Below are 101,801 nucleotides of genomic sequence, written 5' to 3'. Positions count from 1 at the left end.
TTCAAAGAAAAGTGAGTCGCCCGAGGGGGCGAAACAAGGAGTTTCCGAACACACCGAAGCGGCGTCCAGAACACCAACCAAGACAACGAGACCACACACAAATTTGCCAGTCCGGTATCAAGACTGACTTTCCCGAGATTCCGCGAAAAACCTGAAAAAATGGCGCCGTCACAGGCGCCATTTTTCGTTGCGAGGTGGTGGTCAGTGGCTCAGGTGCAGCCCGCACTCACGGTTGTCTTCGCCCTTGGTCGGGTCGAAATAATCGAACTCGTTCGGCAGGTCATGGGCTACCAGATACTGATAAAGATCCTTGGACGTCCAGTGCAGCAGCGGGGCGACCTTGATCAGACCATCCGGGTTGATGCTGATGGGCTCCATCTGTGCACGCACGGCAGTATCGGTGGCGCGCAGGGCGGTGAACCAGACGCCGGGATTCATCTCGCGCAGGGCACGGGTGAAGGGCTCCAGTTTCACCTCTTCGGTGAAGGCGGCATGGCGCGGGTCGTCCAGGGCCGGTACCGGGCCTTCCAGCGCCTCGCGGTGGGCGCGCGAGCGCTTGGGCAGATAGGTGATCAGGTTGAGGCCCAGCTTGCGCGTCACCTCGTCGGCGAAGCGGTAGGTGGCCTCGGTGTTGTAGCCATTGTCCATCCAGACCACCGGAATGTCCGGTTTGACCTGGCTGACCATGTGCAGGATGACCGCCTCGAAGGGGCGGAAGTTGGTGGTGCAGATGGCCGGTTTGCCCAGGCCGATGGCCCATTGCACCAGCTTTTCCGGTTGCTTGCCGTACTCGGCGTTGAGCGCGTCCAGATCGAGTTGCATGCTGAGGATTCCAGATCGTAGTGCGTGAGAGGCGCGATCTTAGCAAAGGCTGGTTATGCAGCTAAATAACGAAGACTGCGCAAGACCTTTGTAGTAGTTATAAGAGGCTGCGTTGCGCCGCTTCGGGTGAGCCGCTAGAGTGCCGCCTCTTGGCTGGTCTCAACGAGGAGTGTCCTGTGGAAATCGCATGTCTCGACCTGGAAGGCGTACTGGTACCGGAAATCTGGATTGCCTTCGCGGAAAAAACCGGCATCGAGTCGCTCAAGGCGACCACCCGTGACATCCCCGACTATGACGTGCTGATGCAGCAGCGCCTGCGCATCCTTGATGAGCACGGTTTGAAGCTGAAGGACATCCAGGACGTGATCGCCACCCTCGAGCCGCTGGATGGTGCAGTGGCGTTTGTCGACTGGTTGCGCGAGCGTTTCCAGGTGGTGATCCTTTCCGACACCTTCTACGAGTTTTCCCAGCCGTTGATGCGTCAACTGGGCTTCCCGACCCTGCTGTGTCACCGCCTGATCACCGACGAGAACGATCGTGTGGTGAGCTATCAATTGCGCCAGAAGGATCCCAAGCGCCAGTCGGTGATCGCCTTCAAGAGCCTCTACTACCGTGTGATCGCTGCCGGTGATTCGTACAACGACACCAGCATGCTCAGCGAAGCCCATGCCGGCATCCTGTTCCATGCACCGGACAACGTGATTCGCGAGTTTCCGCAGTTCCCGGCAGTGCATACCTACGAGGATCTGAAGCAGGAGTTCCTCAAGGCCTCGAATCGCAAGCTCGAGCTGTAACAGGCCGCTGAAAAATCTAGGCGAGGCAATGCAGGTCGTTTTTCAACCGCCTGCTAAGCGGGTCGTCTGCAGTGGCTTACAGGCCTTCGAGCGTTTGTAGCAGCACCTTCACCTTGGTGATCGATTCCTGGTATTCGGCCTGCCAGTGCGAGTCGGCGACGATGCCGCCACCGCCCCAGCAACTGATGCGGCCATCCTTGGCCAGCAGGCTGCGAATGGCGATTGAACTGTCCATCTCGCCACGCACATCCAGATAGAGCAGCGAACCGCAATAGAGGCTGCGACGGGTCGGTTCCAGCTCTTCGATGATCTGCATGGCGCGGATTTTCGGTGCGCCGGTGATGGAACCGCCGGGAAAGCCGCCGGCAATCAGATCCAGTGCGTCCTTGCCGGCGGCCAGCGTGCCGGTGATGCTGCTGACCAGGTGATGCACGTTGGGGTAGCTTTCCAGCGCGAACAGCTCCGGCACCTGCACCGAGCCGATGCGGCAGCTACGTCCCAGGTCGTTGCGCAGCAAATCGACGATCATCAGGTTCTCCGCCCGATCCTTGCCGCTGGCCAGCAGCTCATCGGCGTGCGCGCGATCTTCGGCAAGGTCTTTCGCTCGCGGGCGGGTGCCCTTGATCGGGCGGGTTTCCACCTGGCCCTGGCTGACTCTGAGGAAGCGTTCGGGCGACAGGCTGAGAATCGCGCCGCCGCCGCTCAGGCTCTGGAAACCTGCGAAAGGTGTTGGGCAGGCCTGGCGCAAGGCCAGGTAGGCGCCCCAGGGATCGCCTTCATAAGTGGCCTGGAAACGCTGCGTATAGTTCACCTGATAGCAGTCGCCGGCCAGGATATAGGCCTGAATACGTTCGATGGCGGCCTGGTAATCGCGTGCTGCGAGATCGCCACGAAACGGCTGCAGGAGACGAAATGGTGCCGGCTCGGGGGCGGTTGGCGCGTTGAACAGGGTCAGCAGGCGCTGCCGTTCGTCGCCTGGCAGGCTGGGGTGGAAGACGAGCTGGCTGGTGCCCAGCAGATGGTCGCTGATCAGCGTCCAGGCGTACAGGCCAAGGCTTGCATCGGGTAGCTGCAGATCATCCTCGGCTATGCTGGGTAAGTGCTCCAGGCGTCTGCCGAAGTCGTAAGCCAGATAACCGATCAGCCCGCCGGCAAAGGGGAGTTCGAGGTGTTCGGGAAGCTGGGCCCGACCCAGTTCATGCAGTGCCTGACGCAGGCGCTGAAGAAAGGCCTTGGCCGATTCGTCGGCAATGGGCGCCAGTTCTGCCAATGGCCAGGCGCTCATTAGGTCATAGCGTCCGCGAGTCGCCAGCGGTCGACCAGCATCTAGCAGTACGGCACCCGGTGCCTGGCGCAGACGCTGAAAATAGCCGCTGGGATCGGGCTGGTAGGGCAAGGCATGAACTTGGCAGGTGAGCATGAGGGCCTGTCGGATGAGTCGAAGTGGCGATTGTAATGTGCCGACAACATTCATCCTAGAGCGTCTGCCAGCAGTTTACTTGAGCGCTGATGGCTGTTTAGTATGAGGCCGCGACGCGCTGATTTTTTGCTCCAGAATAATAACGACGAAGGGGTTCAGGCTATGGATGAAGTACAGGATCCAGCCACTGGAGGCCTGCTGCGCTCGAAACTTTCGCCGCCCCAGGCAGCCACTGGTTTCTATATGGCACGACCACGGGTCGATGCAGCCCTTGCGGCCAATCCCCATGTCCGCCTGGTGTTGTTTTGTGCCCCTGCCGGCTTTGGTAAGACCACTGCGCTGGTTGACTTTGCCGCTCGCCGCCAGGAGCAGGGTGTGCAAGTGGTATGGCTGTCGCTGGGTTGCGATGACGATGATCCGTCGCGTTTTTTCCAGCACTTGATCGATGCCCTCGGTCAGGTCGTGCCAGGCTTGGGCCGGGATGCACTCGGTTATCTGTGCAATCCGATGGGTGTGCCAGTGGCAGCGGCCATGGAGCTTTTGCTGAGCGACCTGGCGCGGGTGCAGACCCCCATGCTGCTGGTGCTCGATGACCTGCATCTGATTCAGGACAGCGACCTGCTGGCAGCCCTCAACCGCATGGTCAAACTGGCGCCTGCCAGTTTCATGCTCGCTGCCGGCAGTCGTTCGTTACCGGCGCTCAATCTGGCGACACTGCGTGCCAAGGGGCTATTGCTCGAACTGGGGGCGGACGAACTGCGTCTGAGCCCCGAAGAAATGAGTCAGTACCTCGAGCATGCCGGCGTGCACCTGGACTGCGCTGCACTCAAGTCGCTCTACGCGCATACCGAAGGCTGGATGATCGGCGTGCATCTGGCCAGCCTGTGGCTGCGTAACCAGCCACAACCCGTGGCCTCCTTGCTCGAGCTGGGCAGCGATCAGCATGCCGTCGGCGACTACCTGCTGCATACGGTGTTCGAGCAATTGCCGGCAGAGCGTCAGGAACAGCTCCTGGCGCTGGGCGTGGCACGGCAGCTCAGCGGCGATCTGGCCAATACCCTGACGGGACGTCAGGATGGCCAGCAACTGCTGGAAGAGCTGGAGGCGATGCAGCTCTTCCTGCTGCCGCTCGACCGTGAGCGGCAGTGGTATCGCTTCCATAACCTGTTCGCCGAGTTCCTGCGCGCTCGCCTGCGTGAACGAGATCCCGAGCGTTTTCGCCAACTGCACTTCAATGCCAGCCTGTGGTTCACCAACCATCACATGCAGAACCTGGCCATCGAGCATGCCAGCCTGGCCGAAGACCCGGAAATGCTCGCGGCCTTGCTCGACGGCTGCGGCCTGGAACTGATCAACCGCGGGCAGCTCGGCCTGCTCTACCGGTGGCGTAAGCAGGTGCCTGACGAGGTGGCGAGCCGCTTTCCGGTGCTGGTACTGGCCGATGTCTGGACGCGTGCCACCGATCTGAGCCTAGGCGAAGCCTACCGTCTGCTCGACGAATTGCTCGAGCGGTGGGGCGCGACGCGTGACAGCGGGCCATTGAGCGAGCGCTTGCTGGCCACCCTGGCGATCAAGGCGGTGATCGCCCTGCAGAAGGATGACCTGGACACCTGCGTGCTTCTGGCGCGACGTATCGAGGCGCAGTTGGGGCAACACACGGCCTTTCTCGAGGTGGCCATTCTCATCGTCGGTGCCCTGGCGCTGGTGATGCTGGGTCAGGCCGAGCCGGCAAGGCGCCTGCTGGCCTTGGCGCAACAGCGCAATCATTTCCTCGAAGGCCACTATCTCGACATGCAACTGAGCAACGTCGAGGTGCTGTTGTGCCTGGAGCAGGGCGGTCTGAAACAGGCGCAACTGCTCTTCCAGCAGTTGCGTGAGCGTTTCACCGGCTGGTTCGACCAGCGCTCGCGGGCGCTGGTGCTGCCGACCATCACCGAGTCCCTGATCGATTACCGGCAGGGGCGTTTCGACGGGCTGCAGGAGCGCCTGCGCTGGGCGCTCGCCACCATCGACGTGATCAACCCCATCGATCTCTATGCCCAGGCCATGCTCTGCCTGGCCCGGGTGCAGCGCATGCAGGGGGCGAGCAAGGAGGCCAGCGCCACCCTGGTGTTGATGCAGAACCTGGCGGCCCGCAATCAGTCCTGGCGTTTTTACGTGCAGGCGGTAGGCGAAGAGATTGCGTTGATCCTGCAGGAACCCCAGGTCGATCGCTGCAAACGCGCTGAGCAACGGCTCAAGAGCGTGGACTGGAACAAGCTGGCCGAGCCCTATCAGTCGCGCGCCCTCAACCCAGTGCTGTGGGTGCTAGGGCTGACGCGCATCCGTCTGCAGCAGGCCCGCGGCCATTACAGTGAAGCCCTGCACGAGCTGGCGCAACTGCGTACCCAGTTGCAAAAAGGCCTGCATGATCTGCAGCGCATGCGCCTGGATCTGTTGGCTGCGCTGAGTTACCAGCGCCTGGGCTATCAGGAGCGGGCCCAGAGCCTGCTGGTGCAATGCCTGATCTGCGCCGAGCGCGAAGGGGCGCGCAGCGTGTTCATCGAGGAGGGCGAGGCTATTCGTCAGTTACTGCAGCAATTGGAAGCGGCCGAGCGTCAACCGGCCCTGCAGGGTTTTCTGCGCAGTCTTCTGGGCATCTGGCCTGGGCGCGAGGCGCAACAGGCCATGGACATGCTGGAGGAAGGGCTGACCGAGCGTGAGCGCGAGGTGGTCTGCCTGGCAGCCAAGGGCTTGTCCAATGACGAAATCGGTCAGCAATTGGCGCTGGCGCTCGGTACCGTCAAATGGCACCTGCACAACATCTATGAAAAGCTCAAGGTGCGTAACCGTACCCAAGCCATCCGTCGCGCCCGTGAACTGAGCCTACTCGAACCATGACCGAACAACTTTCATCGAGCCTGCAAACCTTCGCCCTGTTGCGAACCAAGCTGCACCCTCCGCATGCCGAAGGGGCTCCACTGCTCGAGCGAGAGGCGTTGCTCGAGCGCCTGATGGCCGCGCGTAATCAGCGCCTGCTGGTGCTCAGTGCCCCAGCCGGTTTTGGCAAGAGCACCGTGTTGAGCCAGTTTCGCCAGCGCCTGCAGGCCGAAAATGCCCATGTTTCCTGGCTCTCATGCGATGAGGTGGACAGTGAGCCGCCGCGTTTGCTGCAGTACCTGATCGCTTCCATCGAGGCCGTCTGTCCGAATGTCGGCAACAGTGCGTCACGCCTGCTGCAAGGCGACCTGAACTGGAACCTGCTGGCCGTGCTCGATGCCTTTGCCGAGGATCTCAAGGCCATCGACCATGACCTCTACGTGATGCTCGATGACTTCCACCGCCTGCGTTATCCCGCCTTGGCGGAACGGGCGCGCTACCTGCTCGAACGCCTGCCCGAGCATGTACACATAGTGGTCAGTACCCGCTACCAGCCTGGCTTTCTCGACGGCAAACCCATGCTCGAGAGCGGTACCTTCTGGCTGCTGGCCGATGACCTGCGCTTGAATCGCACGGAGACAGCCGCCTATTTTCGTGAGGTCAAGCGGCTGGATCTTGGCGAAGAGGAACTGGATCAGATACATGATCGCACCGAGGGGTGGATCACTGCATTGCATCTGGCGGCGCTGGCTTTGCCCCGGCAACTCGATCGCAGCGCTTTCCTCGCCGGGCTGTCCGGTGCCGAGCGGGATATCGCCGACTACCTGGCCGAAGACGTGGTGGCCAGACTGCCGGAAGGCCTGCAGTTGTTTCTCGACCAGACCTCCATGCTCGATGAGTTCAACGCCGAGCTGTGCAATGCCCTGACCGGTCGTCAGGATGGCGAGGAGATGCTGCAGCGTCTGCAGAGCGAGCAGTTGTTCGTCATCCCGTTGGACGAACAGGGCGAGTGGTTCCGCTACCATCACTTGTTCAGCGATTTTCTCCAGGGGCGCCTGGTCAAGCGGGGCGACCCGGCGCATCTGCTGCACGCAGCGGCACGCTGGTGCGAAAGCCACGACCTGGCCGACAAATCCATCAAATATGCCTTGCGCGCGCGCGATTACGCATTTGCCGCCGAGCTACTGGAGCGCCAGGGCGCGAAACTGATCGCCAGCAACCGGGTGTACGGCATCCTCGCCATTCTCAAGGACATTCCACCGTTGGTGATCAGCGAGCAGCCGGTGTTCCAGATCTTCTATGCCTGGCAGTTGGCGTTCGAGCAGAAATTCGCCGAATCCGAGGCCCTGATCGAGGAGGTCAGCGTGCGCCTGACCCAGGGCCGTGGCCAGGGCATGCACTTCGGCCTGCTCGAACTGCTCGCCGCTGCCCAGGTGCTCAAGGCGCTGGTGCTGCTCTACCAGGACAAGCTCGAGGCTTGCCTCAAGGTCGCTGGCCACTGGCTGGCGCTGGTTCCGCAGAATCAGCCGGTCTTTCGGGCCAGCCTGGCGTGCGTGCAGGCGGCGGCACTCGCCTTGCTGGGCGAATTCGGTGAGGCGGCCAAGGCCATCGCCGTGGTGCGCGACAACCTGCGCCAGTGCGAAAGCGAATATTTACACGTGATGTCCAGCCTGATCGAGGCGCTGATCTGCAAGGAGCATGGTGAGCTCGAGCGCGGATGTGCCCTGGCCGAACGTGCCAGAGCACGGGTCGATCAGGTGTTCGGGCGCCGCAGCCGGGTCGGTGGACCGCTCGCCCTGGCCTATGCCGACCTGCTGTACGAGCAGGATCGGCATGCCGCCATCCTCGCCGAACTGCCCCTGGCCACGACCTGGCGCGATGTGGCGACGCCGGTCGAGCTGATCAGCCGTGGTCAGTTGGTGATGGCTCGGGCGCGTTTCTTCGCAGGGGAGGCCGAGCAGGGTCTGGCGCAACTGGATGAATGGCTCGGTGGCTTGCAAGGAATCGGTTACGAGCGAGTGTTTGCCATCGTCATGGGGTGCAAGGTGCAGTTCCTGCTGTGGTTGCGTCGACCCAACGAGGCACAGCGCATTCTGTTGCAGATGGAGCGGCATATCGCCCCCTTGCCCATCGAGCGTTATGGTGATGCGCACACTGCCTGGGCGCTGGCCGAAGCCCGCCTGGCCCTGTTCGAGCGGCGTGTGGAAAAGGCTCTGGTGAGCCTGGAAAACTGTCTGGCCAAGCAGGACGCCGAGCATCAGCGCGATCGGCGCTTGCGTCTGGCGCTGTTACTTTCTGTTGCGTACTGGCGAAAAGGTAACAGCGACAAGGCTTTCGAGCTGTTCGGCAACACGCTGGAAGAAGCCTGGCAGTGCGGTTACCGTCGCTTGTTCCAGGACGAAGCCCTGTGGCTGCTGCCTCTGTGGGACGCCTGGAGCGAGGCGCTACCCAAGCGGGCCGCCGCCTGGTCGCAGGTGCCTGAATTGATGCGTGAGCAGTGTCGTCGCCTGGCTGTAGATCCTCATGATTTCGAGGAAAATCAAGATATTAGCCCGCGCGAGCGAGAGATCCTGCGGCTCGTGGCGGCTGGATTGTCGAATCGTGATATCGCCCAGGCCGTGCACCTGTCGGAAGCCACCATCAAGTGGCACCTGCACAATCTGTTTGCCAAGCTCGGGGTGCGCAGCCGGACTCAGGCCGTGCTCAAGGGCAAAAGCCTGGGGCTGCTCAGTGAGGCCTGAGTTCCGTAAGGCGCGCGGCAAAGCCTTCGCGCCATTCGTTGGATGGGCTGGCAGGGCGTCGGCTGGTTAGTAGCTTGTAGCCATCGCGAAGCGCAATGTGCTTCGAGAGTCCAAGCCTGGCACACCTAGGGAAGTCGTGACAGGTCTGGAGACCGGCATCTGCCGGTCAGGCTGCTCGTGACAGGACGTCACCGGCAGAGCCCGGGGAACCCCCATTTGAACTGTGGAGATAACAACAATGATGACCCTGAAAAAAATCGCTCTTGCCGTTGCCGTCGTGGCGCTCCCCTTCGCCGCCCATGCTGACCTGAAAGCGCTGGATGATTCTGCCCTGGCAGACGTCACCGGTCAGGCAGGCATCAGCATCTCCGGTAACTTCAACGCCACCATCGGCTCCGTCGTGTACACCGATACCGACGACAACGTGACCGACGGCAGCAACACCCTGAGCCTGAATACCGTCACCCTGTCGGGCTTCAACATCGACGACAACGCGCCGCTGACCATCGACGTGGCTGACAACAAGCTGCAGATCGGCCTGCCGACCATCAATGGTCAGGTCAGCGTTGGTGCGGTGAAGGTTGGCGACAGCACCATCGGTGGCCTCGCCATCAACAACCTCAACATGGCTGGTTCTACCGTCAAGGTCTGGGGTCATTGATCTCTGCTTGAATGGTATACGGCGACCTGAGTGCAAGGCGTGGCTCAGGTCGCCACTTCTGTCTGGTAGTCGTCGGAAAGCAAGATGATCGAAATCCTCGTGGGCAGCCTGATCGGCCTGTTCGGTTTTACCGAGGCTGTCGACACCAAGCCGCCACCCGCCGGCACCGTCAATATCGGCCAGGCCGCCCTGAATCCCGTGCAGCGTGAATCGGTGGTGCTGGAACCGATGAGCCAGCTGCAGTTTCGCAACGTTACCCGCCAAGCCTACGACTACAGCTGTGGTTCCGCTGCCTTGACCACGGTGCTCGACTATTTCCTGGGGCGCAACCTGCAGGAGCGCCAGGTGATGGAAGGTTTGCTGCGTTTCGGCGAAGCGGAAAAGATCGTCGAACGCCGCGGCTTTTCCTTGCTCGACATGAAGCGTTTCGTGACGGCGCTGGGTTACAAGAGCGGTGGCTTTCGTGCTTCCTTCAGTGACCTGGAATCCCTGGAAAATCCGGCCATCGTGCCAATCCACTATGCGGGCTTCAAGCATTTCGTGGTGGTACGTGACGTCTATAACGATCATGTTTTCGTGGCCGACCCGGCTCTGGGCAACATCAGTTTCACCCGGGTGCGCTTCGAGGAAATCTGGGATCAGAACGTCTTGTTCGTGATCTTTCCCAGCGGTAACGAGCCGCCCAATGCGCTGGCTCTGAGTGAGCGCGATCTCCGCATCATCGATGATCGCACCATCAGCCTGCTGGCCTTTCGCGAGTTTCCGCAAATGGCCAAGTTCACCACCAACCAAGCCGACCAGTTGGGCTCGGGAGGGGACATTCAGTACATCCGCCGCAAGTGATTTACCCGGCATAACAATAACGATCTGGGAGCAGCGTCATGGGATTTTCGGTATATGCGCGGCTGGCATTCGTGCTACTGGTCGCTGCACAGACGCAGCAGGTGTTTGCGGAGCAGACCACGGTTGACGACGCGCGTGAGGCGTTGACCAAGAAAGAGGATGACGCCGACAGCGCCAAGGCGCTGGAGCAAGTATTCCAGGCGGCGGAAAAGAGCTACACCCTGCTCAAAAAGGGTGAACGTACCCTGACCTACGGTTTCGATTATTCGTTGCTGCGCGACACGCAAATCCAGACGGTGCGTACCGGTAACAACGTGTTCAGTGTCGTCGGCCAGAGCGAGGCGCAGCACACCTTCACCAACTCCTTCACCTTCGACTACGGCGTCTGGGACAATCTGACGTTCAGCATGCGCGTGCCCTTCGTCGCCAAGTACGACACCGAGCGCGACATCAATACCAACAGCCTGGGCGACCTGTCGCTCAGTCTGCGTTGGCAGCCCTGGTCGTCGGAGCGGGGCAAGCCGGTCACCACCCTGTTCGCTACGCTCGGCCTGCCCACGGGGGACAGCCCATACGACGTCAAGGTGGACAGCGGTCTGTCTACCGGTAATGGCTATTACAACCTGGGCTTCGGCGCCAACCTGTCCTATGTGGTCGACCCGGTGGTGCTGTTCGGCTCGCTCGGTTACACCTACAACATGCCGGTGCGCAACGTCGACCAGGTGCGCGGCGGGCGCCTGTTGCGTTCGGTCGATCCGGGATCCAGCCTGGCGCTCAGCATGGGCTTCGCCTATGCCCTGTCCTACGATGTATCCCTGGCCACCTCGTTCCAGATGTCGCATAACCTGGCGCCGACCTTCACATTTGAGGATGCCAAGTTCGAGGGTACCGAGCAGACCAGCGCGGTGATGAACTTCTCTCTTGGTTTGCGTACCTCGCCGGATCGTATCGTCAACATCAACGCCGGCTTCGGTATGACCGAAGACTCCCCCGATGTCCTGCTCGGATTTTCCTTGCCCTTGGACATCAAGGGTCTGAAGCCTCAATAAGCAGCGAGTACGACTCTCATGAATTCTCGTGCAATGCTGCAGCCCTTGCTGTTGGCGGGCCTGACGCTTGGCTGGTGGCTGCCGGCGCAGGCGCAACTGGCCAATAACCTCACCATCGGCAACCCCAAAGCCATGGCCATGGGTAATGCCGTGACGGCCGACTCGACTGGCATCGACGCAGTGCATTACAACCCGGCGGCCTTGACCAAACTCAAGGGGCGGATGACTACGCTGAAGATGATCAGCGGCGTCATGGACATCCGCGCCAAGTTCGATCCGCGTGAAGGCTACAATTTCTTTGGTTACGACGACGATCCGTACAAGAACTCCAGCACCCGTACCACGACGCCGGCCATGTACCTGCCAGGCCTGGGGGGCATGACCGAAATGCCGCTGCTGGCGGCACCGCTGGCGGGGCTTTCGATCAACCCGCCGGGTTCCAAGTTCACCTTCGCCACCAACGTCTATGCGCCCATGGCGCTGGGCTATTCGCGGGATTCCGACAGCGATCCGGGACGCTTCCAGGGCCGTCAGGTGTCCCTGCAGCGCATAACCTACTTCTCGCCATCGCTGGCCTATCAGGTCAACGACGAGCTGTCGCTGGGGCTATCGATCGGCTTCTCGCACCAGGCCATGGCGCTCAATCAGGATTTCCGTAACCCTAGCTTGCTCACCGGGCTGACCCAAGAACTGAATAGGGCGTTATGTCAACCCGGTTTGCAGGAGCTTTTGGGAGCATTCTTCAACGTCTGTGGTGGCAGGATCGGGCCATTCGACTCCCTGGCCAACCTCCAACTCGATCTGCAGCAGAGCCTGTCACCCACCTATAACCTCGGTATTCTCTGGGAGCCCACCGACTGGTTCGCTTGGGGCGCGACCTACCAGAGCGAAGCGCGGATGCATCTGCAGGGCAAGTATCGCATCGAGTACTCCAAGGACTGGGCAGGCTTCTGGAGCGGTTTGCAGGGCTCGTTGTTCGGTGCCATCTTCAGCCCATTGTTTCCCTATGGAGCGCAAGAGGAGAGCGGTAATGCCTCGCTCAAATTGACTTATCCGGACTCCTTCAGCACCGGCATCAAGGTGCGGCCCTTCGACAAGTGGCAGTTCAACTTCGACCTGCGTTGGGTCGGTTACAGCGACTGGAACAATTTCGAGATCGAGTTCGATCGAGAGTTGGATATCCTGCGCATCGCCAAGACCTTCAGCAGTGAGTACGCGACCAACCGTAGCATCATCCTCGATCGCGGTTATCGCGACACCTGGAGCTGGGGCGTCGGCGTGCAGTATGAGCTCAACGACCGCCTAGCCCTGCGTGCCGGCTACGAGTACCGCCCTTCGGCGATTCCCAAGGACAAAGCCGATGTGCTGGCCCCGGTGGGCGATGCCGATCTCTACGGGCTCGGTTTCGCTTATCGCTGGGACAAGGACACCACCATCGAAGCCGGTTTCAACTACTTCGTCTCCAAGCAGAGCATCCCGGCGGGCAGTAGCTGTAACGCTAACTGTGAAGGTCTGGACAAGCTTGTCTATAACCCTTATGCCGGGCTCAACATCGAGACGACGGTGAAGGCCTATATCTTCTCCCTCAGTTACACCACGAGGTTCTGACATCATGCGCCTGCTGCTGTTGGCCTGGCTGTTGCTGGCTTGCCTACCTTCATTGGCGGCCAGCCGTTACCTGACCTGGGTGGATGACCTCGGTCGGGTGCACAACACCTTCGTCGACGAACGCTTCGCCGAGCAGCAGCGCAGCGCGCAACGTCGTGCCGAACTCAGCGATCAGGCGCGCCTGGGCGAGAGCGGCAAATGGCCGGGCAGTGCGCCGGACACGGGCGAGAGCAAGCGGCGTTACTACACCTGGGTCGACAGCGGTGGCCAGTTGCACAACGGCTTCTATCTGGGCGAGCGCAACCGCGAAGGCGGGGAGCGTGACCAGTTGCTGGGTACGGGAGAGCGGGTCGGTGACTACATCGACGCCGATGAGCTGGAGGGGCGTGGTTTCGCTCGTAGCCAGTCCGACAGCCGTTACTACACCTGGGTCGATGAGAAGGGGCAGATGCACAACTCGCCGGTGTTGGCGCCCGGTCGGCAGAACAAGCCGAGCGGGGCGCAGGCCGTGCATTACAGCGAAGGACGGCAGGTAAAGTTCGAGCCTGTGGCGAGCAAGCTGCCGATGCTCGATGGCCAGCCTAGTGCGGCGATGCAGGCGCTGCTGGAGGGCAGCGAGACGCGTGGTGATGGCCTGTACACCGAGTTGTTGCAACTTTGTTGCGGGCAGATGCGCGAGAGTGATTTCACCCCCTTGTCTGCCGATGAACCACGTTACGAAGAGCTGAGCCGCTATTCACCGAGCTTCGACTTTCCCATGGGGCGCAGCTATTACGCGGCCTTGAGCCTGCCTGCATCGCGCCAGACCTACGGTCTGCGCGTACGCAGTTTCGCCAATCGCCAGGTGGTGTATCCCTCACTGTTGTTTCTCGATGAGGCCAAGCGACCGACGCGGCTGGTCAGTGATGCGGTGTACCAGCTTCATCCGGAAACCTGGTACCGCTATGCCTTCATCGAGGGCACGGTCAAGGTGCGCGCCGAGCAGGGCGAGCGCTACGTGCTGCTGCTCACCACGGATGAAGACCGCAGCCTGCAAACCCTCGACAACAAGCCGTTCAAACGGCCTCTGCAGGCGCTGGCCGTGGACGAGGCGGGCATGCAGCGACATGCCCATGGCGACGAAGGTGAGTTCGAGCTGGCCATCGTGCGTTAGGCGCAGAGGGGAGGGCAGGACGCCCGGATTGCATCCGGGCTACGCGGGTTACGGGCTCGTGTGAGGCGCAACCCGCGCTGCGTTCAATCGTCCTGCTTGATCGCGATGTTGCCGAACAGCTCCTGGGAGAAGCGCACGCGCTCCTCGGCGTTCTCTTGAATGCCCTTGGCTTTCAGTTCTTCCAGGTGCGCTTCGACGGCGTGGGTGCGCTTGGTCAGGCCGCAGTCGTTGGCGATCTGGATGTTCAGGCCGGGGCGGGCGTTGAGCTCGAGAATCAGCGGGCCCTTGTCCTGATCCAGCACCATGTCCACGCCGATGTAGCCCAGGCCACACAGCTCATAGCAGCCAGCGGCGAGCCGCATGAACCCGTCCCAGTTCGGCAGTTGCACGCCGTCCACCGCATTGGTGGTGTCCGGGTGCTTGCTGATCTTGTTGTTCAGCCAGGTGCCGCGCAGGGTGACGCCGGTGGCCAGATCCACGCCGACACCGATGGCGCCCTGGTGCAGGTTGGCCTTGCCGTTGGACTGCCGGGTGGGCAGACGCAGCATGGCCATCACCGGGTAGCCCATCAGCACGATGATGCGGATGTCCGGTACACCTTCGTAGCTGATGCTCTTGAAGATGGTATCCGGGGTCACGCGGTACTCGATCAGCGCGCGGTCGCGGTGCCCGCCAAGGGAGTACAGGCCGGAGAGGATGCTGGAAATCTGCTGTTCCAGCTCCTCGTGGCTGACGATCTTGCCGGAAACCGTCTTGAAGCGATCCTCGAAACGATCGGCGATCACCATGATGCCGTCACCGCCGGCACCCTGCGCCGGCTTGATGACGAAGTCGTTGCGCCCGGCGATGATCTCGTCGAGCTTGTCGATGCCTTTCTCGGTTTCGATGATGCCGTACAGTTCCGGCACGTCGATGCCGGCCTCGATGGCCCGCTCCTTGGTGATGATCTTGTCGTCGACGATGGGGTACAGGTGCCGTTTGTTGTACTTCAGCACGTAGTCCGCATTGCGTCGGTTGATGCCCATGATGCCCTTGGCTTCAAGGGCCTTCCACGTCTTGATCAGGCCGAACATGGTCTTAGTCCTTGAGGAAGGCTTTGAAGCGGAACAGTTCGGTCAGGCGGTAGCCGCGGTAGCGTCCCATCGCCAGCATGAAGCCCACCAGGATCAGCAGGATGGCCGGGAAGGTGAAGACGAAGTACACCAGTTCCGGGACGTTCATCAGCAGGTGCGCCAGGGTTGCGGCGAACAGGGTGCCGATAGCGACCTTGAAGGCATGGCTACCGCCGCGCTCTTCCCAGGTGATCGACAGGCGCTCGATGGTCATGGTCAGAATCACCATCGGGAACAGCGCCACCGACAGTCCGCGCTCCAGGCCCAGCTTGTGGCTGAACAGGCTGATGGCGGCGATCAGCACCACGACGAAGGTCAACACCACCGACAGGCGCGGCAGCATCTGCAGCTTGAGGTGCTCCAGATAGGAGCGTAGCGACAGGCCTAGCGCGGTGATCACGGTGAACAGGAAGATGCCGAAGCCCAGTTGGGTTTCACGGAAGGCCAGGGCGATCAGCACCGGGGTGAAGGTACCGAGGGTCTGCAGGCCGCCGAGGTTACGCAGGATGAGGATGACCAGCACGCCAATGGGGATCATCACCATGATCATGAAGGTCTGCTGGGTCTGCAGTGGCAGGCCGTAGAGCGAGTATTCGAGGAAGCTGGCGTCGGTGTTCTCGTCGGTCAGCTTGGCCAGGCGGATGGCATTCATCTCGCTGTTGTTCAGGCTGAAGCTGACCTGCACCTGCTTGCCGCCCTCGAGGTTGATCAGGTCGTCGTCGCCGGTCCACCACACCAGTCGGTCGGCCGGCAGGCCCTGCTCGCCGGTTTCCGGGTTGAAATACAGCCACTTCTGGCCGTTGAAGCTGCGCAGCCACAGCTCTGGCGACTGAGCCACCTCGGCCTGCAGGCGAATGGTGTGCACGCGCTCCATCGGCACGTGGGCGATGGACAGCAGCAGGTCGACCACCTTGGCCTTGTTGGCGGTGGAGGCGTCGCCGCCGAGTAGCAGCTTGACGTTGTCGTCGTTGCTGTTGTTGACGCGTTTGATGGTCTCGCTGATGAAGGTCTCGACGTCCGCCGAGTGCTGGCGGATCGGCGCCAGCAGGGCTTCGGCAGCGATCTTCTCGGGGCCTTCGACCACCATGCTGTCACGGAAGATGGGGCCTTTGGCCTGAGTCTGTTCGCCGCTGTAGCGCTTGGTCAGCACCAGGCGGTAATACAGCGTCTGCTTGCCGCTGGCGCGGCGGGCCGACCAGGTCACGCGGCGGTTGCCGTCGACACGGTTGACGCTGACCCCGTAATTGTTGGAGATGAAGCTCTCGTTGAGGCTGACGTAATCCTGGCTCAGCGGCGGCACGAACATCTGCAACTTCACCGGCTCGCGCGGGTTGGCCTGGAATTCGACCTTGGCGTCGATGTTCCACAGGTCATCGGTTTCATCCTGGGTAACCGGGATGCCGAGAATGAAGATTTGGTATGCCGTAATCAGAACGCCCAGGGTCACCAGCAGGGTGATCAGGACTTTCAGATGCAGGTTCAGAGAGCGCATGGGAATTACTCGCCAGGGGTTGCGTCGTTGGTGCAGCCAGGCTTGCCGGCGGCATATTTAAGGCTTGGATCGACCATGGCGCCGAAGCGCTTGAGCGCCTCGGAGCCGATCAGAAGCGGGTATTGGAAAGCGCTTCGGTCGGTCAAGTTCACTTCTATCGTGCGCAAGGTATGGCCCAGGCACAGTTCGAGGTCGATTACGGGGCGTGCGGTATAGGTTTTCTCTTCGTCCGGATCATAGTCACCGGCACGGCGCTTGATCTTGCTGATTCTGGCCAGCGGGCGCTCGAAGGTGCGCTCGTGGGTATCGTCGATGGCCAGGATGAAGCTGACCCAGGTTTCGCCATCACGCTTGAAGCGTTTGATGTCGCGAGCGCTGAGTGAGGCGGTCTTGGCGCCGGTATCGAGCTTGGCGGCGACCAGCAGATCCAGCTCTTCGATATGGACGTATTCGTTGAGGCCATAGATGGACTTGCCCGCAGCCAGGCTTGGGCAGAGCAGTACCAACAGGCAGGGAAGGGAGGCTAGCAGCTGGAGTCTCATGAGTCCGTGAGTAGGTAAAGCGATGGACTGTCCATGCGCCATTGAGGGACGGCCGCAGTGCGCGTCTGCCCCGTTGATGCGGGCAATGGCACTGGGCCAGCGGCTAAGTGCGGAGGATTCTAGCATGGGCTGCAAGAATGCTGACAATCGCCTGTAACGCAACGGGTGTAATCGATTTGGCAGGCCTCACGCCAGGTCGCCGGCCTGACTTAGTTGTCCCGAGGAACTGCTTGGCCATGACGGCGAAAGCTTTGCCGAAAAGGGCAGGAACCGGGGGCTAATGAACAGGGCTAGCCTCACAGGGCTTCGACTATTGTCGACAATGCTGCTTTTTTCTTTGACGAAATCTCGCGATTGGCGTATCTATTAGGCTGTTTTCAGCTTTCGGTGTCGACAATATGCTCAATCTTATCGAGCCTTCGCCGGTGCAGGAAGATTCCGGAACCCTGGCCGAGCACGTCTTCCGGCTGATTCAGTCGGCGATCGTGCGCGGTGAGATCGCTCCAGGCAGCAAGATCTCCGAGCCGGAGCTGGCACGTACCTATGGCATCAGTCGTGGCCCGCTGCGCGAGGCGATCCATCGTCTGGAAGGGCAGAAACTACTGGTGCGGGTGCCACACGTGGGCGCACGCGTGGTCTCGCTCAGCCATGCCGAACTGATCGAGCTGTACGAGATTCGCGAGTCCCTCGAAGGCATGGCCTGCCGCCTGGCCGCCGAGCGCATGAGCCAGCACGAGATCGACGAACTGCGCCGGGTGCTGGAGCTGCACGAGCAGGACGCCGCCTTCCAGGCCGGCGTTGGCTACTACCAGCAGGAAGGCGACTTCGACTTCCACTACCGGATCATTCAGGGCAGCGGCAACCGCACCCTGGCCAAGCTCTTGTGCGACGAGCTGTATCAGTTGGTGCGCATGTACCGCCTGCAGTTTTCCGCCACGCCCAATCGGCCGCACCAGGCCTTCGCCGAACACCACCGCATTCTTGATGCCATCGCCGAGCGTGACGGCGAGCTGGCCGAGCTGCTGATGCGCCGTCATATCGGCGCCTCCAAACGCAATATCGAGCGCCACTACCTTGCCCAAAGCGGGCAGGACGCGCTTGCCACTTCATCCAAGACCCGAGGTGATTCATGACCCAGCTTTCCGCCGGCCAGCGTTTCCGCCAGGCCCTCGCCGAAGAGCAACCGCTGCAGGTGATCGGCGCCATCAATGCCAACCATGCGCTGCTGGCCAAGCGTGCCGGCTTTCGCGCCATCTACCTGTCCGGCGGCGGCGTCGCAGCGGGTTCGCTCGGCCTGCCGGATCTGGGCATCAATACCCTGGATGACGTACTCACCGACGTGCGCCGCATCACCGACGTGTGCGACTTGCCGCTGCTGGTGGACATCGACACCGGCTTCGGCCCCTCGGCCTTCAATATCGAGCGCACCATCAAGAGCCTGATCAAGGCCGGCGCCGCCGCCGCGCATATCGAGGACCAGGTCGGTGCCAAGCGCTGCGGTCACCGGCCGGGCAAGGAGATCGTCTCCTGCGAAGAGATGTGCGACCGCGTACGCGCCGCTGCCGATGCCAAGACCGATCCGGACTTCTTCCTGATCGCCCGTACTGACGCCATCCAGGCCGAGGGCGTGGACGCCGCCATCGAGCGCTGCCAGGCCTACGTCGAGGCGGGCGCTGACGGCATTTTCGCCGAAGCCGCCTACGACCTGCCCACCTACCAGCGCTTCGTCGAGGCGCTGCAGGTGCCGGTGCTGGCCAACATCACCGAATTCGGCGCCACGCCGTTGTTCACCCGCGACGAGCTGGCTTCGGTCGGTGTGGCCATTCAGCTCTACCCACTGTCGGCCTTCCGCGCGGCGAACAAGGCGGCGGAAAGTGTCTACACCTCGATTCGCCAGAACGGCCATCAGAAGGATGTGATCGAGCTGATGCAGACCCGCGCCGAACTCTATGACCGCATCGGCTATCACGCCTTCGAGCAGAAGCTCGACGCGCTGTTTGCCGCCGGCAAGAAATAAAGACAAGAACAAGGATTCGAGGAGATAACCATGAGTGCCACCGAAACCACCCCTGGCTTCAAACCGAAAAAATCCGTCGCCCTGAGCGGCACCGCCGCCGGCAACACTGCGCTGTGTACCGTTGGCCGCACCGGTAACGACCTGCATTACCGTGGTTATGACGTGCTGGATTTCGCCAATCGCTGCGAGTTCGAGGAAATCGCCCATCTGTTGGTGCACGGGAAGTTGCCCAACGCCGCCGAGCTGGCCGGCTACAAGGCCAAGCTCAAGGCCCTGCGTGGCCTGCCGGCTGGAGTGAAGGCGGCGCTCGAACAACTGCCGCCCTCGGCGCACCCGATGGACGTGATGCGCACCGCCGTGTCCGTACTCGGCTGCCTGGCGCCGGAGAAGGACGACCACAACCATCCGGGCGCCCGTGACATCGCCGACAAGCTGATGGCCTCTCTCGGTTCGGCGCTGCTGTACTGGTATCACTACAGCCACAATGGCAAGCGTATCGAGGTGGATACCGACGACGACTCCATCGGCGGCCACTTCCTGCACCTGCTGCACGGTGAGAAGCCGCGCGAATCCTGGGTGCGCGCCATGCACACCTCGCTGAACCTGTATGCCGAGCATGAATTCAACGCCTCCACCTTCACTTCGCGGGTGATCGCCGGTACCGGTTCTGACCTGTTCTCCTGCATCGCCGGTGCCATCGGCGCGCTGCGCGGGCCGAAGCACGGTGGCGCCAACGAGGTGGCCTTCGAGGTGCAGAAGCGCTACGACAGCCCGGACGAGGCCGAGGCCGACATCCGCGAGCGGGTAGGGCGCAAGGAAGTGGTGATCGGCTTCGGTCACCCGGTCTACACCGTCAGCGATCCGCGCAACAAGGTGATCAAGGAAGTGGCCCGCGAGCTGTCGGTGGAGCAGGGCAATACCAAGATGTATGACATCGCCGAGCGTCTGGAAAGCGTGATGTGGGAGATCAAGAAGATGTTCCCCAACCTCGACTGGTTCAGCGCCGTGAGCTACCACATGATGGGTGTGCCCACTGCGATGTTCACCCCGCTGTTCGTCATCGCCCGCACGGCTGGCTGGTCGGCGCACGTCATCGAGCAACGCATCGACGGCAAGATCATCCGCCCGAGCGCCAACTACACAGGCCCTGAAGACCTGAAGTTCGTGCCGCTCAAGGATCGTAAATAAGATGAATGACACCGTGAACAGCCAATACCGCAAGCGCCTGCCCGGCACCGCGCTGGATTACTTCGATGCCCGTGAGGCGGTCGAGGCGATCCAGGCCGGCGCCTGGGACAAGCTCCCCTACACCTCGCGCGTGCTCGCCGAGCAACTGGTACGCCGTTGCGATCCGCAAGACCTGAGCGCCTCGCTGGAGCAACTGGTCTACCGCAAGCGCGACCTGGACTTTCCCTGGTACCCGGCGCGGGTGGTCTGCCACGACATCCTCGGCCAGACCGCGCTGGTCGACCTGGCCGGTCTGCGTGATGCCATCGCCGAAAAGGGTGGTGATCCGTCAAAGGTCAATCCGGTGGTACCGACCCAGTTGATCGTCGACCACTCGCTGGCCGTGGAGGCGCCGGGCTTCGACCCGGACGCCTTCGAGAAGAATCGCGCCATCGAGGATCGCCGCAACGAGGATCGCTTCCACTTCATCGACTGGACCAAGACCGCGTTCAAGAACGTCGACGTAATCCCGGCCGGCAACGGCATCATGCACCAGATCAACCTGGAGAAAATGAGCCCGGTGATCCAGGCGCGCGGTGGCATTGCCTTCCCCGACACCTGCGTCGGTACCGACTCGCACACGCCGCATGTCGATGCCCTGGGCGTGATTGCCATCGGCGTCGGCGGCCTGGAGGCCGAGACGGTGATGCTCGGTCATCCGTCGATGATGCGCCTGCCCGATATCGTCGGCGTCGAGCTGACCGGCAAGCGCCAGCCTGGCATCACCGCCACCGATATCGTCCTGGCATTGACCGAGTTCCTGCGCAAGGAGCGGGTGGTCGGGGCCTATGTCGAGTTCTTCGGCGAGGGCGCCGACAGCCTGTCCATCGGTGACCGCGCCACCATCTCCAATATGTGCCCGGAATACGGCGCCACCGCCTCGATGTTCTATATCGACGGCCAGACCATCGACTACCTCAAGCTCACCGGGCGCGAGCCGGAGCAAGTGGCGCTGGTGGAAACCTACGCCAAGACCCTCGGCCTGTGGAGCGACGCGCTGCAAACCGCCGAGTACGAGCGCGTGTTGCGCTTTGACCTGGGCAGCGTGGTGCGCAATATGGCTGGCCCGAGCAACCCGCATCGCCGCCTGCCCACCTCAGCGCTGGCCGAGCGCGGCATCGCCGACGAAGCCAAACTTCAGGCCGGTAAGGGCGAAGAGGGGCAGGGCCTGATGCCCGATGGCGCGGTGATCATCGCCGCCATCACCAGTTGCACCAACACCTCCAACCCGCGCAATGTCATCGCCGCCGGTCTGGTGGCGAAGAAGGCCAATGCCCTGGGCCTGGTGCGCAAGCCCTGGGTGAAGACTTCTTTCGCGCCAGGCTCCAAAGTCGCCAGGCTGTACCTGGAAGAGGCCGGCCTGCTGCCGGAACTGGAAAAGCTCGGCTTCGGCATCGTCGCCTACGCCTGCACCACCTGCAACGGCATGTCTGGCGCGCTCGATCCGAAGATCCAGAAGGAAATCATCGAGCGCGACCTGTACGCCACCGCCGTGCTCTCGGGCAACCGCAACTTCGACGGGCGTATCCACCCTTATGCCAAGCAGGCGTTTCTCGCCTCGCCACCACTGGTGGTGGCCTATGCCATCGCCGGTACCGTGCGCTTCGATATCGAGCAGGATGCGCTGGGCACCGATGCCCAGGGCAACCCGGTCACGCTCAAGGATCTGTGGCCGAGTGACGAGGAAATCGACGCCATGGTCGCTGCGTATGTGAAGCCCGAGCAGTTCAAGCAGATCTACATCCCCATGTTCGACCTGGGCAGCGTGCAGGAGGCCGAGAGTCCGCTGTACGACTGGCGGCCGATGTCCACCTACATTCGTCGCCCGCCATACTGGGAAGGCGCTCTGGCCGGCGAGCGCACGCTCAAGGGCATGCGCCCACTGGCGATCCTGCCGGACAACATCACCACCGATCACCTGTCGCCGTCCAACGCCATCCTGGCGAACTCGGCAGCCGGCGAGTACCTGGCGAAAATGGGTCTGCCGGAAGAGGACTTCAACTCCTACGCCACTCACCGTGGCGACCACCTGACCGCGCAGCGCGCCACCTTCGCCAACCCGCAACTGGTCAACGAAATGGCCGTGGTCGACGGGCAGGTGAAGCAGGGCTCGCTGGCTCGCGTCGAGCCCGAGGGCAAGGTGATGCGCATGTGGGAAGCCATCGAGACCTACATGCAGCGCAAGCAGAACCTGATCATCATCGCCGGTGCCGACTATGGCCAGGGCTCGTCGCGGGATTGGGCGGCCAAGGGCGTGCGCCTGGCAGGCGTCGAGGTGATCGTAGCCGAAGGCTTCGAGCGTATTCACCGCACCAACCTGGTGGGCATGGGCGTGTTGCCGGTGGAGTTCAAGCCGGGCACCACCCGCCTGACCCTGGGCCTGGACGGCACCGAAACTTATGACGTGGAAGGCGAGATCTCGCCGCGCTGCGAGCTGACCCTGGTGGTCAACCGCCGCAACGGCGAGGTGCTGCGGGTGCCGGTCACCTGCCGTCTGGACACTGCTGCCGATGTCAGCGTGTACAGGGCTGGTGGCGTGCTGCAGCGCTTCGCCAAGGACTTCCTCGAAGGCGCGGTGGCGTGATGTAACGGTGGGCCCGCAATACCTGTAGGAGCGAGCTCTGCTCGCGAACGAAGCTGTTCAGCGAGGCCATTCGCGAGCAGAGCTCGCTCCTACACAAAACGATAGCGCGTCGCCCGGATGCAAGCCGGGAAAAACCAGCATCATCATTCCCGGATTGCATCCGGGCTACTTCAGGACTGCACTCATGGCCCATCTGCCGCAAGTGAAAATCCCCGCCACCTATATGCGTGGCGGCACCAGCAAGGGCGTGTTCTTCCGCCTGCAGGATCTGCCCGAAACCTGCCAGGTGCCGGGCGAGGCGCGCGACCGTTTGTTCATGCGCGTCATTGGCAGCCCCGACCCCTACGCGGCGCAGATCGACGGCATGGGCGGCGCCACCTCGAGCACCTCCAAGTGCGTGATTCTGTCGAAGAGCGCTCAGCCGGATCACGATGTCGACTATCTCTACGGCCAGGTTTCCATCGACAAGGCCTTCGTCGACTGGAGCGGCAACTGCGGCAACCTGTCCACCGCAGCCGGCGCCTTCGCCATCCATGCTGGCTTGGTCGACCCCGCGCGGATTCCCGAGAACGGCACCTGCGTGGTGCGCATCTGGCAGGCCAATATCCAGAAAACCATCATCGCCCATGTGCCGGTCACGGGTGGCCAGGTGCAGGAAACCGGCGATTTCGAGCTGGACGGCGTGACCTTCCCGGGGGCGGAGATCGTGCTGGAGTTTCTCGACCCGTCCGATGACGGCGAGGAGGGCGGCTCGATGTTTCCCACCGGTAATCTGGTGGACGATCTGGAGGTGCCCGGCATTGGCATCTTCAAGGCCACCATGATCACCGCCGGCATTCCGACCATCTTCGTCAATGCCGAGGAGATCGGCTACCAGGGCACCGAGCTGCGCGAGGCCATCAATGGTGATCCGGCGCAACTGGCGCGTTTCGAGCAGATCCGCGTTGCCGGTGCGTTGCGTATGGGCCTGATCAAGACGGCCGAGGAGGCTGCGACACGTCAGCACACGCCGAAGATTGCCTTCGTCAGCCCGCCCAAGGATTACCGCACCTCCAGCGGCAAGGATGTCAAGGCCAGTGATATCGACCTACTGGTGCGCGCGTTGTCCATGGGCAAGCTGCACCACGCCATGATGGGTACCTGCGCGGTGGCCATCGGCACGGCTGCGGCGATTCCGGGGACGCTGGTCAACCAGGCCGCCGGTGGTGGTGAGCGTGAGGCGGTGCGCTTCGGTCATCCGTCCGGCACCCTGCGGGTCGGTGCCCAGGCCAAGCGGGTCGATGGTCAATGGACGGTGACCAAGGCGGCGATGAGCCGCAGTGCGCGCATTCTGATGGAAGGCTGGGTGCGGGTGCCTGAAGAGCAGCTATGAGCGGCAAGCTTCAAGCCTCAAGCAAGCGCAAGGCTGCCGAGGCTTGACCTGTGGTGGTTGGTCGTCAGGCTATTGCAGCTTGCAGGGGACGGCCATCCGTCGTGCAGCTTATTTATTTAAGCCGCCGCTCGACGCCTTTCTCGACGAGGATCTTGGCGGAAATCTCTTCCACCGAGAAATGCGTGGAGTTGATGAAGGCGATGTTCTCGCGGCGGAACAGGCTCTCCACTTCGCGCACCTCGAACTCGCATTGGGCGTAGCTGGCATAGCGGCTGTTGGGCTTGCGCTCGTGGCGGATGGCGGTGAGCCGATCCGGGTCGATGGTCAGGCCGAACAGCTTGTCGCGGTACTTCTTCAGCGACTCGGGCAGTTGCAGGCGCTCCATGTCGTCTTCGGTCAGCGGATAGTTGGCCGCGCGGATGCCGTACTGCATGGCCATGTACAGGCAGGTGGGCGTTTTGCCGCAGCGCGATACGCCGACCAGAATCAGATCCGCCTTGTCGTAGTAGTGGGTGCGGGCACCATCGTCGTTGTCCAGGGCGAAGTTCACCGCCTCGATGCGCTCCATGTAATTGGAGTTCTGCCCGATGGAGTGCGACTTGCCGACGGAGTAGGAGGAGTGCGAGCTCAGCTCCTGCTCCAGTGGCGAGAGAAAGGTGGAGAAGATGTCGATCATGAAACCATTTGCCGTATCGAGGATCGCACGGATATCGCGATTGACGATGGTGTCGAAGATGATCGGACGTGCACCGTCCCTTTCGGCGGCGGCATCGATTTGTTGTACCATGGCGCGCGCTTTATCGACGCTGTCGATATAAGGACGCGTGAGTTTGGTGAATTGGATATTCTCGAACTGCGCGAGCAAGCTCTGGCCCAGGGTTTCGGCGGTGATGCCGGTGCCGTCGGAGATGAAGAAAGCGGTTCGTTTCATTTGCACCAAAGGCCTTAAGCTGAAATGGATTCTTGGCTATGATAGGCCGCGTTTTTCGCCGGCCCCACGGGGTTTCGGCATTGTTACTTATTCAAGGGCAAGGCCACAATCTTGCGGCAGCACGCCGCCAGAGCGTCCAGCCCCCCGAGAATTTGTGCAAAGGCTTGTGAGCTGGAGCCTGCTTTTAACGCAGCAGGGTCGAGGCGTAGCTGGCTTTACACGAATTCTGAGCTTTTCCAATATCTTAGTGGAGAGATCACCTTGGTAGAGTACGTAGTTTCCCTCGATAAGCTCGGCGTCCATGATGTAGAGCATGTGGGGGGCAAAAACGCATCCCTCGGCGAGATGATCAGCAACCTGGCAGGTGCCGGCGTCTCGGTTCCAGGCGGTTTCGCCACTACGGCTCAGGCCTATCGCGACTTTCTCGAGAAGAGCGGCCTGAACGCCCAGATCCATGCAGCCCTCGACTCGCTCGACGTGGATGACGTCAACGCCCTGGCCAAGACCGGTGCGCAGATTCGCCAGTGGGTGATGGACGCTGACTTCCCGGCCGAACTGGACAAGCAGATTCGCGACGCCTTCGCCGCCATGAGCGCCGGCAACGACAACATGGCCGTGGCCGTGCGTTCCTCCGCCACCGCCGAAGACCTGCCGGATGCGTCCTTCGCCGGCCAGCAGGAAACCTTCCTCAACATCCGTGGCGTGGACAACGTGATCCGTGCCACCAAGGAGGTCTTCGCCTCTCTGTTCAACGACCGCGCCATCGCCTACCGGGTGCACCAGGGCTTCGACCACAAGCTGGTCGCCCTGTCTGCTGGCGTGCAGCGCATGGTTCGCTCGGAAACCGGCACCGCCGGGGTGATGTTCACCCTGGACACCGAGTCCGGTTTCCGCGACGTGGTGTTCATCACCGGCGCCTATGGCCTCGGCGAGACCGTGGTGCAAGGCGCGGTCAACCCCGACGAGTTCTACGTGCACAAGCCGACTCTGGAAGCCGGTCGCCCGGCGATCCTGCGCCGCAACCTGGGCAGCAAGGCGATCAAGATGGTTTACGGCGACGAAGCCAAGGCCGGTCGTTCGGTCAAGACCGTCGACGTCGATCGCGCCGAGCGCGCACGTTTCTGCATCACCGACGCCGAGGTCAGCGAGCTGGCCAAGCAGGCGCTGATCATCGAGAAGCACTATGGCCGCCCGATGGACATCGAGTGGGCCAAGGACGGTGACGACGGCAAGCTGTACATCGTGCAGGCTCGTCCGGAAACCGTTAAGAGCCGTTCCAGCGCCACCGTCATGGAGCGCTACCTGCTGAAAGAGAAGGGCACCGTCCTGGTGGAAGGTCGCGCCATCGGCCAGCGCATCGGTGCCGGCAAGGTGCGGGTGATCCACGACGTGTCCGAGATGGACAAGGTGCAGCCGGGCGACGTACTCGTGTCCGACATGACCGATCCGGACTGGGAGCCGGTGATGAAGCGCGCCAGCGCCATCGTCACCAACCGTGGCGGGCGTACCTGCCACGCGGCGATCATCGCCCGTGAGCTGGGCATTCCAGCCGTGGTCGGTTGCGGCAACGCCACCAGCGTGCTGAAGGATGGCCAGGGCGTCACAGTCTCCTGCGCCGAAGGTGATACCGGTTTCATCTTCGAGGGCGAACTGGGCTTCGATATCCGCAAGAACTCGGTCGATGCCATGCCGGATCTGCCGTTCAAGATCATGATGAACGTCGGCAACCCGGATCGTGCCTTCGATTTCGCCCAACTGCCGAACGAAGGCGTGGGCCTGGCCCGCCTGGAGTTCATCATCAACCGCATGATCGGCGTGCACCCCAAGGCGCTGCTGAACTTCGCCAGCCTGCCGGCGGAGATCAAGGACAGCGTCGAGAAGCGCATCGCCGGTTATGGTGATCCGGTGGACTTCTATGTCGAGAAACTGGTCGAGGGCATCAGCACCCTGGCCGCGGCCTTCTGGCCGAAGAAGGTCATCGTGCGCCTGTCGGACTTCAAGTCCAACGAGTACGCCAACCTGATCGGCGGCAAGCTCTATGAGCCGGAAGAAGAGAACCCGATGCTGGGCTTCCGCGGTGCCTCGCGCTACATCAGCGAGAGCTTCCGTGACTGCTTCGAGCTGGAATGCCGTGCGCTGAAAAAGGTGCGTGGCGAGATGGGCCTGAGCAACGTCGAGATCATGGTGCCCTTCGTGCGTACCCTGGGTGAGGCCTCGCAAGTGGTCGAGCTGCTGGCCAGCAACGGCCTGGCCCGCGGTCAGGATGGCCTGAAGGTCATCATGATGTGCGAGCTGCCGTCCAACGCCATCCTGGCCGAAGAATTCCTCGAGTTCTTCGATGGTTTCTCCATTGGCTCCAACGACCTGACCCAGCTGACCCTGGGCCTGGATCGCGACTCCGGCATCGTCGCCCATCTGTTCGACGAACGTAACCCGGCGGTGAAGAAGCTGCTGGCCAATGCCATCGCCGCCTGCAACAAGGCCGGCAAGTACATCGGCATCTGCGGCCAGGGCCCGTCGGATCACCCGGATCTGGCCAAGTGGCTGATGGAGCAGGGCATCGAGAGCGTCTCGCTGAACCCGGACTCGGTGCTCGACACCTGGTTCTTCCTCGCCGAGGGTGGCGCTGCCTGAGGCGTCACCAGTCGGTGATTTAAAGAAGGGCGGGTTTAACCCGCCCTTTTTCGTGCGCGGCGTTGGTGTCGTCGCGCCTGGTTGCGGAACACTTTTCGAGTGCCGTCTTCATTCATGGCAAATCGCTTGTGCGGTCGTCCGATTCATGCAAAGCAGCAGTGAGCTTTTTCCCGTCGCCCTGGTCAGCGCCGAACTGCGGGGTGATCTGAGCGAGGATGTCTATCGCCTCAAACCCAACAACAGCCCCGATACCAGTGTCGAACTGGCACTGACCCGCCTGGGGCTGGCGGCCGAAGATGCGCCGCGCGGCGTGCCGGTGGTGCTGTTGCATGGCAGCTTCTCCAATCGGCGTTTCTGGTATTCGCCCAGGGGCCTGGGGCTGGGCGCCTACCTGGCGCGCGCCGGTTTCGATGTGTGGATCGCCGAGATGCGCGGTCATGGCTTGTCGCCACGCAACAGTGACTACCGTAACAACAGCGTGGCGCAGTATGCCCGCTACGACCTGCCGGCCATTGCCGATTTCGTCTTCGAGCAGACGGGGCAGGCCGCGCATTGGCTCGGTCATTCACTGGGCGGTGTGGTCTTGGCCGCGGCGCTCGGCGGTTGGTATCTGGATGGAGCGCGGGTGCGCTCGGCCGGCCTCTTCGGCAGCCAGGTAAGCCGTGGTCACTGGCCGCTCAAGCTGCCGCCGGTACAATGGAGCGCACGCCTGGCGCTGCGCCTGTTCCCCTACCTGTCGGGGCGCCGACTCAAGCGTGGGCCGGAAGACGAACCCATCGGCGTCGTGCGGGAGTTTTTGCGCTGGCAGAGATTGTTCGGGCGCTTCGGCGAGCCGGAGCGCGACTGGTGGGCAGGGCTGGCCGAGGTCAGACTGCCGCTGCTGGCGGTCAGCGCCGCCGGCGATCGGCAGGATCCTGCCTGGGCCTGCCGCAAATTGCTGGAGCAGTGCAGTCAGGCCGACACGGCCTTCCTGTTGCTGAGCAAGGCCAATGGCTTTTCCAGCGATTTCGGCCATGTCGAAATGCTGGTCAGCAAGGAGGCGCAAACCGAAGTCTGGCCGTTGGTGAAGCATTGGTTGCATCATCTGCAGTTGCCGCCAGAGATCGCAGAGTAGAGCCTCCAGGGGCTACCGGGCGTTTCATCGTAGGCGGCATCCCGGTAAGATGTGACGTCTCCAAGCGCTTTGGTCATTCTCCGGCCCGCTTGCCGGGTGACGTTCGCTTTTCGCTGTCGCAATCAAGCGGCCTGCTCAAGGCCAGCCGCTCTCATCCCTGCTGAAAGGAGTTTTGCCATGCACTACATCACCCCAGACCTGTGCGATGCCTACCCGGAACTGGTGCAGGTGGTCGAGCCGATGTTCGCCAACTACGGTGGCCGTGATTCCTTCGGTGGGCAGATGGTCACCATCAAGTGTCATGAGGACAACTCGCTGGTCAAGGAACAGGTCGATCTGCCCGGTGAAGGCCGTGTGCTGGTGGTCGATGGCGGTGGTTCGCTGCGCCGCGCGCTGCTCGGCGACATGCTGGCCGAGAAGGCGGCGAAGAATGGTTGGGCGGGCATCGTCGTCTATGGCTGTATCCGTGACGTCGATGTGATCGCGCAGACCGACCTCGGTGTGCAGGCCCTGGCCAGCCATCCGATGAAGACCGACAAGCGCGGTATCGGTGATCTCAATGTGCCGGTGACCTTCGGCGGCGTGACCTTCAAGCCGGGCGAGTACCTGTATGCCGACAACAACGGCATCATCGTCTCTGCGCAAGCGCTGAGCATGCCGGAATAAGCCCGATGGTGGATCAGGATTCGGCATTGCTGCACGCCTTCGTACTCGATGGGCAGGGCGGGGCGCGCAGCCTCGACCGTCGCGAACTGGACGAACTGCAGCTCGGTGCGCAGGAAAGCCTCTGGCTGCACTGGGATCGTAGCCAGGCGCAGGCGCAGCGCTGGTTGCGCGAGAGCAGCGGGCTGGACGAATTCAGTTGCGATCTGCTGCTGGAGGAAAACACCCGCCCACGGCTGTTGCCGTTGCCGGACAACGAGCTGCTGCTGTTCTTGCGTGGTGTCAACCGCAATCCGGGGGCCGAGCCAGAAGACATGGTTTCGGTGCGCATCTTCGCCGATGCCCAGCGGGTCATCTCGTTGCGTTTGCGCCCGCTGCGCGCTACCGAGGCGTTGATCGCCGATCTGCAGGCTGGCAAGGGGCCGCGTACCGCTTCCGAGCTGCTGCTGGAATTGGCTCGTCACCTGACCAGTCATGTCGATGAGCTGGTGGCTGAACTGAGTGAGCAGCTCGATCTCGAGGAGGATCGCCTGGATGCGGACGAGCGCTATCGCCCCGACCACGGTCTGATGCTGCAGGTGCGTCGGCGCGCGGCCAGCCTGCGCCGCTTCCTTGCGCCGCAGCGCGATCTCTATGCCCAGCTTGCGCGCAACAAGCAGCCCTGGTTCGTCGAGGACGACGACGATTACTGGAACGAGCTGAACAACAGCCTGACCCGCTATCTGGAAGAGCTGGAGCTGGTTCGTGAGCGCGTCAGCCTGGTGCTCGAGGCCGAGAACCAGCGCATGAGCGAGCGGATGAACCGCATCATGTACCGCTTCACCGTGATTACCGGGATGTTTTTGCCGTTGACCTTCATCACTGGCTTGCTCGGCATCAACGTGGGCGGTATCCCCGGTGCGGAAAACCCCACCGGGTTCTTCGTCGCCTGCGCCCTGATGGTGGTTCTGGCCGTCGCGCAACTGCTGCTGTTTCGGCGTTGGCGCTGGCTATGAACTGTGACCTGGCCCATGGCAAGGGCGTCTAGCCCAGACATCCAGTGAGGTGCCCATGCACGACCCATTTGAAGAATCGCTGCGCGATCTGCTCAAGACGACGCCGGCCAGTCGCGATGACGACGCTTGTCTGCACCGCGTGCTGAAGACCGCCAACCGCCAGGTCGGTGCGGGCGATCTGTTCAGCCTGATGGGGCATTGGCTGCAAGCGCTGATGATCGCCCTGAACAACGGCTCGGCGCATGTCGCGCCGGTTTCGCGCCGTACCCAATCCTCCGCTTCCGCTGACAAGGCCGATTGAAATGGAACTCGACCCCTGGACCCAAAGCCTGATTGCCGCCATGAGCGCCCTGTGGAACAAGGTGGCAGGCTTCATTCCCAATCTGTTCGTGGCACTGGTGCTGGTGTTGCTGGGCTTCGTCGTGGCCAAGCTGCTCGATACCCTGCTGTCCAAGTTGCTGGGCAAGGTGGGGCTGGATCGCCTGATGATGGGCACCGGGATGACCAAGCTGCTGGGGCGTGTCGGTATCCAGGTATCGGTTTCCACCCTGATCGGCAAGATCGTCTACTGGTTCGTACTGCTGATCTTCCTGGTTTCGGCCGCTGAATCACTCGGCCTGCAGCGCGTGTCTGCAACCCTCGACGTGCTGGCGCTATACCTGCCCAAGGTGTTCGGCGCGGCTTTGGTGTTGCTCGCTGGCGTGCTGCTGGCACAGCTGGTCAGCAGCCTGGTGCGTGGCGCTGCCGAAGGCGTGGGCCTGGAATATGCTCATGGTCTGGGGCGCGTCGCCCAGGGCCTGGTGATCATCATCAGCATCTCGGTGGCCATCGGCCAACTGGAGATCAAGACCGACCTGCTCAACAACGTTATCGCCATCGTGCTGATTTCCGTCGGTCTGGCGGTCGCGCTGGCTCTGGGGCTGGGTAGCCGCGAGATCGCCAGCCAGATCCTGGCGGGTATCTACGTGCGCGAGTTGTACCAGGTCGGGCAACAAGTGCAGGTCGGTGAGGTCGAAGGGCAGATCGAAGAGATCGGCACGGTGAAGACCATTCTGCTGACCGACTCGGGCGAGCTGGTTTCGGTAGCCAATCGCGTGATGCTCGAACAACGGGTGAACAGTCGCTGACGCCAATCTGTTATTTTATATAGCTGCCCGGCCGGTAGACCCGCCGGGCACTTTCGTCCTGTCCGTCGGCCTGACCCGTTTTGAACAAAGCTCAAACCCTGCCCACGCGTTACGACCCCCGCGAGCTCACCGATGAGGAGCTGGTGGCGCGCGCCCATGACGAGCTGTTTCACATCACCCGTGCCTACGAAGAGTTGATGCGCCGCTATCAGCGCACGCTGTTCAATGTTTGCGCGCGTTATCTGGGGAACGAAAGAGACGCTGACGATGTCTGCCAGGAAGTGATGCTGAAAGTGCTCTACGGGCTGAAGAACTTCGAGGGCAAGTCCAAGTTCAAGACCTGGCTCTATAGCATCACCTATAACGAGTGCATCACCCAGTACCGTAAAGAGCGAAGAAAGCGCCGACTGATCGATGCCTTGAGTTTGGATCCGTTGGAGGAAGCCTCCGACGAGAAGACACCCAAGGTCGAAGAGCGAGGCGGGCTGGATCGCTGGCTGGTACACGTCAATCCGATCGACCGGGAAATTCTGGTATTGCGCTTCGTTGCGGAACTGGAGTTCCAGGAGATTGCCGACATCATGCACATGGGCTTGAGCGCGACGAAGATGCGCTACAAGCGCGCGCTGGATCGGTTGCGGGAGAAATTTTCGGACAATTCCGAAACTTAATTCAGCAAACTGACACTAAGGCAGTGGCGAGACCTGATAAAATCGCCGCCAAGTTGCCGCTTGAGTTACACGGGAACTTATTAACCATCAAGATGGGGATTTAACGGATGAAAGTAAAAAACACCTTGGGCGTAGTCATTGGTTCTATCGTTGCCGCTACTTCCTTCGGCGCGCTGGCGCAAGGCCAAGGCGCAGTCGAGGTGGAAGGCTTCGTCAATCGCTACTTCACCGATTCTCAGCGTGATTTCGCGCATGACGAAGGTAACCTGTTCGGCGGTAGCATCGGCTACTACCTGACCGATGATGTCGAGCTGGCACTGTCCTACGGCGAGTACCATGACCTGCGTGGCGAAGGCACTCAGGGCAGCAAGAACATCAAAGGCAACTTGAGCGATCTGAAGGCCATCTACCACTTCGGTCAGCCGGGGGCAGGCCTGCGTCCTTACGTGTCTGCCGGTTTCGGTCACCAGAGCATCGGCGACGCCAATGGCAGCGGTCGTAACCACTCGACTCTGGCCATCGCAGGTGCCGGCGCCAAGTACTACTTCACCGACATGTTCTACGCCCGTGCCGGCGTCGACGCTCTGTACAACATCGATCAGGGCGACACCGAGTGGCAAGCTGGCGTGGGTGTTGGTCTGAACTTCGGTGGCGGCAGCAAGCCGGCTCCGGCTCCGGTCGTTGCCGCTGCTCCGGAACCGATGCCCGAGCCTGCTCCGGAACCGGCCATGGAAACCGTTCGCGTCGAGCTGGACGTCAAGTTCGACTTCGACAAGGATCGCGTGAAAGAAGAAAGCTATGGCGACATCAAGAACCTGGCTGACTTCATGAACCAGTATCCGCAGACCACCACCACCGTTGAAGGTCATACCGACTCCGTCGGTACCGATGCCTACAACCAGAAACTGTCCGAGCGTCGTGCCAACGCCGTGCGTAACGTACTGGTCAACCAGTACGGTGTAGACGGCAGCCGTGTGAATACTGTTGGTTACGGCGAAACCCGCCCGGTTGCTGACAACGCCACCGATGCAGGTCGTGCCATCAACCGTCGCGTTGAAGCGGAAGTGGAAGCTCAGGTCAAGCAGTAATGCCCTGATGCTTCGCGAAGAACCCGGCCTCGGCCGGGTTTTTCTTTTTCTGCAATAAAAAAGCCCGCCGAGGGGCAGCGGGCGAACAACGACTTCGCGGGAGCGCGAAGCGGTTAGGCATGCAGGAGCTGGGGCATGCTGATCTGGGCACTGGCACGAGCCACTTCGCCGATCACCAGAATGGCCGGGCTCTTCAGGGAAAAGGTTGCAGCATCATCCTGCAGTGCTGCGAGCCGGCTGCGGCATTCGCGTTGCGCGGGCAGCGAGGCGTTTTCGATCATCGCCACCGGCATCTCGCCACTCATGCCGCCGGCGAGCAGGCCAGCCTGAATCTCGTCCAGCTTGGCCACGCCCATGTACACCACCAGTGTCGTACCGCTTTGCGCCAGCGCTTGCCAGTTCAGGCCGCTGTCGTCCTGGGTGTGAGCCGTGACCAGGGTGACGCCACGGGCGACCCCGCGCAGGGTCAGGGGGATGCCGCACTGGGTCGCACCGGCCAGGCCGGCGGTGATGCCGTTGACCAGCTCCACCTCGATGCCATGGGCATTCAGCCAGTCGGCTTCTTCGCTGCCACGGCCGAAGATGCACGGGTCGCCCCCCTTGAGGCGCACCACGCATTTGCCCTGGCGCGCATAGCGCAGCATCAGCCGATGAATGAAGGCCTGCGGGGTGGAGCGGCAACCGCCGCGCTTGCCCACTGCGACGATGCGCGCTCCTGGGCAGTGCTCCAGTACGGCGGGGTTGACCAGGTCGTCGATCATCACGATGTCGGCCTGGCTCAGGGCTTTCACCGCCTTGAGGGTCAGCAGCTCGGGATCACCGGGGCCAGCGCCTACCAGCCAGACTTTTGCGCTCATATCGGGTTCCTCGTAGGGTGCGCTGTGCGCACCAAGTCGTTTTGGGGCTGGTGCGCATAGCGCACCCTACACATCTGTCGCCACCGGCTGGCGAGCCAGCAGACGTTTGATTTCGGGGACGCAGGAGCCGCAACTGGTGCCGCACTTGAGCGCCTGCTTGAGGCCGTTCAGATCCAGACCGCGCTCGATACCGGCGCACACCGCGCTTTCGCTGACATTCAGGCAGTTGCACAGAGTCTTGCCGCGCAGCGCAGCGCTGGCGTTGCCCGGCGGTGCGGAAACCGGGGCGAGCAGCCAGCGACGCAGATCGGCGTCTGCCTGGCCATCCAGCCACAAGCTTCTGAGCCATTCACTGGCGGCGGTTTCTCCGGCCAGGCGGATGCTGACGATGCGGCCGTCTTCGATGCGCACGCGCTTGCCGACGGTGCGGCGTGGGTCGTCATAGGCCAGCACCGGGCCTTCGTTCAGGTGCAGCAGGCGGTCGATCTGCGCCAGCAACTCGGGCTGCGGCGCCACGGCGCTGGCGGCGCGAATCAGCAGGGCGGGACGCTCACGCCCGGTGGGGGTGAGGCTGGCGAAGGCGAAGTCCTCGAAGAGCGGGCGCAGCGCCTCGAGGCGTTGCTGCACCTGGCCTTCGACCAGGGCGAAGAACTGCCAGGGCAGCTCGATCTTGTCCACTTCGACGCCGGCATGCTTGAGCTCGGGCTGCTTGGACAGTGGGTCGCAGGCCGGCTGGGTCAGCACGTTGGTGCCCAGGCCGCGCAGGAAGCGATTGCCCCAGTGCATCGGTAGCCAGGCCTGGCCGGGGCGCACGCTGTCGTCGGCTTGCACCGGCAGGATCAGGCTGCCGCGACGGCTGCGCAGTCTGATCAGGTCGCCGTCCTGCAGGCGCCTGCGTCGTAATTCATCCGGGTGTAGACCCAGCAACGGCCCTTCGACGTGGCCGAACAGTTGCGCGGCCGTACCGGTGCGGCTCATGCCATGCCATTGGTCGCGCAGGCGGCCGGTGTTGAGGATCAGCGAGTAGCGCGCCTCACGGCGCTCCTTAGGCGCTCGGTAGGGCTCGGCGAGGAACTGCGCGCGCCCGCTGGCGGTGGGGAAGCGGCCGTCGCCATAGAGGCGCTCGGTGCCCTGGCGCGCACCGGCGGGGAACGGCCATTGTTGGGAACCTTGATCATCGAGCAGCGCGTAGCTCAGCCCCGAGAGGTCGAGGTCGCGCTGGGCGGTCAGGTGCTTGTATTCCTCGAACAGCGCTTCGCTGCTGGGGAAGTCGAACAGGCTGGGCAGGCCGGGGCGGAGCAGGGGTTCCAGGCGACGGGCGAAATCGCAGGTGATCGACCAATCGGGCCGGGCCTCTGCGGGCGCTGGCACGGCCGGGCGCACATGGCTGACGCGGCGCTCGGAGTTGGTCACCGTGCCTTCCTTCTCGCCCCAACTGGCGGCGGGCAGCAGCAGGTCGGCGTAGCGGCAGGTCTCGGTGGTGAAGAAGGCCTCCTGCACCACCACGAAGGGGCAGGCGGCCAGGGCTTCGTGCACCTTGTGCTGGTTCGGCAGCGATTGTGCCGGGTTGGTGCAGGCGATCCACAACGCCTTGATACGCCCTTCATGCACCGCATCGAAGAGTTCGATAGCGGACAGGCCGGGCGTCTCCGGTAGAGCATCGATACCCCAGTAGACAGCGACTTCGGCGCTGTGCTCGGGGTCGCTGGCTTCGCGATGGCCGGGGAGCAGGTTGCTCAGGCTGCCGGTTTCGCGGCCGCCCATGGCGTTGGGCTGGCCGGTCAGGGAGAAGGGGCCAGCACCGGGTTTGCCGATCTGCCCGGTGGCCAGGTGCAGGTTGATCAGCGCGCTGTTCTTGGCGCTGCCTGCGCTGGACTGATTCAGCCCCATGCACCACAGCGAGAGAAAGCTGGGCGCCTGGCCGATCCATTGCGCGCAGGTCTGCAGCGCCTCACGGCTGATGCCGCAGATTTCCGCGACGGCAGCGGGGCTGTAGTCGCGCACCAGATCCTTCAGTGCCTCGAAGCCCTCGGTGTGGGCATCGATATAGGCGCGGTCGATCCAGCCTTCCCAGAGCAGGATATGCAGGATGCCGTGGAACAGGGCGACATCGGTGCCGGGCAGGATCGCCAGGTGCAGGTCGGCCAGTTCGCAGGTGTCGGTGCGCCGTGGGTCGACCACCATGACCTTCATGTCTGGCCGGCGCGCCTTGGCTTCCTCCAGGCGACGGAACAGCACCGGGTGGGCGTAGGCCATGTTGGAGCCGACGATCAGCAGGCAGTCGCTCAGTTCGATGTCTTCGTAGGAGCAGGGCGGTGCGTCGGCGCCGAGGCTGCGTTTGTAGCCCACTACCGCGCTGGACATGCATAGACGCGAGTTGGAGTCAATGTTGTGGGTGCCGACCAGGGCGCGGGCCAGCTTGTTGAAGGCGTAGTAGTCCTCGGTCAGCAGTTGCCCGGAAATGTAGAAGGCGACGCTGTCCGGGCCGTGTTCGCGGATGGTCTCGGCGAACACCGCGGCGGCGTGATCCAGGGCGCTGTCCCAGTCCGTGCGGGTGCGGGCCAGGCCCTTGCCCAGGCGCAGCTCGGGGTAGAGACCGCGGGCGTCGAGATCGCCGGTCAGATGCAAGGTCGAGCCCTTGCTACACAGCTTGCCGAAGTTGGCCGGGTGGCTGGGGTCGCCGGCGACGCCGAGAATCCGCTCGCCGTCGTGCTCGATCAGCACGCCGCAGCCGACGCCGCAGTAGCAGCAGGTGGAGGCGGTGATTTGCGTGGGGCTGGCCATGTTCGTGGTTCCTGCGAGAAAAGAGTGGGAGGGCGTCGCGGCTAAAGCCCCTCCCACACTGCGTTAGGCGAAGGCCAGTAACACGCGGCCACTTTCCACCTTGGCATGGTGCCGATGGGCACAGCCGACGTCCGGCGCCACGGCTGTGCCGCTGTCCAGCTCGATCTGCCAGTTGTGCAGCGGGCAGGCCACGCGCTTGCCGTAGATCAGCCCCTGGGACAGCGGGCCGCCCTTGTGCGGGCAGCGGTCGTCAAGGGCGAAGACCTGATCGTCGCCGGTGCGGAAGATGGCGATATCGCCCTTGGGGCCTGCGACGATGCGCGAGCCCAGCGGGTTGATCTCGTCCAGGGCGCAGATATCCAGCCAGTTCATACCGTGGCCTCCTCGAGCTGCACGACCTTGATGGTGTCGAATTCCTTCTTCAGTTGCGGCGTTTCGATGCGCTGCTTCCACGGATCCTGCTCGAACGACAGGGCATAGTGCAGGCGTGCAGCCAAGGCCTTGCGGTTGGCTTCGTCGTCGATCACCGCCTTCTTGATGTGCTCCATGCCGACACGCTGCAGGTAGTGCACGGTGCGTTCGAGGTAGAAGGCTTCCTCGCGGTAGAGCTGGAGGAAGGCAGCGTTGTATTCGCGCACCTCTTCGGCGGTCTTGACCTTGACGAAGAACTCGGCCACCTCGGTCTTGATGCCACCGTTGCCGCCAATGTAGATCTCGAAGCCGGAGTCCACGCCGATGATGCCGACGTCCTTGATGCCGGCCTCGGCGCAGTTGCGCGGGCAGCCGGACACCGCCAGCTTGACCTTGTGCGGCGACCACATGTTGAACAGGTCATGTTCCAGATCGATGCCCAGTTGGGTGGAGTTTTGCGTGCCGAAGCGGCAGAACTCGCTGCCCACACAGGTCTTCACGGTGCGGATGGATTTGCCATAGGCGTGGCCGGAGGGCATGTCCAGCTCCTTCCACACCGCCGGCAGGTCTTCCTTCTTGATGCCCAGCAGGTCGATGCGCTGGCCGCCGGTGACCTTGACCATGGGCACCTGGTACTTGTCGGCCACATCGGCGATACGGCGCAGTTCCGACGGGTTGGTCACGCCGCCCCACATGCGCGGTACCACCGAGTAGGTGCCGTCCTTCTGGATATTGGCGTGGGCGCGTTCGTTGATCAGGCGCGACTGCGGGTCGTCCTGCGCTTCGCCCGGCCAGGTGGAAATCAGGTAGTAGTTCAGTGCCGGGCGGCAGGTGGCGCAGCCGTTGGGCGTGCTCCAGTTGAGGTATTCCATGGTCTGCGCCATGGAGGTCAGGTGCTGTTCACGGATAGCCTTGCGGATCTGCCCATGATTGAGGTCGGAACAGCCGCAGATGGCCTTTTCGCTCTTGGGTTTGACGTCCGCCGCACCGCCGACGGTGCTGATCAGGATCTGCTCCACCAGGCCGGCGCAGGAGCCGCAGGAACTGGCGGCCTTGGTGTGCTTCTTCACCTCGTCGACGGAGAACAGGCCGTTTTCCTGGATGGCCTTGACGATGGTGCCCTTGCACACGCCATTGCAGCCGCAGACTTCCATGCTGTCGGGCATGTTGGCGGTCTTGTCGGCGCCCTGGTGGCCGACGTCGCCGATGGCGCCTTCGCCGAACATCAAATGGTCGCGAATCTCGCTGACGTTGTGATTCTCGCGGATCTGCCGGAAATACCAGCCACCGTCGGCGGTGTCGCCGTACAGGCAGGCGCCGACCAGCACGTCGTCCTTGATCACCAGTTTCTTGTATACGCCGCCGATGGGGTCGGACAGCGTTATCGTTTCCGTTCCCTCGCCGCCCATGAATTCGCCAGCGGAGAACAGGTCGATGCCGGTGACCTTGAGCTTGGTGGAGGTTACCGAGCCCTGGTAGCGGGAGAAGCCGAGCTGGGCCAGGTGGTTGGCGCAGACCTTGGCCTGCTCGAACAGCGGCGCCACCAGACCGTAGGCGATGCCCCGGTGGCTGGCGCATTCGCCGATGGCGTAGACGCGCGGGTCATAGGTCTGCAGGGTGTCGTTGACCAGAATGCCACGGTTGCAGGCGATGCCGGCGCTTTCGGCCAGTTCGGTGTTGGGGCGGATGCCGGCGGCCATCACCACCAGATCGGCCGGGATCACCTCGCCGTCCTTGAACTTCACCGCACACACACGGCCCTCGCCGTTGTCCAGCAGCTCGGCGGTTTGCTTGGGCAGGAGGAACTTGAGGCCGCGGTCTTCCAGCGATTTCTGCAGCAGCTCACCGGCGGTGCGGTCGAGCTGACGCTCCAGCAGCCAGTCGCCGAGGTGCACCACGGTCACGTCCATGCCGCGCAACTTGAGGCCGTTGGCCGCTTCCAGGCCGAGCAGGCCGCCACCGATGACCACCGCATGCTTGTGGGTCTTGGCAGTGTCCATCATGGTCTGGGTGTCGGCGATGTCGCGGTAGCCGATCACGCCATCCAGATCCTTGCCCGGAATCGGCAGGATAAAGGGCGTGGAACCGGTGGCGATCAGCAGGCGGTCGTACTCGGCCTCGCTACCGTCATCGGCGATCACCCGGCGTGCCTTGCGGTCGATCTTCACCACCTTGCGCCCGAGCAGCAGCTTGATGCCGTTGTCGGCGTACCAGTTGAGGTCGTTGAGGACGATCTCCTCGAACGTCTGCTCGCCAGCCAGCACTGGCGAAAGCAGGATACGGTTGTAGTTGGGGTGCGGCTCGGCGCCGAACACCGTGATGTCATAAAGATCGGGGGCGAGCTTGAGCAGCTCTTCGAGGGTGCGCACACCTGCCATGCCGTTGCCGATCATCACCAGCTTGAGTTTCTGCATGCCGGCTGTCTCCTGAATCGTTGATCACGGTAAAAGGTTGTCGGGTGCGATCTCGCGCCGCGACGGCTCTGAGCGAGGTCGCCAGCAATGGCGAACCAGAAAACAAAAAAGGCGTCCCGCTAGTCACCTAGCGAGGACGCCTTTGTCCAGTTCCCGTTCTCTCGGGGAGCGCCACCTTCTTCGTTGAAGGGGGCACTTTTGTTCAGCTTGTACGGATCTCAATGCAGCGCTTGTGCCAACTCGTCGAAAGCCCCGTTTCCTGGCGCTCAGGCCGTTTTTCAATGGATTTCTGCGCGCTCGATGCATCGTAAAAGGGCGTCATGCCTCGCCTTGGTGCATGCATTACTTGAGCAGCAGTACCGCCAGCAGCAGATTGATGAGCAGCGATAGCAATGCCACCGTGCGCCAGACCAGCAGTGGCTCGCGTTCCAGCAATGGCCGTGGGCGTTTGTCGAGCGATCTGCGCTCGCCCATGTCCAGTGCCAGCAGCCATTCTTCGGCGGTCTCGAAACGCTGTTCCGGGTTGGCGGCGACGGCGCGTGCGAGCAGTTCGTCGAGCCAGGTCGGGATGTCCGGGCGGTAGCGGCTGACCGGCACGGGGTGGGTGAAACGCGGGCGCTGGAAGGCTTCGACCTCGCCATGGGGATAGTGCCCGCACAGCAGGTGATAGAGCGTCACGCCGGCGGCGTAAAGATCATGCTGTGGGTTGGGCGGGCTGCCGACGAAGGCTTCCGGAGCGATATAGCTGGGTGTGCCGGGCAGGCTATGGGCCTCGTCGTGGCTCAGGCCTGGGCAGTAGGCCAGGCCGAAGTCGAGTACGCGCAGCTCGCCGTCGTCGCCGAGCAGCAGGTTCTCCGGCTTGATATCGCGGTGGACGATATTGCGCCGGTGCAGTAGCCCCAGGGCCTTGATCAGGCGTGGCGCCAGATCCTGCCACTGCGCCAGGCTCAGCGGGCCGCTCTGGCGTAGGCATGCCTCCAGAGTTTGTCCCTTGTATTCGCGCTGTACGTAATAGAGATGCTGGCGTTGTGGCAGGGCGTGCACTTCGGGAAAGTGGCGACCGGCGACGCGGCGCAGCAGCCATTCTTCCTGCAGCAGTGCCGGGCCAGCCTGTTCTTCGCTGGCGCGGCTGGCGGGCAGGGTCTTGAGCAGCCAGGGCTGGCCATGCGCATCGCTGACCCGATAGATCAGCGACTGGCGCGACTCGCCCAGCAGCCCTTCGACCAACCAACCCTCGAAGTGCTGCCCGGCACGCAGGCGCGGTGGCAACGGCCAGTGCGCCAACTGCGCCAGGGTATCGGCCAGTGCCGCTTCTTCGGGCAGGCGTTCGACCTGCACCAGCAGCGCGCTGGCGTTGTCCTGGCTACCGGCGCGGTGCGCTTCGGTGATCAGCGCCTGGCATAGGCCTTGGACATCATTGCTGCTCTGCAGCAACTGAGCGATACGCGCGTCGCTGAGCGCACTCCAGACGCCATCGCTGATCAGCAGAAAGCGGTCGTCGCTCTGCAATTCACCTTCGCGGTAATCCACAACCAGGTGCTGGTCGAGGCCCATGGCGCGCTTGAGCACATGCTGCATGCCCGGCTGTTCCCAGACGTGATCCTCGGTCAGGCGTATGAGCTGGCCGTCGCGCCAGAGGTAGGCGCGGCTGTCGCCGATATGCGCCAGGGTAAAGCGCCGCCCGCGCAGCACCAGAGCGGTGAGGGTGGTGAGCAGGGGTTGGCCACCGCCGTTGGCCTGCAGCCAGCGGTTGTGTGCGGTGAGCAGGCGATCCAGGCTGTGCTGCACCGGCCAGGTTTCCGGGGTGGCGTAGTAATCCAGCGCCAGTGCCTGCAAGGTGGCGCGAGCGGCCAGGCCGCCGTCGGCGCACTGGCTGACGCCATCGGCCAGACCCAGCAGGTAGCCCCGGCTGGCGGCCAGAGCCGGCGCCGGGGTGACCACGCGCAGGGCGTCCTGGTTCTCGCTGCGCGGGCCGGTGGCGCTGGCTTCGCCGATGCTCAGTTGCAGGGCCATGGGGTGGTTTCCGCAAATGGTTGATTGGGTAGGCGCTGCGGATCGTAGGGTGCGCCGTGCGCACCGGGCCCAATGATGGAGCGCTGGTGCGTATAGCGCACCCTACGATAGATGAATCACCAAGGATGCGATCACACCCGTGCGGCGCTGACCGCTGCGCTGCCCCAGGTGGTGCGCCAGCGTTGCTTGACCCCGTGCAGGCCGACCCAGGCCAGCACACCGAGGCTGGCGAACAGCCACAGGCCGAGCTGGTAGTCCCCGGTGTGCTGCTTGATGGCGCCGAGGCCGGCGGCGAGAAGGAAACCGCCGATACCGCCGGCCATGCCGATCAGCCCCGTCATCACGCCGATTTCCGCACGGAAACGCTGCGGCACCAACTGGAACACCGCGCCATTGCCGGCGCCCAGCCCCAGCATCGCCGTGACGAACAAGGCCAGCGCTGCACTGGAGCTGGGCAGGTTGAAGCCGACGATGGCAATGCACAGCGAAGCGATGCCGTACATCATCAGCAGGCTGCGAATGCCGCCGATGCGGTCGGCCAGGGCACCGCCGAGCGGGCGCAACAGGCTGCCGGCGAAGACGCAGGCGGCGGTGTAGTAGCCGGCGGTGACCGGGTTCAGCCCGTACTGGTCGCTGAAGTAGCCGGGCAGGGCGCTGGCCAGGCCGATGAAGCCGCCGAAGGTGATGCTGTAGAAGAACATGAACCACCAGCTGTCACGGTCACCCAGCGCCTTGAGATAGTCGGCGAAGGCCTTGGGCTTGGGGCGCTCGGGTGCGTTCCTGGCCACCAGGGCGAAGATCACCAGGGTCGCCAGCAGTGGGATCAGCGCCCAGCCGAATACGTTCTGCCAGCCGAACAGTGCGGCCAGGCCCGGGGCGAACAGCGCCGCCAGCACTGTGCCGGAATTGCCCGCGCCGGCAATGCCCATGGCCTTGCCCTGATGCTGTGGCGGGTACCACTGCGAAGCCAGCGGCAGGGCCACCGCGAAAGCGGCCCCGGCGAAGCCGAGGAACAGGCCCAGCAGCAGGGCCTGTTCATAGCTGCCGATGCCGATGCGCCAGGCGCTGAATAGCGCGACGATGACCACCGTCTGGCCGAGCAGGCCGGCGCTTTTCGGCGACAGGCGATCAGCGAGAAAGCCCATCAGCAGGCGCAGCACTGCGCCTGCCAGAATCGGCGTGGCCACCATCAGGCCGCGCTGCTGGACGTTGAGTTCGAGGTCGGTGGCGATCTGCACCGCCAGTGGGCCGAGCAGGTACCAGACCATGAAACTCAGGTCGAAATAGAGAAAGGCGGCGAACAGGGTGGGGGCGTGGCCGGCTTTCCAGAAACTCGTATTCATCGATCACCTCATCAGCGAGAAGGAACCCGACAGGGCACGACGAACCGTGGTCGTGGACACGGCGGCCGCGCCTGCCGGGGATGCCCCGCACTCGTGGTGCAGAGCCCAGCGGCCAGGGCCGCAGCAGGGTTGAGCGATTGCAGTGCGGCTCGGATCGCGACGCCTGCACCGGCCCCGGACACTGGGGCGAACACGAAAAAAAACGTCGCTCGACCTCGGGCCATCAAGGCGAGGTGAAGCGACGTCTTTGTCGTGAGGGAGGTGGCCGCCGTTGGCTACCTTGGCGAAGGCTCAAGCAAGAGCTGCGCCAAGCACGACAATGCCCAAGGGCTGAGGCCTCAAGGTTGTGCCGCCCCCTGGAGGCTGATGCAAAAAGAGGCGCTGCCGACATCCATGCACCGCAACGGGGCGAACTGCCCGGCGGCGTGCGTCGGCAAGGGCAGGGCGAGCACGGCGAAGGCGAGCAGGGTACTCAGCAGCCCGGCTCGACGGGCGCGACGGCAGCTCTCGGTCATGTGCAATCCTCCACTTGCTGCAATTGAATAGGGCCTGGTCAGGCTCCGCAGGCAGAGGTGCAAGAATCACGCAGAAAACGTCAGGGTTGGTCGCCGTTTCTTTGCCGCGCAATGGCAACAGACCCTAGCGGTGCAGGCTGTTGAGATGAAAGAAGGTGACGCGGCCGCCTTCGTTGTCAGGCCCGTAATTGTCCTGCACATAGGCGCCGGCCTTGAAATACAGGCTCTGGGTGCTCCAGCGGCTGCTGAGCTGGCGGTACAGCGTGCCTTCATCGCCATCGACGCTGGCCACGCTGACGCCGATACGGCCACTGGGGGTGACGCGCAGGTCGTAGCCGAAGCGTTCACCGAGCTGCACGTTATCGGCCAGCAGAATGTTCCTGACGTCCTTGTCGCCAGGCCGTATCCGCAACAGCAGCTCGACCCGGCCGACGCCACGGAGGTAGTGATATTGCAGCTTGAGCAGGGGGTCGTTCTGGCTGCCCGGTACGTCGGTGCTGTGCACCTGGCCGATCACCACCTTGCCCTTGCTGGGCACCTGCTCGACCTGCAGCACCGCACTGAGGTAGCTGTCCGAGCTGGCGTGCTGCCAGTTATCGAGGCTGCCGTCGCGCTGGGTCTCGCGCAGTTCGCTGCGTGGATAGCGGGCGTCTTCGGTGGTGGAGCCGGTGACGGGCACCCAGAAAGTCACACTGCCATCGTCGTTGCGCCGAAAGTAACGGCTCTGATAGCCGTTGTTCAGGCGCTGGGTGGTGATCGTGGTGGGCGTCGGCTCGGTGGGAATCGACAGATTCCAGGTGGAGAGGTCTAGCACGGGGGTACCTGCCTGGTGGTTATGGGTTCCTGTTCGTGTGCAAGCGAAGCGATTGGTTCCACCGCTACGGCCGAGGAGCCGCAGCGGTGTCGCCGATTCAGGCCGCCGGGCGCTGCTGACGCTGGTAGAGGAACTCCAGTACCGCAGCCCGGTAGGCGTGATAGCGGCTGTCATGAGCCAATTCCATGCGTTGGCGCGGCCGCTCGAGATCGACCTTGAGGATGTCGCCCACCGTGGCCGCCGGGCCGTTGCTCATCATCACGATGCGATCGGAGAGCAACACGGCTTCGTCGACATCATGGGTAATCATGATCACCGTGTTGCCCAGTTCGGCGTGAATCTCCATCAGCGAGTCCTGCAGGTGGGCGCGGGTGAGGGCGTCGAGCGCGCCGAACGGCTCGTCCATCAGCAGCACCTTGGGCTGCATGGCCAGGGCGCGGGCGATGCCGATGCGCTGCTTCATGCCGCCGGAGATTTCCCCGGGGCGCTTGTCGCGGGCATGGGTCATGTGCACCAGAGCCAGGTTGTGTTCGATCCAGTCGCGCATCTCGGCGCGGCTCTTGCGCCCACGGAACACCTGGCGCACCGCCAGCTCGACGTTCTCGTAGCAACTCAGCCAGGGCAGCAGGCTGTGGTTCTGGAACACCACGGCGCGCTCCGGGCCGGGCTCGTTGACCTCGCGGCCATCGAGGATGATGCCGCCGGCCGTGGCCTGATAGAGCCCGGCGACGATGTTCAGCACCGTGGACTTGCCGCAGCCGGAGTGACCGATCAGCGAGACGAACTCGCCCTTGGCCAGTTTCAGGTTGACGTTCTGCAAGGCGCAGAACAGCCCCTTGTCGGTGGGGAAGTCGATGCCGACGTTGGTCAGTTCGAGGTAGGCATTGCTCATGATGATTCTCCTGATCAGCGCAGTACGGCGTTCTTGTCCCAGCTGAACAGGCGCTGGAGCACAAGCATCAGACGGTCGAGGGCGAAGCCGATCAGGCCGATGACGATCACCGCCACCATGATCCGGCCGAGGGAGTTGGAGCTGCCGTTCTGGAACTCGTCCCAGATGAATTTGCCCAGGCCCGGGTTCTGCGCCAGCATCTCGGCGGCGATCAGCACCATCCAGCCGGTGGCCAGGGACAGGCGCAGGCCGGTGAAGATCATCGGCAGCGCTGCCGGCAGCACGATGCGCCGCACATGGGTCAGCGGTGACAGGCGCAGCACCTTGCTGACGTTGTTGAGATCCTGGTCGATGCTGGCCACGCCCACCGTGGTATTGATCACCGTCGGCCACAGGCAGCACAGCGCCACGGTGAAGGCCGAGGTGAGGAAGGACTTGGCGAACAGTGGGTCGTCACTGACGTACAGGGCGCTGACCAGCATGGTCACCAGCGGCAGCCAGGCCAGCGGCGAGACTGGCTTGAACACCTGGATCAGCGGGTTCAAGGCGCTGTACAGCGATTTGCTCAGGCCGCAGACGATACCCAGGGGGATGGCCAGCAGCGAGGCGATGAAAAAGCCGGCCGTTACCGTGTAGAGGCTGGTGAAGATCTGCTCGAAGAAGGTCGGCTTGCCGGTATAGGGGCGAATGGTCACCTTGGCGCCGGGGTCGGCGGCCAGGCGCTTGGCGTTACGCTCTTCCTGGCGTTGGTAGAAGGCGGCAGCCTTGTCCTGTTCACGCTGGTGGGCAGCGATCAGCCCGGAGAACTGTTCGCTGACCTGTACCGGGCCAGGAAACTGGCCGAGGCTGGTCTGGATATGATTGGCCAGGCCCTGCCAGCACAGCAGGAACAGGGCAATGCCCAGCGCCGGCAGAATCAGGCCGCTGGCCAGGCGTTTGAGCAGGGCGCTATGGCGCGCCATCTTGAGGGTCTGCTGGATCGGCGTGGCGACGTTCGGGTTGCTCATCGTCCTGTCCTCGGTTCGGTTGCGAGGCCGCGACAGGGCGCGGCCCTTAGGTGGGTGTGGACGGTCAGAGCGTGCTGTCGCCCTTCAGGCCAATGCTGAACTGCTCCAGATAGGCATTGGGCTTGTGGCCGTCGTAGACCACGCCGTCGATGGTGTCGGCCAGCGGTTCGCGGAAGCCATCCTCATCGGCCGGGGGGAAGTCGCTCGGCTCGGCCTTGCCTTCGGCGATCAGTTCGGCGGCGGCCTGGCGGTAAATGTCCGGGAGGAACACGCGCTTGGCGGTTGCCACGTACCAGTCGTCCGGCTTGGCCTCGGCGATCTGCCCCCAGCGGCGCATCTGCGTCAGGTACCAGATGGCGTCGGAGTAGTAGGGGTAGGTGGCGTGGTAGCGGAAGAACACGTTGAAGTCGGGGACTTCACGCTTGTCGCCTTTCTCGAACTCGAAGGTGCCGGTCATGGAGTTGGCAATGACCTTGGCATCGGCACCGACGTATTCCGGGCGGGAAAGAATTTCCACGGCTTCGGCGCGGTTGGCGTTGCCGTCGGCATCCAGCCACTTGCCGGCGCGGATCAGCGCCTTGACCAGGCGCTTGTGAGTTTCCGGGTTGGCCTCGGCCCAGCTCCGGGAAACGCCGAAGACCTTCTCCGACATGTTCTTGCGAATTTCGTAGTCGGCCACCACGGGGACGCCGATGCCCTTGAACACCGCCGCCTGGTTCCACGGCTCGCCGACGCTGTAGCCGCTGATGGTGCCGGCTTCCAGCGTCGCCGGCATCTGCGGCGGCGGGGTGACCGAGAGCAGCACCTGGGCATCGATCTGGCCGCTGATGTCGCCCTTGCCCGGCGCATAGTAGCCAGGCTTGATCCCCCCGGCGGCGAGCCAGTAGCGCAGCTCGTAGTTGTGTGTCGACACCGGGAACACCATGCCCATGTTGAACGGCTTGCCGGCGGCGGCGTATTGCTCGATCACCGGCTTGAGCGCATCGGCCTTGATCGGGTGCACGGGCTTGCCATCGGCCATGGGCAGATGGGGCTTCATCGCCTGCCAGACATCGTTGGAAACGGTGATGGCGTTGCCGTTGAGATCCATGGTGAAGGCCGTCACCACATCGGCCTTGGTGCCGAAGCCGATGGTCGCGCCCAGTGGCTGGCCGGAGAGCATGTGCGCACCGTCCAGCTCGCCGTCGATCACCCGGTCGAGCAGCACCTTCCAGTTGGCCTGTGCCTCGAGGGTGACATACAGCCCCTCATCCTCGAAGTAGCCCTTCTCATAGGCGATGGCCAGTGGCGCCATGTCGGTCAGTTTGATGAAACCCAGTTTCAGCTCGACTTTCTCCGGCTCGGCGGCGTACAGCGACGGCGCCGCCAGCAGGCCGAGAGCAAGACCCAGCAGTGACAGGCGGCGATGGAGCGATAGACGATGGAGCATGGCAATTCCTCGACTGACAGAAACGAAAAAAGACGTCGCAGACAGCCTGTTGCCGGTGGGCAACGAGCAGCCTTTGACGTCTTTGTCGGTGTGTCCGAATCACCGCCGTTGGCGATCAGGAACGTGGTCGAGGTTCCCTTAGCAAGGCGTTTGCCAGGTTTCTGTGCAGTGCGGATATCTCCATATCTTTCAAGGATATAGCTGGATAACGCAGCAGGCGGGCCAGCGCGCGCTGCCGCCAGGCATTGCCCAAAGACCGTGCAGCAGGCTGATCAGTGGCCAATTTCGGAGCGCTGGTCCTGGGTCAGTGGCAGGGCTGCTGCTGCTTCATCTCGACGAAATCGCGCAGCCAGCGCAGCACCTCGACGGCCTCCCAGCGGGCCGGATCGAACAGGGCATAGGCCAGGCCCTGATAGCCGACCACATCCAGTTGCCGGTGATAGCCGGCGCGTTGCAGCAGCGCCTCGATTTCGGCGAAGCAGGTGTTGAAATGGGTGCGATTGAAGGGGGTGCGGCCCTCCATCACCAGGCCTTCACGCTGCAGCTCGTCGACCATGGTGCGCACGCGCTCCAGCGGCATGCGATTGACCTGATGTTTCACTTGCAGTACGTCCAGCATGATGATGCTCCTGTGCCTTGCTCGTTTATCAGTGGTTGCAAGCCTATACGAAAAGTACTGTACAAATAAACAGTATCGCGTAATAGTTAGGCCATCGCAGCGACATCCACCCGCCCAATCCCCCTGACGGGCGTTCTGGTAAAGGAGAGTGAGCAATGCAACAGATACTTGTGACGGTTGTGCTATTGGCCCTGCTCGGCGGTTGTGCGCAGCCGCAGATGGAGCGGCCGCAGGCCAATGGCGCCTACCTGGTGATCGACGGCGAACAGGCCTGGGCCGTGCTGGTTTCCGACGGGCGGCGCGTGGAGGAGGCGGGGCGTGTGCTGGATGTGATCCATCTGCCAGGGCATCACTCCAGCATCGCGGCCAGCTATGTGATCGAAACCCCCAATTGCGGCAAATTGCAGTGGCTCACCGAGCGACATGGCGAAGCGGAAGGGGATACCACGCTGCTGCACAATCAGGAACTGGATAGCCCGCAATGCGTGTTGTCGCAGGGGCTGAGCCGTAACTGGACGGCGCTGGATTATTCCAGTTGATGAGCCTGTTGCCGTTTCACTCGCGGTCGCGAACGAAACGGCAGCAGAACGGGCGCCATGGCTGACGCCCTTGCTTCACTCCTGCTCGGCCTTGGCCTTCTTCGCCGGCAGCAGGCCATCGGCCCTGAACATGGCCTTGATGCCGCGCAGTGCCTGACGGGTACGATCCTGGTTCTCGATCAGGGCGAAACGAACGTGGTCATCGCCATAGTCGCCGAAGCCCAGCCCGGGTGATACGCAGACCTTGGCCTCGGCCAGCAGCTTCTTGGCGAACTCCAGCGAGCCCAGGTGCGCGTAGGCCTCGGGAATCCTGGCCCAGACGTACATCGACGCCTTGGGTTTTTCCACCATCCAGCCGATCTCGTGCAGGCCCTTGACCAGCAGGTTGCGGCGTTGACGGTATTGCTCGGCGATGTCGCGTACGCACTGCTGGTCGCCTTCCAGAGCCGCGATGGCGGCCACCTGCAGCGGAGTGAAGGTGCCGTAATCGTGGTAGCTCTTGATCCGAGCCAGGGCGCTGACCAGTTCCGGGTTGCCGACCATGAAGCCGATGCGCCAGCCGGCCATGTTGTAGCTCTTGGACAGGGTGAAGAACTCCACCGCGATGTCCTTGGCGCCCGGCACCTGCATGATCGAGGGAGCCTTCCAGCCGTCGTAGACGATATCGGCATAGGCCAGGTCGTGTACCACCAGCACGTCGTACTGCTTGGCCAGGGCCACCACGCGCTCGAAGAAGTCCAGCTCCACGCACTGTGCGGTGGGGTTGGAAGGGAAGCCCAGAATCATCATCTTCGGCTTGGGGATCGATTCGCGGATGGCGCGTTCCAGCTCGTTGAAGAAGTCCACGCCGGGCACCAGTGGCACCGAGCGCACCTGGGCACCGGCGATGACCGCACCATAGATATGGATGGGGTAGCTGGGGTTGGGCACCAGCACGGTATCGCCATGATCCAGGGTGGCCAGCATCAGGTGTGCCAGGCCTTCCTTGGAGCCGATGGTGACGATGGCTTCGCTTTCCGGGTCGATCTCCACCTCGTAGCGATTCTTGTACCAATGCGAGATGGCGCGGCGCAGGCGCGGAATACCACGGGAAGTGGAGTAGCCATGGGTGTCTTCACGCTGGGCGACCTGCACCAGCTTTTCGACAATATGCGGCGGCGTCGCCCCGTCGGGGTTGCCCATGGAGAAGTCGATGATGTCTTCACCGCGACGGCGTGCAGCCATCTTCAGTTCGGCGGTGATATTGAAGACGTAAGGGGGGAGACGATCGATGCGCGCAAAGCGGCGCTTGGCGTTGTCGGCCATGATTTCCTCGGGGTACGTAAGCGCCCGGAACCGTCCGAGCGACGTTGGCCACTGCTGTGACCGACGGCGAAGATAAGCCTTTTTAGCTGCAAGCTTCAAGCGCCAAGCTGCAAGTGGAGCGGTGGCTTGTTTCACATGCAGCAGGGCGGCCCGGCCAAAGAGGCGGGCCGGACCATATGGCGTTGCTCAGTCTCCGACCAGGATGGAGAACTTCTTGTGCAGGGTATTGCCGTTCGCATCGCGTACCTGGGCCACGAACCAGTGCGCCCTGGCGGAGACGGTCGAAAGCTGAGGGGTGCCGCTGATCGTGCCGTCGCGGGATAGCTGTATGCCGGCGGGTGGATGGCCGCTGACCAGGCGCCAGGTGGCTCCACCACGGCCGCCGCTGCTGCTGAGGCGGGCTTCATAGGCTTGGCCAGCCCGGGCGTTGGGCAGGGCTGCAGTGCTGGTGATCGCAAGCCCATCATTGGGGTGGCTGGCAGCCAGGCGATAGAACTTGACCCGTGCACCTTCGCTGGCGCTGTCGCCATGCATGTGCAGGTAGGCGCCGGCCTTGAAGTAGAAGGTGTGATCGTTCCAGGCCGGATCCAAAGGCATGCGGGCGCTTGGCCCGCCATTGACCGAGGCCGTCGCCACGTTCTTGCTGACCCTCATCTGATAACTGAAGGTTTCGCCCAGATCGATGTCGTTGGCCAGGGTATGGGTGGTAAAGGGTGGCCCTTGTTCCGGCAGTCCCTGCAGCTTGGCGATGACCCGCCCGGTCTGGCGAGCGGCATCGTAACGGTAATAGACCATGATCAGGGGCGCGCTGCGGTAGCCATGAACCTGGCCGACGATGACGATGCCGTCGCGCGGAACCTGCATCACCTTGAGCATGGCGTCCTGTACCGACTCGCCCGCGCCGCTCCAGGTCATGGACAGGTTACTGGGGTCGAGCATCTCGCGCAGTTCCGCGCGCGGGCTGCTGGAGCCGCCTGCCGTGGCGCCATTGATGGGTGTCCAGAAGGTCATGGCGCCATCTTGCGCATCGGTGCGGAACCAGCGCGATTTGTAACCATAGGGGCCGGTCAACTGGTCGGGGCGGGCGGTGAGCGCGGTGCCTTCGGTGCCGCCATCTGCATCCTGGGGAACGGTGAGATTCCAGTTGTCCAGGGCGAAGTTGCCGCCCGGGGCGACGTTCTTGTACAGCTCGGCCTGGGCTTCACCAAGCAGCAGGCAGCCCAGCAGGCCCAGCCAGTGGGCGCTGCGGGTGCGGGAGTGGACGGGGTGGAGCGGTTGGAGCCTGTGCATGCCTTGCATCCTCGTTATCGGGCCGCACCGCGTTCGAGACCGCTCTCCTTCGACGCTTACGTGCCTTCCCTAAGCTTGTTTGGGGTCTGCCTCATGGCAGACCTTTCACAGACTCGTCGCATCCAGGGAAGGTTCGGCCGTTGTGTCGTGGCGGTGACCGGTGGCGTGCTGGCAACGAGGCATGGCTCCAGGCTCAGGGGCGAACCTCGGCCTTGAGGCGGATCAGCAGTGCGGCGAGGCGCTCGATGTCGGCGTCCGTGGTGCGCCATGAGGATACGCTGAGGCGGAAAGCCGGGCGCCCCTGCCACTGGGTGGGGCCGAACCAGACATCCCCCGACTCCTGGGCGGCAAGGCGAATGGCCAGGGTCTGCTCGTCGTTGTCGGCACGCACCAGCACCTGGTTGAGCACCACGCGGTTGAGCACCTGATAGCCGGCATTGCGCAGGCGCTCGGCGAGGTGACTTGCCTGGCGCAGGTGGCGGTCGATCAACTCGCGCAGGCCATCGCGGCCGAGGCTGGCCAAGGCGGCCCAGATGGCCACACCGCGGGCGCGGCGGGAGAACTCCAGGTTGAGGTTCTTCTGTGCATCGCGGGAGGCGCTGGCGTAGGCGGCGTCGCTGTTCATCGCCGTGGCCAGGGCCTCGGCGTCGCGGCAGATGGCCATGGCGCCGTCGTAGGGTGTATTCAGCCACTTGTGGCCATCGGTGGTCCAGCTATCGGCCAGTTCCACCCCTTCGGTGAGCGCGGCTGCGGAGCTGGCGCGGGCCCAGAGGCCGAAGGCACCGTCCACGTGAGTCCAGGCACCGGCGGCGCGGGCACGGGGGATGAGCTCGGCGAAGGGGTCGAACTCACCGCTGTTGACCTCGCCGGCCTGCAGGCAGAGCACGGTCATGTCGTCCAGTGGCGGCAGTTGCGCCGGGTCGATACGGCCCTGCTCATCGACAGGCGCCCGCAGCAGGCGGTTGATGCCGAAGCCCAGGATGCGCAACGCCTTCAGCACCGTGATATGCACGCTGGCGGAGACCACCACACGCACCTCCGGCGCGCCCATCAGACCGTCGCCGTCGAAGTCCCAGCCCTTGCGCGCGAGCAGGGCGCGGCGGGCGGCGCTGAGGCAGGCGAGGGTGCAGGCGGTGGCGCTGGTGCCGAAGCCGATGGCGCTTGCAGCGGGCAGGCGGAGGCTCTCCAGCACCCAGCGGGCGGCGGCCTTCTCGATGCGGTCGGCGGCGGGCGAGTTGTCGAAGGAGGAGGCGCATTGATCCCAGGCCAGCACCAGGCGCTCGGCCGCAGCGGCGGCCGGCAGCGTGGCGCCGATGACGAAGCCGAAGTAGCGTGCTGCATTGCTTGCCACCGTCGCCGGTGAGCCAATCTCATCGAGCTGGCGCAACACCTGTGTGGCGTCGTTGCCCTGGGTCGGCAGCGGCTGGTCGAAAGCGCCCAGGGCGGCAATCGCCTCGGAGTCGGGAAACACCCGGCGTGTGGCGATGCTTTCCAGATAGGCCAGGGCGCGGCGGTCAGCTTCGGCCAGCAGTTCGTGTTCGCTCATGTGGGAGTCCTCGGCTAGGGGCTATCTACCCTAGCCGAGGCTCGCGGAGAGGGGCATACACAGGCGCCGGCGAAGACGTCCATAACAGTTGCCTGAGTGATACAGTCCGTACCGGTACAGTGAACTGTTCTGGCGGTACAGTCGCTCAGCCTCCCAGCATGTCGTGCATGGCGATGATCTGTTCGGCCACCTGGATCAGCTTCTGCTGGCGGCTCATGGCCTGGCGGCGCATCAGGGTGTAGGCCTCTTCCTCGTTGCAACTCTTCATCTTCATCAGCAGGCCCTTGGCCAGTTCGATGCGCTTGCGTTCGGCCAGTTGCGCTTCGCGCGCCTGCAACTGGGCACGCAGGGCCTGGTCGCTCTCGAAACGGGCCATGGCCACGTCGAGGATCGGCTGCAGACGCTGGGCGTGAATGCCCTCGACTATGTAGGCGCTGACACCGCTCTGGATCGCCTGACGCATCACGCCGGGGTCGTGCTCGTCGGTGAACATGACGATGGGCCGGGGCTGGTCACGGCTGACCAGTACCACCTGTTCCATCACGTCCCGCCCCGGGGACTCGGTGTCGATGAGAATGACATCGGGGCGCACGGCTTCCACCCGCGCCGGCAGGTCGATGGTCAGGCCGGACTCGTCGATCACCTCGAAGCCGGCTTCGGTCAGGGCGCTCTTGAGGCGGCCGACCTTTTTCGGTGTGTCGTTGATCAGCAGGATACGCAGCATGGCAGCTCTCCCGCTGATCAGGCGCTGAGCGCTGGCGCGTCGGCCAGGGCATGCAGGGCGAAGCTGCGGGCGTAACCGGCCGGATCGCTGCCGTCCCAGTAGGGGCCGCCCTGCAGGGCGCAACCGCGCATGGGCTCGGGGCAGGCGATGCCCAGTGCCTCCGCCGCCTGGCGATAGATCTGCAGTTGCTGAACCGCCTGGGCCACTCCCAGGTAATCCGGGTCGTCACGCAGCAGGCCCCAGCGACGGAACTGGGTCATGAACCACATGGCATCCGACAGATAGGGCAGGTTGACCGCGCCGTCGGCGTGGAAACGCAGGCGATGGGCGTCCTGCCAGGCATTGCCGAGGCCGTCCTGATACTGGCCGAGAAAGCGCGGCAGGATCGCCGACAGCGGCGCGTCGACATAGGCGCTGCTGCTCAGCAGTTGCGCCGTGCCGCGGCGGTTTTCCTCGTTTTCGTCGATGAAGCGACTGGCCTCCAGCACGGCGCTGATCAGGGCCCGTGCAGTGTTGGGGTTCTCTTCGACGAAGCTGCGCGTGCAACCCAGCACCTTTTCCGGATGGTCCGGCCAGATCGCCTGGGTGGTGGTGAGCATGCAGCCGAGATTGTCTTCCACGGCCTTGGCCGTCCACGGCTCACCGACGCAGAAACCGTCGATACGCCTGGCCTTGAGGTGCTCGACCATCTGCGGCGGCGGCACCACGACGCTGCGCACGTCGCGCAGCGGGTGGATGCCCTGGCTGGCCAGCCAGTAGTACAGCCACATGGCATGGGTGCCGGTGGGAAAGGTCTGGGCGAAGGTGAGTTTTGCTTCATGCTGGTGCACGTACTCGCGCAGTGCCTCACTGCTGGTCACGCCCGCCTGTTGCAGCCCATGCGAGAGGTTGATGCTCTGGCCGTTCTGGTTCAGCCCCATGAGTACCGCCATGTCGGTGACCGGCGCGCCGCCCAGGCCCAGTTGCACGCCATAGATCAGGCCGTAGAGGCTGTGGGCGGCATCCAGCTCGCCGCTGACCAGGCGATCACGCAGGGCAGACCAGGATGCCTGGCGTTGCAGGCGCAGGCTCAGGCCATGCTTTTCGGCAAAGCCCTGAGTCGCGGCGACGATCACCGAGGCGGAATCGCTCAAGGCCATGAAACCGATATTCAGGGCGCTCTTTTCCGGTGCATCGCTGCCATGGCTCCAGACCAGGGCGTCATTGCGCGGGGTGTCATGTTCACTCATGGGGCATCGTTCCTGCTCGACATCCGGGGTGGCCTGAAAGGCCAGGCCATAAAAAAGCGTCGTCCTGCCAGCCTGTCACGGCCGACGGGTACGACGCCATTGTCGAATGCGTCTTTCCGCCATTGGAGGACGCTTTTGCCCTGTGGCGAAGCAAAGCATGTGCCAGTGCTTGGGATGGATCTCGGAGGTGAAACGAAGGGGACAAGCCTGTGTTGGCCCGTATTGCTGTGTTGGGTGTCTGCGATGTGTGGGGAAACCCATGTGTCGAGACCTCACCGTCCACGGTCATCACGACCAGGGACGGTGAAGATTTCAAAGGCCCGTTACCCAACGGGCCCTGAGCAGACCGTGTGAAAACGTAGCGAGCGCAGGTCAGGCAAGGCAAAAAACGGCGAAAAAGCGCAGTTTACGAGTTGTAAATGAGCATTTTGAGCTGTTTTTTAACGCAGCATGAGCAAGCGTAGTAGTTTTCACACAGTCTGTGAGGCTATACCACTTGGCTGAACGAGCAAGCGGCTGCCAGAGTGCTACTCGGTCGCTTCGCGTGTCTTGCTCGCACCCTTGCCCTTGGGCGCGAAGCGCGCCGCCAGGCCCATGCTGAAGGTGACCAGGCGCTGGTACAGCGCCGGCATGCTGCGCTGCATCCAGTCCAGGGCATGGGCGTCGCCGCCGATGAGGATGCGCCGCTTGTTGGCCAATACGCCATTGACGATGACCTTGGCCGCCTGTTCCGGCGTGGTGCGCAGCAACTGGTCGTTGAACTGCTGGCGCGCCTTTTCCACGTCCTGTCCGGTGACCTTGGCCAGGCTGTCGTTCATCCGCGCGGTCTTGGCGATGTTGGTGCGGATGCCACCAGGGTGCACGCAACTGGCCGATACGCCGCAGCGGGCCATGTCCAGCTCCTGACGCAGCGATTCGGTGAAGCCGCGCACGGCGAACTTGCTGGCGTTGTAGCCGCTCATGCCCGGCTGCGAGAACAGCCCGAAGACGCTGGAAACGTTGATAACGTGGCCCTGGCCGCTAGCCTTGAGGTGTGGCAGGAAGGCCTTGGTGCCGTTGACCACGCCCCAGAAATTGATGCCCATGATCCACTCGTAGTCGGCGTAGTCGTTGCCTTCCACGGTGCCACCCTGGGCCACGCCGGCGTTGTTGAAGATGGCGTTGACCCGGCCGAACTCGCTGACCACCTGTTCGGCCCAGGCTTCGACGGCGGTACGGTCGGCGACATCGACCCGCGTTTCACTGACGGTGACGCCAAGCTTGCGGGCCTGTTCGACGGTTTCGCGCAGGCCTTCGACGTTCACGTCCGACAGGGCCAAGTGGCAACCCTGGCGCGCCAGGTGATAGGCCAGGGCTCGGCCGATGCCGGAGCCAGCACCGGTGATGGCGGCAACCTTGTTCTCGAAGGATTTCATGCGCTGGCCTCCTGGGCTTCCTGGGTGCGAAGGGCGTTGCTCTGGGCCGGATGTGCGGCATTCTTGCGGCTGAAGTGGTAGGCCGGTGCATCGAAGTGACGGGTAAGCATGCGGAAGCGCCAGGTGAAGCCCGGCCATACCGTGCAGTTGCGTCCACTGACCGGGTGCAGGTACCAGCTCATGCAGCCGCCGGCATTCCACACGGTATTGCGGGCCGCGCCCTGGATCTTGCGGTTGAAGGCATCCTGCACCGCGCGCTTGGGTTCCAGGCTCTGCAACTGGCCTTCTTCGAGCTGGCGCAGGGCGCCGAGCACGTAGTGGATCTGCGACTCGATCATGTACACCATCGAGTTGTGGCCCAAGCCGGTGTTCGGCCCCATGAGGAAGAACAGGTTGGGGAAGCCGGCGGTCATGGTGCCCTTGTAGGCTTCCGGGCCTTCCGGCCAGGTGTCGAGCAGGTCGACGCCACCGCGGCCAAACACCGTGCCGCGCGGCAGCGGGTCGCTGGGGGTGAAGCCGGTGCCGAAGATGATGGCATCCACCTCGCGCTCCTGGCCGTCGGCGGTGCGCACGCCATGGGGCAGGATTTCGGCGATGCCGTCGGTGATCACCTCGACGTTGGGTTGCACCAGTGCCGGATAGTAGTCATTGGAGATCAGCACGCGCTTGCAGCCCATGGTGTAGTCCGGGGTGACCTTGGCGCGCAGCACCGGATCCTTGATCTGCTTGTTGATGTAGCGCTTGGCGATGTTCTGCGCCAGGCGCAGCAGGCGCGGGGCGAAGGCGAAGGCGATCACACGGCTTTCGAGCATGCTGTACAGCGCGCCGCGCCAGAGTTTCTGCGCCAATGGGAAGCGTTTGAAGCGGCTGCGCTCGTCGTCGCGGATGGCGCGATCTGGCTTGGGCATGATCCACGGCGCGGTGCGCTGGTAAAGGTCGAGGCGTGCCACCTGCTTCTGAATCTGCGGCACGAACTGAATGGCCGAGGCACCGGTGCCGATCACCGCCACGCGTTTGCCGCTCAGGTCATAGTCGTGATTCCACTGCTGCGAGTGGAAGACCTCACCGCTGAAGTTGTCCAGGCCCTTGAGCTTGGGGATCGAGGGGGTGGACAGCGCGCCCATGCCGGACACCACGAACTGCGCACTGTAGCGCTGGCCGGCGCGATCCTTGAGGTGCCACAGCTCGGCCTGCTCGTCCCAGCGAATCTCCACCACCTCGGTGCCCAGCAGAGTCTTGTCCTGCAGGCGGTATTTTTCCCAGCACCCTTCGAGATAGGCCTTGATTTCCGGCTGCCTGGCGAACATCCGCGTCCAGTTCGGGTTCGGCTCGAAGGAGAAGGAGTACAGGTGCGATTGCACGTCGCAGCCGCAGCCCGGGTAGTTGTTCACCCGCCAGGTGCCGCCGACGCCGGCCTCTTTCTCGAACAGCAGGAAATTCTCTTCGCCCTCCTGCTTGAGGCGAATGGCCATGCCAAGGCCGGAAAAACCGCTGCCGAGAATGGCAATCTTGCAGTGGCGGGTCGCCGGGAGCGGTGACACGGACGCGTTCATGGGGTGACTCCTGCTTGTCGTTATTGTGGGTGTCTACATCTGTCTACCAAGGTAGACATGTGTATACTCCTTGGCAATCCAGCCAATCGACAAACCAACTTTAGGTAGGGGTCAGCATGCAGGACGACGACACATCACTGCGCGAACGGGCCGTGGCCGCACCTGGCAAGCGTCTGTTGCTGGAGGCGGCGTTACGCCTTACCTCGACCCATCGCAGCCTGAGCAGCCTGGGCCTGCGCGAGTTGGCGCGCGAGGCGGGGCTCAACCCCAACACCTTCTACCGGCACTTTCGCGATGTCGACGACCTCGGTCTGACCATCATCGAAGAGATCAACGTGCTGTTGCGCCAGCCACTGCGCGACCTGCGCCGCGAGGCGGCGCAGCGGGCGGTGAGCGACAAGGGGGCGATGCTGCCCAAGCTGCTGGGCATCGACCTCGGGCGTGGGCGACGGGTCTGCCATGAGACGGTAAAGCTGTTCTTCGACTTTGCCGCCGAGCACCCCGAGGCCTTCATCATCGGCGTACGCGAATTGCATGGCGCCTCGCCGGTGCTGCGCGAGGCGCTGCGCCAAGTGATGGACGATTTTGCCAGCGACATGGCCGAGGACGTGCTCGAACTGGAGCTGCTGCCACGAACCGTCAGTGCGACCACCGTGCGCCAGGTGTCGGGGCTGATCAGCCGCAACCTGTTCGAGCTGTCGCTGGACTACATCGGCCAGCCGCAGCGGCGCGAGGCCATTCGTGCCCTGGCCGAGGAACAGGTGCTGATGCTGTTCACCGGTGCCAGCGTGCTGCAGAGCCTGGGCCAGTTGCGTATATGAGGCAGCCCATCACTCGTCGCTGATCAGACGCTTGCCCAGGCTTACCGAAGCATCGGCCTGATAGCCGAGGCGTTCGTAGAAGACCAGGGCCTGCTGATTGGTATTGCGCACCAGCAGGCTCAGCTTGGGGCAGCCGAGGGCAAGCATCTTTTCCTCGATATGGGCCATCAGTTGCCGGGCCAGGCCTTGCTTGCGCCTGTCGGGGCACACCGCCAGGTAGTTGACCCAGCCGCGATGCCCCTCGTAGCCGGCCATGGCCGAGGCCACCAGGGCGCCGTCGAGTTCACCGACGAGAAACAGCTCGGGCTGCACCGCGAGCTTGCGCTGGATGTCCTTGAACGGATCGTTCCAGGGGCGGATCAGGTCGCAGCGCCGCCAAAGATCGATGACAGCGGCTTGGTCGGCCAGTTGGAAGGGGCGGATCAGCATGGAGACGGCTCCTGATGAGGAAGGCGCCGTTTTAGCACAGCGCTCAGCGCCGCAGGTAGGCGGTGAAATCGATATCCCCGGCCGAGAGGATCGCCTGCACCCGGTTATGCACCCCCAGCTTGCGCAGGATGGCCGAGACATGCGCCTTGACCGTGGTTTCGGCGATATCCAGGCTGTAGGCGATCTGCTTGTTCGACTCGCCCTTGGTCATGCGTTCGAGCACCAGCAGTTGCTTGCGCGTCAGCGCCTGCAGCAGCTCCGGGGCGATGCTCGGGTTGTCGTGGTGCGGGCGCGAGTTGCCGCTCTTCTGCGTGCGGATGATGTCCGGTGGCAGGTAGACGTTGCCGTCGAGGATCTGGCCGATGGCATCGGTCATCTGCGCCCGTGGCGAGGACTTGGTGATGAAACCCACCGCGCCGTAGGTGATGGCCTGCAGCACCACCTGTTTGTCCTGCTCGGCGGAGACGATCACCACCGGGATGGTCGGTGCCTCGTTGCGCAGGTTCATCAGGCCGCCCAGGCCGTGCATGCCGGGCATGTTCAGGTCGAGCAGGATCAGATCCAGGTCGTCGTGCTCCAGGGTCAGTGCCAGGGCACTGTCCAGGTCGGCGGTTTCCATGATCTCGCTACCGGGAAAGCCGTCGGCGATGACGTTATGGATGGCTTCACGAAACAGCGGATGGTCGTCGGCAATCAGAATCTTGTACATGGCCTTGCACCTCGTTGTCGTGATTATGGTGTGGCGGTGGGCGTGAGGAAAGCGCGCGGCATCTCGGCAGGTTGTGCCGGCACCAGGGGCAGGCCGGCCTGTTCCCAGGCATCGATGCCATCGCGATACCAGTACAACTCACGATAGCCCAGGGCCTGGGCGCGGCGCGCGGCATTCCAGCTCAGCCAGCAATCGGAGCGGCAGTAGAACACGAAGGGCTGGCGCATGTCGCCACGGCTGTCCTGTTGCAGGTAATGAGCGAAATAGCGCTGCCAGAGGCTGCCCAGATTGCCGTCGCCGGCGTTGGCCAGCCACAGGCTGTCGGGCAGGTTGGCGTGAGCTGCGTCTTCGACGAAGCGGTTCTGCACCCAGGGGCGGCGATAGACATCGATCAGGCGAGTCTGCGGGCGTTCGGTAAGCAGCTTCTGCAGTGAGGGCGTATCGAGAATCTGCACGCCTTGCAGATGAGTCGGGGTGGGGCTGCGGTACTGGCCGCTGCGATAGCCTTCGGCGTCGAACAGTGATTCGGCACGTGCCAGGCCGGCCAATAGCAGCGAGACGAGCATCAGGCCTGCAGGCACAGGCAGACGGTACTTCATGGCGAGTTCTCTACTTATTCTTGTGCGGGTATTACAGGCCATGGTCGCAGGCTTGGGAATTCGACGATGGAGAGGAAAACCAGTACCAAAGTAGTAGGGTGGTCAGTTGGTAGGGCGGGTGTGAGCGTCGTAGAGCGGTAGGGCGTCACGGTGCGCCGGCCGCTCGGAAGCAATACGCCGATTGAGTTTCGTTGTTCAGCCAGGCTTGGCATGGCCTGGCGGACTGTTCGCTGGCGCTCCTGAGTCCGCCCTACACGGCTGAGTCCGCCCTACGGGGCGTGTTTGGTCTGCGTGTCGCGTACTCGCGAAGCAGTACGCCGCCTTCTGCCTAGCCCGCCTTGCGCAGCGCCGCGTGCTGCGGGTTGAAACTGACCACGGCAAGCAGGGTGAGCAGCAGGGTCAGCCCGGCGCAGATCAGCAGCGCTTCAAGGTGCAAACGCAGGTACAGCGCATTGCGCACCAGCTCCACCGCATGGGTGAAGGGGTTGACCGCGCACAGCCAGTACAGCCACTCGCTGGACTCGCGCATCTTCCACAGCGGGTACAGCGCCGACGACAGGAAGAACATGGGGAAGATGACGAAATTCATCACCCCGGCGAAGTTCTCCAGTTGCCGTATGCCGTTGGACAGCAACAAACCCAGCGCACTGAGCAGCAGCGCCACCAGCAGCAGTGCCGGCAGCGCGGCGAGCAGGCCCCAGGCCGGCGGTTGCACGCCATACACCCAGGCGATGGCGAGGAAGGCGTAGACCTGCAGCAGCGAGATCAGCGCGGTGGCCAGCAGCTTGGCCACCAGCAGGAAGGCGCGTGGCAGCGGGCTGGTGAGCAGCACGCGCATGCTGCCCATCTCGCGGTCGTAGACCATCGACAGCGAGCCCTGCATGCCATTGAACAGCAGGATCATGCAGGCCAGGCCCGGGACGATATAGGTGTCGTAGGTGATGTAGGTGTCGTAAGGCTCGATGATGGCGATGCCGAGTGCGGCGCGAAAGCCGGCGGCGAACACCAGCAGCCACAGCAGCGGGCGCACCAGAGCGCTGAGAAAGCGCGAGCGTTGCAGCACGAAGCGCAGCCATTCGCGCAGCACGATGCCGCGCAGGCATTCCCAATAGGCGGTCATCAGCGCGCACCTCGCGTAGGGTGCGCCGTGCGCACCGGGCCTGTTTCAGCATCATCAATGTCGTCGACACGTTTCGGTCGTAGCGCCTCGCGCACATGTCCCCGACCCAGCGCCTCGTCGCCGGTCAGGCGGGCGAAGCTGATGGCCAGGTCGTCGCCGAACTGGCTGGCCTTGCCCCAGGCCACGCGCTCGCCACGATGCAGGATCAGCAGGTCATCGCTGGATTCGATCTCGTCCAGCAGGTGGGTCGTCCACAGCACGCACAGACCCTGCTCGCGGCACAGGTTGCGCACGTGTCGGCCGAGCGCCAGGCGGCTGGCCGGGTCGAGCCCGGCGCTGGCCTCGTCGAGCAGCAGCAGGCGCGGTTGATGGAGCAGGGCACGGGCGATCTCCACGCGGCGGCGGTGGCCGCCATTGAGCGTGCGTACCTTGTCGTGGCGGCGCTCGGCCAGCTCCTGGCGCAGCAGTTCCTCTTCGATACGCGCCTGCGCCGCGCGGCGCGGCATGCCATGCAGCGCAGCGTGATAGGCGAGGTTCTGCTGCACCGACAGGTCGAGATCCAGCGTGCTCTGCTGGAACACCACGCCGAGCTGGCGCAGCGCCTGGCGTGGCTCGTCGCGCAGGCTGTGGCCGAAGATATGGATGTCGCCCTGCTGCAGGTCGTAAAGACGGGTGAGCAGGGCGATCAGGGTGGACTTGCCGGCGCCGTTGGGGCCGAGCAGGGCGCCGAAGCGTCCCGGCGCCAGCTCGAAGTCCAGCCCGCTGAGGGCCTGACGCGCGCCATAGGCGAAAGCGACGCCGCTCACCTCCAGTGCATTCATGGCGTCACCACCACGCCCCAGGGGTAACGGCCGACCTTGATCGACTTGGTTACCTCGAGGCTGTCCACATCGATCACCGACACGTCGCCGCTGACGCCGTTGGTGGTCAGCAGGCGCTTCTGATCCGGGGTGAACGCCAGGTGCCAGACGCGCCGGCCCACCAGCAGGTAGTCGAGAATCTCGAAGGTCTTGGCATCCACCACGGCCACATGATTGGCCGGGCCGAGGGCGATGAAGGCGTACTTGCCGTCGTCGGTCAGCCTGACGCCTACCGGCTGCACCTTGTCCGGGTGCACACCCTTGATGGCGAACCTGAGCACCTTGAGCACCTGGCGCGAATCTACATCCAGCACGGTTACCGTGCCGCCGATCTCTGCCGAGGCCCACAGGCGCTTGCCGTCCTTGCTGAACTCGACATGGCGCGGGCGCTGGTCGACCAGGGTGTTGTCCACCAGTTGCTGGGTGCTGGTATCGATCCAGTGCAGCATGTTGGTGGTTTCGCTGGTATTGACCGCCCACTTGCCGTCCGGGCTCACCGCCATACCTTCGGGTTCCACGCCCACGTCGATCTGCGCCAGCACCTCGTCGCTCTGGGTGTCGACCACAGTGACCAGCGCATCGTCCTCGTTGGAGATGTACAGCCAGCGGTCGTTGGGGTGCAGGGCGAACTGCTCGGGGTCGGCACCGGAGGGCAGTTCCTTGACGATCTTGCGCGTGGCCAGATCCATCACTTGCACGCGATCCGAGTCGCTGGCGCAGATGTACAAGAGCTTGTTGTCGGAAGACAGCAGCAGCCCGCGCGGGCGCATGCCGACATCCAGGGTGGCGGTGACTTCCAGGCTGTCCAGGTCGATGACGCTGATGCTGTCATCCTTCTCGTTGGACACGTAGGCGGTGGCGGCAAGGGCCGAGTGGCAGGCCAGGCCGAAGGCGACGGCGCAGGCGAGGCGGGGCAGACGCATGGGGTTGATCCTCTTGTTGTTGTCTTGGGCGGCAGTGGTGCGCGCAGCGCACCCTACGGCTCGGTGTGGGTAGGGTGCGCCGTGCGCACCATCAGTTGGCGGTGCCCGCCAGATCGCAGCTCACTTCAGGCTGGTCATAACCGAGGCTGTCCATCTCGTTGCTGGGGTGGAGAAAACCTTCCTGCGGCGAGGTGCTGACCAGCGCGCGCGGGTGCACCAGCTCGATGGGTTGGCGCAGCTCGCCATTCCACGGGCGGAAGCTCAGCTTGCGGCCCTTGAAGCCATCCAACGGCAGGTCGGCGGACAGCGCCAGAGCGCGAATGGCCTGCGGCTCGGCGGCGCGCAGCTTGGTCACGGCGGCGGCGATGCTGCGCACGGCCATCCAGGCGGCGAAGTCGCGATCGTTCATCCAGCGCCCGGCCAACTCCTCGAAGCGCTTCTGCAATTGCGCGGCGCCGAAGGTTTCCACTGTCTTGTGCCAGGCGGTCGGGGTCAGGCCCTGGGTGCCGGCCACCGGGCGCGGCAGCCAGGTGTTGTAGGGCAGGTATTCGCCGAAGTCGCCGCGCTCGTCGGCCACCAGCACCACGTCGTACTCGCCGGCCTGGGTGAACAACGGCATCTCCGCCTGGGCGCTGCGGCGCTGGTCGTTGTCGAAGCTCCAGGGCTTCTCGGCGATGATCTTGTGGCCGAAGCGTTTGGCCGCGCGCTTGAGCGCGGCGGCGTAGGCGCTGTCGTCCTCGGTGTTGCCGGTCACCAGCAGCCAGCGCGTCCATTTCCGCACCGCGAGAAACTGCGCCAGGGCATCGGCCAGCATGGCGCGGCTGGGCAGGGTGTGCAGCACGTTGCCCAGGCACTGTTCGCGGCGCAGGTCATCATCGGCACTGCCGGCATTGAACAACAGGCTGTCCGGCAGGCGTTCGCTGAGCAGGCGCAGGGTGGCGACCGGGGCGTTGACCACGAACAGGCGAATGCCGGCCTGGTGCTGCTGCTCGGCAGCGGCGAGCAACTCATCGGCCTGCTCGCTCTCGGCGCTGTGCAACTCGAACTGCTGCTTGAGGAAGCGCCCGGTGCTGTTGCTGTCGATGATCGCCAGTTCGGCGCCACGGCGCCCTGCGTCGGTGGGTTCGGGAATGACGTTGGACAGCAGCGGGCCACGCGGTGGCTGATGCGCCAGGTAGCCGATGCGCACCTGCAGCTCGTCCGCGCTGGCGCCCAGGGTCAGGCCGAGACTGGCGAACAGGCAGAGCAGGGCGTGGCTGAGCAGGCGCATGGGGCGGCTCCATCGGAGGATGCCGTCAGCATAGGAAGGGCGGCCTGCTCGGGAAATATGCCCAAGGTAGTGCCCGCCACCTACGAAGGTCGTAGTCCGTCACGCCAATTGGCGCGGCCAGCCGGCCCAAAGTACCAGCCCGCTAGTACCAAGGTAGTAACCCGGTGTGGGGCTTTACTTCCTAGCATGGCAGGCACCGCCCAATAACAATAACGGTGACCTTCATGCGTATTTTCAAGGCCCTGCTGCTGCCTTTGTTGCTGATCATCAGCCTGCTCGGCGTCGATCAGTTGCACGCCGCCGGCGACATGACCCGCCGCCCGGTGGCGCTGCCCGACCTGGTGCTGGGCAACGACGACAGCGACTACTTCATGTCGCAGCACGAATACCAGCTTGAAACCGGCCAGGCCTACCAGCTCAAGGTCATCGCCAGCGGGCAGAAGGAATACGCCTTCCAGGCGCCGGAGTTCGCCACTGCCATCTACCTGCGCAAGGTCGAGGCCGGCGGCGTGGAGGTCAAGGCCATGACCCTCACCGAGCTGGAGTTCGAGGACGCCGGCGAGGCGGAAATCTTCTTCCTGCCGGTCAAACCGGGCAAATACCGCTTCTATGCCAAGGGCTTGGAAGGCAAGGGCATGCTCGGCTACTTCGTGGTCAAGTAGCGCGGCCACGCAGATGAGCGCCCTCGGCCGCATCAACCTGGTGGTCAGCCTGCTCTTCGTGCTGGTGACCCTGGCCGGGCTGACGCTGCTGCTGCGCCAGGCCAGTCATGACGTGCAGCGTGAGCTGCAGGCCGCCGAGGCGGTGGTGGAATACCTCGGCGAAGTGGCGCGCACCAACCCCGGCAGCCTGCGTCCGGAACTGACCGAGAACCTGCGGCATATCCGCGTGAGCTGGTTGCGCCCCGGCGAGCAGCCCAGGGCGCAGAGCAAGAGCCTGGTCGAGCGCTGGATCGCCGAACGCCTGCTGGGTTCGACGACGCTGGTGAGCGATGCCTGGCCGCTGGCCGATGGCCGTGAATTGCATATTGCCCTCGACCCCTTCGACGAGATCGAGGAAATCCAGGACTCGCTACTGCAACTGCTGTTGCTCAGTGCCTTCGCCCTGATCCTCAGCCTGCTCACCATCCGCTTCGCCGTGCGCCGCGCCCGCCGTGTGCTGGACGAACTGCTCACCGGCCTGCGCCAGGTCGGGGCCGGCCACTTCGACACCCGCCTGCGTGACCACGGTTTGGCCGAGGCCAAACGCCTGGCTGGGCACTTCAATGACATGGCCATCACCCTGCAGCAGGTGCAGGCGGACAACGTCGAGCTGACCCAATCCCTGCTGGAGCTGCAGGAGCGCGAGCGCACGCGCCTCGGCCAGACCCTGCATGACGACCTCGGCCAGTACCTCAGCGGCATTCGCGCCCAGGCCTGCCTGCTCAAGGTGATCGCCGACCGCCCGCAACAGGTGCAAGACACCGCGCGCCTGCTGGACGACAACTGCGAACGCCTGCAGCAGGGCTTTCGCAGCCTGATCCGCGATCTCTACCCGGTGGTGCTGGAGCGCCTGGAGCTGGGCCCGGCATTGCAACAACTGGCCGCCGACTGGCAGCAGGCGCAAGGCATTCGCTGCCGCCTGCAACTGGGTGAACAACTGCCGAGCCTGCCGCTGGCGAGCAAGGCCCATCTCTATCGCCTGGTGCAGGAGGCGCTGACCAATGTGGCCCGCCATGCCGATGCCAGCGAAGTGCGCATTCGCCTGCAACGCCGTGGCCAGGGCCTGCGCCTGCTGGTGCGCGACAACGGCCAGGGCACGGCATTGCCGCTACGCCCCGGCATCGGCCTGCGCTCGATGCGCGAACGCAGCCGCAGCCTGGGCGGAGAACTGCGCCTGCACAGCCGCCCACAAGCGGGCTGGGCGCTGTGCCTGAACATTCCCCTGGAGGCAACGTCATGAAAGTTTTGCTGGTAGACGACCACGCCGTGGTGCGCCAGGGCTACGCCAGCCTGCTGCGCGCGCTGTTGCCGGACGTGCAACTGCGCGAGGCCTGCGACGGCGAACAGGCCCTGCAACGGGTGCAGGAAGAGATCCCCAACCTGGTGATCATGGACATCGGCCTGCCCGGCATCAGCGGCCTGGAAACCACCCGCCGCCTGCGCCAGCGCCTGCCGCAACTGCGCGTGCTGTTCTTCAGCATGCACGACGAGCTACCGCTGGTGCGTCAGGCGTTGGACGCTGGCGCCATCGGCTACCTGACCAAGAACTCCTCACCGGAAGTGCTGGTAGAAGCGGTCAAACGTACCGCCGCCGGCCACGCCTATATCGAACAACCCCTGGCCACCCAGCTTGCTTGCAACCCCACCAGCGCAGATGGCCTCGACCCACGCCTACGCGAGCTGACCCAGCGCGAATTCGAGATATTCGTCATGCTCGCCCGCGGCCTGCCACCGAAGCAGATCGCCGAGAAGCTATGCATCAGCGCCAAGACCCTGTCCAACTACCAGACCCTGGTAAAGAACAAACTGCAGATCGCCTCGCAGGCGGAGCTGGTGCATTTGGCGATTGATAGTGGGGTGGTTCGGGTGGGGTTGGAGAGTGCTTGAGGTAGGGGGGCGGGCTGCAATGGTCTGCTTGCTGAGGTGATTCCTACAAAAACCTAATATCTGGAACAAACAGTGTGCTCCTGGCATCGCCTGTAGGCTCGCCGCAAACCATTGATTAGGTGTAGATTCTAGACGCAGAACTATGGCGGGTGTGCGGTGTTAGGCCGAGTTCTCGTGTAATAGAGTAATGTGGCTTTTATCCGATCGGTGTCATGTGGGAGAACAGCATGAATGAGCAATATATTAATGCCCTAAGTCGTCAGGTCGATCATTTGAAGTTGCATGTCGAAAGCCAGAAGCAACTGATAGATCGCTCTCTCGAATGCTTGGCTCAAGTGAAGGCGTCTCTTTCTGTTAGTAAGGCAATAAAAAGTGCTAGCGGGGAGGTGTTGTCGCTGCATGAACAGGAAATGTACAAGTCTTTAATTGTTGAGGCTTATGATGCTGTCTCAAAGCAAATGGAGTGCCTACAAAAAATGGAGTTGGAAATGAGGACGATGGAGGCTGAGCTTTCCGCGGTGGGCAGTGAATGAAATGGCAAGTTTCGCGTCTTTTACATTGAGGGTAAATAGTTCGGATATTGATATTTTCCATGCTCTGAGTGGGAAAGCTGTCCTCGACTCTCTGCGGGCTGTTGCTGGGCGTTGCTGACTCAGTTGGCGACGCAGAACGTTGGATACTTGCTCCCGCGCGGGCATGAGGAAACATCAATAATGAGTATCTATATAGAAAATTTAGGCTGTAGAGAGTTCGACTGGTTCGCCATGGATAGCGAAGGGTGTTTCGGATTGTTCTCTACTGCAGGTGAAGGTACGATTCCTAGCTCCGTTATGCGGGCCTATGCTGAGCATGACACTGTTTCGGAGCAGCTCGAATCGCCTAATTGGGGCAGCTCAGAAGTATGGTCTGATTATGCAGCTCTTGGATTTTATGTTTACGATTGGAGTTTGCATGGCGGCCCTTATGTGCGAAAGTGTGTGCCTTCTAAGGTTATGGGTGACGAGCTAAAGGCAAAGCTAATGCACATGGTTAGTCTTTATAAATTCCCTGGCGAGTTCTCGGGGTTAAAGGAGTTTTCGGAGGTGTAGCTCGTAGAACACTCGGTCTTGAACGTTCCCACCTCTGAGTGGGAATGGGTAGCTCCCAAGTCAGGCATAAGAGTCATGCCAAAATTTGAGGTGTTAGATCAATGGAAAAGGATTTGCTTCATCTCATAATAAGGCGCGACCTGAAACAGGTAAGCGATGAGGAGTGGGCGAGCTCCGCAGGGCTTGTTATAACCAAGTCTGGGCTCTCGAAAGTCGAGTTCTGTGATGCCTATTCACGTCTCGTTGCCAGTGAATTCTTGATCGGAGAGCTTTCGTATGCCGAAGGTGATTTAGCGATGAATCGGCTATCGACGCTTTTTCGCGAACCACTTTCCGGTTTTTCCTTGAAAATTTATCTGGCTTTTGATGCCGGTGAATATCACCGCTCAAAAGATACCGCGAGTACCGCTCCATGGCTGGTTTATACATTGCCTCTTGTCATCGAGGCTCTGAAATCTAGCGAAGTATTGAGTAGCTCGGATATCCTTCCCGGCAACGGTGGATGAAAAAAGCGTCAGCTACGCGCCCCGATCCACCCTGCGCTGCGATGGAGTTTGTAGGGTGGACAACGCGAAGCTTGTCCACCATGTCCGCAGCTCAGATGCCGAGGGTGGAAACGCTTTGCCGTTTCCACCCTTACAGCCTTATTCGCCACCTTCGCGCACCACCCGCCAAACCGTATTCGCCAGATCATCCGCCACGATCAGCGCGCCGCGCGGGTCGACCGTTACGCCCACCGGGCGGCCGCGGGTCTTGCCGTCTTCGCCGCGAAAGCCGGTGACGAAGTCGATGGGGTCGCCTGCGGGGCGGCCATTCTCAAAGGGCACGAAGACCACCTTGTAGCCCACCGGATCCTCGCGGTTCCAGCTACCGTGCTCGCCGACGAATACGCCGTCGGCATAGCGCTCGCCCATCACTTCGCTGGAGAAGTCCAGGCCCAGGGCGGCGACGTGGGCGCCGAGGGCGTAGTCCGGGGCGATGGCGCTGGCCACCTTGTCCGGGTTCTGCGGCTTCACACGTGGGTCGACGTTCTGCCCCCAGTAGCTGTAGGGCCAGCCGTAGAAGGCGCCTTCCTTGACCGAGGTGAGGTAGTCGGGCACCAGGTTCTCGCCCAGTTCGTCGCGCTCGTTGGCCACCGCCCACAGGGTACCGGTGCCCGGCTGAATGGCCAGTGCGGTGGGGTTGCGCAGGCCGGTGGCGTAGGGCTTGTGGGCGCCGGTTGCGGCGTCGATTTGCCAGACCATGGCGCGATCGGCTTCCACCTCCATGCCGCGCTCGGTGATATTGCTGTTGGAGCCGATGCCGACGTACAGGTAGCGGCCATCCTCGCTGACGGTCAGCGCCTTGGTCCAGTGGTGGTTGATCTCCGAGGGCAGGTCGGTGACCTTGCTGGGCGGGCCCATGGCCTGGGTCTGGCCTTCGCTGTAGTCGAAGCGCACCAGGGCGTCCTGGTTGGCCACGTACAGATTGCCCTGGTACAAGGCCAGGCCGTAGGGGGCGTTGAGGTTTTCCGCGAAGACGGTCTGCAGTTCATAGGCGCCGTCACCGTCGGCGTCGCGCAGCAGGGTCAGGCGATTGCCGCTTTCCACCGAGGTGGTGCCGCTCGATTTGATCATGCCGGCGATCACGTCCTTGGGCTTGAGCTTGGGGGCATTGCCGCCACGGCCTTCGGCGACCAGGATGTCGCCGTTGGGTAGCACCAGAGTCTGCCGAGGAATCTTCAGGTCGGTGGCGATGGCGCTGATGCTGAAGCCTTCCGGCACGCTGGGCTTCTGCTCGCCCCAGGGCGTCGGTTCGGCAATGTTCATGCTCGGCAGCAGCCCGCGTGCCGGCTCGGGCAGTTGCGGTTGGGCGCCGGTGGTCTGTTGCGGGTTGCCGGGATCTTCACCACAAGCGCTGAGCAGCAGGGCGAGGGGCAGGGTGGACAGTAGTTTGGCGAGGTTCATCGGTCATCTCCCATGCGTGGTTGGGCGAGGCCGACCCAGGCGGCGACGCAGGCCAGCAGGGCGACGATGAGCGAGAGCAGCAGCCCCCAGGGCATGGCGGCCCAGGCGTCCTTGGCATGCTCCAGGGCATTGACCAGGCCGACGAGCCAGGTGGCCAGAAGCAGCAGGAAGTAGGTGCTGGCATGTCCGTTACCGCGTTCGCGGAACAGGCCGACCAGGGCGAACAGCAGGGCCAGGCCGGCGAAGAGCATGCCACCGGCGATCAGCCAGGAGGCGAAGTTGCTCCATTGAATCTGGTAGCTGCGGTAGTAGGCGAAATCACTGAGCAGGGCGCCGAGAAACAGCGGCACCTGGCCGCAGAGCAGTATGGCGTGCAACGGGCTCAGGGTGTTGGGGTAGGCGTGTGAGGTTGCGGTGGTCACGGCAGGTCCTTCTAGGTCGGTGAGATGGATGGCCCTCGCGAGAGTGGCCTCGATCTGACTGTCCTAAGAAGTGATTGCCTGCCGAGAGCATGGTTCAGATTGTTTGTGTGATCCGTCCCACGCTCTGCGTGGAAGCGCAGCCCTCGACGATCTGCGTCCGCTGCAGGTCATTGTGCCCCCTCAGTCCCAGCCCTCGGGGCACTCGACGCAGCCGGGCATATTGGCATCCTGAAAGTTGCCGAAGCGCACGCGGGCGCCACTGAGGTTGGCGTTTTCTAGGTTGGAGCCGCCGAGCTTCACTTCCTGCAGATTGGCGTCTTCAAGGTGCGCGCCCTTGAGGTCGGCCTTGCTCAGCCAGGTCATTTCCAGGTTGGCGGCCTGCAGTTGCACGTCGTGCAGCTTGGCCCCGGAGAGGCGGGCGAACTCCAGGTTGGCGGCGCGCATGTCGGCCCCCTCGAATTGCGCGGCCTGGGCGAACAGGCCCCAGCCGCCGATGGCCACCAGGCTGGCGCCGGAAAGGTCGGCCAGGCGCAGGTTGCTCTGTTGCAGGCTGGCGCGGTTGAGGTTGGCGCCGCGCAGTTTGGCCTTTTCCAGGTTGGCCAGGTCGAGGTTGGCGTGACGTAGGTCGGCGCCGGACAGATCGGCGCCGGACAGGTCCATGCGGCGCAGGTCGAGGTTGCGCAGATCGGCACCGCGCAGATCGGCCTTGGGGCATTTGCTGTCGGGTTCGAGACGGCAGCCGTTGATCTGCGGCACGCCGTCGTTGTTGGTCTCGGCGCCGATGGCGTGGCTGCCGAGCACCAGCAGCAGGGCTGGGATGAGTAGAGGCAGATAGTTCATGGCGAGTCCTCATGTAGGGTGCGCTGTGCGCACCAATGGGGCAGTGCAGTTGTGTAGCTTGGGTAGAGCGGCGCGAAACCCGGGAACGGGCTCCCCGGGTTTCGCTGGGCTCTACCCAGGCTACGGCGCTACGGGGCAGTGCAGAGGGCGAGATTGCAACGCGAAGAGCTGGTGCGCATGGCGCACCCTACGGTGCGCCATGCGTTCAGCCCTCAGCGCTGGGCGCTGGCCTTGTCCCAGCTCGGCAGCTTGAACACCCAGAAGGAGCCGCCCTGGGCGACCGGCTTGGTCAACTCAGCCATGTCGCCGCCCCACAGCGGCACAGCGCCGCCGTAACCAGCGGTCACACCGATGTATTGCTCGCCGTCCTGCTCCCAGGTGATGGGCGGGGAGATGATCCCGGTGCCGACCTGGAACTTCCACAGCTCCTTGCCGTTCTTGGCGTCGAAGGCCTTGAAGTAGCCGTCGCCGGTGCCGGTGAACACCAGGTTGCCCTTGGTGGCCAGCACGCCGGCCCACAGCGGCAGGCGCTCCTTGTGCTCCCACACGACCTTGCCGGTGGTGGGGTTCATGGCGCGCAGGATGCCGACGTGGTCGTCGAACAGGCGCTTGATACGGAAGCCCATGCCCAGGTAGGCGGAGCCTTTCTTGTAGTGCGGCTCCTCGGCCCAGTAGTCCTCCTTCCAGTGGTTGGCCGGTACGTAGAACAGGCCGGTGTCCTGGCTGTAGGCCATGGGGTTCCAGTTCTTGCCGCCGAGGAAGGGCGGCGAGACTTCCACCGCTTCGCCCTTGCTTTCACCCGGCTTGGGCTTGGGTGGGCGCTGGCCTTCGTTTTCCACCGGGCGGCCGGTTTCCAGGTCGATATGGCTGGCCCAGGTGATCTTGTCGACGAAGGGGAAGGCGTTCTTCAGCTTGCCGTTGGCGCGGTCGACCACGTAGAAGAAACCGTTGCGGTCGGCGTGGGCGGTGGCCTTGGTGACCTTGCCGTCCTTGTCCTTGTAGTCGAACAGCACCAGCTCGTTGTTGCCGGAGAAGTCCCAGGTGTCGTTGGGGGTGTGCTGGTAGAACCACTTCACTTCGCCGGTGGTGGGGTCGACGCCGACCTGGCCGGAGGTGTAGAGGCTGTCGTAGTCGTGCGGGTTGCCGCCGTCGGCGGTACGCGCCCAGCCGTTCCACGGGGCCGGGTTGCCGGCGCCGACGATGATGGTGTTGGTTTCGGCATCGAAGCTGGCGCTCTGCCACGGCGCGCCGCCGCCCTGGCTCCAGGCCTGTTTCTTGCCGGTGGGCGAGTTGGGATCGTCCGGCCAGCTCGGCGCTTTCACGTCGCCGGTGGGGGTGCTGTCCTTGCCGTTGAGGCGGCCCATATGGCCTTCGACGAAGGGGCGCATCCAGACTTCCTCGCCGGTCTCCGGGTCGCGGGCGAACAGGCGGCCAACCACGCCGAATTCGTCGCCGGAGCTGCCGTGGATCAGCAGCACCTTGCCGGTCTTGCCGTCCTTCACCAGGGTCGGGGCGCCGGTCATGGTGTAGCCGGCGGCGTGGTCGGCGAACTTCTTGTTCCAGACCACCTTGCCGGTGTCCTTGTTCAGCGCCACGACGCGGGCGTCGAGGGTGCCGAAGTAGATCTTGTCGCCGTAGATGGCGGCGCCACGGTTGACCACGTCGCAGCACGGGCGAATGTTGTCGGGCAGGCGGTGGCTGTAGGTCCACAGGCGCTTGCCGGTCTTGGCGTCAAGGGCGAATACCCGCGAGTAGGAGCCGGTCACGTAGATCACGCCGTCATGGATGATGGCCTGGGATTCCTGGCCGCGCTGTTTCTCGTCGCCGAAGGAGTAGCTCCAGGCCGGGGTCAGCTTGAACACGTTGTCGGCATTGACCTGGGTGAGCGGGCTCCAGCGCTGGGCGTTGGTGCCCATGCCGTACTGCAGCACGTTGTTGGTGGTGGCGTGGTCATTGGCGATGTCTTCCCAGGTGACCGGCTTGGCCAGCGCGCCCAGGCTCAGCGCCAGGCCGCCGGCCAGCATCAGGGCAAGGGCCAGGGGGCGAGGGCTGCTGGGTAGGTTTCTTGTTGTCATGGTCGTGCTTCCCGTTGGAGTTGAAAGTGCCGCAGTGGCAAGCCGATGGTGGTGCCCGGCCAGCTCCGCGCCTACGGAAAAACTCCCGACTTCGCCGGGAGGATTTCCCAGTCGCCCCATGACTTGGCCTTGCTGCCAAGGCATCAGCCAAACCCCCACCCAAGCCCTACTACCAAGGGACTAGAACGCGGCCACCAAAGCAGGATTCGGTGCGCGCGGGGGCCTTTCTAAGATGGACGCCACAAGCTCGAAACGGGCTGTTCGGCGTGCATTCGATGAGGTCCTAGCCATGAACAAGAAGAAGATCCAAACCACCCTGGCCCTGATGCTGCTGGCCGCGTCCACCCAGCTTTGGGCGCACGGCGATGTGGTGCCCCAGGCGGTCAATACCGATGGCCTGGAACCCTTGGGCGAAGAGTGGCTGGACGAGAATCCCTACAGTGGCAACCCGCGCGCCATCGAGATCGGCGCCTCGGCCTACAACCAGAACTGCGCCGCCTGCCATGGCCTGGAAGCTAAATCCGGCGGCATCGCCCCGGATCTGCGCCTGCTGGAACTGGGCGCCAGTGGCGACGAGTGGTTCAAGGAGCGGGTGATCAACGGCGCAGTGCGCGACGGTCGCGTCTACATGCCGAAGATGGCCGACTACCTGAGCCAGGAAGCCCTGTGGGCGGTGCGCAGCTACCTGGAGAGCGTGCACGTCGAGGAGTAGCGCTTGATGATCAATCCGCTGCGCTCGTGCTTCACGACCTTCGCGGCCATGTGCCGGCTGCTCTTGCTGAGCGGCTTGTTGCTGTGCCTGGGCGTCGCCCAGGCGCAGGTGCGTGACTACGATCGCATCATGGAAGAGGGCGTATTGCGCGTGGCGCTTTACCAGAACTTCCCACCCTACAGCTTCGAGGAGGATGGCCAGCCGCGTGGCGTCGACTACGAACTGGCCAAGGCGCTGGCCGCAGGCTTGGGCCTGAAGCTGCAGGTGATCTGGGCTCCGCCCGGTGAGAAGCTCGACGACGACCTGCGCGACTATATCTGGCGTGGCCGGGTCACCGCTCAGGGCGAGCTGGCCGACCTGATGCTGCGCGTGCCTTATGACCGTGACTTCGCGCAGATGCGCAACGAACTGGGTGAGCTGGTCAACGAACGGGTGGTGATGTTCGGCCCCTATCAGCGCGAGCGCTGGCAACTGGCGTTCGACCGCCGTCGCCTGGCCGAAGTGCCGAGCATCAATGCTCTGCAGCAGCATCCCATTGGTGTCGAGGTGGACAGCGTGCCGTCGTTCTACCTCAGCTCCGCAATAGATGGCTTGCTGCGCTCGCAGGCACGCCACTATCCATCGCCGACCCTGGCCTTCGTCGCCATGCGCGCAGGCGAAGTGGACGCGGTGATGGCCCTGCGCGGCGAAGTGGACTGGCTGCTGCACGAGGCCAATGACCCGCAACTGGCACTGGCCGAGAACGCTTACCCGGACATGGGCCGGCAGATATGGGAGATCGGCATGGCGGTGCATGAAAGCAACCGGCAACTCGCCTATGCCCTGGAAGAACAGCTGGAAAAACTGATTCTCGATGGCTCGCTGGAGCGCCTCTACGGGCAGTACGGCCTGCGTTACGAGAAGCCCGAACAATACCAATAGGGCGCGAGCCGGAGGTGGGCAATGGATTGGCGTGGCCTGATAGTGCTGGCGCTCTGCGCTTGGGGCTGGGAGGCGCGGGCGGCGACGCCCGATCCGGTGGCCTCGGTGATGTGGGACTACTACCACCAGCGCTTGCTCGATGGCGAGCCCTTCGTCTTCGATGAGCAGGTGCGCCTCGAGGTGCCGCCCTTCGCCGAAGACGCGCGCCAGGTGCCGATCCAGATCGACGCCAGCGCCTATCGCGGCAAGGTCAGACGCATCCTGGCCTGGGCCGAGCTCAACCCTATCCCGCGCATTGTCGATTTCACCCCCAGCGCCGCGCTGGAGCCGACCTTGGCCATTCGTATTCGTGTGGAGCAGGCCACGCCGATTCGTGCGGCGGTGCTGACCGAGGACGGCGTCTGGCATATCGGCTCGGCACGGGTGGAGGCGGCCGGCGGTGGCTGCACCGCGCCCAGTGTGGTGCGCGCCGAAGCGGGCTGGCAGGAGCGCCTGGGCCAGGTGTTGGGCAAGCGCTTCCTGCGCGGCGAAGACAGCCGCCTGCGCCTGCAGGTGTCGCACCCCATGGACAACGGCCTGGTCGGTGGCATCCCCGAGTTCTATATCGAACGGGCCGAGCTGCGCGATCCGGATGGCCAGGTGCTGGGGCGCCTGGAGCTGTTCCCGGCGGTCAGCGAGAACCCGACGCTGACCTTCGACCTGCGCGGCGACCGCCACGCCGAACTCTGGCTGCGCGACAACAACGGCAACGAATTCCAGGCCGCGTTCTGAACGAGCCGGCGTAGGGTGCGCTGCGCGCACCAAGCACACAGGGGGCTCCATGCGCTGGATACTATTGCTGACCTGCCTGCTCGCCAGCCTGGCCCAGGCGCTCGACTACCGCCTGCAACCGCGGCAGATCGCCGAGGGGGTCTGGTTGGTTGAAGGTAGCACCGACAATTTCGCTGCGGACAACGGCGGCAATATCGTCAATATCGGCTTTATCGAAACCGCCGACGGCGTGGTGGTGATCGACACCGGCCCGTCACGCCGTTACGGCGAGGCGCTACGTCAGAGCATCGAGCATGCCACCGGCAAGCCGGTGCTGCGCGTGCTGCTGACTCATCACCATCCCGATCACGTGCTGGGTAACCAGGCCTTCACCGACGTACCTATCGCCGCCTTGCCGGGCACCACGAAGCTGCTGGCCGAGCAGGGCGATGCCATGGCGGAAAACATGTACCGCCTGGTGGGCGACTGGATGCGCGGTACCGAGGTGGTATTGCCTACAGAAAAGGCGCAGGAGGGCGTGCTTGAGATCGGTGGTCGACGCCTGCAGCTACTGGCGCTGAGCGGCCATACCGGCGCCGACCTGGCCATTCTCGACCAGCGCACGGGGGTGTTGTTCGCCGGCGACATCCTGTTCTACCAACGCGCCCTGACCACGCCGAACACGCCGGGGCTGGACGTCTGGCTGGCCGATCTGGATCGCCTGCAAGCGCTGCCCTGGAAGCAGATCGTGCCCGGCCACGGCCCGCTGGCCACCGATGCCGCGCCCTTTGCGCAGATGCGCGACTACCTGGGCTGGCTCGATGGCCTGCTGCGCCAGGGCGCGGAGCAGGGCGCCGAGATGAACGAGCTGATCCGCGCACCGATCCCCGCGCGTTTCGCCCAGGTCAACCTGAGCCGCTACGAACTGATCCGCAGCGTCAGTCACCTCTATCCGCGCTACGAGCGCCAGGCCATGAGCCGGGTGGATCGCGCCGAGTGACGAGGTGTGTTGCCGCCTGGTTTCTGTGGGAGGGGCTTTAGCGGCGAATCGTGGCTAAAGCCCCCCCACGCTAGCCTGAATCGCCGCTGGCATGTCCTCGGCTTACCTCCTGCGTCCATGCTGCGTGTAAGGCCTACCGGGACGCCGGTCGCTCGGAAGCAGTACGCCATTGCTAGGAGTCTTGGGCGTGAGTTGTGGTGCCGAACTGGACATGGCCCGGCGGACTGTTCGCTGGCGCTCCTGAGTCCGCCCTACGAGCTAAGAGCGGTCGGCGCTCCGATCCGCTCTACGTGGCCGGCGCTTCGGCCCGCCCTACACACTGAACTGAAATCTGACCCGACCACTCTCAAAAGGGCGGCCCTGCCTTGCTTGCGACAAGCGGGCAGGCCATTTGACGAAAAATTGACCTGCACCCGAGTAGGGTGGGCTTTTCACAACCGAGGTAGCTGTCGATGGCCATGCCCCCTGTAACCGCTTCCGCTGTGGCGCTGATGCTGGCGATGATGTCCTCGCCAGCCGTGCACTCGAAGACGAACTCGCCATCTCCCCGCGTCTATGGGTGGGTAGAGGAGGGGCTGCTGCTGCCGGAAAAGGCTGCGCTGAAGATCAAACTGGATACCGGCGCCCTGACGTCGTCGATGGATGCGAAAGACCTCGAGCGCTTCGAGAAAGATGGCGAGGACTGGGTGCGTTTCAATGTGGAAGCCAAGGACAGCAAGAGCGGAAAGACCCTGAGCATCCCCTTCGAGCGGCGCGTCGAAAGGAACGTCAAGGTCAGAGGGGCGGGCGGCGCGGAGAGACGCCCGGTGGTCAGGCTCAGGATGTGCATTGGCGATCGCATCTACAACGAGGAGTTCTCGCTGAAGAATCGCGGCAAGATGATCTATCCGGTGTTGATCGGCCGGCGCACGCTGGAGCACCTGGGCGCCGTGGATGTTTCCAAGACATTTACCGTCGAACCCAAGTGCTCGAACGGCAAATCTTAGGCTGTGACGCCCCCTGCGCTAGAGCCTGAACCCCTCGACGATATGCTCGGCCAGGCACTCGGTCACTGGCGACTGGCTGCCTTCCTTGCGTAGCAGCACGATGCTGGTCATTGGCAATGTCGGCAGGCCCTCGGCTTCGCCGAGGATGTGCAGATCGGGGGTGATCAGGCTCTGCAGTTGCGCGGTCACTGCCAGCCCGGCGCGCACCACGGCGAAGATCGCCGACAGGCTGGGGCTGGTGTAGGCGATGCGGTAGGGGCGGCTCATGGCGTCCAGCGCATTGCACGCCCACTCGCGGCAAAAACAGTCGGCATTGAACATCGCCAGCGGCATGGGCGTCTGCTCGTGCGGGGCGAAACCCTGCGCCACGGCCCAGGCGAAGCGTTCCTGGCGCAGCAACTGGCCGATCTCCTTGCCCGGCTGGCGGGTGACGATGGTCAGGTCGAGATCCTGGCGTTGCAGCAACTGCCCGGAGGGTTCGCAGTGCACCTCCACCTGCACCAGCGGGTAGGCCTGGGCGAAGCGCGAGAGAATCTCCGGCAGAAAGCGCATCACGTAGTCGTCCGGCGTGCCGATGCGCACGGCGCCGACCATGTGCGGCTCGCGCAGGGTATTGAGCACCTCACCATGCAGCTTGAGAATGCGCCGCGCATAACCCAGCAGCACCTGCCCCTCGGGCGTGAGGCGAACCTGGCGGCCGTCGCGCTCGAACAAGGGGCGTTGCACCACATCCTCTTCCAATCGCTTCATCTGCATGCTGATCGCTGACTGGGTGCGGTTCACCGCATCGGCGGCGCGGGTGAAACCGCCGGTGTCGGCGATGGCGACGAAGCTGCGCAGCAGTTCGGTATCAATGCTGGGGTGGTAAGCCATTCATCAACTCTCGAGATGGGTTGCATAAGAAACATTCGTTGGATTGATCTTAAGCCCGGCGCGAGACTGGCGCCAACCCCACAGGGAGGGCGATGAGATGAAAGGTCAGAAAGGTTATGCAATGGCTTCGGCCATGCCGTCCGGGCGCTTGCCGAGGTTGGTCAATGTCTGGCGCCTGCTGCGTCGTTGGCAGCAACTGGCGCGTGAGCGCCGTCAGTTGGCGGAGCTGGATATGGCGGCATTGAAGGATCTGGGCTTGAGCCGCGCCGACGTGATGCAGGAAAGCGAGCGGCCATTCTGGGATGATCCGCTGCGCAAATGAACCATGGAGTGATGCGATGACCGCTGTACGCAAGGGTGCCGATCTGTTCCTGTTCCAGCTGATGCTGTTGCTCTGTGCCATCTGGGGCAGCCAGCAGGTGGCGATCAAGCTGGCGGCCCCGGATGTCGCACCCATGCTGCAGGTGGCCCTGCGCTCGGGCATTTCCGCCTTGCTCGTCGCGCTGTTGCTGCTCTGGCAGCGCGGCTGGCAGGGCTGGGTGGGCTGCACCTGGCGTGCGGGCGTGCTGGCCGGTGTGCTGTTCGCGCTGGAGTTCTTCTTCATCGCCCTCGGCCTGCGCCATACCTCGGCCTCGCATATGGCGGTATTCCTCTATACCGCGCCGATCTTCTCGGCGCTGGGCCTGCATCTGCTGCTGCCCAGCGAACACCTGCGCCGTCTGCAATGGCTGGGTATCGCGCTGTGCTTCGCGGGCGTGCTGATGGCCTTCGGCGTGGGCGGCAACTGGGCCGAGATCGACGGCGGCATGCTGCTTGGCGATGCCCTGGGGCTGTGCGCCGGTATGGCCTGGGGCGCCACCACCGTGGTGGTGCGTGCTTCTCGCTTGTCCGAGGCGCCGCCTGGGCTGACCCTGTTCTACCAACTGGCAGTGGCTTTCGTCCTGCTGCTTGGTTATGCGCTGGCGGTGGTCGATATCGGCCAGGTGCGCTGGAGCCCGGTGGCCATCGGCAGCATCCTGTTGCAGGGCGTGGTGGTGTCGTTCTTCAGCTACCTGACCTGGTTCTGGTTGCTGCGCCGCTACCTGGCCTCGAACATGGCGGTGTTCTCCTTCATGACCCCGCTGTTCGGGGTTACCTTCGGCGTGCTGGTGCTGGACGAGCCGCTGACGCTGAATTTCATCATCGGCGCGGCGCTGGTGCTCAGTGGCATTACATTGGTCAGCAGCGAAGCCTGGTTGCGTCGACGCCTGGCCGGCTGGCGTGGCGTGCAGCAGCAACCCTGATCCGCAAGGAGGCTGGAAATTGTCCACTTATCACTTGGCCCAACTGAATATCGCCTGGATGAAAGCGCCGTTGGAGGCGCCGGAGATGGCCGACTTCGTAGCCAATCTGGAGCGCATCAACGCGCTGGCCGAAGCTTCGCCCGGCTACATCTGGCGCTTGCAGGACGAAGCGGGCGACGCCACGGCGATTCGCCCCTTTGGCGAGGATGTCTTGGTCAATATGTCGGTCTGGCAGGATGTGCAATCCCTCAGCGATTACGTCTACAAGTCCGCCCATACCGAGATGCTCAAGCGCCGCCGCGAGTGGTTCGAGCGTGTCGAACAGATGCATCAGGTGTTGTGGTGGGTGCCCGTTGGGCACCGACCGAGCGTGGTGGAGGCGGCCGAGCGCCTGGGCCATCTTCGCGAGCACGGTGCTACACCACAGGCTTTCAGCTTTCGCCATGCGTTCGCGGCGCCGGCCTGCTAGGCTGGCTCGCCATGACCCTCTCACTTTCTCTTGCCGAAGCCCGTCGCCTGGCCCTGGCTGCCCAGGGCTTCGGTCGTACGCCGCGTGGTGCCATCGTCCATAAGCACTTGCAGGTGCAGATCGAGCGTCTGGGCGTGCTGCAGATCGATTCGGTCAATGCTCTGGTGCGCTCGCATTACCTGCCGGCGTTCTCCCGCCTGGGCCATTACCAGGCGCAGCATCTCGACGAGCTGGCCTGGGGCCGCGCGCGGCGCCGGCGCCTGTTCGAGTACTGGGGGCACGAAGCCTCCTTGCTGCCGCTGGAACTCTACCCACTGCTGCGCTGGCGCATGCGCCGAGCAGCGGGCGGGCAGGGCATCTATCCAGGTCTGGCGCGCTTCGGCATGGAACGTCGCGATGTGATAGCTGCCGTGCTGCAGGCGGTGCGCGAGCGCGGCGTGTTGGGGGCCGGGAGCCTCAGTACGCGTACCGAGAAGGCTGGCCCCTGGTGGGACTGGAGCGCGGAGAAAACGGCGCTGGAATGGCTGTTTGCTGCAGGCGAAGTCACCGTTGCCGGCCGTCGCGGTTTCGAGCGTCTTTACGATTTGCCAGAGCGGGTCATTCCGGGCGAGCTGCTGAACCATGCCGAGCTGGATGAAGACGAAGCACAGCGCCATCTGCTGCTGCGTTCGGCCGATGCCCTGGGTGTGGCCACCGAGAAGGATCTGCGCGACTACTACCGACTCGATGCCGGCGACAGCAAGCGGCGTATCGCCGAGCTGGTGGAGGCGGGCGAGTTGCTGCCGGTCGCGGTGCAGGGCTGGCGGCAGCTTGCCTACTGCCATGGTGAGCCGCGCATCCCGCGGCGTGTACGCCATAGCGCCTTGCTTTCGCCTTTCGACTCGCTGATCTGGGAACGCGAGCGTACCGAGCGGCTGTTCGGCTTCCGCTATCGTCTGGAGATCTACACCCCGCAGGCCAAGCGCGTGTATGGCTACTACGTGCTGCCATTTCTGCGTCATGAGCGCCTGCTGGCGCGAGTGGATCTGCGCAGCGAGCGCGCGGCGGGGCGCCTGGCGGTGCATGCGGTGCATCTCGAGGAGGCGGTACTGAGCGAGGAGGCGCGCCAGGCGCTAAGCGATTCGCTGCAGGCGCTGGCGGATTGGCTGGGGCTGGATGAGGTGTGGTTGGCGCCGAGTGTTAGCCAGCGAGGGGTGTTCGGCTAGATGCCGTTATCCAGCAGGAATTGCAGTTCGTTGACGCGCTCGATATTCATCTTCATCGGGCAATAGTGATACATCGGTGAGCCGACACGGCGGCCCTGCAATTCACATTGGCCGTTGCGATAGATCAGCCAGGCCTTTTGCGTCGCTTCCAACTGCTGGGCATCTTCTTGCGCGCTTGCCTGGAACTTCAGGAAAAGCTGTTGATAGATGCGGTTCATCTCCTGCTTCGCCTTGTTCGATACGCCTTCCGCGCAGATTGCGACGACGGAGTTGTTGACCGTGCCATTGGCGTCCAGGCAGTCCTGGTATTGCTTGTCGTAATCGGCCCATGTGTTCAGCGGCAGGAGTGGCAGAGCGGCGATCAGATATTTGCTCAGCGTCGACATGACTGTCTCCCTGTGGGCTCAGGGGCCACGGCGCAGCCCCTGAGCCTTGCCCTTACTTGGCCGCCAGACGATTACGCATATTCTCGGCGCGCTCGGCGGAGCTTGGGTGCGAGTCGAACATGCTGCTCTCACCGCCACTGAGCTTGGCCAGCTTCTCGAATGCGCTGACCAGGCCTTCACGGGGGATGTTGCGCTCGGTCAGCAGGTCGAAGGAGAAGTTGTCGGCCGCGCTTTCCTGGCTTTGCGAGAACTGCGCATTGACCAGTTGTTCGCCCAGTGCACCCAGTTGCGAGGAGGACAGTGCGGCGACGGTGCCGTTGCCCGAGGCAGCCGCTGCATTGCGCGCGGCAGAGGTGGCGTAGGCGGTCTGCATGGCCTTCTTGGTGTGGCCGAGGGCAACGTGGCCCATCTCATGGCCCAGCACGCCTTCGACTTCGTTGTCGTTCATCGCGTCCATCAGGCCGCTGTAGACGCGCACGCAGCCGTTGGCCATGGCCCAGGCATTGACCTCGTCATTGAGGTAGACCTTGTAGTTGACCGGCGTGCCGTTGACCTGATTGCCGAGGTTGGCGGCGATCTTGTTCAGGCGCTTGCCGTAGGACGTTTCCGGGCCGGCGATGCTGTTGGAGGCATCCATTTCCGCGCAGGCCTTGTCGGACATGCTTTTCACTTCGGCATCGCTGAGGGTAGCGGCCTGCACGGCCATGAGGCCCGATTGCAGCATGGCGTCGGGGGACATGTTCTGGCAGCCGCTCAGCAGTACGGCGCTGGAGAGGGCGAAAGTGGAGAGGGTGGTGCGTAGTTGCATGGATCATCGTCCTTGTTGGTGGTGTGGGCCGCGAGTCCTTTCCGGCTGGGGAGCGTTGTTTGCACCGGGCGGTGCTCGCGTTGAGGCGGCATTATGCCGGATACCGCACAAAAGAAGTGCGAGCGGGTTCGCGCCCTGGCCAATGGCCAGGGCGCAACGGCTTAGCGTCGTACTTGCTTCAGCGTCTCGGCGATCATGAAGGCCAGCTCCAGGGACTGGTCGGCATTCATGCGCGGGTCACAGTGGGTGTGGTAGCGGTCGGACAGGCCGTCCTCGGTGATCGGTCGCGAGCCGCCGATGCATTCGGTGACGTTCTGCCCGGTCATCTCGATATGGATACCGCCGGCATATGTGCCTTCGGCCCGGTGCACGGCGAAGAACTGCCGCACCTCGGCGAGAATCTGCGCGAAGTCGCGGGTCTTGTAGCCGCTGCTGGCCTTGATGGTGTTGCCGTGCATGGGGTCGGAACTCCACAGCACCTGGCGGCCTTCGCTCTGCACCTTGCGCAGCAGGCGCGGGAAGTGCGCTTCGACCTTGTCCGCGCCCATGCGCACGATCAGGTTGAGGCGCCCAGGATCGTTTTCCGGGTTGAGCACGTCGATCAGGCGGATCAGTTCGTCCGGGTCCATGCTCGGGCCGACCTTGACGCCGATGGGGTTCTCGATGCCGCGCATGAATTCGACATGGGCACCGTCGAGCTGGCGAGTGCGGTCGCCGATCCACAGCATGTGCGCCGAGCAGTCGTACCAGCGGCCGCTGAGGCTGTCGCGGCGGACGAAGGCCTGCTCGTAATTCAGCAGCAGCGCCTCGTGGGCGGTGAAGAAGCTGGTTTCGCGCAGTTGCGGCGCGCTGTCCATGCCCACGGCACGCATGAAGGCCAGGGTTTCGTCGATGCGGTCGGCGAGCTGGTGGTACTTCTCGGCCAGCGCCGAGTTGGCGATGAAATCGAGGTTCCACTGATGCACCTGATGCAGGTCGGCGAAGCCGCCCTGGGCAAAGGCGCGCAGCAGGTTGAGGCTGGCAGTGGCCTGGTGGTAGGCCTGCAGCAGGCGCTCGGGGTCGGGCACGCGGCTGGCGGCGTCGAAGCCGATGCCGTTGACGATGTCGCCCCGGTAGGCGGGCAGGGTGACACCATCGAGGGTTTCGCTGCCGGACGAGCGCGGCTTGGCGAACTGGCCGGCCATGCGCCCGATCTTGACCACCGGGCAGCCGGCGGCGAAGGTCATGACGATGGCCATTTGCAGCAGCACCTTGAAGGTGTCGCGGATCTTCGCGGCGGAAAACTCGGCGAAACTTTCGGCGCAGTCACCGCCTTGCAACAGGAAGGCGCGGCCCTGGGTGACCTCGGCGAACTGGCGACGCAGCTCGCGCGCCTCGCCGGCGAACACCAGCGGCGGATAGCCGGCCAGGGTCTGTTCGACCCGCATCAGGTGGGCGGCATCAGGGTATTCGGGCTGTTGCTGGATGGGCTTGGCCCTCCAGCTTTCGGGGCTCCAGGCGTGCGACATGGTGCATCTCTAGCGGCTGATTGAGGCGCCGCGCATGGTAACCGATAAGGCGGCCGGCTCGCCGTGCAATTATCGCGTGACCATCGGCAGTGCTTGGCCGACAATCGCAGCGGTGACCCGGCCGCGTGGCTCAGGGACGACATTCAGGAGCAAGGACATGCCGGGATTGCCGCCGAGCGAAGAGATGCAGAAGCTGGACGAAGTCCTGCTGGCCGAAGTGCGTGATGCCTTCGGGGTGATTCGCGTGGTGCAGATCGGTGCCTATCGTTTCCTCGAATTCGGCGATGCCATCGAGCAGAGCTGCGTGTTTCCTGCCGACCCGACCTGGCTGGAGTACGACTATACCCGTGCCATGCTGCTCGGTGCCCTGGCTCATGAGCAGCCTGAGACCGCGCTGTTTCTCGGCCTGGGGGCCGGCAACCTGACTCAGGCCTGCCTGAAGTTCCTGCCCCTGGAAGATGTCGAGGCCATCGAGTTGCGCCCGGACGTGCCGCGCCTGGCCATGGAGTTTCTCGGCCTGGACGACGACCCGCGCCTGACCATCCGCATCGGCGATGCCATCGAGCTGTTGCCCAGCGCGGAAACCGCCGATCTGATCTTCCTCGACCTCTATACCGACCAGGGCCCGGGTGTCGGCCACCTGGCCTGGAACTTCCTCGAGCAGTGCCAGGCCAAGCTCAACCCCGGCGGTTGGCTGATCATCAACCAGTGGGCCAGCAACGATGGCAAGCCGCTGGGCGCGGCGCTGCTGCGTGGCCTGTTCCATCGCCATTACTGGGAGTGCCCGGTGAAGGAGGGCAACGTGGTGATGCTGATTCCCGCCGACCTGGATCAGGAGCTGGATCTGGGCCTGTTGCAACTGCGTGCTGGCGAGATGGCGCCCCGGCTGGGCTATTCGTTGCAGCCATTGATCGATCTGTTGCGTCCAGCCAGTTAACGCAGCGACAGCCGCTTGGCGTCGGAAAAACCTGTCCCACAGGCTAAAAAATCCTGTATGATCCGCGCCCGGCCAAAACGGCCTCGTCACTACTGCGAAGCCCCGCTTCGTTGCTGGTTCGCTGCGGCGAACTATTCTTGACGTTTCATCCATCGTTTTCGCAAATGCCCGTCTATCGGCTGCCAGGGTGACCCACAAGGTCCTACATGGCACGTGCAGCCTTTGTTCCTGGGTCTTTGCGGATGCACAGAGGCAGACCCATGACCCAGGAAACCGGCGGCTTCGCCGCGCTCGGACTTCACCCCAATATTCTCGCCGCTCTGACCGCCGTCGGTTACGAAGAGCCGTCGCCGATCCAGTCGCAGGCCATCCCGGTGATCCTCGCCGGCCACGACATGATCGGCCAGGCCCAGACCGGCACCGGCAAGACCGCCGCCTTCGCCCTGCCGCTGCTGTCGAAGATCGACCCGGCCAAGCGTGAGCCGCAGGTGCTGATCCTCGCGCCGACCCGCGAGCTGGCCCTGCAGGTGGCCACCGCATTCGAGACCTATTCCAAGCAGATGCCGGGCGTGAACGTGGTCGCGGTCTACGGCGGCGCGCCCATGGGCCCGCAGCTCAAGGCCCTGCGCATGGGTGCGCAGATCATCGTCGCCACGCCGGGGCGTCTGGTCGACCACCTGCGGCGTGACGAGAAGGTGCTGTCCACCATCCAGCACCTGGTACTCGACGAGGCCGACGAAATGCTCAAGCTGGGCTTCATGGACGATCTGGAGGTCATCTTCGAGGCCATGCCGGAAAGCCGCCAGAGCGTGCTGTTCTCCGCCACGCTGCCGCACTCGATCCGCGCCATTGCCGAGAAGCACCTGCGCGAGCCGCAGCACATCAAGATCGCCGCCAAGACCCAGACCGTCTCGCGCATCGAGCAGGCGCACCTGATGATCCACGCCGATCAGAAGATCAACGCCGTGACCCGTCTGCTGGAAGTGGAAGAGTTCGACGCCCTGATCGCCTTCGTGCGTACCAAGCAGGCCACCCTGGATCTGGCCGCTGCGCTGGAAGCCAAGGGCTACAAGGCCGCCGCACTGAACGGCGACATCGCGCAGAACCAGCGCGAGCGCGTGATCGACTCGCTCAAGGACGGCCGCCTGGACATCGTCGTCGCCACCGACGTGGCCGCTCGTGGTATCGACGTGCCGCGCATCACCCACGTGTTCAACGTCGACATGCCCTACGACCCGGAATCCTACGTGCACCGTATCGGCCGTACCGGCCGTGCCGGTCGCGAAGGCCGTGCGCTGCTGCTGGTAACCCCGCGTGAGCGCCGTATGCTGCAGGTGATCGAGCGCGTCACCGGGCAGAAGGTCGGCGAAGTCAAACTGCCGAACGCTCAGCAGGTGCTCGATGCGCGCATCAAGAAACTGACCAGCAGCCTGGCGCCGCTGGTGGCCGATGCCGAAGCCAGCCATGGTGACCTGCTCGACCGTCTGACCGCCGACATCGGCTGCAGCCCGCGTGCCCTGGCCGCTGCGCTGCTGAAGAAGGCCACCAATGGTCAGGCCCTGGATCTGGCCAGTGTCGAGCGTGAGCAGCCGCTGGTACCGGGTGTCGGTGCGCCGCGTGAGCGCCGCGAGCGTGATGGTGAGCGCGGTGGCGAGCGTGGCGAATACCGCGAGCGTCGTGCGCCGCTGCCGCTGGCCGAAGGCCGTGTGCGCTGCCGCACTGCGCTGGGCACTCGTGACGGCATTGCCGCGAAGAACCTGCTCGGCGCCATCCTCAACGAGGGTGGTCTGGCTCGCGAAGCCATCGGCCGCATCCAGATCCGTGAGACCTTCAGCCTGGTGGAACTGCCGGAAGAAGGCCTGGATCGCCTGCTCGGCAAGCTCAAGGACACCCGCGTCGCCGGCAAGGCCCTGAAGCTGCGCCGCTACCGCGAAGACTGAGGCATTGCCCGGCAGAGCCGGGTCTGTTGCTTGCGCAGAACGCCGCACCCGGTTGACCGGGCGCGGCGTTTTTCATGGTGCGCCGTTTACTGCGTTTCGCCGAGGGTGGCCTCTTGGGCAAGGCGGTCGAACACCTCGGGTGTCAGTGCCGCTTCGCCAGCCTGGTCGAGCACTTCACGTGGTCGTTCGCTGCCAGGAATGCTGCTGTCGAGCAGGCTCAGAAGCTGCGCGCCGCGCTTCGTCAGGACGAAATTCTCGCCGTTGCCGCCTTCGCTTTCCGGGCGTGGTGCGATGAAGTCGCCCTTGAGCAGGCTGGCCTCGTAGCGGGTCGCCTCGGCGCGGAAATGGTCGAGGTCGTCGACGCCTTTTCCGGCCTGGTTGAGTTCCTCGGCCAGCTCCTCGGCATAACGCCGTGGTGCGAAGGGCTGGCCGGCGGAGTTCTGTGCCTCGTGCAGCAGGCGTTCGATCAGATCCCAGTGAAAACTCATGTCGCTACCTCCGTATGCGCAGGGTCTATGGGTATCGACCCTGGCATTGCCGCAGAGGTTCGACCTGCTTTGTTCAGCCGAAACGGTAGATATCCATGCCCAGCGCGCCGTGGGTAAAGCCGCTGTGCTCTATGGCGAAGGCGCCACCGGCTGCGCGGGCGAAGAACAGCGGCAGCAGATGTTCGTCGCTCGGGTGGTTGCGCACCGCCTCCGGTGCCCGTTGCCGATAGTCGTGCAGTGCCTGTTCGTCGTCCGCAGCGAGCTGTTGCACCATCCATTGGCGAAACGCCTTGGCCCAGGGCGTGCCCTCGTCCGGCCCGGCGTGCCAGTCCAGCTCGCGCAGGTTGTGGGTGATGCTGCCGGAGCCGATCAACAGGATGTCGCGTTCGCGCAGGCTGGCCAGGGCCTGGCCGATGCGCGTCTGGTGCGCCGGGCCCTGGCGGCTGGGCAGGGAGAGCTGGATCACCGGGACGTCGGCCGCCGGGTACATCAGCGACAGTGGCACCCAGACGCCGTGATCGAATGGCCGTTGTGGGTCGAGGGCAGCGCTGAAACCGGCTGCGCCGAGCAGCTCGGCCACATCATGGGCGAGCTCGGGAGCGCCTGGGGCCGGGTAACGCAGCGCGTACAAGGCGGGCGGGAAGCCGTAGAAGTCATGCCAGGTTTGCGGCTGGGCCGCGCCGGTGAGCAGCAGTTGCTCGCTCTCCCAATGCGCGGACACCACCAGGATGGCGCGCGGACGCGGCAGTTCGGCGGCCAGGCGTGCCAGTGCCGTACCGCTGGCACCGGAATCCAGCGCCAGCATGGGGGAACCGTGAGAGATAAAGAGCGCAGGTAACATGGAAACCTCCGTGACGAGGCTTAATTCTCGCCGAGCTACCTATCGATGAATAACGCATATTCTGCGCTATTCTTATCGATTTCTTCGATGCTTTTGGCCGGCGCCTGTGGCCATCATCTGCTAGGGTTGCCCCTGGCGAAGCACGCGGCGCTTATCTGGGTGCCGCTGTGAATGTTCATTCGGGTGAGAGGGAAAAGATGCACGAGGCTTTCTGGCAGGAGCGCTGGGCGCGCGATCAGATCGGCTTTCATCAGGCTCAGGTCAATCCCTATCTGCAGCGCCATTGGCCCAACCTGGGCGTAAAGTGCAGCGCGAAAGTGCTGGTGCCGCTGTGCGGCAAGAGCCTCGACCTGGCCTGGTTGGCCGGGCAGGGGCATGCGGTGCTGGGGGTAGAGCTGGCGCAGAAGGCCGTTCGCGAATTCTTCGCTGAGCACGGCTTGCAGCCCCAGGTCGAGGTTCATGGCGCGTTCGAGCGTTACCGTGCCGCCGATATCGAACTCTGGTGCGGCGATTTCTTCGCACTGAGCGCCGCCGATGTGGCCGACTGCCAGGCCTTTTACGACCGCGCCGCGCTGATCGCCTTGCCGACGGCGATGCGTGAGCGCTATGCGGCGCATCTGCGTGCAATTCTGCCGGAGGGCTGCCAGGGGCTGCTGGTGACCCTGGACTACGAGCAGTCACGCATGGACGGCCCGCCGTTCTCGGTCGGCGATGCCGAGGTGCGTGAGCATTTTGCGGGGCGCTGGGTGGTCGATGAGCTGCAGCGTGAGGATGTGTTGGCGGGGAACTGGAAGTTCATCCGGCATGATCTCAAGGCGCTGGACGAGGTGGCCTATCATCTGCGGCATCACCCATGAGTGCGGCAGCGAAAGATTCTTCGTTTTGGACGTAGGCTGTGGTGCCGAACTGGGCATGGCCCGGCGGACTGTTCGCTTAGGCTCCTGAGTCCGCCCTACGGCTGCCAAGCAGCGGTGTAGGGCGTACCGGGCGGCGATCCGTGCGCGAAGCAGTACGTTATTGGGGCAGGGGGGACCTCAGGTTCAGGCGCGTGCAGAGTCCGCCCGGGAGGGTGAAACGAAAGACATCAGCTAAACGCCGACAAGCAGCCTGAACACCAAAAACGCACGCACACTCACACAAACTTGCCAGTCTGGCGCTCAAGCAAACAAGTTCTAGCCCCCATGAAAAAGGGCGACCCGAAGGTCGCCCTTTGTGCATCTTGTAAACCGTATCAGCCGCGGCGGCGCAGCGCCTCGATGCGGTCTTCCAGTGGCGGGTGGCTCATCAGCAGGCCGGCCAGGCCGTTCTTCAGGTTGCCGTTGATGCCGAAGGCGGCCAGGCTGTCGGGCATCTGCACCGGAACCCCCTGTTCGGCGCGCAGGCGTTGCAAGGCGGCGATCATCGCGCCGGAACCGGCCAGGCGGGCGCCGGCTTCGTCGGCCTTGTACTCGCGTTTGCGCGAGAACCACATGACGATGATGCTGGCCAGGATACCTAGTACCAACTCGGCGAAGATGGTCGCGATGAAGTAGCCGATGCCAGGGCCGTCCTCGTTCTTGAGGATGGCCTTGTCGACGAAGTTGCCGAAAATGCGTGCGAAGAACATCACGAAGGTGTTCACCACGCCCTGGATCAGCGCCAGGGTGACCATGTCGCCGTTGGCCACGTGGCCGATCTCGTGGGCCAACACGGCGCGCACTTCATCGGGGGAGAAACGCTCCAGCAAGCCCTGGCTGACGGCGACCAGGGCGTCGTTCTTGTTCCAGCCGGTGGCGAAGGCGTTGGATTCGTAGGCCGGGAAGATGCCGACCTCCGGCATCTTGATGCCGGCTTCGCGCGACAGCTCTTCGACGGTCTGCAGCAGCCACTGTTCGTGGCGGGTGCGCGGTTGGGTAATGATCTGGGTGCCGGTGCTCATCTTCGCCATCCACTTGGAGAGGAACAGCGACACCAGCGAGCCGGCGAAACCGAACACGGCGCAGAAGATCAGCAGGCTGCCATAGTTCTGGCCAGTGAAGCGGTCGACCCCCAGCAGTTTGAGGGTGATGCTGGCAATGATCAGCACCGCCAGGTTGGTGGCCAGGAACAACATAATGCGCATCATGGTGTGAACGGACTCCTCACGGGAAAAGACGTACGAGCGATGCGGGCTATATAAGGGCGTGCCCCTTGGGCTTTCAACTGGCGACTATTTCAAACTATGTCGCTTGCCTTGCCCGCTTGGCTTTCGAACAACAGACGGGTGAGACGGGCGATTCGTTCCCCATGCTGTTGTGCCAGCGCTTCGCGCAGTTGAAAAGCCAGCGTGGCATGCACGCGGCGTACGCTCGGTGGCAGCGCTTCGCCCTCGCGCAGGGCATGAGGAATGCCCCGTGACAGACGCAGGAAGCCCTTTTCGCTGAGTACGGCCTGATCCAGCGCGTCATAGGCGATGGTCGACTCGTAGCGCAGGTAGCCTTCCTCGGCCAGCCACAGCAAGGCACCCAGGCAGGCCTGGTGGCGCTTGCTGGGCAGGCCGAACTCGTCCGGCTCCTCACGGCCGATCAGGTCTTCCACGTATAGCGCCATCTTGCGCGGGAAGGCCTGATAGAGCATGAGCAGGCCGCTGGCCGCGTCCTTGTAGAAGTCGTCGATCTGCAGATCCATGATTACAACGCCCTTGCCAGTAGCGAGGTCGGCAGCCAGGACAGCAGGCGGCCGATCAGGGCCCAGGGCCAGCCGGGTACATAGGCGCTGCGGCTTCGTTTCGCGATGTGCCGGGCGATCAGCCTGGCACCGCGTTCGACGTCGATGACGAAGGGACGCGGGCCGGCATTCTGGTTGATCGGCGTATCGATGTAGCCGGGCAGTATGGTGGTGGTGGCGATGGGGCTGCGATAGAGCTCCAGCTCCAGCGACTGCATGTAGCTGATCAGCCCGGCCTTGCTTGCCGAATAGCCTGCCGTAGCGGGGAGGCCGCGCTTGCCGGCCACCGAGGCGATGGCCACCAGATGGCCGTGACCTTGCTGGCGAAACAGTTGGGCGGCGGCATCGAGGCAGGCGATGGCGCCCAGCAGGTTGGTTTCCAGGGTGCGCCGATAACGCTCGAAATGGCCGCTGCCGGCCTTGCCGGAGAGGCCGATACCCGCATTGGCGATCACCCCGTCCAGGCCGCCCAGGGCATCATGGGCGCCTTGTACGGCCTGCTGGCAGGCCGCGTAGTCGGTGACGTCCAGTGGCAGCACCAGAGCCTGGGTGCCATGTGCCTGCTGCAGTTCGCTGGCCAGCCGCTGCAGGTCGTCCGTGCGGCGGGCAGCCAGGGCCAGGTCATAGCCCTGGCTGGCGAGCTGACGGGCCAGGGCTTCACCGATTCCGGAGCTGGCACCGGTCAGTAGATAGCGTTTGCCCTGGTTCATGTCGCGCCTCCTTACTGGCTGTAACCTTTGAGGAAGTTGCCGATACGACCGATGGCCTGCTCCAGGTCGTCGACGCGGGGCAGGGTGACCACGCGGAAGTGATCCGGCCACGGCCAGTTGAAGGCGGTGCCCTGAACGATCAGCAGTTTCTCGGAAAGCAGCAGATCGAGGACGAACTTCTCGTCGTTATGGATCGGGCAGACCTTGGGGTCGATCTTCGGGAAGGCATAGAGCGCGCCCATGGGCTTGACGCAACTGACGCCAGGGATGTCGTTGAGCAGTTCCCAGGCGCGGTTGCGCTGCTCCAGCAGGCGGCCATTGGGCAGCACCAGGTCGTTGATGCTCTGGTAGCCGCCGAGCGCGGTCTGGATCGCATGCTGGCTCGGCACGTTGGCACACAGGCGCATGTTGGCCAGGATGTCCAGGCCTTCGATGTAGCTCTGTGCCCTGTGCTTGGGCCCGGAGATGGCCACCCAGCCGGAGCGGAAACCGGCCACGCGGTAGCTCTTGGACAGGCCGTTGAAGGTCAGGCAGAGCACGTCCGGGGCCAGCGAGGCGGTGCTGATGTGCACGGCTTCGTCGTAGAGGATCTTGTCGTAGATCTCGTCGGAGAAGATCACCAGGTTGTGCTGGCGCGCCAGCTCGACGATGTCCTGCAGCACTTCGCGCGAGTACACGGCACCGGTGGGGTTGTTCGGGTTGATCAGCACCAGCGCCTTGGTGTTCGGCGTGATCTTGGCGCGCATGTCGGCGATGTCGGGGAACCAGCCGGCCTGCTCGTCGCACAGGTAGTGCACCGGCTTGCCACCGGACAGTGCCACGGCAGCCGTCCACAGCGGGTAGTCGGGCGCCGGGATCAGCACTTCGTCGCCGTTGTTGAGCAGCGCCTGCATGGCCATGACGATCAGCTCGGACACGCCGTTGCCGAGGTAGATGTCCTCGATGCCGACGCCTTCGACCTGCTTCTGCTGGTAGTACTGCATCACCGCCTTGCGCGCGCTGAACAGGCCCTTGGAATCGCTGTAGCCCTGCGCGGTGGGCAGGTTGCGGATGACGTCCTGAAGGATTTCCTCGGGCGCCTCGAAACCGAACGGCGCCGGATTGCCGATGTTCAGCTTGAGGATGCGATGGCCTTCCTCTTCCAGACGCTTGGCGTGCTTGAGCACCGGCCCGCGGATGTCGTAGCAGACGTTGGCGAGCTTGTTCGATTTGCTGACCTGCATGTGAGAAATCCCGATCGATGGAGAGCCCGCTGAATCACGCTGCAAAAAGTATCGCCGGGGGCAACCTTGGCAGCGCGCAAGACGGGTGACAGACTGGGCACGAATCATACGTTGCAGCCTGACCCTGGCAAAGGTTTCGGTCGGGCTTTTTTACGAGGAGGAAGCCGTCCGTGGACAAGCTCGATAAACCCCTGGATGCCTGGCGAGATGAGCTGTCGGATGAACAGTTCCATGTCTGCCGCCTGGGCGGCACGGAGCGCCCCTTCACCGGGCAGTACCACGACAGCAAGGTGCCGGGTGTCTATCACTGCGCCTGTTGCGGTGAAGCGCTGTTCGATTCCGACGCCAAGTACGACTCCGGCAGCGGCTGGCCGAGCTATTTCCAGCCGGTCAGCGACGGGGTGATCCGCGAACTGGAGGATTTCAGCCACGGCATGCATCGCATCGAGGTGAAGTGCGCCAAGTGCGATGCCCATCTGGGCCATGTGTTTCCCGATGGGCCGCGCCCGACCGGGCTGCGCTATTGCATCAACTCCGTCTCGCTCAAGTTGGTGCCGCGCGAGTAGGCAGAAAGAAGGGCTGCCAGGCGCGGCAGCCCTGGAAGGTGATGTTCAGCGTTTCTGTGGGCGACCTTGCAGGCTCTGCTCCAACGATTGGCAGGCACGCTGGATCATCTCTTCGGTGATCGGCACTTCGCGACCCTGCGCATCGATGACGAAGCCCCCCACCGGCGTCGGCAGCGGACGATTGTTCGAGTGTTGCGGCTGATTGGCGGTGTTGTGCAAGCTCATGGCCTGTCTCCTCATCGGTTCTGCGCGCAGTCTAGTGGCGCCGGATGAACGTGCGGTGACAGTGGTGTGTACGGAAAACCGTCACCCTGGCAGCGCACAACGGGTACAAGCAGGCGGCATGCCAGCCTGCCAGCAATGAGGCATTCATGTCGCGTTTCCATATAGGTCTGATCATCAATCCACTGGCTGGCCTGGGTGGCCCGGCTGCGCTCAAGGGCAGCGACGGTGTGGCCGAGCAGGCGTTGGCCCTGGGCATCGAGCCCAAGGCTGCGCAGCGCACGCGCACGGCGCTGGAACAACTGCTGGCGCTGCGTGAGCGCATCGAGTTCGTCAGCTACCCAGGCGCCATGGGGGGCGATCTTCTGGCGCAGATGGGCTTCGAGCATCGCCTGCTGGGGGAGTTGGGCGAGGGGGCGAGTACTGCTGACGATACCCGCCGTGCCGTGCAGCAATTGCAGGATGCCGGTGTGGCGCTGATTCTCTTCGCCGGTGGCGATGGCACCGCGCGTGACGTGTGCGCCGTGGTCAGGGAGGGGCAGCCTGTGCTGGGCATCCCGGCTGGGGTGAAAATCCAGTCCGGTGTCTATGCCATCAGCCCGCGGGCGGCGGGTGAACTGACCGCGCGCCTGGTCGAGGGCGGCCTGGTGCGTCTGGCCAGCGGCGAGGTGCGTGATATCGACGAAGCTGCCCTGCGCGAGGGCCGCGTGACCGCGCGCTGGTATGGCGAGCTGTGCGTACCGCAGGAGGGCGGTTACGTGCAGGCGGTCAAGCAGGGCGGCATGGAGTCCGAGGAGCTGGTGCTGGCCGATCTGGCCGCCTGGCTGGAGAGCGAATGGGAGCCGGGCACGCGTTATGTGTTCGGCCCCGGTTCGACCCTGCATGGCCTGGCGCAGAACCTGGGCCTGGAGACCACCTTGCTCGGCGTGGATGTGCTCGAAGATGGCCAGGTGATCGCCCGTGACGTCAACGAAGCCGAGCTGTTTGCCCTGGTGGAGGGGCAGCCGAGTTACCTGCTGGTCACCGCCATCGGCGGCCAGGGCCATATCATCGGCCGGGGCAACCAGCAGATCAGCCCGCGCGTGCTGCGTGCCATCGGCCTGGAGCGTTTGCGTGTGGTGGCCACCAAGCGCAAGCTGGGTACGCTGGAGGGCCGGCCGCTGCTGGTGGACAGCGGTGACGTGAGCCTGGATGACGCCTTTCCCGATACCGTGCGGGTCTGGGCGGGTTACAAGGAAGAATTGCTCTATCCCCTGAGTCGATAGGAGGTCGCGGTGCGGATCATCGTCGCTACGCTGCTATGCCTGCTGGCATTCGCTGCGCAGGCCATCGAGGCAGACAGACTGGCGCTGGATGCCCGCAAGCAGATTGGCGTGACCTTGGGCTATGACCCGGCCTATCGCCGCTTGAGCTATCCGGGCGGCGACGTACCCATGGCCACCGGCGTCTGTACCGACGTGGTGATCCGTGCGCTGCGCCAGCAGGGGCTGGATCTGCAAGAGGCGGTGCACCGCGACATGCACGACAACTTCGCGGCCTATCCGAAGCACTGGGGCCTGAGCCGCCCGGACAGCAATATCGATCACCGCCGCGTGCCCAACCTGATGACCTGGTTTTCGCGTCAGGGCTGGTCGTTGCCGATCAGCCAGGACGCGGCAGCCTACCGCCCCGGCGATATCGTCACCTGGGATCTGGGCCGTGGTCTGACCCATATCGGCATCGTCAGTGATCGTCGTGCTGCAAACGACGCGCCGCTGGTGCTGCACAACATCGGCCGGGGAACGCAGGAGGAGGACATTCTGTTCGCCTATCGCATTACCGGCCACTACCGCCCCCTGGCGCAACAGGCGAGTGCCACACGATGACGGAAGCGTCGCTACCACCCGGCCTCTCTGCTGGTGAGCGTGTCGTGCTGTTCGATGGCGTCTGCAAGCTGTGCAATGGCTGGGCGAAATTCCTTATCCGCCATGACCGGCAGCGTCTGTTCCGCCTGGCCTCGGTGCAGTCGCCGCAGGGGCAGGCGTTGCTGGCCTGGTACGGTTTACCCACTGATCACTTCGACACCATGGCGTTGATCGACGAGCAGGGCCTGCATCTTCGCTCCACGGCCTTGCTGCGCATTCTTGCCCACTTGCCTCAGCCTTGGCGGGCGTTGGCCTGGCTGCGCCTGATTCCGCGCTCGCTGCGCGATTGGTGCTATGACCGTATCGCCCTGAACCGCTACCGCCTGTTCGGTCGCCATGAGGTCTGCCTGCTGCCCAGCGCCGACCACGCCGAGCGCTTTCTGCATGACTGAGCAGCGTCTGGTACGGATTGCCTGGCTCGCTCGCCTGGCGCTGGCAGCGGTATTCCTCTGGCATGGCCTGGTGCCGAAGATCCTCTGGCTCAGCCCTGACGAGGTGGCGATGATTGGTGCCCATGGTTTGCCGGATCAGCCCTGGTTCGCGCCGGGGCTGATCGCCGCTGTCGGGGGGGCTGCCGAGATCCTGCTGGGCATCGTGTTGCTCACCGTGCGCCGCCAGCGCTGGCCGTTGCTGGTGGCTGGCGTGGCATTGTTGGTGCTGCTGCTTGATGTCGCACTATTGAGTCCCCATCTGTTGCTTCAGGCGTTCAATCCGCTCTCGACCAACCTGGCTGCCCTGGCGCTGTGTGCCGTGGCCTGGCTGGCGGAAGCCCCCTCGACTGCTGACTCCTGAGACCTGCCATGACATCGATGCTTTCTTCCCGCCAGCGTGGCGCCATACGCCTGGCCTGGCGTTTCATCGCGCCCTATCGCGGGCGGGTGCTGGGGGCTTTGCTGGCGCTGATGTTCACGGCGGCCATTACCCTGTCCATGGGCCAGGGCCTCAAGCTGCTGGTGGATCAGGGCCTGGCCACGCAGTCGCCGGAGGCGCTGCGCCATTCCCTGGGGTTGTTCTTCGTGCTGGTGCTGGCGCTGGCCGCGGGCACCTATATGCGTTTCTACCTGGTGTCCTGGATCGGCGAGCGGGTAGTGGCCGATATCCGCCGGCGCGTGTTCGATCATCTGATCGAGCTGCACCCGGGCTTCTACGAAAGCAACCGCAGTTCGGAAATTCAGTCGCGGCTGACCGCCGACACGACGCTGTTGCAATCGGTGATCGGCTCGTCGCTGTCAATGGCGCTACGCAACCTGATCATGCTCATCGGCGGCAGCGTGCTGCTGGTGGTCACCAACCCCAAGCTCAGCGGTATCGTGCTGCTGGCCTTGCCGCTGGTGGTGGCGCCTATCCTGCTGTTCGGTCGCCGCGTACGCGCGTTGTCACGGCAGAGCCAGGATCGCGTGGCCGATGTCGGCAGCTATGTCGGGGAGGTGCTGGGGCAGATCAAGACGGTGCAGGCCTACAACCATCAGGACGAGGACAAGCGCCGCTTCGCCACGTCCGTCGAGGCGGCGTTCGAGGTGGCGCGCAAGCGCATCGCCCAGCGCTCCTGGCTGATCACCGTGGTCATCGTGCTGGTACTGGGCGCCGTTGGCGTGATGCTCTGGGTCGGCGGTATGGACGTGATCGCCGGGCGTATCTCCGGCGGTGAGCTGGCGGCCTTCGTCTTCTATGCCCTGATCGTCGGCTCGTCCTTCGGCACCTTGAGTGAGGTGATCGGCGAGCTGCAGCGCGCCGCAGGCGCCGCCGAACGCATCGCCGAGCTGTTGCGCGCCGGCAATGCCATAGTCGCGCCACAGCAGCCGCAACCCCTGCCGCAGCCGGTGCAGGGGCGCATCGAGTTGCAGGGCGTGCGCTTCGCCTATCCGTCGCGCTCGGACAGCTACGCCATCGATGGCATCGACCTGCAGGTGGTGGCGGGGGAAACCCTGGCGCTGGTGGGGCCGTCCGGGGCCGGCAAGTCCACACTGTTCGACCTGCTGCTGCGCTTCTTCGACCCGCAGACCGGGCGCATTCTGGTGGACGGCGTGGCCATCGATCAGCTCGACCCCGATGCACTGCGTAGCTGCTTCGCCCTGGTGTCGCAGAATCCGGCGTTGTTCTTCGGTTCGGTCGAGGACAATATCCGCTATGGCCGCCTCGATGCCAGCCAGGCCGAGGTGGAGGCTGCCGCGCGGGCGGCGCACGCCCATGAGTTCATCCAGCGCCTGCCGCAGGGCTACCAGACTCACCTGGGCGAGGCTGGCCTGGGGCTTTCCGGTGGGCAACGTCAACGCCTGGCGATTGCCCGCGCGTTGCTTGCCGATGCGCCGATCCTGCTGCTCGACGAAGCCACCAGTGCGCTGGATGCCGAGAGTGAACACCTGATCCAGCAGGCACTGCCGTCGCTGATGGCCGGGCGTACCACGCTGGTGATCGCTCACCGTCTGGCCACGGTCAAGCAGGCGGATCGTATCGCGGTGATCGAGCAGGGACGCCTGGCGGCCATTGGCACTCATGCCGAGCTGATCGAGAGCAGCCCGCTGTATGCGCGCCTGGCCGAGCTGCAGTTCGGCCAGAAGGCCTGATCAGCGCTGGGGGCGAATGGTGGCGGCGGCGCCGGCCGAGGCAAGGATGATGGCGCCGACGGCCAGCCACTGACCCCAGAGCAGCTTCTCGCCGAGAAACGCCAGGCCGCAGAGGGCGGCGATGGCGGGCTCCATACTCATCAGCACACTGAAGGTGCGCGCTGGCAGGCGGGTCAATGCGACCATTTCCAGGCTGTAGGGCAGGGCAGAGGAAAGCACCGCCACGCCCAGGGCGATGGGCAGCAGATCGACGTTGAGCAGGTCGCTGCCGGCACGCCAGGCGCCGATGGGCAGCACCAGCAGCACTGCGACCCAGGTGCCCAGGGCGACGGTATGCCGGCCATGCTGGGCGCCGGCCTTCTGCCCGAAGATGATGTACAGCGACCAGCACGCGCCGGCGGCCAGGGCCAGCGCTGCGCCCAGCGGGTCGATGGCGCTCTGCGTGGCGCCGGTCGGCAGCAGCATCCACAGGCCGACGATGGCCAGGATCACCCAGACGAAATCCAGCGGACGACGTGAGGAAAACAGCGCCAGAGCCAGTGGCCCGGTGAACTCCAGGGCCACGGCGATGCCCAGCGGAATGCGCTGCAGCGACATGTAGAACAGCAGGTTCATGCCGCCCAGAGACAGGCCATAGGCGACCAGGGCCTGGCACTTGCGCAGATCCAGCTTGGCCCGCCAGGGCTGCATCACCAGTGACAGAATGATCGCGCCAAGCAGCAGGCGCAGGGTCGTGGTGCCTTCGGCACCCACCAGGGGGAACAGATGCTTGGCCAGGGAGGCGCCGCTCTGGATCGAGACCATGGCCACCACCAGCAGGGCGATAGGGGCGAAGAGGGCGGTGCGGGGCATGGAAGCTGTCCTTGGCGGGTCAATGAGTGTCAGACGTAGGGTGCGCCGCGCGCACCGAAACTGTAATGCTGATAAGAAAAAAACCGGCCGCTGGGGCCGGTTCTTCGTGGCGCCTTGGGCTGCCAGGCTTTTGAAAAACGTAGGCGAGGCAGGCAAGACAAGGCAAAAACGACCGAAAAAGCGGAGTTTACGAGCTGTAAATGAGCATTTTGAGGTCGTTTTTAACGCGGGATTGCCAACGCAGGTAGTTTTTCAACGGCCTGTTAGCGGTATTCGCAGAGATAGGCGGTGTCCACGGCCACCTTCAGCTGGAACTTGCTATTGGCCGGCACGGTGAACTGGCTGCCCGCGGCGAAGGTTTCCCAGCTCTCGCTGCCCGGCAGCTTGACGGTCAGGGCACCGGCGACGACGTGCATGACCTCCAGTTGACTGGTGCCGAATTCGTATTCGCCAGGCGCCATCACACCGATGGTGGCCGGGCCTTCAGCCATGGTGAAGCCGATGGATTTGACGGTGCCGTCGAAGTACTCGTTGACCTTGAACATCTGCGATTCCTCGGAAAGGGGGCGAAAGGGGCCAGGCAATCGACAGCAGCGCTGACGCACCGCTCGCCGCTGGGCTGAAAAGGCCCGACAGTATGCCCAAGCGCTCTGGTGTCGTCATCACCCTTTGAGGGGCAGTACCAGAGGCAGCAGGCGCGCCGTGTTGCGTGCATCCATCAAGGCGCGGTGCTGTTGCCCCTGAAACTGCAGGCCGGACAACTGCAGGGCCTGGTTCAGGCCGACCGGGCGCGACAGTTGCCGGGCCTTGGCGAACGCCTGCTTGAGGTTCAGGTGCGGCGTGGCGCCGAGCAGGCTGTGCAGCCCATGTTGTTGCCATTCGTGCAGCAATTGCCGGCGATCGTAGTCGCCCCAGCTGCCCCAGCCAACCAGACGTGGCGCATGCTGGCCGAGCCAGCGCTCGAATTGCGCCCAGACCTGCGGCAGCGAGGTGGCGGCATCGATGTCGCTCTGGTTGATATGGGTGAGCTGACGGCAGAAGTCGGTCAGGCAGGGTCGGCGCTGTGGGTGCACGAAACGCTGGAAATGGTCGCATTCGTGGCCAGCGGCGGTTACCAGGCTGGCACCGATCTCGATGATTTCCATTTCTTCCAGTGGCCAGCCACCCTCATCGGTGGTGGCTTCCAGGTCGATGACCAGCCAGTGTCCCATTGGCGCTCCTTAGCGGTTTGGGCCGTGCGTCGCGGTACGCCAGTATGGAAAAGCTTTCTACTGCCGGCAAACGGCGTATCGGCTCTGGCGCCTGTGTATCAGAGGGGCATTCGTGGCGAAGGTTGCATGCCCGGCTTCGCTGCAGCGCGCCATCCGATGGCTGGCCCGCTGCCGCCGCTCGCTTGCGCAGCGTCAGGCTGAGCAACACGCGGGCGACTCTCCCATCGGATCGCAGCAGGCGCTACTATCGCCGCCGTCGATCTGTCTGCCGAGGGTTCTTTTCCCGTGAACTGCCGTGCCGGCTGCGGTGCCTGCTGCATCGCGCCATCCATCAGCTCGCCGATTCCCGGTATGCCCGCAGGCAAGCCGGCCGGCGTGCGTTGCATTCATCTGTCCGCCGAGCATCTGTGCGCCCTGTTCGGGCGCGCCGAACGCCCGGCGGTATGTGGCGGCTTCAAACCCGACGAAGCGGTGTGCGGCGACAGCCGTGAAGCTGCGATCCGCCTGCTGGGCTGGCTCGAGCAAGCCACCGCCTCGCCCCATGAACTCGTGTCGGCGTGCGCGGGTCGAAACGAAAACAGCATTCAGGAGTGGTCATGAGCAAGTCCCGTATCGCATTGCTGGCCGTGTTGATCTGCGCCTCGGGCGTTCAGGCTGCCGAGCGAAAATGGCAGCTGGAGCGTGAGGAGGAGGGCATCAAGGTCTATCTGGCCGATGTGCCGGGCTCCAAGTACAAGGCTTATCGTGGCGTGGTGACCATCGATGCCGATCTGCCCAAGGTGCTGGCCCTGCAGGAAGATATCCCGGGTGCCTGTGCCTGGGTCTACAGCTGCCAGGAGCAACGTTTGT

99 protein-coding genes and 2 pseudogenes (1 of these 101 cut by a window edge) are annotated in these 101,801 nt (G+C 63.7%); 49 read left to right on the top strand and 52 right to left on the bottom strand.

The window, feature by feature from the left end; all coding sequences use genetic code 11:
* Positions 1–201: 201 nt before the first annotated feature.
* The gene (locus ACSVIK_RS04355; RefSeq protein WP_277374532.1) at positions 202–822 is read right to left on the bottom strand and encodes a phosphoadenosine phosphosulfate reductase domain-containing protein; all 621 of its coding nucleotides are present in this window, start codon (positions 820–822) and stop codon (positions 202–204) included.
* A 176-nt stretch (positions 823–998) separates the two neighbouring features.
* Here ACSVIK_RS04355 and thrH point away from each other — a divergent pair, with 176 nt between their 5' ends.
* Positions 999–1,616 (top strand): bifunctional phosphoserine phosphatase/homoserine phosphotransferase ThrH, encoded by a 618-nt coding sequence (thrH, locus tag ACSVIK_RS04350; protein WP_442443139.1) that lies wholly within the window; start codon positions 999–1,001, stop codon positions 1,614–1,616.
* 76 nt (positions 1,617–1,692) lie between these two features.
* Here the strand turns inward: thrH and pabB are convergent, their stop codons facing one another.
* Together pabB and ACSVIK_RS04340 are read right to left on the bottom strand one after the other, a co-directional pair.
* Positions 1,693–3,036, bottom strand: a complete 1,344-nt coding sequence (gene pabB, locus ACSVIK_RS04345) for an aminodeoxychorismate synthase component I (RefSeq protein ID WP_442443138.1) — start codon at positions 3,034–3,036, stop codon at positions 1,693–1,695.
* Between the two features lie 75 nt (positions 3,037–3,111).
* Complete coding sequence (locus ACSVIK_RS04340; protein ID WP_442443149.1) at positions 3,112–3,417, bottom strand: hypothetical protein; 306 nt, start codon at positions 3,415–3,417, stop codon at positions 3,112–3,114.
* Between ACSVIK_RS04340 and ACSVIK_RS04335 the strand changes: the two genes are divergently transcribed.
* The 7 genes from ACSVIK_RS04335 to ACSVIK_RS04305 all read left to right on the top strand — a co-directional run bounded on the left by ACSVIK_RS04335 (position 3,334) and on the right by ACSVIK_RS04305 (position 13,950).
* Entirely contained in the window at positions 3,334–5,916 is a 2,583-nt protein-coding gene (locus ACSVIK_RS04335; RefSeq protein WP_442443148.1) for a LuxR C-terminal-related transcriptional regulator, read from the top strand. The two genes, ACSVIK_RS04340 and ACSVIK_RS04335, sit on opposite strands and share 84 nt — an antisense overlap.
* Positions 5,913–8,636 (top strand): LuxR C-terminal-related transcriptional regulator, encoded by a 2,724-nt coding sequence (locus ACSVIK_RS04330; RefSeq protein WP_442443137.1) that lies wholly within the window; start codon positions 5,913–5,915, stop codon positions 8,634–8,636. The genes ACSVIK_RS04335 and ACSVIK_RS04330 overlap by 4 nt, the downstream gene beginning before the upstream one ends.
* Before the next feature lie 238 nt (positions 8,637–8,874).
* Entirely contained in the window at positions 8,875–9,297 is a 423-nt protein-coding gene (locus tag ACSVIK_RS04325) for a DUF6160 family protein (RefSeq protein ID WP_442443136.1), read from the top strand.
* Between the two features lie 84 nt (positions 9,298–9,381).
* Positions 9,382–10,140, top strand: coding sequence for a C39 family peptidase (locus tag ACSVIK_RS04320; RefSeq protein ID WP_442443135.1), 759 nt, complete (start codon positions 9,382–9,384; stop codon positions 10,138–10,140).
* A gap of 38 nt (positions 10,141–10,178) precedes the next feature.
* Positions 10,179–11,189, top strand: a complete 1,011-nt coding sequence (locus tag ACSVIK_RS04315; protein WP_442443134.1) for a transporter — start codon at positions 10,179–10,181, stop codon at positions 11,187–11,189.
* 18 nt (positions 11,190–11,207) lie between these two features.
* A complete protein-coding gene (locus tag ACSVIK_RS04310) occupies positions 11,208–12,797 on the top strand; it encodes an outer membrane protein transport protein (protein WP_442443133.1) in 1,590 nt (529 codons plus the stop codon).
* Between the two features lie 4 nt (positions 12,798–12,801).
* Positions 12,802–13,950: a MalM family protein gene (locus ACSVIK_RS04305; RefSeq protein ID WP_442443132.1), complete on the top strand. Its 1,149-nt coding sequence runs from the start codon at positions 12,802–12,804 to the stop codon at positions 13,948–13,950.
* A gap of 83 nt (positions 13,951–14,033) precedes the next feature.
* Here ACSVIK_RS04305 and ACSVIK_RS04300 read toward each other — a convergent pair whose 3' ends face one another.
* Genes ACSVIK_RS04300 through rloA form a run of 3 tightly spaced genes read right to left on the bottom strand, consistent with a single transcriptional unit; the run spans position 14,034 to position 17,096 of the window.
* Positions 14,034–15,023 (bottom strand): alpha-L-glutamate ligase-like protein RloC, encoded by a 990-nt coding sequence (locus tag ACSVIK_RS04300; protein WP_442443131.1) that lies wholly within the window; start codon positions 15,021–15,023, stop codon positions 14,034–14,036.
* Positions 15,024–15,027: 4 nt separating this feature from the next.
* Positions 15,028–16,554 carry an osmotic stress tolerance membrane protein RloB gene (gene rloB, locus ACSVIK_RS04295; RefSeq protein ID WP_442443130.1) on the bottom strand — a complete coding sequence of 509 codons (1,527 nt, stop codon included), beginning with the start codon at positions 16,552–16,554 and terminating at the stop codon, positions 15,028–15,030.
* A 5-nt stretch (positions 16,555–16,559) separates the two neighbouring features.
* The gene (gene rloA, locus ACSVIK_RS04290) at positions 16,560–17,096 is read right to left on the bottom strand and encodes a retropepsin-like aspartic peptidase RloA (RefSeq protein WP_442443129.1); all 537 of its coding nucleotides are present in this window, start codon (positions 17,094–17,096) and stop codon (positions 16,560–16,562) included.
* 398 nt (positions 17,097–17,494) lie between these two features.
* Between rloA and ACSVIK_RS04285 the strand changes: the two genes are divergently transcribed.
* The 5 genes from ACSVIK_RS04285 to prpF all read left to right on the top strand — a co-directional run bounded on the left by ACSVIK_RS04285 (position 17,495) and on the right by prpF (position 24,296).
* On the top strand, positions 17,495–18,229 hold the full coding sequence (locus ACSVIK_RS04285; protein WP_442443128.1) for a GntR family transcriptional regulator: 735 nt from the start codon (positions 17,495–17,497) through the stop codon (positions 18,227–18,229).
* Positions 18,226–19,113, top strand: a complete 888-nt coding sequence (gene prpB / locus ACSVIK_RS04280; RefSeq protein ID WP_442443127.1) for a methylisocitrate lyase — start codon at positions 18,226–18,228, stop codon at positions 19,111–19,113. Before ACSVIK_RS04285 ends, prpB begins: the two co-directional genes overlap by 4 nt.
* Before the next feature lie 30 nt (positions 19,114–19,143).
* Complete coding sequence (prpC, locus tag ACSVIK_RS04275) at positions 19,144–20,301, top strand: bifunctional 2-methylcitrate synthase/citrate synthase (protein WP_442443126.1); 1,158 nt, start codon at positions 19,144–19,146, stop codon at positions 20,299–20,301.
* 13 nt (positions 20,302–20,314) lie between these two features.
* Positions 20,315–22,924 (top strand): Fe/S-dependent 2-methylisocitrate dehydratase AcnD, encoded by a 2,610-nt coding sequence (acnD, locus tag ACSVIK_RS04270; RefSeq protein WP_442443147.1) that lies wholly within the window; start codon positions 20,315–20,317, stop codon positions 22,922–22,924.
* Positions 22,925–23,108: 184 nt separating this feature from the next.
* The gene (gene prpF, locus ACSVIK_RS04265; protein WP_442443125.1) at positions 23,109–24,296 is read left to right on the top strand and encodes a 2-methylaconitate cis-trans isomerase PrpF; all 1,188 of its coding nucleotides are present in this window, start codon (positions 23,109–23,111) and stop codon (positions 24,294–24,296) included.
* A gap of 112 nt (positions 24,297–24,408) precedes the next feature.
* On the opposite strand, the gene ppsR is transcribed toward prpF, so the two are convergent.
* Together ppsR and ACSVIK_RS04255 are read right to left on the bottom strand one after the other, a co-directional pair.
* Entirely contained in the window at positions 24,409–25,227 is an 819-nt protein-coding gene (ppsR, locus tag ACSVIK_RS04260) for a posphoenolpyruvate synthetase regulatory kinase/phosphorylase PpsR (RefSeq protein WP_442443124.1), read from the bottom strand.
* An 87-nt stretch (positions 25,228–25,314) separates the two neighbouring features.
* Positions 25,315–25,542: a hypothetical protein gene (locus ACSVIK_RS04255; RefSeq protein WP_442443123.1), complete on the bottom strand. Its 228-nt coding sequence runs from the start codon at positions 25,540–25,542 to the stop codon at positions 25,315–25,317.
* Between ACSVIK_RS04255 and ppsA the strand changes: the two genes are divergently transcribed.
* The 8 genes from ppsA (at position 25,489) to ACSVIK_RS04215 (ending at position 33,519) form a co-directional block, all read left to right on the top strand.
* Positions 25,489–27,861: a phosphoenolpyruvate synthase gene (ppsA, locus tag ACSVIK_RS04250; protein WP_442443122.1), complete on the top strand. Its 2,373-nt coding sequence runs from the start codon at positions 25,489–25,491 to the stop codon at positions 27,859–27,861. The two genes, ACSVIK_RS04255 and ppsA, sit on opposite strands and share 54 nt — an antisense overlap.
* Positions 27,862–28,006: 145 nt before the next feature.
* A complete protein-coding gene (locus ACSVIK_RS04245; protein ID WP_442443121.1) occupies positions 28,007–28,975 on the top strand; it encodes an alpha/beta fold hydrolase in 969 nt (322 codons plus the stop codon).
* Positions 28,976–29,152: 177 nt separating this feature from the next.
* A complete protein-coding gene (rraA, locus tag ACSVIK_RS04240) occupies positions 29,153–29,641 on the top strand; it encodes a ribonuclease E activity regulator RraA (protein ID WP_442443120.1) in 489 nt (162 codons plus the stop codon).
* A gap of 5 nt (positions 29,642–29,646) precedes the next feature.
* Positions 29,647–30,633, top strand: coding sequence for a zinc transporter ZntB (locus ACSVIK_RS04235; protein WP_442443119.1), 987 nt, complete (start codon positions 29,647–29,649; stop codon positions 30,631–30,633).
* Between the two features lie 49 nt (positions 30,634–30,682).
* On the top strand, positions 30,683–30,934 hold the full coding sequence (locus tag ACSVIK_RS04230; protein WP_277374553.1) for a CrfX protein: 252 nt from the start codon (positions 30,683–30,685) through the stop codon (positions 30,932–30,934).
* 1 nt (position 30,935) lies between these two features.
* Positions 30,936–31,760 (top strand): mechanosensitive ion channel family protein, encoded by an 825-nt coding sequence (locus ACSVIK_RS04225; RefSeq protein ID WP_442443118.1) that lies wholly within the window; start codon positions 30,936–30,938, stop codon positions 31,758–31,760.
* An 80-nt stretch (positions 31,761–31,840) separates the two neighbouring features.
* Entirely contained in the window at positions 31,841–32,431 is a 591-nt protein-coding gene (sigX, locus tag ACSVIK_RS04220) for an RNA polymerase sigma factor SigX (protein WP_268177804.1), read from the top strand.
* A gap of 107 nt (positions 32,432–32,538) precedes the next feature.
* Entirely contained in the window at positions 32,539–33,519 is a 981-nt protein-coding gene (locus tag ACSVIK_RS04215; protein WP_442443117.1) for an OmpA family protein, read from the top strand.
* Positions 33,520–33,632: 113 nt separating this feature from the next.
* Here ACSVIK_RS04215 and cobA read toward each other — a convergent pair whose 3' ends face one another.
* The 12 genes from cobA to ACSVIK_RS04155 form a co-directional block, all read right to left on the bottom strand.
* Entirely contained in the window at positions 33,633–34,376 is a 744-nt protein-coding gene (gene cobA, locus ACSVIK_RS04210) for a uroporphyrinogen-III C-methyltransferase (protein ID WP_442443116.1), read from the bottom strand.
* Positions 34,377–34,442: 66 nt separating this feature from the next.
* Positions 34,443–37,160, bottom strand: coding sequence for a nitrate reductase (locus tag ACSVIK_RS04205; RefSeq protein ID WP_442443115.1), 2,718 nt, complete (start codon positions 37,158–37,160; stop codon positions 34,443–34,445).
* Positions 37,161–37,223: 63 nt separating this feature from the next.
* A complete protein-coding gene (nirD, locus tag ACSVIK_RS04200; protein WP_442443114.1) occupies positions 37,224–37,532 on the bottom strand; it encodes a nitrite reductase small subunit NirD in 309 nt (102 codons plus the stop codon).
* A complete protein-coding gene (nirB, locus tag ACSVIK_RS04195; RefSeq protein ID WP_442443113.1) occupies positions 37,529–39,985 on the bottom strand; it encodes a nitrite reductase large subunit NirB in 2,457 nt (818 codons plus the stop codon). The genes nirD and nirB overlap by 4 nt, the downstream gene beginning before the upstream one ends.
* Positions 39,986–40,327: 342 nt before the next feature.
* Positions 40,328–41,998 (bottom strand): protein kinase domain-containing protein, encoded by a 1,671-nt coding sequence (locus ACSVIK_RS04190; protein ID WP_442443112.1) that lies wholly within the window; start codon positions 41,996–41,998, stop codon positions 40,328–40,330.
* Positions 41,999–42,129: 131 nt separating this feature from the next.
* Entirely contained in the window at positions 42,130–43,341 is a 1,212-nt protein-coding gene (locus tag ACSVIK_RS04185; protein ID WP_442443111.1) for a nitrate/nitrite transporter, read from the bottom strand.
* A 338-nt stretch (positions 43,342–43,679) separates the two neighbouring features.
* On the bottom strand, positions 43,680–43,856 hold the full coding sequence (locus ACSVIK_RS04180) for a hypothetical protein (protein ID WP_442443110.1): 177 nt from the start codon (positions 43,854–43,856) through the stop codon (positions 43,680–43,682).
* A 124-nt stretch (positions 43,857–43,980) separates the two neighbouring features.
* Complete coding sequence (locus ACSVIK_RS04175; protein WP_442443109.1) at positions 43,981–44,670, bottom strand: polysaccharide lyase family 7 protein; 690 nt, start codon at positions 44,668–44,670, stop codon at positions 43,981–43,983.
* Positions 44,671–44,767: 97 nt separating this feature from the next.
* On the bottom strand, positions 44,768–45,562 hold the full coding sequence (locus tag ACSVIK_RS04170) for an ABC transporter ATP-binding protein (protein WP_442443108.1): 795 nt from the start codon (positions 45,560–45,562) through the stop codon (positions 44,768–44,770).
* A gap of 14 nt (positions 45,563–45,576) precedes the next feature.
* Positions 45,577–46,569, bottom strand: a complete 993-nt coding sequence (locus ACSVIK_RS04165; RefSeq protein ID WP_442443107.1) for an ABC transporter permease — start codon at positions 46,567–46,569, stop codon at positions 45,577–45,579.
* A gap of 64 nt (positions 46,570–46,633) precedes the next feature.
* Positions 46,634–47,998, bottom strand: a complete 1,365-nt coding sequence (locus ACSVIK_RS04160) for a CmpA/NrtA family ABC transporter substrate-binding protein (RefSeq protein WP_442443106.1) — start codon at positions 47,996–47,998, stop codon at positions 46,634–46,636.
* 304 nt (positions 47,999–48,302) lie between these two features.
* Positions 48,303–48,617 carry a transcriptional regulator gene (locus ACSVIK_RS04155; protein ID WP_442443105.1) on the bottom strand — a complete coding sequence of 105 codons (315 nt, stop codon included), beginning with the start codon at positions 48,615–48,617 and terminating at the stop codon, positions 48,303–48,305.
* A gap of 155 nt (positions 48,618–48,772) precedes the next feature.
* Here ACSVIK_RS04155 and ACSVIK_RS04150 point away from each other — a divergent pair, with 155 nt between their 5' ends.
* A complete protein-coding gene (locus tag ACSVIK_RS04150; protein WP_442443104.1) occupies positions 48,773–49,156 on the top strand; it encodes a hypothetical protein in 384 nt (127 codons plus the stop codon).
* A 75-nt stretch (positions 49,157–49,231) separates the two neighbouring features.
* Here the strand turns inward: ACSVIK_RS04150 and alaC are convergent, their stop codons facing one another.
* From alaC to ACSVIK_RS04115, 7 genes are all read right to left on the bottom strand, one after another.
* Positions 49,232–50,461 (bottom strand): alanine transaminase, encoded by a 1,230-nt coding sequence (gene alaC / locus ACSVIK_RS04145; protein ID WP_442443103.1) that lies wholly within the window; start codon positions 50,459–50,461, stop codon positions 49,232–49,234.
* 186 nt (positions 50,462–50,647) lie between these two features.
* A complete protein-coding gene (locus ACSVIK_RS04140; protein ID WP_442443102.1) occupies positions 50,648–51,751 on the bottom strand; it encodes a polysaccharide lyase family 7 protein in 1,104 nt (367 codons plus the stop codon).
* Positions 51,752–51,944: 193 nt separating this feature from the next.
* Entirely contained in the window at positions 51,945–53,297 is a 1,353-nt protein-coding gene (locus tag ACSVIK_RS04135) for a pyridoxal phosphate-dependent decarboxylase family protein (protein WP_442443101.1), read from the bottom strand.
* Positions 53,298–53,442: 145 nt separating this feature from the next.
* Complete coding sequence (locus tag ACSVIK_RS04130; protein WP_268177787.1) at positions 53,443–54,021, bottom strand: ANTAR domain-containing response regulator; 579 nt, start codon at positions 54,019–54,021, stop codon at positions 53,443–53,445.
* A 17-nt stretch (positions 54,022–54,038) separates the two neighbouring features.
* Positions 54,039–55,250: a CmpA/NrtA family ABC transporter substrate-binding protein gene (locus ACSVIK_RS04125; protein WP_442443100.1), complete on the bottom strand. Its 1,212-nt coding sequence runs from the start codon at positions 55,248–55,250 to the stop codon at positions 54,039–54,041.
* A gap of 527 nt (positions 55,251–55,777) precedes the next feature.
* Positions 55,778–56,665: an SDR family NAD(P)-dependent oxidoreductase gene (locus tag ACSVIK_RS04120; RefSeq protein ID WP_442443099.1), complete on the bottom strand. Its 888-nt coding sequence runs from the start codon at positions 56,663–56,665 to the stop codon at positions 55,778–55,780.
* Positions 56,662–58,218, bottom strand: a complete 1,557-nt coding sequence (locus ACSVIK_RS04115; protein WP_442443098.1) for a flavin-containing monooxygenase — start codon at positions 58,216–58,218, stop codon at positions 56,662–56,664. The genes ACSVIK_RS04120 and ACSVIK_RS04115 overlap by 4 nt, the downstream gene beginning before the upstream one ends.
* 116 nt (positions 58,219–58,334) lie before the next feature.
* Between ACSVIK_RS04115 and ACSVIK_RS04110 the strand changes: the two genes are divergently transcribed.
* On the top strand, positions 58,335–59,039 hold the full coding sequence (locus ACSVIK_RS04110; protein ID WP_442443097.1) for a TetR family transcriptional regulator: 705 nt from the start codon (positions 58,335–58,337) through the stop codon (positions 59,037–59,039).
* A gap of 9 nt (positions 59,040–59,048) precedes the next feature.
* On the opposite strand, the gene ACSVIK_RS04105 is transcribed toward ACSVIK_RS04110, so the two are convergent.
* The 7 genes from ACSVIK_RS04105 to ACSVIK_RS04075 form a co-directional block, all read right to left on the bottom strand.
* Complete coding sequence (locus ACSVIK_RS04105) at positions 59,049–59,468, bottom strand: GNAT family acetyltransferase (protein ID WP_442443096.1); 420 nt, start codon at positions 59,466–59,468, stop codon at positions 59,049–59,051.
* 43 nt (positions 59,469–59,511) lie between these two features.
* Positions 59,512–60,177: a response regulator gene (locus tag ACSVIK_RS04100; protein WP_442443095.1), complete on the bottom strand. Its 666-nt coding sequence runs from the start codon at positions 60,175–60,177 to the stop codon at positions 59,512–59,514.
* A 23-nt stretch (positions 60,178–60,200) separates the two neighbouring features.
* A complete protein-coding gene (locus ACSVIK_RS04095; RefSeq protein ID WP_442443094.1) occupies positions 60,201–60,776 on the bottom strand; it encodes a PQQ-dependent catabolism-associated CXXCW motif protein in 576 nt (191 codons plus the stop codon).
* Between the two features lie 328 nt (positions 60,777–61,104).
* Positions 61,105–61,896, bottom strand: a complete 792-nt coding sequence (locus tag ACSVIK_RS04090) for an ABC transporter permease (protein WP_442443093.1) — start codon at positions 61,894–61,896, stop codon at positions 61,105–61,107.
* Positions 61,896–62,717: an ABC transporter ATP-binding protein gene (locus ACSVIK_RS04085; protein ID WP_442443092.1), complete on the bottom strand. Its 822-nt coding sequence runs from the start codon at positions 62,715–62,717 to the stop codon at positions 61,896–61,898. The genes ACSVIK_RS04090 and ACSVIK_RS04085 overlap by 1 nt, the downstream gene beginning before the upstream one ends.
* Positions 62,714–63,679, bottom strand: coding sequence for a YVTN family beta-propeller repeat protein (locus ACSVIK_RS04080; protein WP_442443091.1), 966 nt, complete (start codon positions 63,677–63,679; stop codon positions 62,714–62,716). The genes ACSVIK_RS04085 and ACSVIK_RS04080 overlap by 4 nt, the downstream gene beginning before the upstream one ends.
* Positions 63,680–63,770: 91 nt before the next feature.
* Positions 63,771–64,949 carry an ABC transporter substrate-binding protein gene (locus tag ACSVIK_RS04075; protein WP_442443090.1) on the bottom strand — a complete coding sequence of 393 codons (1,179 nt, stop codon included), beginning with the start codon at positions 64,947–64,949 and terminating at the stop codon, positions 63,771–63,773.
* Between the two features lie 224 nt (positions 64,950–65,173).
* Here ACSVIK_RS04075 and ACSVIK_RS04070 point away from each other — a divergent pair, with 224 nt between their 5' ends.
* The 6 genes from ACSVIK_RS04070 (at position 65,174) to ACSVIK_RS04045 (ending at position 69,131) form a co-directional block, all read left to right on the top strand.
* Positions 65,174–65,611 carry a copper-binding protein gene (locus ACSVIK_RS04070; protein ID WP_442443089.1) on the top strand — a complete coding sequence of 146 codons (438 nt, stop codon included), beginning with the start codon at positions 65,174–65,176 and terminating at the stop codon, positions 65,609–65,611.
* Between the two features lie 13 nt (positions 65,612–65,624).
* Complete coding sequence (locus tag ACSVIK_RS04065) at positions 65,625–66,890, top strand: HAMP domain-containing sensor histidine kinase (protein WP_442443088.1); 1,266 nt, start codon at positions 65,625–65,627, stop codon at positions 66,888–66,890.
* Entirely contained in the window at positions 66,887–67,537 is a 651-nt protein-coding gene (locus ACSVIK_RS04060; RefSeq protein WP_442443087.1) for a response regulator transcription factor, read from the top strand. Before ACSVIK_RS04065 ends, ACSVIK_RS04060 begins: the two co-directional genes overlap by 4 nt.
* A gap of 227 nt (positions 67,538–67,764) precedes the next feature.
* Complete coding sequence (locus tag ACSVIK_RS04055; RefSeq protein ID WP_442443086.1) at positions 67,765–68,070, top strand: hypothetical protein; 306 nt, start codon at positions 67,765–67,767, stop codon at positions 68,068–68,070.
* Between the two features lie 180 nt (positions 68,071–68,250).
* Entirely contained in the window at positions 68,251–68,625 is a 375-nt protein-coding gene (locus ACSVIK_RS04050) for a hypothetical protein (protein WP_442443085.1), read from the top strand.
* A 101-nt stretch (positions 68,626–68,726) separates the two neighbouring features.
* Positions 68,727–69,131, top strand: coding sequence for a hypothetical protein (locus ACSVIK_RS04045; RefSeq protein ID WP_442443084.1), 405 nt, complete (start codon positions 68,727–68,729; stop codon positions 69,129–69,131).
* Positions 69,132–69,269: 138 nt separating this feature from the next.
* Here ACSVIK_RS04045 and ACSVIK_RS04040 read toward each other — a convergent pair whose 3' ends face one another.
* From ACSVIK_RS04040 to exaA, 4 genes are all read right to left on the bottom strand, one after another.
* Complete coding sequence (locus ACSVIK_RS04040) at positions 69,270–70,571, bottom strand: PQQ-dependent sugar dehydrogenase (RefSeq protein WP_442443083.1); 1,302 nt, start codon at positions 70,569–70,571, stop codon at positions 69,270–69,272.
* The gene (locus ACSVIK_RS04035; protein ID WP_442443082.1) at positions 70,568–70,993 is read right to left on the bottom strand and encodes a DUF2231 domain-containing protein; all 426 of its coding nucleotides are present in this window, start codon (positions 70,991–70,993) and stop codon (positions 70,568–70,570) included. Before ACSVIK_RS04035 ends, ACSVIK_RS04040 begins: the two co-directional genes overlap by 4 nt.
* Before the next feature lie 180 nt (positions 70,994–71,173).
* Positions 71,174–71,833, bottom strand: a complete 660-nt coding sequence (locus ACSVIK_RS04030; RefSeq protein ID WP_442443081.1) for a pentapeptide repeat-containing protein — start codon at positions 71,831–71,833, stop codon at positions 71,174–71,176.
* 212 nt (positions 71,834–72,045) lie between these two features.
* Complete coding sequence (exaA, locus tag ACSVIK_RS04025; protein WP_442443080.1) at positions 72,046–73,908, bottom strand: quinoprotein ethanol dehydrogenase; 1,863 nt, start codon at positions 73,906–73,908, stop codon at positions 72,046–72,048.
* 289 nt (positions 73,909–74,197) lie between these two features.
* Here exaA and pedF point away from each other — a divergent pair, with 289 nt between their 5' ends.
* The 5 genes from pedF to rloA3 all read left to right on the top strand — a co-directional run bounded on the left by pedF (position 74,198) and on the right by rloA3 (position 78,277).
* The gene (gene pedF, locus ACSVIK_RS04020) at positions 74,198–74,620 is read left to right on the top strand and encodes a cytochrome c-550 PedF (RefSeq protein WP_442443079.1); all 423 of its coding nucleotides are present in this window, start codon (positions 74,198–74,200) and stop codon (positions 74,618–74,620) included.
* Between the two features lie 48 nt (positions 74,621–74,668).
* On the top strand, positions 74,669–75,541 hold the full coding sequence (locus ACSVIK_RS04015; RefSeq protein WP_442443146.1) for a substrate-binding periplasmic protein: 873 nt from the start codon (positions 74,669–74,671) through the stop codon (positions 75,539–75,541).
* Positions 75,542–75,562: 21 nt separating this feature from the next.
* Positions 75,563–76,312, top strand: a complete 750-nt coding sequence (locus ACSVIK_RS04010) for a quinoprotein dehydrogenase-associated SoxYZ-like carrier (RefSeq protein ID WP_442443078.1) — start codon at positions 75,563–75,565, stop codon at positions 76,310–76,312.
* 49 nt (positions 76,313–76,361) lie between these two features.
* Positions 76,362–77,291 (top strand): quinoprotein relay system zinc metallohydrolase 1, encoded by a 930-nt coding sequence (locus tag ACSVIK_RS04005; RefSeq protein ID WP_442443077.1) that lies wholly within the window; start codon positions 76,362–76,364, stop codon positions 77,289–77,291.
* Between the two features lie 458 nt (positions 77,292–77,749).
* Entirely contained in the window at positions 77,750–78,277 is a 528-nt protein-coding gene (gene rloA3 / locus ACSVIK_RS04000) for a retropepsin-like aspartic peptidase RloA3 (RefSeq protein WP_442443145.1), read from the top strand.
* Positions 78,278–78,295: 18 nt separating this feature from the next.
* On the opposite strand, the gene ACSVIK_RS03995 is transcribed toward rloA3, so the two are convergent.
* A complete protein-coding gene (locus ACSVIK_RS03995) occupies positions 78,296–79,150 on the bottom strand; it encodes a LysR substrate-binding domain-containing protein (protein ID WP_442443076.1) in 855 nt (284 codons plus the stop codon).
* A 97-nt stretch (positions 79,151–79,247) separates the two neighbouring features.
* On the opposite strand from ACSVIK_RS03995, the gene ACSVIK_RS03990 reads away from it, so the two are divergent.
* The 4 genes from ACSVIK_RS03990 to ACSVIK_RS03975 are packed head-to-tail and all read left to right on the top strand — an operon-like array spanning position 79,248 to position 82,107.
* Positions 79,248–79,472, top strand: coding sequence for a DUF1127 domain-containing protein (locus ACSVIK_RS03990; protein ID WP_442443075.1), 225 nt, complete (start codon positions 79,248–79,250; stop codon positions 79,470–79,472).
* A 16-nt stretch (positions 79,473–79,488) separates the two neighbouring features.
* Positions 79,489–80,433: a DMT family transporter gene (locus tag ACSVIK_RS03985; RefSeq protein WP_442443074.1), complete on the top strand. Its 945-nt coding sequence runs from the start codon at positions 79,489–79,491 to the stop codon at positions 80,431–80,433.
* A 19-nt stretch (positions 80,434–80,452) separates the two neighbouring features.
* Complete coding sequence (locus ACSVIK_RS03980) at positions 80,453–80,902, top strand: DUF3291 domain-containing protein (RefSeq protein ID WP_442443073.1); 450 nt, start codon at positions 80,453–80,455, stop codon at positions 80,900–80,902.
* A gap of 11 nt (positions 80,903–80,913) precedes the next feature.
* Positions 80,914–82,107: a winged helix-turn-helix domain-containing protein gene (locus tag ACSVIK_RS03975; protein WP_442443072.1), complete on the top strand. Its 1,194-nt coding sequence runs from the start codon at positions 80,914–80,916 to the stop codon at positions 82,105–82,107.
* On the opposite strand, the gene ACSVIK_RS03970 is transcribed toward ACSVIK_RS03975, so the two are convergent.
* The 3 genes from ACSVIK_RS03970 to ACSVIK_RS03960 form a co-directional block, all read right to left on the bottom strand.
* Entirely contained in the window at positions 82,104–82,493 is a 390-nt protein-coding gene (locus ACSVIK_RS03970) for a lysozyme inhibitor LprI family protein (RefSeq protein WP_442443071.1), read from the bottom strand. The two genes, ACSVIK_RS03975 and ACSVIK_RS03970, sit on opposite strands and share 4 nt — an antisense overlap.
* A gap of 52 nt (positions 82,494–82,545) precedes the next feature.
* On the bottom strand, positions 82,546–83,301 hold the full coding sequence (locus tag ACSVIK_RS03965) for a M48 family metallopeptidase (RefSeq protein ID WP_442443070.1): 756 nt from the start codon (positions 83,299–83,301) through the stop codon (positions 82,546–82,548).
* A gap of 161 nt (positions 83,302–83,462) precedes the next feature.
* Entirely contained in the window at positions 83,463–84,809 is a 1,347-nt protein-coding gene (locus ACSVIK_RS03960) for a class II 3-deoxy-7-phosphoheptulonate synthase (RefSeq protein ID WP_442443069.1), read from the bottom strand.
* A gap of 157 nt (positions 84,810–84,966) precedes the next feature.
* On the opposite strand from ACSVIK_RS03960, the gene ACSVIK_RS03955 reads away from it, so the two are divergent.
* Positions 84,967–85,746 carry a spermidine synthase gene (locus ACSVIK_RS03955; RefSeq protein ID WP_442443068.1) on the top strand — a complete coding sequence of 260 codons (780 nt, stop codon included), beginning with the start codon at positions 84,967–84,969 and terminating at the stop codon, positions 85,744–85,746.
* 228 nt (positions 85,747–85,974) lie between these two features.
* Positions 85,975–87,686, top strand: a pseudogene (locus tag ACSVIK_RS03950) (DEAD/DEAH box helicase).
* A gap of 86 nt (positions 87,687–87,772) precedes the next feature.
* Here ACSVIK_RS03950 and ACSVIK_RS03945 read toward each other — a convergent pair.
* Positions 87,773–88,174 carry a transcriptional regulator gene (locus ACSVIK_RS03945; protein WP_442443067.1) on the bottom strand — a complete coding sequence of 134 codons (402 nt, stop codon included), beginning with the start codon at positions 88,172–88,174 and terminating at the stop codon, positions 87,773–87,775.
* A gap of 73 nt (positions 88,175–88,247) precedes the next feature.
* Complete coding sequence (locus ACSVIK_RS03940; RefSeq protein WP_442443066.1) at positions 88,248–89,015, bottom strand: DODA-type extradiol aromatic ring-opening family dioxygenase; 768 nt, start codon at positions 89,013–89,015, stop codon at positions 88,248–88,250.
* A 197-nt stretch (positions 89,016–89,212) separates the two neighbouring features.
* Between ACSVIK_RS03940 and ACSVIK_RS03935 the strand changes: the two genes are divergently transcribed.
* Entirely contained in the window at positions 89,213–89,872 is a 660-nt protein-coding gene (locus tag ACSVIK_RS03935; protein WP_442443065.1) for a thiopurine S-methyltransferase, read from the top strand.
* A 374-nt stretch (positions 89,873–90,246) separates the two neighbouring features.
* On the opposite strand, the gene htpX is transcribed toward ACSVIK_RS03935, so the two are convergent.
* From htpX to ACSVIK_RS03915, 4 genes are all read right to left on the bottom strand, one after another.
* Positions 90,247–91,119 carry a protease HtpX gene (htpX, locus tag ACSVIK_RS03930; RefSeq protein WP_442443064.1) on the bottom strand — a complete coding sequence of 291 codons (873 nt, stop codon included), beginning with the start codon at positions 91,117–91,119 and terminating at the stop codon, positions 90,247–90,249.
* 89 nt (positions 91,120–91,208) lie between these two features.
* Positions 91,209–91,661, bottom strand: a complete 453-nt coding sequence (locus ACSVIK_RS03925; protein WP_268177747.1) for a hypothetical protein — start codon at positions 91,659–91,661, stop codon at positions 91,209–91,211.
* Between the two features lie 2 nt (positions 91,662–91,663).
* Positions 91,664–92,410 (bottom strand): SDR family oxidoreductase, encoded by a 747-nt coding sequence (locus ACSVIK_RS03920; RefSeq protein ID WP_442443063.1) that lies wholly within the window; start codon positions 92,408–92,410, stop codon positions 91,664–91,666.
* 11 nt (positions 92,411–92,421) lie between these two features.
* On the bottom strand, positions 92,422–93,633 hold the full coding sequence (locus ACSVIK_RS03915) for a pyridoxal phosphate-dependent aminotransferase (RefSeq protein ID WP_442443062.1): 1,212 nt from the start codon (positions 93,631–93,633) through the stop codon (positions 92,422–92,424).
* A gap of 170 nt (positions 93,634–93,803) precedes the next feature.
* Between ACSVIK_RS03915 and msrB the strand changes: the two genes are divergently transcribed.
* Positions 93,804–94,199, top strand: a complete 396-nt coding sequence (msrB, locus tag ACSVIK_RS03910; RefSeq protein WP_442443061.1) for a peptide-methionine (R)-S-oxide reductase MsrB — start codon at positions 93,804–93,806, stop codon at positions 94,197–94,199.
* A gap of 45 nt (positions 94,200–94,244) precedes the next feature.
* Here the strand turns inward: msrB and ACSVIK_RS03905 are convergent, their stop codons facing one another.
* Complete coding sequence (locus tag ACSVIK_RS03905) at positions 94,245–94,424, bottom strand: PA1571 family protein (protein WP_442443060.1); 180 nt, start codon at positions 94,422–94,424, stop codon at positions 94,245–94,247.
* A 146-nt stretch (positions 94,425–94,570) separates the two neighbouring features.
* Here ACSVIK_RS03905 and ACSVIK_RS03900 point away from each other — a divergent pair, with 146 nt between their 5' ends.
* From ACSVIK_RS03900 to ACSVIK_RS03880, 5 genes are read left to right on the top strand one after another with little or no spacing between them, the layout of a single operon-like run.
* Positions 94,571–95,686 carry an ATP-NAD kinase family protein gene (locus ACSVIK_RS03900; RefSeq protein ID WP_442443059.1) on the top strand — a complete coding sequence of 372 codons (1,116 nt, stop codon included), beginning with the start codon at positions 94,571–94,573 and terminating at the stop codon, positions 95,684–95,686.
* 9 nt (positions 95,687–95,695) lie between these two features.
* Positions 95,696–96,286 (top strand): DUF1287 domain-containing protein, encoded by a 591-nt coding sequence (locus tag ACSVIK_RS03895; RefSeq protein WP_442443058.1) that lies wholly within the window; start codon positions 95,696–95,698, stop codon positions 96,284–96,286.
* Positions 96,283–96,717, top strand: a complete 435-nt coding sequence (locus tag ACSVIK_RS03890; RefSeq protein WP_442443057.1) for a thiol-disulfide oxidoreductase DCC family protein — start codon at positions 96,283–96,285, stop codon at positions 96,715–96,717. Before ACSVIK_RS03895 ends, ACSVIK_RS03890 begins: the two co-directional genes overlap by 4 nt.
* The gene (locus tag ACSVIK_RS03885) at positions 96,710–97,117 is read left to right on the top strand and encodes a DoxX-like family protein (protein ID WP_442443056.1); all 408 of its coding nucleotides are present in this window, start codon (positions 96,710–96,712) and stop codon (positions 97,115–97,117) included. Before ACSVIK_RS03890 ends, ACSVIK_RS03885 begins: the two co-directional genes overlap by 8 nt.
* Positions 97,118–97,125: 8 nt before the next feature.
* A complete protein-coding gene (locus ACSVIK_RS03880; protein ID WP_442443055.1) occupies positions 97,126–98,889 on the top strand; it encodes an ABC transporter transmembrane domain-containing protein in 1,764 nt (587 codons plus the stop codon).
* Here the strand turns inward: ACSVIK_RS03880 and rhtA are convergent, their stop codons facing one another.
* From rhtA to ACSVIK_RS03865, 3 genes are all read right to left on the bottom strand, one after another.
* A complete protein-coding gene (rhtA, locus tag ACSVIK_RS03875) occupies positions 98,890–99,741 on the bottom strand; it encodes a threonine/homoserine exporter RhtA (RefSeq protein ID WP_442443054.1) in 852 nt (283 codons plus the stop codon). It abuts the gene before it with no gap.
* 263 nt (positions 99,742–100,004) lie between these two features.
* Positions 100,005–100,286 carry a pyrimidine/purine nucleoside phosphorylase gene (ppnP, locus tag ACSVIK_RS03870; RefSeq protein ID WP_442443053.1) on the bottom strand — a complete coding sequence of 94 codons (282 nt, stop codon included), beginning with the start codon at positions 100,284–100,286 and terminating at the stop codon, positions 100,005–100,007.
* Between the two features lie 117 nt (positions 100,287–100,403).
* Entirely contained in the window at positions 100,404–100,952 is a 549-nt protein-coding gene (locus tag ACSVIK_RS03865) for an exonuclease domain-containing protein (protein ID WP_442443052.1), read from the bottom strand.
* Between the two features lie 285 nt (positions 100,953–101,237).
* Here ACSVIK_RS03865 and ACSVIK_RS03860 point away from each other — a divergent pair.
* Together ACSVIK_RS03860 and ACSVIK_RS03855 are read left to right on the top strand one after the other, a co-directional pair.
* A pseudogene (locus tag ACSVIK_RS03860) lies at positions 101,238–101,489 on the top strand (YkgJ family cysteine cluster protein); the annotation flags it as partial.
* 59 nt (positions 101,490–101,548) lie between these two features.
* Positions 101,549–101,801 carry the start of an START domain-containing protein gene (locus tag ACSVIK_RS03855; protein ID WP_442443051.1) on the top strand. It continues 353 nt past the right edge of the window, so 253 of the gene's 606 nt are visible here — the first part of the coding sequence; the start codon lies at positions 101,549–101,551; its stop codon lies beyond the right edge, outside the window.

Origin of the sequence: Pseudomonas sp. NCHU5216, from assembly GCF_052156495.1 — a bacterium.
In the GTDB taxonomy this organism is placed as follows: domain Bacteria; phylum Pseudomonadota; class Gammaproteobacteria; order Pseudomonadales; family Pseudomonadaceae; genus Aquipseudomonas.
This window is presented reverse-complemented; position numbering and strand designations above follow the sequence as displayed.

Coding starts and splice junctions, on each gene's coding strand:
- ACSVIK_RS04355 (WP_277374532.1), bottom strand. CDS start 822: ATGCAACTCGATCTGGACGCGCTCAACGCCGAGTACGGCAAGCAACCG.
- pabB (WP_442443138.1), bottom strand. CDS start 3,036: ATGCTCACCTGCCAAGTTCATGCCTTGCCCTACCAGCCCGATCCCAGC.
- ACSVIK_RS04330 (WP_442443137.1), top strand. CDS start 5,913: ATGACCGAACAACTTTCATCGAGCCTGCAAACCTTCGCCCTGTTGCGA.
- ACSVIK_RS04325 (WP_442443136.1), top strand. CDS start 8,875: ATGATGACCCTGAAAAAAATCGCTCTTGCCGTTGCCGTCGTGGCGCTC.
- ACSVIK_RS04320 (WP_442443135.1), top strand. CDS start 9,382: ATGATCGAAATCCTCGTGGGCAGCCTGATCGGCCTGTTCGGTTTTACC.
- ACSVIK_RS04315 (WP_442443134.1), top strand. CDS start 10,179: ATGGGATTTTCGGTATATGCGCGGCTGGCATTCGTGCTACTGGTCGCT.
- ACSVIK_RS04310 (WP_442443133.1), top strand. CDS start 11,208: ATGAATTCTCGTGCAATGCTGCAGCCCTTGCTGTTGGCGGGCCTGACG.
- ACSVIK_RS04305 (WP_442443132.1), top strand. CDS start 12,802: ATGCGCCTGCTGCTGTTGGCCTGGCTGTTGCTGGCTTGCCTACCTTCA.
- ACSVIK_RS04300 (WP_442443131.1), bottom strand. CDS start 15,023: ATGTTCGGCCTGATCAAGACGTGGAAGGCCCTTGAAGCCAAGGGCATC.
- rloB (WP_442443130.1), bottom strand. CDS start 16,554: ATGCGCTCTCTGAACCTGCATCTGAAAGTCCTGATCACCCTGCTGGTG.
- rloA (WP_442443129.1), bottom strand. CDS start 17,096: ATGAGACTCCAGCTGCTAGCCTCCCTTCCCTGCCTGTTGGTACTGCTC.
- ACSVIK_RS04285 (WP_442443128.1), top strand. CDS start 17,495: ATGCTCAATCTTATCGAGCCTTCGCCGGTGCAGGAAGATTCCGGAACC.
- prpB (WP_442443127.1), top strand. CDS start 18,226: ATGACCCAGCTTTCCGCCGGCCAGCGTTTCCGCCAGGCCCTCGCCGAA.
- prpC (WP_442443126.1), top strand. CDS start 19,144: ATGAGTGCCACCGAAACCACCCCTGGCTTCAAACCGAAAAAATCCGTC.
- prpF (WP_442443125.1), top strand. CDS start 23,109: ATGGCCCATCTGCCGCAAGTGAAAATCCCCGCCACCTATATGCGTGGC.
- ppsR (WP_442443124.1), bottom strand. CDS start 25,227: ATGAAACGAACCGCTTTCTTCATCTCCGACGGCACCGGCATCACCGCC.
- ACSVIK_RS04255 (WP_442443123.1), bottom strand. CDS start 25,542: ATGCTCTACATCATGGACGCCGAGCTTATCGAGGGAAACTACGTACTC.
- ACSVIK_RS04245 (WP_442443121.1), top strand. CDS start 28,007: ATGCAAAGCAGCAGTGAGCTTTTTCCCGTCGCCCTGGTCAGCGCCGAA.
- rraA (WP_442443120.1), top strand. CDS start 29,153: ATGCACTACATCACCCCAGACCTGTGCGATGCCTACCCGGAACTGGTG.
- ACSVIK_RS04235 (WP_442443119.1), top strand. CDS start 29,647: ATGGTGGATCAGGATTCGGCATTGCTGCACGCCTTCGTACTCGATGGG.
- ACSVIK_RS04225 (WP_442443118.1), top strand. CDS start 30,936: ATGGAACTCGACCCCTGGACCCAAAGCCTGATTGCCGCCATGAGCGCC.
- ACSVIK_RS04215 (WP_442443117.1), top strand. CDS start 32,539: ATGAAAGTAAAAAACACCTTGGGCGTAGTCATTGGTTCTATCGTTGCC.
- cobA (WP_442443116.1), bottom strand. CDS start 34,376: ATGAGCGCAAAAGTCTGGCTGGTAGGCGCTGGCCCCGGTGATCCCGAG.
- ACSVIK_RS04205 (WP_442443115.1), bottom strand. CDS start 37,160: ATGGCCAGCCCCACGCAAATCACCGCCTCCACCTGCTGCTACTGCGGC.
- nirD (WP_442443114.1), bottom strand. CDS start 37,532: ATGAACTGGCTGGATATCTGCGCCCTGGACGAGATCAACCCGCTGGGC.
- nirB (WP_442443113.1), bottom strand. CDS start 39,985: ATGCAGAAACTCAAGCTGGTGATGATCGGCAACGGCATGGCAGGTGTG.
- ACSVIK_RS04190 (WP_442443112.1), bottom strand. CDS start 41,998: ATGGCCCTGCAACTGAGCATCGGCGAAGCCAGCGCCACCGGCCCGCGC.
- ACSVIK_RS04185 (WP_442443111.1), bottom strand. CDS start 43,341: ATGAATACGAGTTTCTGGAAAGCCGGCCACGCCCCCACCCTGTTCGCC.
- ACSVIK_RS04180 (WP_442443110.1), bottom strand. CDS start 43,856: ATGACCGAGAGCTGCCGTCGCGCCCGTCGAGCCGGGCTGCTGAGTACC.
- ACSVIK_RS04170 (WP_442443108.1), bottom strand. CDS start 45,562: ATGAGCAATGCCTACCTCGAACTGACCAACGTCGGCATCGACTTCCCC.
- ACSVIK_RS04165 (WP_442443107.1), bottom strand. CDS start 46,569: ATGAGCAACCCGAACGTCGCCACGCCGATCCAGCAGACCCTCAAGATG.
- ACSVIK_RS04160 (WP_442443106.1), bottom strand. CDS start 47,998: ATGCTCCATCGTCTATCGCTCCATCGCCGCCTGTCACTGCTGGGTCTT.
- ACSVIK_RS04155 (WP_442443105.1), bottom strand. CDS start 48,617: ATGCTGGACGTACTGCAAGTGAAACATCAGGTCAATCGCATGCCGCTG.
- ACSVIK_RS04150 (WP_442443104.1), top strand. CDS start 48,773: ATGCAACAGATACTTGTGACGGTTGTGCTATTGGCCCTGCTCGGCGGT.
- alaC (WP_442443103.1), bottom strand. CDS start 50,461: ATGGCCGACAACGCCAAGCGCCGCTTTGCGCGCATCGATCGTCTCCCC.
- ACSVIK_RS04140 (WP_442443102.1), bottom strand. CDS start 51,751: ATGCACAGGCTCCAACCGCTCCACCCCGTCCACTCCCGCACCCGCAGC.
- ACSVIK_RS04135 (WP_442443101.1), bottom strand. CDS start 53,297: ATGAGCGAACACGAACTGCTGGCCGAAGCTGACCGCCGCGCCCTGGCC.
- ACSVIK_RS04130 (WP_268177787.1), bottom strand. CDS start 54,021: ATGCTGCGTATCCTGCTGATCAACGACACACCGAAAAAGGTCGGCCGC.
- ACSVIK_RS04125 (WP_442443100.1), bottom strand. CDS start 55,250: ATGAGTGAACATGACACCCCGCGCAATGACGCCCTGGTCTGGAGCCAT.
- ACSVIK_RS04120 (WP_442443099.1), bottom strand. CDS start 56,665: ATGAAATCCTTCGAGAACAAGGTTGCCGCCATCACCGGTGCTGGCTCC.
- ACSVIK_RS04115 (WP_442443098.1), bottom strand. CDS start 58,218: ATGAACGCGTCCGTGTCACCGCTCCCGGCGACCCGCCACTGCAAGATT.
- ACSVIK_RS04110 (WP_442443097.1), top strand. CDS start 58,335: ATGCAGGACGACGACACATCACTGCGCGAACGGGCCGTGGCCGCACCT.
- ACSVIK_RS04105 (WP_442443096.1), bottom strand. CDS start 59,468: ATGCTGATCCGCCCCTTCCAACTGGCCGACCAAGCCGCTGTCATCGAT.
- ACSVIK_RS04100 (WP_442443095.1), bottom strand. CDS start 60,177: ATGTACAAGATTCTGATTGCCGACGACCATCCGCTGTTTCGTGAAGCC.
- ACSVIK_RS04095 (WP_442443094.1), bottom strand. CDS start 60,776: ATGAAGTACCGTCTGCCTGTGCCTGCAGGCCTGATGCTCGTCTCGCTG.
- ACSVIK_RS04090 (WP_442443093.1), bottom strand. CDS start 61,896: ATGACCGCCTATTGGGAATGCCTGCGCGGCATCGTGCTGCGCGAATGG.
- ACSVIK_RS04085 (WP_442443092.1), bottom strand. CDS start 62,717: ATGAATGCACTGGAGGTGAGCGGCGTCGCTTTCGCCTATGGCGCGCGT.
- ACSVIK_RS04080 (WP_442443091.1), bottom strand. CDS start 63,679: ATGCGTCTGCCCCGCCTCGCCTGCGCCGTCGCCTTCGGCCTGGCCTGC.
- ACSVIK_RS04075 (WP_442443090.1), bottom strand. CDS start 64,949: ATGCGCCTGCTCAGCCACGCCCTGCTCTGCCTGTTCGCCAGTCTCGGC.
- ACSVIK_RS04070 (WP_442443089.1), top strand. CDS start 65,174: ATGCGTATTTTCAAGGCCCTGCTGCTGCCTTTGTTGCTGATCATCAGC.
- ACSVIK_RS04065 (WP_442443088.1), top strand. CDS start 65,625: ATGAGCGCCCTCGGCCGCATCAACCTGGTGGTCAGCCTGCTCTTCGTG.
- ACSVIK_RS04060 (WP_442443087.1), top strand. CDS start 66,887: ATGAAAGTTTTGCTGGTAGACGACCACGCCGTGGTGCGCCAGGGCTAC.
- ACSVIK_RS04055 (WP_442443086.1), top strand. CDS start 67,765: ATGAATGAGCAATATATTAATGCCCTAAGTCGTCAGGTCGATCATTTG.
- ACSVIK_RS04050 (WP_442443085.1), top strand. CDS start 68,251: ATGAGTATCTATATAGAAAATTTAGGCTGTAGAGAGTTCGACTGGTTC.
- ACSVIK_RS04045 (WP_442443084.1), top strand. CDS start 68,727: ATGGAAAAGGATTTGCTTCATCTCATAATAAGGCGCGACCTGAAACAG.
- ACSVIK_RS04040 (WP_442443083.1), bottom strand. CDS start 70,571: ATGAACCTCGCCAAACTACTGTCCACCCTGCCCCTCGCCCTGCTGCTC.
- ACSVIK_RS04030 (WP_442443081.1), bottom strand. CDS start 71,833: ATGAACTATCTGCCTCTACTCATCCCAGCCCTGCTGCTGGTGCTCGGC.
- exaA (WP_442443080.1), bottom strand. CDS start 73,908: ATGACAACAAGAAACCTACCCAGCAGCCCTCGCCCCCTGGCCCTTGCC.
- pedF (WP_442443079.1), top strand. CDS start 74,198: ATGAACAAGAAGAAGATCCAAACCACCCTGGCCCTGATGCTGCTGGCC.
- ACSVIK_RS04015 (WP_442443146.1), top strand. CDS start 74,669: ATGTGCCGGCTGCTCTTGCTGAGCGGCTTGTTGCTGTGCCTGGGCGTC.
- ACSVIK_RS04010 (WP_442443078.1), top strand. CDS start 75,563: ATGGATTGGCGTGGCCTGATAGTGCTGGCGCTCTGCGCTTGGGGCTGG.
- ACSVIK_RS04005 (WP_442443077.1), top strand. CDS start 76,362: ATGCGCTGGATACTATTGCTGACCTGCCTGCTCGCCAGCCTGGCCCAG.
- rloA3 (WP_442443145.1), top strand. CDS start 77,750: ATGCCCCCTGTAACCGCTTCCGCTGTGGCGCTGATGCTGGCGATGATG.
- ACSVIK_RS03995 (WP_442443076.1), bottom strand. CDS start 79,150: ATGGCTTACCACCCCAGCATTGATACCGAACTGCTGCGCAGCTTCGTC.
- ACSVIK_RS03990 (WP_442443075.1), top strand. CDS start 79,248: ATGAAAGGTCAGAAAGGTTATGCAATGGCTTCGGCCATGCCGTCCGGG.
- ACSVIK_RS03985 (WP_442443074.1), top strand. CDS start 79,489: ATGACCGCTGTACGCAAGGGTGCCGATCTGTTCCTGTTCCAGCTGATG.
- ACSVIK_RS03975 (WP_442443072.1), top strand. CDS start 80,914: ATGACCCTCTCACTTTCTCTTGCCGAAGCCCGTCGCCTGGCCCTGGCT.
- ACSVIK_RS03970 (WP_442443071.1), bottom strand. CDS start 82,493: ATGTCGACGCTGAGCAAATATCTGATCGCCGCTCTGCCACTCCTGCCG.
- ACSVIK_RS03965 (WP_442443070.1), bottom strand. CDS start 83,301: ATGCAACTACGCACCACCCTCTCCACTTTCGCCCTCTCCAGCGCCGTA.
- ACSVIK_RS03960 (WP_442443069.1), bottom strand. CDS start 84,809: ATGTCGCACGCCTGGAGCCCCGAAAGCTGGAGGGCCAAGCCCATCCAG.
- ACSVIK_RS03955 (WP_442443068.1), top strand. CDS start 84,967: ATGCCGGGATTGCCGCCGAGCGAAGAGATGCAGAAGCTGGACGAAGTC.
- ACSVIK_RS03945 (WP_442443067.1), bottom strand. CDS start 88,174: ATGAGTTTTCACTGGGATCTGATCGAACGCCTGCTGCACGAGGCACAG.
- ACSVIK_RS03940 (WP_442443066.1), bottom strand. CDS start 89,015: ATGTTACCTGCGCTCTTTATCTCTCACGGTTCCCCCATGCTGGCGCTG.
- ACSVIK_RS03935 (WP_442443065.1), top strand. CDS start 89,213: ATGCACGAGGCTTTCTGGCAGGAGCGCTGGGCGCGCGATCAGATCGGC.
- htpX (WP_442443064.1), bottom strand. CDS start 91,119: ATGATGCGCATTATGTTGTTCCTGGCCACCAACCTGGCGGTGCTGATC.
- ACSVIK_RS03925 (WP_268177747.1), bottom strand. CDS start 91,661: ATGGATCTGCAGATCGACGACTTCTACAAGGACGCGGCCAGCGGCCTG.
- ACSVIK_RS03920 (WP_442443063.1), bottom strand. CDS start 92,410: ATGAACCAGGGCAAACGCTATCTACTGACCGGTGCCAGCTCCGGAATC.
- ACSVIK_RS03915 (WP_442443062.1), bottom strand. CDS start 93,633: ATGCAGGTCAGCAAATCGAACAAGCTCGCCAACGTCTGCTACGACATC.
- ACSVIK_RS03905 (WP_442443060.1), bottom strand. CDS start 94,424: ATGAGCTTGCACAACACCGCCAATCAGCCGCAACACTCGAACAATCGT.
- ACSVIK_RS03900 (WP_442443059.1), top strand. CDS start 94,571: ATGTCGCGTTTCCATATAGGTCTGATCATCAATCCACTGGCTGGCCTG.
- ACSVIK_RS03890 (WP_442443057.1), top strand. CDS start 96,283: ATGACGGAAGCGTCGCTACCACCCGGCCTCTCTGCTGGTGAGCGTGTC.
- ACSVIK_RS03885 (WP_442443056.1), top strand. CDS start 96,710: ATGACTGAGCAGCGTCTGGTACGGATTGCCTGGCTCGCTCGCCTGGCG.
- ACSVIK_RS03880 (WP_442443055.1), top strand. CDS start 97,126: ATGACATCGATGCTTTCTTCCCGCCAGCGTGGCGCCATACGCCTGGCC.
- rhtA (WP_442443054.1), bottom strand. CDS start 99,741: ATGCCCCGCACCGCCCTCTTCGCCCCTATCGCCCTGCTGGTGGTGGCC.
- ppnP (WP_442443053.1), bottom strand. CDS start 100,286: ATGTTCAAGGTCAACGAGTACTTCGACGGCACCGTCAAATCCATCGGC.
- ACSVIK_RS03865 (WP_442443052.1), bottom strand. CDS start 100,952: ATGGGACACTGGCTGGTCATCGACCTGGAAGCCACCACCGATGAGGGT.